99 protein-coding genes, 4 tRNA genes and 1 pseudogene (1 of these 104 running past the window's edge) are annotated in these 115,343 nt (G+C 66.3%); 25 read left to right on the forward strand and 79 right to left on the reverse strand.

Translation table 11 applies throughout. From position 1 onward, the window contains the following. Window positions 1-2 precede the first annotated feature (2 nt). Window positions 3-95: an integrase core domain-containing protein gene (locus tag NM961_RS00005; RefSeq protein WP_255910650.1), complete on the forward strand. Its 93-nt coding sequence runs from the start codon at window positions 3-5 to the stop codon at window positions 93-95. A gap of 187 nt (window positions 96-282) precedes the next feature. On the opposite strand, the gene NM961_RS00010 is transcribed toward NM961_RS00005, so the two are convergent. Next, on the reverse strand, window positions 283-2,997 hold the full coding sequence (locus tag NM961_RS00010; protein WP_255910071.1) for an InlB B-repeat-containing protein: 2,715 nt from the start codon (window positions 2,995-2,997) through the stop codon (window positions 283-285). 248 nt (window positions 2,998-3,245) lie between these two features. Next, window positions 3,246-4,949 (reverse strand): annotated as a pseudogene (locus NM961_RS00015) (monovalent cation:proton antiporter-2 (CPA2) family protein); the annotation flags it as partial. Between the two features lie 907 nt (window positions 4,950-5,856). Between NM961_RS00015 and NM961_RS00020 the strand changes: the two are divergent. The 3 genes from NM961_RS00020 (at window position 5,857) to NM961_RS00030 (ending at window position 9,335) form a co-directional block, all read left to right on the forward strand. Further along, window positions 5,857-7,233 carry a UvrD-helicase domain-containing protein gene (locus tag NM961_RS00020; protein WP_343231894.1) on the forward strand — a complete coding sequence of 459 codons (1,377 nt, stop codon included), beginning with the start codon at window positions 5,857-5,859 and terminating at the stop codon, window positions 7,231-7,233. 123 nt (window positions 7,234-7,356) lie between these two features. Then, window positions 7,357-8,142, forward strand: a complete 786-nt coding sequence (locus NM961_RS00025) for a hypothetical protein (RefSeq protein WP_255910075.1) — start codon at window positions 7,357-7,359, stop codon at window positions 8,140-8,142. Between the two features lie 914 nt (window positions 8,143-9,056). Next, window positions 9,057-9,335 carry a hypothetical protein gene (locus NM961_RS00030; RefSeq protein ID WP_255910077.1) on the forward strand — a complete coding sequence of 93 codons (279 nt, stop codon included), beginning with the start codon at window positions 9,057-9,059 and terminating at the stop codon, window positions 9,333-9,335. A gap of 113 nt (window positions 9,336-9,448) precedes the next feature. Here NM961_RS00030 and NM961_RS00035 read toward each other — a convergent pair whose 3' ends face one another. Both NM961_RS00035 and NM961_RS00040 read right to left on the reverse strand, forming a co-directional pair. Further along, the gene (locus NM961_RS00035; protein ID WP_255910079.1) at window positions 9,449-10,738 is read right to left on the reverse strand and encodes a TolB-like translocation protein; all 1,290 of its coding nucleotides are present in this window, start codon (window positions 10,736-10,738) and stop codon (window positions 9,449-9,451) included. A gap of 436 nt (window positions 10,739-11,174) precedes the next feature. Next, on the reverse strand, window positions 11,175-11,867 hold the full coding sequence (locus NM961_RS00040; protein WP_255910081.1) for an SOS response-associated peptidase family protein: 693 nt from the start codon (window positions 11,865-11,867) through the stop codon (window positions 11,175-11,177). Between the two features lie 445 nt (window positions 11,868-12,312). Here NM961_RS00040 and NM961_RS00045 point away from each other — a divergent pair, with 445 nt between their 5' ends. After that, complete coding sequence (locus NM961_RS00045; protein WP_255910083.1) at window positions 12,313-12,780, forward strand: hypothetical protein; 468 nt, start codon at window positions 12,313-12,315, stop codon at window positions 12,778-12,780. A gap of 465 nt (window positions 12,781-13,245) precedes the next feature. On the opposite strand, the gene NM961_RS00050 is transcribed toward NM961_RS00045, so the two are convergent. The 10 genes from NM961_RS00050 to NM961_RS00095 all read right to left on the reverse strand — a co-directional run bounded on the left by NM961_RS00050 (window position 13,246) and on the right by NM961_RS00095 (window position 22,072). Further along, complete coding sequence (locus NM961_RS00050; protein WP_255910085.1) at window positions 13,246-13,626, reverse strand: Na+/H+ antiporter subunit G; 381 nt, start codon at window positions 13,624-13,626, stop codon at window positions 13,246-13,248. Beyond that, a complete protein-coding gene (locus tag NM961_RS00055; RefSeq protein WP_255910087.1) occupies window positions 13,623-13,901 on the reverse strand; it encodes a K+/H+ antiporter subunit F in 279 nt (92 codons plus the stop codon). The genes NM961_RS00050 and NM961_RS00055 overlap by 4 nt, the downstream gene beginning before the upstream one ends. Beyond that, a complete protein-coding gene (locus NM961_RS00060; RefSeq protein ID WP_255910089.1) occupies window positions 13,898-14,395 on the reverse strand; it encodes a Na+/H+ antiporter subunit E in 498 nt (165 codons plus the stop codon). The genes NM961_RS00055 and NM961_RS00060 overlap by 4 nt, the downstream gene beginning before the upstream one ends. Then, window positions 14,392-16,020 (reverse strand): monovalent cation/H+ antiporter subunit D, encoded by a 1,629-nt coding sequence (locus NM961_RS00065; RefSeq protein WP_255910091.1) that lies wholly within the window; start codon window positions 16,018-16,020, stop codon window positions 14,392-14,394. Before NM961_RS00065 ends, NM961_RS00060 begins: the two co-directional genes overlap by 4 nt. After that, a complete protein-coding gene (locus tag NM961_RS00070; RefSeq protein ID WP_255910092.1) occupies window positions 16,017-16,361 on the reverse strand; it encodes a Na+/H+ antiporter subunit C in 345 nt (114 codons plus the stop codon). Before NM961_RS00070 ends, NM961_RS00065 begins: the two co-directional genes overlap by 4 nt. Then, the gene (locus NM961_RS00075) at window positions 16,361-19,258 is read right to left on the reverse strand and encodes a monovalent cation/H+ antiporter subunit A (protein ID WP_255910093.1); all 2,898 of its coding nucleotides are present in this window, start codon (window positions 19,256-19,258) and stop codon (window positions 16,361-16,363) included. The genes NM961_RS00070 and NM961_RS00075 overlap by 1 nt, the downstream gene beginning before the upstream one ends. 125 nt (window positions 19,259-19,383) lie before the next feature. Next, window positions 19,384-20,301 carry a universal stress protein gene (locus NM961_RS00080; protein WP_255910094.1) on the reverse strand — a complete coding sequence of 306 codons (918 nt, stop codon included), beginning with the start codon at window positions 20,299-20,301 and terminating at the stop codon, window positions 19,384-19,386. A gap of 96 nt (window positions 20,302-20,397) precedes the next feature. After that, entirely contained in the window at window positions 20,398-20,772 is a 375-nt protein-coding gene (locus tag NM961_RS00085) for a hypothetical protein (protein WP_255910095.1), read from the reverse strand. Between the two features lie 326 nt (window positions 20,773-21,098). Further along, on the reverse strand, window positions 21,099-21,581 hold the full coding sequence (locus NM961_RS00090; RefSeq protein ID WP_255910096.1) for a hypothetical protein: 483 nt from the start codon (window positions 21,579-21,581) through the stop codon (window positions 21,099-21,101). Between the two features lie 95 nt (window positions 21,582-21,676). After that, window positions 21,677-22,072 carry a hypothetical protein gene (locus NM961_RS00095; protein WP_255910097.1) on the reverse strand — a complete coding sequence of 132 codons (396 nt, stop codon included), beginning with the start codon at window positions 22,070-22,072 and terminating at the stop codon, window positions 21,677-21,679. A 306-nt stretch (window positions 22,073-22,378) separates the two neighbouring features. Here NM961_RS00095 and NM961_RS00100 point away from each other — a divergent pair, with 306 nt between their 5' ends. After that, window positions 22,379-22,942, forward strand: coding sequence for a hypothetical protein (locus tag NM961_RS00100; RefSeq protein ID WP_255910098.1), 564 nt, complete (start codon window positions 22,379-22,381; stop codon window positions 22,940-22,942). A 90-nt stretch (window positions 22,943-23,032) separates the two neighbouring features. Here the strand turns inward: NM961_RS00100 and NM961_RS00105 are convergent, their stop codons facing one another. The 6 genes from NM961_RS00105 to NM961_RS00130 all read right to left on the reverse strand — a co-directional run bounded on the left by NM961_RS00105 (window position 23,033) and on the right by NM961_RS00130 (window position 29,801). Then, a complete protein-coding gene (locus NM961_RS00105; protein WP_255910099.1) occupies window positions 23,033-24,595 on the reverse strand; it encodes a POT-type proton-dependent oligopeptide transporter in 1,563 nt (520 codons plus the stop codon). A gap of 27 nt (window positions 24,596-24,622) precedes the next feature. Further along, on the reverse strand, window positions 24,623-25,387 hold the full coding sequence (locus NM961_RS00110; protein ID WP_255910101.1) for a queuosine precursor transporter: 765 nt from the start codon (window positions 25,385-25,387) through the stop codon (window positions 24,623-24,625). A 34-nt stretch (window positions 25,388-25,421) separates the two neighbouring features. Further along, on the reverse strand, window positions 25,422-25,928 hold the full coding sequence (locus NM961_RS00115; RefSeq protein ID WP_255910103.1) for a metallophosphoesterase family protein: 507 nt from the start codon (window positions 25,926-25,928) through the stop codon (window positions 25,422-25,424). 10 nt (window positions 25,929-25,938) lie between these two features. Further along, window positions 25,939-26,841, reverse strand: coding sequence for a DUF1684 domain-containing protein (locus NM961_RS00120; RefSeq protein WP_255910105.1), 903 nt, complete (start codon window positions 26,839-26,841; stop codon window positions 25,939-25,941). A 23-nt stretch (window positions 26,842-26,864) separates the two neighbouring features. Continuing rightward, window positions 26,865-28,703 (reverse strand): DNA mismatch repair endonuclease MutL, encoded by a 1,839-nt coding sequence (gene mutL, locus NM961_RS00125; RefSeq protein ID WP_255910107.1) that lies wholly within the window; start codon window positions 28,701-28,703, stop codon window positions 26,865-26,867. A 129-nt stretch (window positions 28,704-28,832) separates the two neighbouring features. Next, a complete protein-coding gene (locus NM961_RS00130) occupies window positions 28,833-29,801 on the reverse strand; it encodes an RluA family pseudouridine synthase (protein ID WP_255910652.1) in 969 nt (322 codons plus the stop codon). A gap of 461 nt (window positions 29,802-30,262) precedes the next feature. Between NM961_RS00130 and NM961_RS23900 the strand changes: the two genes are divergently transcribed. Then, window positions 30,263-34,261 carry an Rne/Rng family ribonuclease gene (locus NM961_RS23900; protein ID WP_305118966.1) on the forward strand — a complete coding sequence of 1,333 codons (3,999 nt, stop codon included), beginning with the start codon at window positions 30,263-30,265 and terminating at the stop codon, window positions 34,259-34,261. 186 nt (window positions 34,262-34,447) lie between these two features. Here NM961_RS23900 and NM961_RS00140 read toward each other — a convergent pair whose 3' ends face one another. Further along, window positions 34,448-35,125, reverse strand: coding sequence for a response regulator (locus NM961_RS00140; RefSeq protein ID WP_255910109.1), 678 nt, complete (start codon window positions 35,123-35,125; stop codon window positions 34,448-34,450). Window positions 35,126-35,318: 193 nt separating this feature from the next. Between NM961_RS00140 and NM961_RS00145 the strand changes: the two genes are divergently transcribed. Then, window positions 35,319-35,408: transfer RNA gene (locus NM961_RS00145), tRNA-Ser, on the forward strand. 411 nt (window positions 35,409-35,819) lie between these two features. On the opposite strand, the gene NM961_RS00150 is transcribed toward NM961_RS00145, so the two are convergent. Further along, on the reverse strand, window positions 35,820-35,993 hold the full coding sequence (locus NM961_RS00150) for a hypothetical protein (RefSeq protein ID WP_255910669.1): 174 nt from the start codon (window positions 35,991-35,993) through the stop codon (window positions 35,820-35,822). A 234-nt stretch (window positions 35,994-36,227) separates the two neighbouring features. On the opposite strand from NM961_RS00150, the gene NM961_RS00155 reads away from it, so the two are divergent. The 3 genes from NM961_RS00155 to NM961_RS00165 all read left to right on the forward strand — a co-directional run bounded on the left by NM961_RS00155 (window position 36,228) and on the right by NM961_RS00165 (window position 39,261). Beyond that, window positions 36,228-36,773, forward strand: a complete 546-nt coding sequence (locus NM961_RS00155) for a kinase inhibitor (protein ID WP_255910111.1) — start codon at window positions 36,228-36,230, stop codon at window positions 36,771-36,773. Between the two features lie 341 nt (window positions 36,774-37,114). Then, window positions 37,115-38,539: a hypothetical protein gene (locus NM961_RS00160; RefSeq protein ID WP_255910113.1), complete on the forward strand. Its 1,425-nt coding sequence runs from the start codon at window positions 37,115-37,117 to the stop codon at window positions 38,537-38,539. Between the two features lie 95 nt (window positions 38,540-38,634). Then, complete coding sequence (locus tag NM961_RS00165) at window positions 38,635-39,261, forward strand: dioxygenase family protein (RefSeq protein ID WP_255910115.1); 627 nt, start codon at window positions 38,635-38,637, stop codon at window positions 39,259-39,261. 281 nt (window positions 39,262-39,542) lie between these two features. Here NM961_RS00165 and NM961_RS00170 read toward each other — a convergent pair whose 3' ends face one another. The 4 genes from NM961_RS00170 to NM961_RS00185 form a co-directional block, all read right to left on the reverse strand. Next, a complete protein-coding gene (locus NM961_RS00170; RefSeq protein ID WP_255910117.1) occupies window positions 39,543-39,950 on the reverse strand; it encodes a GtrA family protein in 408 nt (135 codons plus the stop codon). Between the two features lie 4 nt (window positions 39,951-39,954). Beyond that, window positions 39,955-40,899 carry a glycosyltransferase family 2 protein gene (locus NM961_RS00175; protein ID WP_255910119.1) on the reverse strand — a complete coding sequence of 315 codons (945 nt, stop codon included), beginning with the start codon at window positions 40,897-40,899 and terminating at the stop codon, window positions 39,955-39,957. Further along, window positions 40,892-41,908 (reverse strand): S-methyl-5-thioribose-1-phosphate isomerase, encoded by a 1,017-nt coding sequence (gene mtnA, locus NM961_RS00180; protein WP_255910120.1) that lies wholly within the window; start codon window positions 41,906-41,908, stop codon window positions 40,892-40,894. The genes NM961_RS00175 and mtnA overlap by 8 nt, the downstream gene beginning before the upstream one ends. 133 nt (window positions 41,909-42,041) lie before the next feature. Next, entirely contained in the window at window positions 42,042-43,829 is a 1,788-nt protein-coding gene (locus tag NM961_RS00185) for an ABC transporter ATP-binding protein (protein WP_255910121.1), read from the reverse strand. Here NM961_RS00185 and NM961_RS00190 point away from each other — a divergent pair. Then, complete coding sequence (locus NM961_RS00190; protein ID WP_255910122.1) at window positions 43,823-44,719, forward strand: hypothetical protein; 897 nt, start codon at window positions 43,823-43,825, stop codon at window positions 44,717-44,719. The genes NM961_RS00185 and NM961_RS00190 overlap by 7 nt on opposite strands. A 117-nt stretch (window positions 44,720-44,836) precedes the next feature. Then, window positions 44,837-45,901 carry a phytanoyl-CoA dioxygenase family protein gene (locus tag NM961_RS00195; RefSeq protein WP_255910123.1) on the forward strand — a complete coding sequence of 355 codons (1,065 nt, stop codon included), beginning with the start codon at window positions 44,837-44,839 and terminating at the stop codon, window positions 45,899-45,901. Between the two features lie 133 nt (window positions 45,902-46,034). Here NM961_RS00195 and NM961_RS00200 read toward each other — a convergent pair whose 3' ends face one another. The 5 genes from NM961_RS00200 to NM961_RS00220 all read right to left on the reverse strand — a co-directional run bounded on the left by NM961_RS00200 (window position 46,035) and on the right by NM961_RS00220 (window position 53,509). Continuing rightward, window positions 46,035-47,099 (reverse strand): class III poly(R)-hydroxyalkanoic acid synthase subunit PhaC, encoded by a 1,065-nt coding sequence (locus NM961_RS00200; protein WP_255910124.1) that lies wholly within the window; start codon window positions 47,097-47,099, stop codon window positions 46,035-46,037. A 12-nt stretch (window positions 47,100-47,111) separates the two neighbouring features. Next, window positions 47,112-48,182 carry a class III poly(R)-hydroxyalkanoic acid synthase subunit PhaE gene (gene phaE / locus NM961_RS00205; protein ID WP_255910125.1) on the reverse strand — a complete coding sequence of 357 codons (1,071 nt, stop codon included), beginning with the start codon at window positions 48,180-48,182 and terminating at the stop codon, window positions 47,112-47,114. 388 nt (window positions 48,183-48,570) lie between these two features. After that, window positions 48,571-49,878 (reverse strand): hypothetical protein, encoded by a 1,308-nt coding sequence (locus tag NM961_RS00210; protein WP_255910126.1) that lies wholly within the window; start codon window positions 49,876-49,878, stop codon window positions 48,571-48,573. A 62-nt stretch (window positions 49,879-49,940) separates the two neighbouring features. Further along, window positions 49,941-50,276, reverse strand: coding sequence for a hypothetical protein (locus NM961_RS00215; protein ID WP_255910127.1), 336 nt, complete (start codon window positions 50,274-50,276; stop codon window positions 49,941-49,943). A 74-nt stretch (window positions 50,277-50,350) separates the two neighbouring features. After that, window positions 50,351-53,509 (reverse strand): CHAT domain-containing protein, encoded by a 3,159-nt coding sequence (locus NM961_RS00220; protein ID WP_255910128.1) that lies wholly within the window; start codon window positions 53,507-53,509, stop codon window positions 50,351-50,353. 892 nt (window positions 53,510-54,401) lie between these two features. On the opposite strand from NM961_RS00220, the gene NM961_RS00225 reads away from it, so the two are divergent. The 5 genes from NM961_RS00225 (at window position 54,402) to NM961_RS00245 (ending at window position 58,785) form a co-directional block, all read left to right on the forward strand. Continuing rightward, complete coding sequence (locus tag NM961_RS00225) at window positions 54,402-54,737, forward strand: serine hydrolase domain-containing protein (protein WP_255910130.1); 336 nt, start codon at window positions 54,402-54,404, stop codon at window positions 54,735-54,737. Between the two features lie 84 nt (window positions 54,738-54,821). Next, on the forward strand, window positions 54,822-56,042 hold the full coding sequence (locus NM961_RS00230) for a helix-turn-helix domain-containing protein (protein WP_255910132.1): 1,221 nt from the start codon (window positions 54,822-54,824) through the stop codon (window positions 56,040-56,042). Window positions 56,043-56,165: 123 nt separating this feature from the next. Further along, window positions 56,166-56,831, forward strand: a complete 666-nt coding sequence (locus NM961_RS00235) for a Vgb family protein (RefSeq protein ID WP_255910134.1) — start codon at window positions 56,166-56,168, stop codon at window positions 56,829-56,831. A 357-nt stretch (window positions 56,832-57,188) separates the two neighbouring features. Then, window positions 57,189-57,974, forward strand: coding sequence for a DUF899 domain-containing protein (locus NM961_RS00240; protein ID WP_255910136.1), 786 nt, complete (start codon window positions 57,189-57,191; stop codon window positions 57,972-57,974). A gap of 22 nt (window positions 57,975-57,996) precedes the next feature. Beyond that, complete coding sequence (locus NM961_RS00245) at window positions 57,997-58,785, forward strand: hypothetical protein (RefSeq protein ID WP_255910138.1); 789 nt, start codon at window positions 57,997-57,999, stop codon at window positions 58,783-58,785. Here the strand turns inward: NM961_RS00245 and NM961_RS00250 are convergent. Continuing rightward, entirely contained in the window at window positions 58,728-59,066 is a 339-nt protein-coding gene (locus NM961_RS00250) for a hypothetical protein (RefSeq protein ID WP_255910140.1), read from the reverse strand. The genes NM961_RS00245 and NM961_RS00250 overlap by 58 nt on opposite strands. Between NM961_RS00250 and NM961_RS00255 the strand changes: the two genes are divergently transcribed. Further along, window positions 59,065-60,408, forward strand: coding sequence for a M20/M25/M40 family metallo-hydrolase (locus NM961_RS00255; RefSeq protein WP_255910142.1), 1,344 nt, complete (start codon window positions 59,065-59,067; stop codon window positions 60,406-60,408). The genes NM961_RS00250 and NM961_RS00255 overlap by 2 nt on opposite strands. A gap of 81 nt (window positions 60,409-60,489) precedes the next feature. On the opposite strand, the gene NM961_RS00260 is transcribed toward NM961_RS00255, so the two are convergent. The 26 genes from NM961_RS00260 to tpiA all read right to left on the reverse strand — a co-directional run bounded on the left by NM961_RS00260 (window position 60,490) and on the right by tpiA (window position 87,122). Beyond that, window positions 60,490-60,801 carry a hypothetical protein gene (locus tag NM961_RS00260; RefSeq protein ID WP_255910144.1) on the reverse strand — a complete coding sequence of 104 codons (312 nt, stop codon included), beginning with the start codon at window positions 60,799-60,801 and terminating at the stop codon, window positions 60,490-60,492. Window positions 60,802-61,154: 353 nt separating this feature from the next. Beyond that, window positions 61,155-63,263 (reverse strand): polyribonucleotide nucleotidyltransferase, encoded by a 2,109-nt coding sequence (gene pnp, locus NM961_RS00265; RefSeq protein WP_255910146.1) that lies wholly within the window; start codon window positions 63,261-63,263, stop codon window positions 61,155-61,157. Between the two features lie 24 nt (window positions 63,264-63,287). After that, entirely contained in the window at window positions 63,288-63,551 is a 264-nt protein-coding gene (gene rpsO / locus NM961_RS00270; RefSeq protein WP_439334185.1) for a 30S ribosomal protein S15, read from the reverse strand. A 293-nt stretch (window positions 63,552-63,844) separates the two neighbouring features. Continuing rightward, the gene (gene truB / locus NM961_RS00275; protein ID WP_255910149.1) at window positions 63,845-64,771 is read right to left on the reverse strand and encodes a tRNA pseudouridine(55) synthase TruB; all 927 of its coding nucleotides are present in this window, start codon (window positions 64,769-64,771) and stop codon (window positions 63,845-63,847) included. A gap of 87 nt (window positions 64,772-64,858) precedes the next feature. Continuing rightward, the gene (rbfA, locus tag NM961_RS00280) at window positions 64,859-65,230 is read right to left on the reverse strand and encodes a 30S ribosome-binding factor RbfA (protein ID WP_255910150.1); all 372 of its coding nucleotides are present in this window, start codon (window positions 65,228-65,230) and stop codon (window positions 64,859-64,861) included. A gap of 359 nt (window positions 65,231-65,589) precedes the next feature. Further along, window positions 65,590-68,409 carry a translation initiation factor IF-2 gene (infB, locus tag NM961_RS00285; protein ID WP_255910151.1) on the reverse strand — a complete coding sequence of 940 codons (2,820 nt, stop codon included), beginning with the start codon at window positions 68,407-68,409 and terminating at the stop codon, window positions 65,590-65,592. Window positions 68,410-68,465: 56 nt separating this feature from the next. Next, window positions 68,466-69,956, reverse strand: coding sequence for a transcription termination factor NusA (gene nusA, locus NM961_RS00290; RefSeq protein ID WP_255910152.1), 1,491 nt, complete (start codon window positions 69,954-69,956; stop codon window positions 68,466-68,468). 40 nt (window positions 69,957-69,996) lie between these two features. Next, the gene (gene rimP / locus NM961_RS00295; RefSeq protein WP_255910153.1) at window positions 69,997-70,587 is read right to left on the reverse strand and encodes a ribosome maturation factor RimP; all 591 of its coding nucleotides are present in this window, start codon (window positions 70,585-70,587) and stop codon (window positions 69,997-69,999) included. A gap of 191 nt (window positions 70,588-70,778) precedes the next feature. Beyond that, window positions 70,779-70,855 (reverse strand) — tRNA-Met (locus tag NM961_RS00300). A 151-nt stretch (window positions 70,856-71,006) separates the two neighbouring features. After that, window positions 71,007-72,446 (reverse strand): NADH-quinone oxidoreductase subunit NuoN, encoded by a 1,440-nt coding sequence (gene nuoN / locus NM961_RS00305; protein ID WP_255910154.1) that lies wholly within the window; start codon window positions 72,444-72,446, stop codon window positions 71,007-71,009. A 10-nt stretch (window positions 72,447-72,456) separates the two neighbouring features. Then, complete coding sequence (locus NM961_RS00310; protein ID WP_255910155.1) at window positions 72,457-73,971, reverse strand: NADH-quinone oxidoreductase subunit M; 1,515 nt, start codon at window positions 73,969-73,971, stop codon at window positions 72,457-72,459. Between the two features lie 19 nt (window positions 73,972-73,990). Beyond that, entirely contained in the window at window positions 73,991-76,045 is a 2,055-nt protein-coding gene (gene nuoL / locus NM961_RS00315) for an NADH-quinone oxidoreductase subunit L (protein ID WP_255910157.1), read from the reverse strand. Window positions 76,046-76,051: 6 nt separating this feature from the next. Next, on the reverse strand, window positions 76,052-76,357 hold the full coding sequence (nuoK, locus tag NM961_RS00320) for an NADH-quinone oxidoreductase subunit NuoK (protein WP_255910159.1): 306 nt from the start codon (window positions 76,355-76,357) through the stop codon (window positions 76,052-76,054). After that, the gene (locus NM961_RS00325) at window positions 76,354-76,965 is read right to left on the reverse strand and encodes an NADH-quinone oxidoreductase subunit J (protein ID WP_255910161.1); all 612 of its coding nucleotides are present in this window, start codon (window positions 76,963-76,965) and stop codon (window positions 76,354-76,356) included. The genes nuoK and NM961_RS00325 overlap by 4 nt, the downstream gene beginning before the upstream one ends. A gap of 17 nt (window positions 76,966-76,982) precedes the next feature. Next, window positions 76,983-77,474: an NADH-quinone oxidoreductase subunit NuoI gene (nuoI, locus tag NM961_RS00330; RefSeq protein WP_255910163.1), complete on the reverse strand. Its 492-nt coding sequence runs from the start codon at window positions 77,472-77,474 to the stop codon at window positions 76,983-76,985. Beyond that, a complete protein-coding gene (gene nuoH / locus NM961_RS00335) occupies window positions 77,471-78,535 on the reverse strand; it encodes an NADH-quinone oxidoreductase subunit NuoH (RefSeq protein ID WP_255910165.1) in 1,065 nt (354 codons plus the stop codon). The genes nuoI and nuoH overlap by 4 nt, the downstream gene beginning before the upstream one ends. A 4-nt stretch (window positions 78,536-78,539) precedes the next feature. After that, entirely contained in the window at window positions 78,540-80,888 is a 2,349-nt protein-coding gene (gene nuoG / locus NM961_RS00340) for an NADH-quinone oxidoreductase subunit NuoG (protein WP_255910167.1), read from the reverse strand. Between the two features lie 13 nt (window positions 80,889-80,901). Then, window positions 80,902-82,233: an NADH-quinone oxidoreductase subunit NuoF gene (nuoF, locus tag NM961_RS00345; protein ID WP_255910169.1), complete on the reverse strand. Its 1,332-nt coding sequence runs from the start codon at window positions 82,231-82,233 to the stop codon at window positions 80,902-80,904. An 8-nt stretch (window positions 82,234-82,241) separates the two neighbouring features. Beyond that, window positions 82,242-82,769, reverse strand: coding sequence for an NADH-quinone oxidoreductase subunit NuoE (nuoE, locus tag NM961_RS00350; RefSeq protein WP_255910171.1), 528 nt, complete (start codon window positions 82,767-82,769; stop codon window positions 82,242-82,244). 17 nt (window positions 82,770-82,786) lie between these two features. Then, entirely contained in the window at window positions 82,787-84,040 is a 1,254-nt protein-coding gene (locus NM961_RS00355; RefSeq protein ID WP_255910173.1) for an NADH-quinone oxidoreductase subunit D, read from the reverse strand. Between the two features lie 3 nt (window positions 84,041-84,043). Next, a complete protein-coding gene (locus NM961_RS00360; RefSeq protein WP_255910174.1) occupies window positions 84,044-84,778 on the reverse strand; it encodes an NADH-quinone oxidoreductase subunit C in 735 nt (244 codons plus the stop codon). Between the two features lie 12 nt (window positions 84,779-84,790). Further along, window positions 84,791-85,345, reverse strand: a complete 555-nt coding sequence (locus NM961_RS00365; RefSeq protein ID WP_255910175.1) for a NuoB/complex I 20 kDa subunit family protein — start codon at window positions 85,343-85,345, stop codon at window positions 84,791-84,793. Beyond that, window positions 85,336-85,692 carry an NADH-quinone oxidoreductase subunit A gene (locus NM961_RS00370; protein ID WP_255910176.1) on the reverse strand — a complete coding sequence of 119 codons (357 nt, stop codon included), beginning with the start codon at window positions 85,690-85,692 and terminating at the stop codon, window positions 85,336-85,338. Before NM961_RS00370 ends, NM961_RS00365 begins: the two co-directional genes overlap by 10 nt. 83 nt (window positions 85,693-85,775) lie before the next feature. After that, window positions 85,776-85,860: transfer RNA gene (locus NM961_RS00375), tRNA-Leu, on the reverse strand. 12 nt (window positions 85,861-85,872) lie between these two features. After that, entirely contained in the window at window positions 85,873-86,352 is a 480-nt protein-coding gene (gene secG, locus NM961_RS00380) for a preprotein translocase subunit SecG (protein WP_255910177.1), read from the reverse strand. Between the two features lie 23 nt (window positions 86,353-86,375). Beyond that, window positions 86,376-87,122: a triose-phosphate isomerase gene (tpiA, locus tag NM961_RS00385; RefSeq protein WP_255910178.1), complete on the reverse strand. Its 747-nt coding sequence runs from the start codon at window positions 87,120-87,122 to the stop codon at window positions 86,376-86,378. A 138-nt stretch (window positions 87,123-87,260) separates the two neighbouring features. Between tpiA and NM961_RS00390 the strand changes: the two genes are divergently transcribed. Continuing rightward, window positions 87,261-88,073 (forward strand): SDR family NAD(P)-dependent oxidoreductase, encoded by an 813-nt coding sequence (locus NM961_RS00390; RefSeq protein WP_255910179.1) that lies wholly within the window; start codon window positions 87,261-87,263, stop codon window positions 88,071-88,073. Between the two features lie 401 nt (window positions 88,074-88,474). On the opposite strand, the gene NM961_RS00395 is transcribed toward NM961_RS00390, so the two are convergent. The 3 genes from NM961_RS00395 to NM961_RS00405 all read right to left on the reverse strand — a co-directional run bounded on the left by NM961_RS00395 (window position 88,475) and on the right by NM961_RS00405 (window position 91,881). Then, window positions 88,475-89,803, reverse strand: coding sequence for an N-acetylmuramoyl-L-alanine amidase (locus NM961_RS00395; protein ID WP_343231895.1), 1,329 nt, complete (start codon window positions 89,801-89,803; stop codon window positions 88,475-88,477). 115 nt (window positions 89,804-89,918) lie between these two features. Next, window positions 89,919-90,398: a tRNA (adenosine(37)-N6)-threonylcarbamoyltransferase complex ATPase subunit type 1 TsaE gene (gene tsaE, locus NM961_RS00400; protein WP_255910181.1), complete on the reverse strand. Its 480-nt coding sequence runs from the start codon at window positions 90,396-90,398 to the stop codon at window positions 89,919-89,921. Beyond that, window positions 90,391-91,881, reverse strand: a complete 1,491-nt coding sequence (locus NM961_RS00405; protein ID WP_255910183.1) for an NAD(P)H-hydrate dehydratase — start codon at window positions 91,879-91,881, stop codon at window positions 90,391-90,393. Before NM961_RS00405 ends, tsaE begins: the two co-directional genes overlap by 8 nt. Window positions 91,882-92,020: 139 nt before the next feature. On the opposite strand from NM961_RS00405, the gene queG reads away from it, so the two are divergent. Together queG and NM961_RS00415 are read left to right on the forward strand one after the other, a co-directional pair. After that, window positions 92,021-93,085, forward strand: coding sequence for a tRNA epoxyqueuosine(34) reductase QueG (queG, locus tag NM961_RS00410; RefSeq protein ID WP_255910185.1), 1,065 nt, complete (start codon window positions 92,021-92,023; stop codon window positions 93,083-93,085). Window positions 93,086-93,711: 626 nt separating this feature from the next. Beyond that, a complete protein-coding gene (locus NM961_RS00415) occupies window positions 93,712-96,462 on the forward strand; it encodes a TonB-dependent receptor plug domain-containing protein (protein ID WP_255910187.1) in 2,751 nt (916 codons plus the stop codon). A gap of 346 nt (window positions 96,463-96,808) precedes the next feature. On the opposite strand, the gene NM961_RS00420 is transcribed toward NM961_RS00415, so the two are convergent. From NM961_RS00420 to NM961_RS00435, 4 genes are all read right to left on the reverse strand, one after another. Further along, window positions 96,809-97,051 (reverse strand): hypothetical protein, encoded by a 243-nt coding sequence (locus NM961_RS00420; RefSeq protein ID WP_255910189.1) that lies wholly within the window; start codon window positions 97,049-97,051, stop codon window positions 96,809-96,811. A 44-nt stretch (window positions 97,052-97,095) separates the two neighbouring features. Beyond that, window positions 97,096-97,881 (reverse strand): N-formylglutamate deformylase, encoded by a 786-nt coding sequence (hutG, locus tag NM961_RS00425; RefSeq protein WP_255910192.1) that lies wholly within the window; start codon window positions 97,879-97,881, stop codon window positions 97,096-97,098. A gap of 204 nt (window positions 97,882-98,085) precedes the next feature. Beyond that, the gene (locus NM961_RS00430; RefSeq protein WP_255910194.1) at window positions 98,086-99,870 is read right to left on the reverse strand and encodes a CocE/NonD family hydrolase; all 1,785 of its coding nucleotides are present in this window, start codon (window positions 99,868-99,870) and stop codon (window positions 98,086-98,088) included. Window positions 99,871-99,982: 112 nt separating this feature from the next. Next, complete coding sequence (locus NM961_RS00435) at window positions 99,983-101,239, reverse strand: NAD(P)/FAD-dependent oxidoreductase (RefSeq protein WP_255910195.1); 1,257 nt, start codon at window positions 101,237-101,239, stop codon at window positions 99,983-99,985. A gap of 83 nt (window positions 101,240-101,322) precedes the next feature. Here NM961_RS00435 and NM961_RS00440 point away from each other — a divergent pair. Both NM961_RS00440 and NM961_RS00445 read left to right on the forward strand, forming a co-directional pair. Then, a tRNA-Pro gene (locus NM961_RS00440) sits at window positions 101,323-101,399 on the forward strand. A gap of 288 nt (window positions 101,400-101,687) precedes the next feature. After that, on the forward strand, window positions 101,688-102,194 hold the full coding sequence (locus NM961_RS00445) for a methylated-DNA--[protein]-cysteine S-methyltransferase (RefSeq protein ID WP_305118967.1): 507 nt from the start codon (window positions 101,688-101,690) through the stop codon (window positions 102,192-102,194). Window positions 102,195-102,576: 382 nt separating this feature from the next. On the opposite strand, the gene NM961_RS00450 is transcribed toward NM961_RS00445, so the two are convergent. The 8 genes from NM961_RS00450 to NM961_RS00485 all read right to left on the reverse strand — a co-directional run bounded on the left by NM961_RS00450 (window position 102,577) and on the right by NM961_RS00485 (window position 109,812). Beyond that, window positions 102,577-102,783, reverse strand: coding sequence for a cold-shock protein (locus tag NM961_RS00450; RefSeq protein ID WP_255910196.1), 207 nt, complete (start codon window positions 102,781-102,783; stop codon window positions 102,577-102,579). A 192-nt stretch (window positions 102,784-102,975) separates the two neighbouring features. Further along, window positions 102,976-103,722, reverse strand: a complete 747-nt coding sequence (locus NM961_RS00455) for an S-methyl-5'-thioinosine phosphorylase (protein WP_255910197.1) — start codon at window positions 103,720-103,722, stop codon at window positions 102,976-102,978. A gap of 9 nt (window positions 103,723-103,731) precedes the next feature. Continuing rightward, a complete protein-coding gene (locus tag NM961_RS00460) occupies window positions 103,732-104,271 on the reverse strand; it encodes a hypoxanthine-guanine phosphoribosyltransferase (RefSeq protein ID WP_255910198.1) in 540 nt (179 codons plus the stop codon). 4 nt (window positions 104,272-104,275) lie between these two features. Then, on the reverse strand, window positions 104,276-105,286 hold the full coding sequence (nagZ, locus tag NM961_RS00465; RefSeq protein WP_255910199.1) for a beta-N-acetylhexosaminidase: 1,011 nt from the start codon (window positions 105,284-105,286) through the stop codon (window positions 104,276-104,278). Continuing rightward, the gene (locus tag NM961_RS00470) at window positions 105,287-105,793 is read right to left on the reverse strand and encodes a CYTH domain-containing protein (RefSeq protein WP_305118979.1); all 507 of its coding nucleotides are present in this window, start codon (window positions 105,791-105,793) and stop codon (window positions 105,287-105,289) included. It lies immediately after the preceding gene. 16 nt (window positions 105,794-105,809) lie between these two features. Further along, entirely contained in the window at window positions 105,810-107,114 is a 1,305-nt protein-coding gene (gene rlmD, locus NM961_RS00475; protein WP_255910201.1) for a 23S rRNA (uracil(1939)-C(5))-methyltransferase RlmD, read from the reverse strand. Between the two features lie 67 nt (window positions 107,115-107,181). After that, a complete protein-coding gene (locus NM961_RS00480; RefSeq protein WP_255910203.1) occupies window positions 107,182-107,775 on the reverse strand; it encodes a YdbL family probable chaperone protein in 594 nt (197 codons plus the stop codon). 36 nt (window positions 107,776-107,811) lie between these two features. Beyond that, window positions 107,812-109,812: a translocation/assembly module TamB domain-containing protein gene (locus NM961_RS00485; protein ID WP_255910205.1), complete on the reverse strand. Its 2,001-nt coding sequence runs from the start codon at window positions 109,810-109,812 to the stop codon at window positions 107,812-107,814. A 60-nt stretch (window positions 109,813-109,872) separates the two neighbouring features. On the opposite strand from NM961_RS00485, the gene NM961_RS00490 reads away from it, so the two are divergent. Further along, window positions 109,873-110,595, forward strand: a complete 723-nt coding sequence (locus NM961_RS00490; RefSeq protein ID WP_255910207.1) for a response regulator — start codon at window positions 109,873-109,875, stop codon at window positions 110,593-110,595. An 82-nt stretch (window positions 110,596-110,677) separates the two neighbouring features. On the opposite strand, the gene recO is transcribed toward NM961_RS00490, so the two are convergent. The 6 genes from recO to lepA form a co-directional block, all read right to left on the reverse strand. After that, window positions 110,678-111,376 carry a DNA repair protein RecO gene (recO, locus tag NM961_RS00495; protein ID WP_255910208.1) on the reverse strand — a complete coding sequence of 233 codons (699 nt, stop codon included), beginning with the start codon at window positions 111,374-111,376 and terminating at the stop codon, window positions 110,678-110,680. Window positions 111,377-111,380: 4 nt separating this feature from the next. Then, window positions 111,381-112,304 (reverse strand): GTPase Era, encoded by a 924-nt coding sequence (era, locus tag NM961_RS00500; RefSeq protein WP_255910210.1) that lies wholly within the window; start codon window positions 112,302-112,304, stop codon window positions 111,381-111,383. Beyond that, window positions 112,294-112,962, reverse strand: coding sequence for a ribonuclease III (rnc, locus tag NM961_RS00505; protein WP_255910211.1), 669 nt, complete (start codon window positions 112,960-112,962; stop codon window positions 112,294-112,296). Before rnc ends, era begins: the two co-directional genes overlap by 11 nt. A 125-nt stretch (window positions 112,963-113,087) precedes the next feature. Continuing rightward, window positions 113,088-113,474 (reverse strand): DUF4845 domain-containing protein, encoded by a 387-nt coding sequence (locus tag NM961_RS00510; protein WP_255910212.1) that lies wholly within the window; start codon window positions 113,472-113,474, stop codon window positions 113,088-113,090. Between the two features lie 15 nt (window positions 113,475-113,489). Then, on the reverse strand, window positions 113,490-114,293 hold the full coding sequence (gene lepB, locus NM961_RS00515) for a signal peptidase I (protein ID WP_255910213.1): 804 nt from the start codon (window positions 114,291-114,293) through the stop codon (window positions 113,490-113,492). 70 nt (window positions 114,294-114,363) lie between these two features. After that, window positions 114,364-115,343, reverse strand: the 3' portion of a protein-coding gene (lepA, locus tag NM961_RS00520) for a translation elongation factor 4 (RefSeq protein WP_255910214.1). It continues 811 nt past the right edge of the window; the window shows 980 of its 1,791 coding nt (coding positions 812-1,791); its start codon lies beyond the right edge, outside the window; its stop codon occupies window positions 114,364-114,366.

Consider the following 115,343-nt stretch of genomic DNA (forward strand, 5'->3'; position numbering starts at 1 on the left):
TGATCAGCGATTGGATCCAGTTCTATAACACCCGGCGACCGCATCAGGCGCTGGGCATGAAGACACCCGCTGAGGCGTATCGATTAGCGGCGTGACCTGTGCAGAAACCGCTGGGTCATTACACTACGGTGGTGGCACACGCTGACAACGGCCAATGCGGTGATGCCACCAGCACTGTATCGCGCGTTGCCAGCCAGGCAGTATCGAATACGCCATTGATCTGCAGGCGGCAAAGGCCCAGCTTGCCCGGGCCCCGTCTGCCGAAATGGCGCGATTCGGTCCTCACGGCTTGCAGCCGGCGTCTCGAATGCGCATCGCTGCCTCTCCCGGCAAATCCATCGCCAAGGGTTGCCGTGCGCCTTCGAGCAATACCGCCGGATGGCTGCCAGATCTTGCGACGCCAACAGCGAGCCGCGTACCCGGCTCCGCGTCCGCCCAGGCACCGGCCCGTTCCTCGCCGCGCGCGCTGACCGTCACGAGCCGCACACGCGGAGCACGCTGCAGGTTCAGCCGCTCGACACGGAAACCGCTGCCATCCGCAGCCGAAGCACGCAGCACGGTTTCCACCACCGAACGGGTTCGCGGCAGTACGGGCAACGTGAACAACGGCGTACCTGCATCGAAGAGCTCCGCGACCGAGTCGCCAGCCGAAGCTTCGCATGCGACGAGCAACGGCTTGCCGTCGCCGTTGCCATCACGACTGGATCCGACAACGCTACCCGCGCGATCAACGCCAACACCGTCCATGATCGATTCGAAACCGTCCTGGAACAACGCCAGCGCCGTGCTGTCGCCGGCGCTCTGCGCATCGGCGGTGACCGTGTACTCCACGCTGCCGCCCTGCGCATTCATCAGCACCGGCGCAGTCACTTGCCAGCTCAGGCTCGCTCCCGCCGGCAGAAAAACGGTGTTGTCACTGAGCGGCCCCATACCACTGGCAACGCAGGATGCCCCGTTTCCGGCACCCACGCAGGTCCAGCTCATCTGCGCCGCATCCAGCTGCGGCGGCAGCGCGCCGGTGACGGTGATGGGGCCCGCATCGCCCGTGCCGCTGTTGCTCAGCGTCACCCCGTAGTTCAGCAGTTCGCCGTAGCGGGCGTAGTCGCGGCCGTCGCTGACGCTCAGACTCAGGTCCGGCAACCCGGCAAACGTTGCCGAGCAGATCGTGGGGCCGTCCACCGTGACCGTGGCGCTCGGCGCGGTTCCCGCCGCCGCACAATCATCACCCCAGCTGCCAAAGCGGTAACCCGCATCCGCGGTAGCCGTCAGCGTGACGCTGCTGCCGGTGGGCACACTGGTGGTGCACTGGCCCGCGCTGCAGGCAAAGAAGACGAGGCTGCTGGTCACCAGGCCGTGCGCCGGCGCGGGCGGCAGCGCGAGGGTCAGGCAATCCATGTCCACCGCGGTCTGGGTGGCCTGGGTGCCGGCGGTGGCCGCGTCGCCGTCGGTCAGCGCGCTGACGGGCAGGCCGCTGACGGCGCCGTCGGCGTAGATGTTGCCCTGGTTGGCGATACTCAAATGCACACTGCAGTCGCTGGAATGCTTGACGCGCGCGCGGAACCGCAGCGTGGTCTGCGCGCCGGCAGCGAGCTGCCCGCCCTGCACGGCGTTCGCGCCCTGGCCAAGGCGGAAAACGAGGCTGTTGCTGGAGAGGACGAACTCGGCCTGGTCATCGCCCTGCGCATCGGTCATTGCGCCGACAGTGGCGCCGCCGGTCACTTCCAGCGAACCGGGCACGTATTCCAGCTCCGCCGGCAGCGCATTGGTAAAGCGCAGCGCCTGTGCATCTTCGTCGCCGCTGTTGGTCACGGTCGCGCTGTACTCCAGCACGTCGCCCGGCCGCACGGCGCCGCCGTCGAGATCGGTCACGCGCAGGCTGCTGGTGCCGAAATCCGCGGCCGTGGTCGGAATGGCCGTGACCAGGCTGGCCAGCCAGGCCGTATCGGTCGAGGTTTGCGCAGTCAGGCCGGCGGAAGTCTGGCCGGGACTGAGCAGCGCGCTGACATCGGCCACATCCAGGTCGAGGCCGGACAGGCTGGCGGCCGTGCCGCTGAGCTGTGGGAGGTCGCCGGCCCGACTGACGGCAGCGCCGAGATGGCTGCGCGTGCTGTTGAAGAAATTGTCCGCGGGATTGAGCGCGTTGCTCAGCGCCGTGCCGTTGAACAGCAACTGGTCGCCGCTGACGCTGTCGCCATCCAGCGCCACCACGCCCACGCTGCCGCTGTAGCCAGCGGCGGGCACCTGGAAGCCCGCCACCGAAACCGTCGCCGGCGCGCCGTCGGTAATCAGGTCCAGGCCATCATGAAGGCTGAGCTGGCGCAGGGGTTCGCTGTCCAGCCGGTACAGCACCACCAGCCACCAGCCCGTGGCCGCAGTGCTGTTGTTCAGATTGACGAGGGAAATGGTGTCCACGTCGGAAACGCGGTAGATGCCGCTGCCGGCCTGCTCCACCAGCGCGGTCACATCGGCCACGGCCGTGTAGCTGTTCGGCGCGGCGCGGTACGACTGGACCGCGCTAACCGCTACCGAGAAGGCGCCGGGGCGGTCGAGCGTGACCGCCGTATCCGTGCCGGAGGCCAGGTTGCCGGCCCAGTACAGATAGGCCTGCGTGATCTGCGCGCCGGGCGGGATCTGCAGCACGGCCGAGCTGCGCGCCTGGGCCACGGTGATGCTGGCATTGGCCTGGGCCTGACCAGCGGCGGGCGCATCGGCGCGCCAGAACACATCGGGCGCGCTATCCCCCGTGTTGGTACCGCAGGGGCCAAGGATACCGACCAGCGGCGACGGCATGCCGGGCCCGCAATCCTGCGCCAGCGTGTTGCCGATCAGCAGGAAATTGCCACGCTGCACGACCTGGGTGCGCAGCGCCGGTGCCGCCTGGGCCACGCCGGTGAGCAGAGCCAGCAGGAACACCCGCCGCACAAGCCCCGGGCCGCGGCGCGGCCGCTGGCTGGTGTATGGCGTTTCATCACGAAGATGGCAAAAAGCACGCAGCATGAAGGTTCCCCTGTGAACCTGGTGAAGCACGGAATGATGCCGCCGGCTGTGGCGGAAAACATGGCGGTATGCGGCGATCGCCGAACAGCGCGCCTGCCGCGAAAAGCGGCTCGCACGCGCATTTTTCCGCGCGGGATTCTAAGCGCAAAGCCGCGGCGGAAACTTCGGTTCCGCGACGGCCTGCTTCAGTCCGCGCTACCGGGCTGCTGCTGCGGCTTGCCGCTGAAGAACGCCCTGCCCGCCTGCGGCCCTTCGGCCAGCTCCAGCGCCAGGCGGCGGCGGTCGCGATCGCGCACCTGCGCGTCGATCTCGGCGATCTCCGCTGCCGTCGCGCCGAGTTTTTCCAGCGCCGCCGCCCCCAGCACCAGGGCGGATTCAAACGTCTCGCGCACCTGCAGATCGGCGCCGGCGTGGATAAGCTCCAGGCTGTGGCGGCGGTCATTGGCGCGCGCCAGCACGGGCACCTCGGGGAATTCCGCCTTCAGCAGATGGGTGATGCGCGTGCCGTCCGCCGGCTTGTCCACGCAGACCAGCACCACGCGCGCCCGGCCCGCGCCGGCCGCATGCAGGATATCCAGGCGCGTGCCGTCGCCGTAGTACACATCGAAATCGAACTCGCGCGCGGCGTCGATCATCTCCACATCGTTGTCGATGATGGAAATGTCATAGCCGCGCGCAAACAGGAACTGGCTGGCGATCTGCCCCACTCGCCCGAAGCCGATGACCAGGGCCACGCCCTTCAGGTCCGCCGGCTGCGCATAGCCTTCCGCCGATGGCGTCGCGCCGCGCTGCAACAGGTTCCACAGCGCCACCGCCACCGGCGTCAGCGCCATGGACAGAATGATGATGGCGGTGAGCTGGGCATTTTCCTCCGCAGTGATGATGCCGGCATTGCCCGCCGCGGCGTACAGCACGAAGGCGAACTCGCCGCCCTGGGCCATATACACCGCGCGTCCCAGCGCCTCGCGATGCTGCGAGCGGAACAGCCGCGCCACACCGTAGATCACCAGCCCCTTGACCAGCATGTACGCCGCGACAAAGAACAGGATCAGCCGCCAGCTCGATGCCACCACAGAAAGGTTCAGCGACATGCCCACGGCCAGGAAGAACAGCCCCAGCAACACCCCGCGGAACGGTTCGATATCCACTTCCAGCTGATGGCGGAAACTGGATTCCGACAACAGCACGCCCGCAATGAACGCGCCCATGGCCATCGACAGCCCGCCCAGCTCCATCACATACGCCGCCCCCAGCACCACCAGCAACGCCGCCGCCGTCATCACTTCCCGCGCCCGCGCGTTGGCCAGCAGGCCGAACAACGGATTGAGCAGATAGCGCCCCGCCACCACCAGGCCCACGATGGCGCCGGCGCCTATGCCGATTGCCTTCCAGCTCACACCGCCCTGCGCTGCCGCCCCCGGCGCAATCGGCGCGAGGAAAGCGACCAGCGCCAGCAGCGGCACGATCATCAGGTCTTCCAGCAACAGAATCGCCACGATGCGCTGGCCGCCTTCGGAGGTCAGCTCACCGCGTTCTTCCAGCATCTGCATCACGATTGCTGTGGAGGTCAGCACGAAGCCGGCGCCTGCGACGATGGATCCCGCCGCCGGATAGCCTGACGCGATGCCGATGCACGCCAGCAACACCGAACAGACCAGTACCTGCACCAGCCCAAGGCCGAAGATCTGGTTGCGCATGCGCCAGAGGCGCGAGGGCTGCATCTCCAGGCCGATGATGAAAAGGAACAGGACTACGCCGAGTTCGGCGACGTGGAGCATGGCCGCGGGGTCGGTGAACATGCGTAGGCCGAAGGGGCCTATGGCGATGCCGCCCGCCAGATAGCCCAGCACCGAGCCCAGGCCCAGGCGCTTGAACAGCGGAGCGCCGATCACGGCTGCGCCGAGCAGGGTGATTACGGGGAGGAGGTCGATTCCGTGGGGTTCGGCGGACATGGGGGCCTTGGGTTGGGCTATTCGAGGGTAATATCAGCCAGAAACGTACTCAACATTCGAGGCGGCCAGCCAGGGTAGAGATCAATCGTCGCACTCCCCCGCTTGGCATGCGATGGACTCCAAATGTTGTAGAGCCGAAGCCGCGCCAAAAGGCCGCAGGCCGAAACCGTCAGGATATATCGGACGGCATCTCCTTCGCCTTTGGCAAAACCAGCAACCGCTTGTTGCAACGCACAACGCCAGCCCTGAGAGGTCGATCACTGTGGCAACAGCGATATACCGGGAACGGCACAGAAAACTGGCCCCCTCCGCTTCGCACTAAACAGCATGACCTCCAGAAGCTAGCCAAACCAGCTCTCATCCCAAACGGCAGCTGCTGCGAGGCAGCGCACACAGCGTCCAACTCGGAAAACAATGTCTTACAGTGAATTTTTTGTATTATCGCCGTCACGTCATCGGCAGGCCTTAGGGGAGGCGAAACCGAATGAATGCTACGACACCACGGCCGTTTGTCTCGTGCTCCTTTGAACAGCTAGAAAACCATTTCAAGAAAGCCAAGAAAGCCGGTGATACCGCCGTTCTGCGCGACCTTCAGCACGAACTGACTTTCAGGCACAAGAACCGGCATACACCAGGCTTAGCCGCTCAAGTAGTCGAAGCGCTGAGCTCGCCCCCGCTAACAAACAGAGCGCGAGCGGCAAAAGCTAAACAGTCGCCAGCACTAGAAAAATTAAAGCCGACAGTGCGGATTAGCGCATCGGCTACCCCACTGCCCCCCTCTCCTACCAAACGAACCACCACCGCCCGAACTCAGAAGCCCCCAAGCCCCATACCACGTGGCCGAGCGGGTTTGAGGCCAACTGAGGAACAGCAACAGGCGCTGGATGCCTTCGCACGTGGAGGTAGCATGAAAATCAACGCCTACGCGGGCGCAGGCAAGACATCCACTCTGAAAATGCTGGCCAACAGTACACGACATTGTGGTCAGTACATCGCGTTCAACAAAGCAATCGTCGCAGACACTCAAGGCGGCTTTCCGGCGAACGTCGATTGCTCGACGCTGCACAGCTTGGCCTATCGAGCCATTGCGCCCAGCTACCGTGGCCTTACATCAAAGCTCACTGGAAAGATCAATGCGAACGAACTCGCTCAAGCCTTCGACCTGAAGCAGCAAGCCTTCGGGTCGGATTTGATTCTCGCCCCCCGGTCCCAAGCATTCCTGTTTCTGGATACCGTGCGCAGGTTCGCACAAAGCGCCGAGACAGCCATCCTTCCCGAGCACGTACCCTCACACGGTGCTCTGCGTGCGGCGTCGCCGGCAATAGTCCGGACCGTCCAGGCCTACGCGATAGCCGGCGCACAGAAGCTCTGGGACCGCATGGTAAGTCCCACCGACCTGATGCCGCTTGGTCACGATGGCTACCTCAAACTATGGGCGCTCTCGAGACCCCTCATCGGTGCTGATTTCATACTGCTGGACGAGGCCCAGGACACCAACCCGGTGGTGCTGGGTGTACTGGCGGATCAAGAGGCGCAGATGGTTTACGTAGGCGACAAGTACCAGCAGATTTATGAGTGGCGCGGGGCTGTCAACGCTATGGACACCATCCAGACCGACGCCACCGTTGAGCTGACAATGTCGTTCCGGTTCGGGCAAGCCATAGCTGATCTGGCGTCGAAGGTGCTGCGGCAGCTCGGCGCTACCTCGCCCATCCAAGGCAATCCCAAGGTGCGCAGCCACATCGGAGTAGTGAAGCCGGGCGCTGTGCTAGCTCGATCCAACGCAAGCACAATGAACGCCGTCATCGAAGCCCTGAATTCGGGACAGGCCCCGCATCTAGTTGGCGGCACAAATGAGCTAAAGGCGCTGCTGCGCGGAGTTGTATCGCTGAAAGCTGGACAACCTTGTGACGTTCCCGACTTCTTCGGCTTCACAACCTGGGCGGAGGTCGCAGAATTCGCACGAAGCGAAGAAGGGGCGTACCTACTCACCTTCGTAAACTTGGTCGAATCACTAGGGGAACGTCGGCTCTTGTGGGCTCTGGGCCGCACCGTCGATGAAAATCGCGCTGACCTTATGATTTCCACAGGACACAAAGCCAAGGGGCGGGAATGGAAATCCGTACGGCTTATGGATGACTTTATGCGGAGCAAGCCTACGGCGCTCGATCGGGGGAATTCGGGTCATGACCCAGCTGAGCTTCGGCTGCTCTATGTCGCGCTGACGCGCGCCAAGATTGCGCTGGAAGCGCCCGCATCGATCCTTTCGCTTATTGGCACATGAGAGGACGCCATTTCAATTTTCGACACATCACTACTTTCTGATTGCTTCCGACCATAAACTACGCCAGGTAACACTCAGACATAGATGCAAGAGAATCCAACCTGAGCTCACTATTCACCTGCCATGTACGACCCAACTATTGCCAATAAAATCATTGAAAGTAGCGGAAATTCCCTTCACTCGCGTGTTGCAGCATGGTTTAAAAACAATGACTGGAGTCTACTAGTCAGCCCTTACTACGTCGATCAATCGCAAAACAAGGCGCGCGAGATCGATCTTATTGTGGAGAAAGCTGTTCCTGTATTAGACAGGTGGAACGAAAGACATAAGGGATACGTCGTAGTTCGACTTTATGTTGAATGCAAGTACATTTACTCTCACTCCGTATTCTGGTTTGCCGACAAGGATAAGCTCGCAGCCGAACAGCTTGTGCTTAGCACCGGAGCTTTTGCTGCCGATGGTACTCAAACAAAAAACCACCACTATCTTTCTACGTGCCCACAAGTCGCCAAGGTTTTTGCGACGGAAGCGAAGTCCCAAGAGCAAGAGCCGTTCTACAAGGCTTTGAGCCAAGTCCTAGGCGCCCACGTCTCAATGCATAGTCGCCCTTCGTTTGCGCTATCAATTCGCAGGCCAGAGCTCGACGCACCGCGCCGCCTTGACTTTCCAGTTGTAGTTTGTAGCAATTTCACAAAACTGCACAGAACTGATTTTTTCCTAGAATCTGCGCCGTCTGGCATAGAAGACAATTTTCAGATTGAAGTGCAGTATGCCTACCCAGATGGCGACCGCAACCGCTCACGTTACTTTCTCATCGACGTAATTGAATTTGACCGACTGAGAGAATTTTGCGATCTAATAATGCATGACGCTGCTGTTGCAGCCGAGTTCTTTACATCACAGCGCTGATCGAACTGACACTCATTAAAATTTTTATATAAAATTAATTATGCGTTATATTTATATATATAGCGCAAAATCATGCGCACATCAGGGATGACCTGAACAAATCCGACCTAATTACACTGAGATGGCCCCAGCCAAACCAGAGCACGTGCGATGAACCAAATAAGTTTCGGATAGCGAGTGCGCAAGCGAAAGCGCACACATCGAGAAACGTTTCTGTGGGAAGTCCGGCAGGTGATTCCGTGGGCGACTGCAAAAGCCGCCGAACTGGCACCGCTCAAACGGAACGCCCGATTCAACAACTTTCGATTGCTGGGACAGATCGGCAAAGTTCCGTCGGTAGAAGCTGAAGCTGCCTATTATCGACAATTCCACGAGTTCGCCACGGCAGCGTGCCTCACGCCAACGAGCCCACCGAATTGCCGGAGCGGTTCACGCCCCATCAACCATATGCAGCGGCGAATGGAGCTTATCCAAACTGCATACCTGATGCATCGACCACGCGGATTTCCTCGAGAGCAGACTACAAACGGGACATAACCATACCCTTGACGTGGCTCCCACCGAAGTAAACAATCCGCATGTTGTCGCCAATTCGGCAACCGGGCTTGGCAGCCCGAATCTACGGTGCACACAGCGCCGCACCGAACATCGGCGTTTTTTTTCGCCCGAAGTTTGTGCAGCGCCGTCTGCCGCTTTCTGGCGGCGGTGTGTGGGGAGCCGCGAGGCTCGCCGGTCCGTAGCCGGTCTGCCAACCCGCACACCGTTCGCCACCCTTTTCGCATCCGTCTCGGGTGGCGACTCCATACAAAGGGAGTTGACCATGGAAGACCGGTACGCACGTTCCCGAGCCACTAGCCAACGCTCGGCGCCCTCCTCCGCCCCTGCTGTGGTGTTTGCCTCGGGAGGGCTGCGCCATGTCTGAGCACGGCTCGTTCTACCCCATCGCCCGCTTCGTCGAAAACGCGGATCCGGTGCTGTTCGTCTTCGCCACGGATACGCCGGCCCAGCGCAGAGCCCTGCGTGACGAGATGGTGGCGCGGCTGACGGCCATCGCGGAACTCAGCGAGGCGCTGACGTACGCGCAGTTGGAGTCGCCGGACCCGCGCTCGCACTGCGGCTTTCTCGATTGCGTGGCGATCCTGTCGCGCGATGTGCGGGGCATGCTGGAAGCCAGTTTCCGTACCGGTCCCTGAGTGAGGACGGCCGGGGCGGCATCGCGCCGCCCCGGTATTTCTTCGGCGCCGTCGAAAGTGCCACGGGTTGGCATCTTCCGATGCCGTTCGAATCTGGCCCGGGTGCCGGCCAATCACGGGCTCTCGAAACCACTTGCAAAAATAGTGTCACCCGGAGCGAGAGACGCCGCCAGAAAGTAATTCGGAACACCAGATCCGCTGCTGGGATTCGCATACCACGCAACCCTATTGTTCGCCATCCTGGGAAAGCTCCAGCGGCCATTGGAGCCACTGTAGTTGGTGATCTGTGTGGTGACGCCAGCAATAGCGTCGTAGATGAAGTAATTAGGCAACCCTGTTCCGCTGGTGGGATTGGCGTACCACGCGACTTTATTGTCCGCAGTTGCCGGATCGCTCCAGCGACCGTTGAAGCCGCTGTAGCTGGTGATTTGCGTGGTAATGCCAGAAACAGCATCATAGATGAAGTAATTGGGCACGGCTGTTCCGCTGGCGGGATTCGCGTACCAGACCACTTTGTTGCCGGCGATTGCCGGATCGCTCCAGCGGCCGTTGAAGCCACTGTAGTTTGTGATCTGCTTGGTGACGCCGGAAACGGTGTCATAGATGAAGTAGTTCGGCACTCCCGTTCCGCTGCTTGGGTTCGCGTACCAGACTACTTTGTTACCCGCAATCGCCGGATCGCTCCAGCGGCCGTTTCCACCGCTATAGTGAGTGATCTGCGTGGTAATACCGGAAGTGACGTCGTAGACGAAGTAGTTGGGCAACTGCGTGCTGCTGGTGGGATTGGCGTACCAGACCACTTTATTGCCCGAAATTGCCGGATCGCTCCAACGACCGTTGAAGCCGCTGTAATTGGTGATCTGCGTCGTGACGCGAGAAATGGCGTCATAGATGAAGTAGTTCGGCACTCCCGTTCCGCTGGTGGGGTTCGCGTACCAAACCACTTTATTGCCCGAAGTCGCCGGAAGGCTCCAGCGGCCATTGCCGCCGCTGTAGTTGGTGATTTGCCTGGTCACGCCGGAGACGGCGTCATAGATGAAGTAGTTCGGCACTCCACTTCCACTGGTGGGATTCGCGTACCAGACTACTTTGTTACTCGAAACCACAGGGGCGCCCCAGCGGCCATTGGCGCCGCTGTAGCTAGTGATCTGCGTGGTGGTGCCGGAAACAGCGTCATAGATGAAGTAGTTGGGCAACCCTATTCCACTGGTGGGATTCGCGTACCAGACCACCTTATTTCCCGCAATTGCAGGATCGCTCCAGCGACCATTGCCGCCGCTGTAATTGGTGAGCTGGTGGACTTCAAAACCACCAGCGAATACGTGAGGCCCGAGCAGAAAACCCAGGACAAGTGCCGATTCTGTCTTCCTCGGCACAGCGAATAAAACGAGTGAGAAAGACATCGTGTCGGCTCCCGAACCGAGGCTGGTTTGCCTGTGACTCTAGCCGAGGAGAGTCGCCGGGTGAAATGGCAGCCCTGTCTGCCAGCCGATCGCAGGTCAGCAGAAGCGGGGACGGCTCGACGCTCTTTTGGATACCTTGAGAAGGTGCCCCTAAGTGCAGGAAATATGGGCGTGCACCGCATTGCAGCGGTCCAGATTGATTTCAACTGATGCCCCGGCAATGCGGATCACTGATGTCGCCTCCCAGCTACAATGCAATTCCTGAACGAGCGTATCCAGGCGTGGACTTCAACGTGCGCCGTAACCGGGTTGGCAGTACCACTGTCGAAGTGGATGGACTTGGTCTATCAAACACACCCGAGTTGATCTCTTTCCCGCTAAAGACGACCGGTTGCATAAGACACGCAGTAAAAGGCCTATCCACCACTTGGCCCACTCAGCTCGCCAGCTCCGTATCGACGTACCCCGGCCCATAAAAGGCCTCGTCCCCGGTACCTGCAGTCCGCACCGCGTTGGCAACCACACGCATGTTCGGTGACCTGAGCATTCCCCGGGCCTCGCCCGGTGAACAGCGCAGCCAGCGGGCGCGGTCTTCCAGGCGCACCACGACCGGAACGCGCGTGCCGTTGTAGGGGTCGACGGATTTGGTGCGGTAGAACACACCGAAGGTAATGACCGCCTTGCCGTTGACGACGACCAAGTTGCACAGGCCAGCGAAGGTGACAGGGGCGGTTTCAGGCTGGAAGGACAGCACCGAGAAGGAACCGGTCGCGGTCCAGCCGGTGGCGGGGATCAGGCAACGCCGCGGTGGCTGGTCGGCCGCCCATAGCTCGCCGGTAACGCTGGAGCCGGGAACCATCTCCGCATCCAGCAGCCCGTGGCGCGCGGCCACCTCGCGGCGCTCGCCCGCGGCGGCCCAGCTGGGCACCAATCCCCATACGGCCGGCACGATGTCCACGTCGGTCATGGTGCGGACCAGGATGCGGGCGCGGCGCAGTGGCCGCACCACCCGGCGGGAAGCGGGCTGCAGGTGGGCGATGACCGCATCCCACAGCCGCACGGTGCGGGTCGGGTCGTTGGCGGGCGGCGGGTCGATCCAGAAGCTGTCCATGGCGGAGAGTACGTACATTTGTACGGGTCCGTAGGGTACGCCGGCAGGTGGTACGGGAAACGTTACAAGCTGTTGCGGCACCCGACCGAGGCGCAAGCTGAATGCCCCGCCGGGGAGCGGGCCTGGCGTACGGCGGACGGCCGCGCATTGGCCCGGCCAGGGCTGCCCACGGGGTCCTGGGCCATCCCACACAGGAGCGGGCGCTTCCGCCCGGACATCCCTTCAGACCCCACCGCCTTCCGACGCGCCCGGCCGTGGCGGGTGCAGGGCGCTTCCAGCCCGTCATCAGGCGCCCTTGGTGCCGGAGCGTGCCCTACCTCCGTAGCGCCTGCACGCGGTGTCAATAGCACCTTTGTACATAATGCAACACACTTGCAAAGTCGCTAATTTCCTTACCCGGCGATGCGCAGGAGCGTAAGCCTGAGCTGCGCGGTGCACCGCCGCTACGTCAACGGAAGGACTTATGGCACAGAACCTGATCTCTCTCACCCTTTCCGACGCCGACCTGGCCGCCATCGATGGCGCGCTGGCCACGCTGGAAGAAAAGTTCGTACCCCTGATTTCCCTGCAACCCGGCGAAGTTCGCGCCCTGGCCAAGATGGGCGACAAATCCGAAGCCTTTTGCCGGCAGACACTGACCATCCTCGAACAGAACCCGCAGGTGGTTCCGCCCAGCCTGAACGTGGCCGAGGCCCAGGCCGACCTGCGCGCTGTCGACCAGTTGCGTCCGCGCATGGCGCGCCTGGAACGGCTGAGCAAACGCGCTGACGACACGGTTATCGCGCTGGGCAGCGACATCCTCACCGCCGCGCTGGAGGGTTACGCCCTGCTCCGCGTCTCCGGCAAAGGACAGGGCCTGGAAAGCCTGCGCCAGGGATTGTCGGCACGCTTTGCCAAGAACCGGCGCGCGGCGGATCCTGAGCCGGCCTGATGGCGGTTCATCTGCATCCAAAAGGCCCCGCAATTGCGGGGCTTTCTGTTGCCCGGCCTCCGGAAACGCAATCCACTGACACCCGGGGCACGCGCGTTCGCTGGCGGCGACCGGCGGCAAATTGCGCTTCCACGCTTCCGGGTTGGTCGCCCAGGTGGATTCAGGCAGCAACGCCCGAAAACCACGCAGCGACGAGTGCCATTCAGCCATGAATGACTGAAATTCAGTCTCCGCCCACCCCGATTCAGACGCGCCTGTGCGGCGCAGCTGTCCGCGTTGATTGATTTTCAGCCGCCGGCCGCCTGGCATCACGCAACAGCGGACAAGCGCCGCTCATCCACGGCTGAATATGGGTCATGCGCGCCTGGAATTCAGCCGCCAGCGGCTGCTACGCCGTGTCGGATGAGTAGTTGGCGCACAAGGCCCTATCGGCGACACCGCGGCAAACATGCCGCCCCCACGCCGTCAGCTTTCTTCGCCGCCCGGCTTGGACTCCGGCGCAGTACGTTGAGCCAGCGTCGGCGGCACATCGCCACCGCCGGCGATTCGTCCGCGGAACAGGGATACGCGCGCGAGCACTACCGTCGTCACCGGGACGGTGACGGACAGCAGCAATGGTATCAGCAGTGGGTGTAGGGCCAGCCGTTTTTCCAGAAAGGAGTAGTACAGCGCGGCGGCAAGGCCTACGCACCAGCTGCCCAGGGTGTAGGCAAGCGCCGGTGGATGCATGCGGCCGAAGAAATCGGGCAGCCGCGCAAACCCGATCGCCGAGACCAATACGAAGAGTCCACTGAGGATCAGCAGGCCCGCAGCGAGCGCCTCGATCCAGAAAGCGCCGGCGCTCATTCGATCACCTCGCCGCGCAGGATGAACTTGGCCATGGCCAGGGTGCTGACGAAGCCGAACAAGGTAATGGCCAGCGCAATCTCGAAATAGTGATCGCTCTGGTGGCTCATTCCGATCACCATTACGACGAGGATGGCGTGGAAATAGAGCAAGTCCAGGGCAAAGACCCGGTCCTGCGCGCGCGGGCCGCGCACGAGGCGGAACAGGACGAGCACTGACGCCAGCGCGTAGCAGCCGAGTGCGAACGGGATGGCGAAGGAGAGCAGCGTGCTCACTCGAAGATCTCCCGGAGCGGCTGTTCGTAGCGCGCCTTGAACTGCAGGACGAAATCGCTTTCCTCCTGAACATCCCAGACGTGCAGCAGCAAGGCGCTGCGGTCGGCCGCGAGTTCCGACCACACCGTGCCCGGCACGATGGTGGTAACCAGCGCCAGGGCGGCCAGGCCGAGCGGGTCGCGCAGGTCCAGCGGTATCACGACGAAGCGCGACGCGGGCTTGCGCCAGCGCCAGCGGATGACGTCCCTGGCCACCGCGACGTTGGATACGACTACGTCTCCGGCGACGCGCGCGATGAAGCGCAGCGCCACCGCAGGCCGGCGCAGGCGGATCCCGCTCAGTTGCAGCTTCGGGAACAGATGCGGAATGCCCAGGGCCAGCAGCAGGCCCAGGCTGAACTGGCCGGGCGTCACCGTTCGCGCCAGAACCAGCCACGTACCCAGCAACATGCCGGAAAGCCAGGGCGCGGGAAGCAGGGTGTTCAGCAGCCTCATGGCGGCAATGCTCCGCTGGGGTCCGCGGCCGCAGGGCCCGGCCGGGCATGGGCTTGCAGCACCGCGTCAATGTAGAGGCGCGGCGCTTCCAGCGTTGCCGCGGTGGCGGCGGCGTAGCGCATTACCGGCTCCGCGAACACCGACAGCACGCAGCCCGCGGCGATCATCAGCGCGATGGCGCCGCCTTCCGCGGCGCGCAAATGCGGCGCGACCTGCCCGCCCCTGGACCAGAAATGCCGGATGCCGGCCCGCGCCAGGGCGATGGTGCTGAACAAGCCCGACAGCAGCAGCAAGGCGATCAGCACCCACGCGGCACGGGATATGCCGCCCTCGGTGTCTGCGGCGGCGGACAGCAGGGCGACTTTCGCCAGGAATCCCGACAAGGGCGGCAACCCGGCCACAAGCAGCGCGCTCGCAATGAAGGCCAGGCCGAGCAAGGCCAGGGAGACCGGGAAAACGCGGCCGATCAGCGGCAGCTGGTCATCGTCGAGATTGTCGTCTTCTTCCGGCGTCGTATCGGGTTCGGGATCGGGCGCACTGCTCCCGGCGCCGCTGCGCCTGACGAGTTCGACCAGCAGGAAAAGCGCGCTTGCCGAGAGCGTGGCGCTGACCAGGTAGAACAGCGCGGCCGCGACGAGCGCGGTCGAATGCATGCCGAGGGCGGCCATCAGCACGCCCGCGCTGGCAATCACGGAAAACGCGGCGATCCGCTCCAGGCGGATCGACGCCACCAGCCCGGCGCTGCCGAGGGCGAGCGTCAACAGCCCGCCCGCCAGCAGTACGCCGCCGCCGAAGTACGCGGAAGCCCCGGCGTCGGCGGAAAACAGCAGGGTCCACAGCCGCAACACGGCGTAGAAGCCGACCTTGGTCATCAGCACGAACAGCGCCGCGACCGGCGCGCCGGCCGCGGTATAGGCGGGAACCAGCCATGCATTCAACGGCCAGATGGCGCCCTTGATCAGGAACGCCACGGCCAGGATGGCGGCGCTGGCGTGCAGCAATCCGCGATCCCGTTCCGGCACCAGCGGCAGCTTGTCGGCGATGTCGGCCATGGAAAGCGTGCCCATGACACCGTACAGAACGGCCAGGCCGATCAGGAAAAGGGACGAAGCCAGCAGGTTCACCGCAATGTAGTGCATGCCCGAACGCACCCGGGTCCAGCCGGATCCGTGCAGCTGCAGCCCGTACGACGCCGCGAGCAGCACTTCGAAAAACACAAACAGGTTGAACAGGTCGCCGGTGAGGAACGCACCGTTGAGGCCGAGCAGCTGCATCTGGAACAGCGGATGGAAATAGCTGCCGGCGCGGGACCATCCGGCTTCGGCGTACAGCGCCGCGCCGGTGCTGACCAGGCCAACCAGCACGAGCATCAGCACGGAAAGCCGGTCCGCGACCAGTACGATGCCGAACGGCGCCTGCCAGTTCGAGGCCAGGTATACCGCGACGCCGCCGGATTCGACCTCACGCAGCAGCAAGGCCGCGACGATCAGGCCCGCGCCGGTGGCCGCCACGTTGATCAGCGAACGCAACCGGCCCCGCTTTCCGCCGATCAGCAGCAGGACTGCCGCCGATACCAGCGGCAGGAGCACGGGCGCGATCATCAAGGCGGGCATGAGCGTCGTCACGGCGTGTCCTGTTCGCCGTCGACATGGTCGGTTCCGCTGAGGCCGCGCGCGGCCAGCAGCACGACCAGGAACAAGGCCGTTGTCGCAAACCCGATCACGATCGCTGTCAACACCAGCGATTGGGGCATGGGATCGGTGTAGTGCTCAAGATTGGCCGGCAGGCCGGGCACGACCAGGGGCGGCTTGTCGATGACCAGGCTGCCCATGCTGAAAATGAAAAGGTTCACGGCGTAGGACAGCAGCGCCAGCCCGAGCACGACCTGGAACGTCCGCGGTCGCAGCACCAGCCAGATGCCGGAACCGGCGAGCACACCGATGACCAGGGCGAGCAGGACTTCCATCAGCGGGCCTCCGTCATGGGTGCCGCGGGTTTGCGGTGACCGCGAATGGACTGGTGGGCGAGCGCGATCAGGATCAGCAGCGTGGCACCCACTACGACGGCGAGCACACCCAGATCGAAGAATGTCGCACTCGGCAGATGGACTTCGCCCAGCCACGGCAGGTTCATGTGCAGGCTGTGGGTGGTCAGGAACGGATAGCCGAGCACGACGGCGCCCAACCCTGTGGCCGCGGCGAGCAGCAGGCCCACGGCGATCCAGCGCGCCGGCCGCAGCCCCGTGCGGGCTTCCACCCAGCGCGTTCCGGACACCAGGTATTGCAGCAGCAGCGTGATCGCCACGATCAGGCCAGCCACGAAACCGCCGCCGGGTTCGTTGTGCCCGCGCAGGAAGAAATGCGCTGCGACCAGCAGACCCAGCGGCAGCAGCAGGCGCGCGATTACCGCGGGCACCAGCAGATAGCCGCCGGCATCTTCATCGCGGCTCGGCGGCATCAGGTCGGGGTCGCGGTCGGCGGAAACGGCGCGCTGCTGCTGGGGCTGGGCGACGCTTTCCGGCGATGGCCGGAAACGGCGCAGCAGCGCGTAGACGGTCAGCGCGACGGCACCCAGAACGGTGATTTCACCGAGCGTATCCAGGGCGCGGAAATCCACCAGCATGACGTTGACCACATTGGTGCCGCCGCCGTCGGGCAGCGCGCGGTCGAGGAAGAACGGCGAGATGCTGTTCGGCGCGGGCCGGGTCAGCAGGGCGAACGACAGCGCGGCCAGACCACTGCCGCCCAGCACCGCCAGGAGCAAGTCCCGGCCGCGCCGGGTGCGGTCCTTCCAGCCTATGCGGTCTGGCTGTTGCTGGTTGCGCATGGGCATCCAGCGCAGACCAAGCAGCAGCAGCGTGGTGGTGACTACTTCCACCACGATCTGGGTCAAGGCCAGATCAGGTGCCGAAAACCATGCGAAGGTCAGGCAGGTCACCAGGCCTGCGCCGCCCATCAGGGTAGTGGCGACGAGCCGGTGGTATTTCGCCATGGACGCCGCGCCGATCGCGCACACCATGCCGATGATCCACAGCAGCACGAACGGGTGCGACGGCGGCAACCGCGCGCGGTCGCCCCACTCCAGCGGCACCGTGCGCACGGCGAGCACGGCCAGAACCAATGCGGTGGCAATCACCACGAACAACTGTGGCTGCAGACGCTGGGTGCTGGCCACGCGAAGCAGCGCGCGCGCCCCGCGGGTCACGCCCAGCAGCGCGCGCTCGAACAGGCGATGGCCGTCAAAGCGGGAAACGATGGGCGCGTTCTGCAAGCGGCCTCGCGCCTGCTGCGCGCGCAGCCAGAAATAACCCGCGACACCGCCGACCACCGCCACGACGCTCATGACCAGCGGCAGGGAAAAGCCATGCCACACGGCCAGGCTGTACTCGGGCAGCACTCCGCCGACCACCGGCCGTGCCGCCGCCGCGAGCGATGGTCCTATCGAAATCGCCGGAACGATGCCGACAATGAGGCAGATCAGCACCAGGAACTGCACCGGCACGCGCATCCAGCGCGGCGCCTCTTCCGGCTCCCGCGGCAGATCCGTCGATAACTCCCCGAAAAATATGTCGTAGCCGAAGCGGAGCGAGTAGACGACCGCAAAAATCGCCGCGACCATGGCCAGCACGGGCAGGACCCATCCCACCGATGGCTGTGCGGACAGGAACACCGTTTCCGCGAAGAACATTTCCTTCGACAGGAACCCGTTGAGAAGCGGCACGCCGGCCATGGCGCCGGTGGCCACGAGCGCGAGCACGCCGGTGCGCGGCATCACCTTGATCAGACCGTTGAGGCGGCGGATATCGCGCGTACCCGTCTCGTGATCGACGATGCCGGCCGCCATGAAGAGCGAGGCCTTGAAGGTCGCGTGATTGATGATGTGGAAGACGCCGGCCACGGCCGCGAGCGGGCTGTTGAGGCCGAACAGCAAGGTGATCAGACCCAGGTGGCTGATCGTCGAATAGGCCAGGAGCCGCTTGAGGTCGTGCTGGAACATGGCCGTGTAGGCGCCGAGCACCAAGGTCACGGCGCCGGTGCCGCCGACGAGCCAGAACCATAGCTCGGTACCCGACAGCACCGGCCAGAACCGCGCCAGCAGGAAGACGCCTGCCTTGACCATGGTGGCCGAATGCAGATAGGCCGATACCGGCGTCGGCGCGGCCATGGCGCGCGGCAGCCAGAAATGGAAGGGGAACTGCGCACTCTTGGTGAATGCACCGAGCAGGATCAGGACCAGCGTCAGCGGATACAGTGCATGAGCGCGGATGCGATCGCCCGCCGCAAGCACCGCGTCGAGATCGAAACTGCCGGCGATTTCCCCGAGCAGAATCACGCCGGCCAGCAGGCACAGCCCGCCCGAACCGGTGACAATGAGCGCCATGCGCGCCCCACGCTGCGCATCGGTGCGGTGATGCCAGTAGCCGATCAGAAGGAACGACACCAGACTGGTCAGCTCCCAGAACACCACGAGCTGCACCAGGTTGCCCGACAGCACGACGCCGAGCATCGCGCCCATGAATGCCAGGAACAGCGCGTAGAAGCGCGCCACCGGATCATCCGGCGACATGTAGTAGCGGGCGTACAGACATACCAGCACGCCGATCACGGCGACAATGACAGCGAACATCCAGGCGAACCCGTCCAGGCGCAGGACGAGGTCGATACCCAATGATGGAACCCAGGCCAGCGTCTGCCGGATGACACCGCCATCCCGCACCTGGGGAAACAGGGCGATGACCCAGGCCGCGGTAGCCGCCGCTACGGCCCCCGCCGTGCCGGCAAGCACGGTGCGGGCGCGCGTCGGCAGAAACACCGTGAGCAGGCTGCCGAGGAAAGGCAGTAGCAGCAGCAGGAAGAGTGTCATGACCTCACTTTAGCCAAGTGCTTCGCCATGGACAAACCAGGGAGCGTGCACCCGCCGCCGATGCACGCCGGCAACCTGCACACAGCTTGCTGAATCCACCGTTCCCGCAGAAGCGGTGGCCGGGCTTACTTATCTTTTGCGACAAAAGGTGCGGGAGAAGGAACGGCAGCCCGAACCATCAGTACGTCCGTGGGGACCGCATCGACAATCCGGCGCGAGTTCCCTATGAAGGCGTCGAAAAGAACCCCACGCGGATGCGCACCGATGACGGCGAGATCCGCGTCCTGCTCCAGAACGTAACGGCGCAGCATCGCGTTCGCGGGGCCGGCCTCGGCGGCGATGCGGATCGCCGCCTTGCGCTCGGCAGGAAGCTGCGCCGCATCGACCTGTTCACGCAGTCTATCCAGATCCCGCGCGGCCCAGCCGTGCGCTTCGGGCGTTGAATCGAGCAGCGAAGCGTAAGGCATCGAGTACGCGTGCATGAGCGTGATGGATGCTTCGCGGAAAAGGCGGGCCGAAAAAACCAGGGCCTGTTGAGCTTCGTCGGTAAAATCCGTGCCGACCAGCAGATGCCGGTACGGACGCCGGGGCCGACTGCGCACCACCAGTACCGATACCGGGGATTTGCGCACCACCTGTTCGACCGTGCTTTCGATGATGGGCCCCAGCAATCGCCGATGCGATTCACCCAGTACGATCAATTCGCAGCGTTCCCGCTCGGCCACGGCAAGAATGGCCGGTGCAGGCGCCAGATATTCTTCGACGTGAACCGTCGCACCCAATTCATCGGTGCCCAGCTCGCGCCGCATGACGCGCAGCACTTCATCGCGGGCAGGCGGATAGCGCTGCAGATAGTCGACGGGATTGACCCCGGCAGGCACCGCGGGGGGCGCGGCATTCACCGCATGGAGGATATGCAGGTGCGCATGCCATTCCTGGGCCAGCTGGACGGCGCGGTCCAGCGCGCGATCTCCCTGACTGGTGAGATCAGTAGCCAGCAAGATGCGCCCAGGTACGGGTGCGATTTCTGGATGATCCATCATGACCGTTCCATGCTACACAGGACGGGTACGGGAAGCCACCCTGAAACGAGGATTATTTGTTGAAACGAGGTGAATGCCGCGCCCGGGGCGCTGTGGTCATAGAAGATTGATCTCTTCAACGTAGAGTGTCCTGCTTCCGCAGCCGCCGGATTCTATACGGCGATCTTTTATGTCGTACCAAGCGTCCTCCGGCGCGCTCGGACGCGAAAAAATCTCGCCAGACACTCCTATTTTTCTACCATTCCATTTCTTGCGTTCATTGAATATGTGATTCGGCAGCGCAAGATCCAAGCAGCCACCAGGAGTCTCAAGCGACGCTCCACCATACCCACCAATCGCAACGATCAGTCGCCCGGATCCATGGCAAATTTTCCCCTCGCACTTGATGTAGTTACTATCGTGCGCTTTGTTGGTTGAGCAAGAGCAACACGAGACAAGAACCAGACTGGCCAGCACCTCCTTGAACTGCATGACGCTTCTCCCGTACAAGAGTTGACACCGAAGCGCTCTTTCTGGCCTTTAAAAGCCATCCAAGCCGGAGGACTTTGGCTCAAAAACCGTTCTCTATATCTATCGAAAGGTCTGACCGGCTGCCACCGGCCATCCGCGCCGCGACATCTCCTGATTCGACGCGGTCGGACGGCAGGTGTACCTGCAGCACAGGATGAAGTTTGGGGGTAAGGCGCTTTGAGGCAACGAGGGCAGCCGGTTTTCCGCCGAGATAACCGACTACTCAAACAACAACGACCTGCGCCTAAAAACACCCCCAAGCCTTTCGCTCCATATCCTGTCCGCACCTACGTTCCCGCCGGAAGAATCGAGTCAAACTCTTTTACCAGAACCCAAGCTGTTAAATATTCAACACCATCTATTTTTGTCGTGTTGAATGAACCTGGTGACATATAGCGATAAACAGAGGCGCCGAACCTGCTGAAAATGGCGTCTCTTTCCACGATCCTGTCACATCGTGATTTCTCCGCCTGCGCATCCACGGCGTCGGCAAAGAATACATACTTGAATCCAATGCTTAGCGGAGCAGAGGAACAGAAGCTCGCTCTCTCCCCCTCTATACGACCTTTGTATATCTTGTTTACATGAACCGTCACTTCGGAAAAGCAGCCACCCTTGCCACATTCGGCCTTAATCCCGACGACCCTGCCTTCGAACACAGACGCAGCCTCTTCAAGGACAAGCTTGACGTCGCGATCGACAAAAGAGGTAGCAGGCAACCTTGGAGAAAAAGCAAGCAACAAAATTGGTACAAGCGCGCAAAATTTCATGGATCACCATCCTGCCTGAATATTCAGCCAATCCCGGAACAATTAATCGGACTTTTGGCCATCCTCAGTTGTGGCAGCCTGTCAATCTAAACCAGTCATTGCTTAGCGGTCTTTTTCCACACCTCGCCGGAACTCGTAATGATTTCCTCAACAATCATTACCTGGTCGCAGAGATTTATGTTCACGCGCATGCCATCGATTTCGTAGGAATAGGAAAAAGTTCCGGGAAGGTCATTTGGTTGTGTAGAAATCAGCCCCGTTATCCGAGCTTTTTTCTGATTGAAATCCGACTTATCTCGAAAAAAATTTTCAGGGGCAGCGAGCGCAATACACCCGCCCTTTCTGGCTAAACTTGCTTGCCAAAGCGATTCCATTTCCAAAATCCCAGATACCGTACATCGATCCCCTACCTGGCACACGTTCTTGCCCTGCTGGCCTGCACAAGCAGAAACAAGTGTCACTGCGAAAACCATCAGCAACCTGGCGTGCATTGTGCGCCTCCCGTACCTTGATTTGAATTCCAAGTTTCAATCAGACGCGTGCAGCAGGATCGCTGCTGCGGAAACGAAGCAGGAACACAGCCGTTCTGTCGCTTCGCTGCCGATCCTCTCAGCCGCGCACTCACTCGCCGCCCCCACGCGCACGCGAATTGCAAGCCTTGCAAAGACGCCATCACCTCGACAATAGCGCCGCATCCGCCCGGATGTCATGACAGGTCCACCCTCCCCTTTGCGCAAGGCAATCCACGCCGACAAGCCGCGCGGGGCGGCTTGCTGCGCACAGCGAGGCAAGCCGCCATGGGCGACAACGTCTATCCCTACGTTGGTTCCGACTACATCAACCTGATTTCGGGCACCCATGACGACAATCAGGTGAAATGCCTGGGCCTGAGCCGGGTCGACCACGTCAGCCTGGTCATAGACACTTTCGACGCCGCCGACGCCTGGCAGCAATGGCTGGTGGTCCGCAGCCAGAATGCGATCGCGCTATGGCATATGGATACCGGCTCGAAACTGGTCTGCGCGCAGGACGGAACGCTGTCGCTGCGATTCGGCCCCGGCGGGCCGGCCAATGTCGACGAATATGCCGAGGACGAGCTGTGGAACATGGTCGCCGTAAGCCCGCCTTCGCACGGCATCTGGGACTGGGTCAAGGCGACATTCACCGACCTGCTCGTCGATATGACGCGGTACTACGAAAACGGCTTTGCCGTGCGTCCGCTGTTTGATGACAACCGCAATCTCAACGTACTCGGCAACGGCCCCTATCCCGCCAACAGCATCGTCGCCGCGTGGGACGGCTGGGGCGGCGGTGATGCCAATGAAGTGTGGCTGCCCAGGCTGGTAGCCGGGCAGCAGTGACGAGAATGCTGTCAGGGCGACGCTCCGGCATCCGCCAGTCGGCCTGACAAGGATGCACGGCGAGCGTGTCGCTCGCCGTGCATCCGCCGATCACGCCGCGCGGTAGTTATCCACCTCGCGGTAATTCCTCGCATACAAGCCGAATATCAACGCCGCAATCAGCGCAAACGCCGCAAAGAAGAACATCTGGAACGCGGTAACGCTGAAGCCGGTGGAGCTGATCGAATCGGTCACCGCCTGGTTGCGCACGGCGAAGTTGGCCAGCAGTACCCAGAGGTTGCCAATGGTGGTGGTGAGGTTCCAGAAGCTCATGACCACGCCCTTCATCGCGGCGGGGGCCTGGCTGTAGGCAAATTCCAGGCCGGTGGCCGAGACCAGCACTTCGCCGAAGGTGAGCAGTGCGTACGGCAGTACCTGCCAGACGATGGACATGGGGCTGCCGCCGTCCATGATGACCTGCAGGGTGCCAATCGCGATCCACGCCAGGCCGCTGAAGGCGATGCCGGCGGTCATGCGGCGCAGCGCGGTGGGTTCCATGCCGTAGCGGCGCAGGGCCGGGTACAGCACCAGGTTGTTGAACGGAATGAGGATCATGACCAGCAGCGGGTTCAGCGCCTGCATCTGCGAGGACACGAACCATTCCGGCTTGGTCATGGCATTGCCCTGGATCACCCAGGTGGAAGCCTTCTGGTCGAACAGCGAGAAGAACGGCGTGACCAGGGCGAAGATGATGAGGATGCGCAGCACGCTGCGCACGCCGTCCACGGCGGCATCGGCATGCAGGCCGCGGGCGCGTTCCAGCTGCAGCGAGGCGCCGCCGCCGACGCCGGCCAGCAGTGCGACCAGGGCCAGGCAGATGGCGATGACCACGCCGAGCTTGCCGGCATACAGGATGGCCGCCAGCGCGGCCAGCGCACCGACAATGGCCACGATCAGGCCCGGCCTGCCCTCGCCCGCGCGCTGCGCCAGCAGCGCGGTGCGCACCACGCGGAAGAACGAATCCGGATCCGCCGTATCGGCCGGCGGCACCATCACGTACTGGCGCCGGCCCAGCCACAGCACGATGGTCGCAATCAGCATCAGTACGCCGGGAATGCCGAAGGCCACCTGCGGGCCATAGTTCTTCAGGAACAGCGGCATCAGCAGCGAAGCGAACAGCGAGCCGAAATTGATGATCCAGTAGAAGCCATCGAAGACGATCTTGGCCAGGTGCTTATTGGACTGGGTGAACTGGTCGCCGACGAAAGAAGCCACCAGCGGCTTGATGCCGCCGGAGCCCAGCGCGATCAGGCCCAGGCCGATGAAGAAGCCGAGCTGGTTGTCGACGAAGGCGGCCAGACTGAACTGGCCTGCGCAGTAGATCAGGCTGAACCAGAGGATGGTGTTGTACTTGCCGAAGAAACGGTCGGCGAGATAACCGCCCAGCAGCGGGAAGAAATACACACCGATCATGAAGGTGTGCATCAGGTCCTTGGCGGCCAGTTCGCGCTCCGGCCCGGCGGCGATGTGCTGCAGCAGGATCGAGGTGATCAGGAACTGCACCAGGATGTTGCGCATGCCATAGAAGCTGAAGCGCTCGCAGCCTTCGTTGCCGATGATGTAGGGAATCTGCCGCGGCATTTTCGCGGCGGGCTGCGTGGGGTTGGCTTGCATGGATGGTTCCGTGCCGGGTTGAGGGAATCAGGCCGCAGCGGCCTTGGATTTGAGCTCGTCGCTGAGTGGCTTGCCCAGCCAGCTGTCGAGCAGGCGCCGCAGCAGATAGATCAGCGGCGTCAGCGCGATCGCTGCGCAGACCTTATAGATGTAGTTGACCGAGGCCACCGCCAGCCACAGGCTGATCGACCATTTCTGTGGGCCGATGACGAAGGCGATATAGAGCACGATCAGGCTGTCGAAGGCTTGTGAAATGACGGTGGAGCCGGTCGCGCGCAGCCAGATATGCTTGCCGCCGGTACGCTTGCGTATCCAGTGGAAGATGCCGACGTCGACCAGCTGGCCGATCAGGAACGCGGTCACCGAGCCGGCAATGGTCCACAGGCCCTGGCCGAATATCTGCGCAAACGCGGCCTGCATATCTGGCACGCCCTGCTTCTCGCCCACCGTGACCCACCAGCCGGCCGGCGCCAGCGCGATCGCGGCAAAAGCGAACGCGAAGGCGTAGATGATCAGAAACACCGCCAGCCAGGAAATCATGCGCACGCCGCGGCGGCCGAAGTATTCGTTGATGACGTCGGTCATCACGAACACGATGGGCCAGAGCAAGGTGCCGGCGGTGAAGCTCAGCGAGCCGGTCTGGCCGAACAGGTTCCAGTTGAACGGCGCCACGCCCAGGGTGTCTTCCAGCGCGAAGATCTTCACGCCGATGAGTTCCGCCAGGATGGCATTGGCCACGAACACGGCGGTGAGGATCAGGAACAGCTTTTGCCCCTTGTTGCTGAATTCCACGTTTTATTCCCCCAAAGGAATCGCCTGGCGCTGTTCAGGCCTGAAAGCCATCGCTGTGACGCACTGCCTGCACCTGCCAGCTGCGCTCACTGGCCTGCAGCAGCAGGCAGCTGGGACCGCCGTTGGTGCGGGCGCGGCCGGCGGCGCCGGGATTGAGTATCCAGGGCAGCGCGTCCTGATCCAGCGCGAGCTGGTGACTGTGCCCATATACCACCGCGCGGGCGGCCGGAAATGCACGCCGCAGCGCGGCATGGCGCCCGGCTGCGGGCCAGCGGTCGCCGTGGACGACGACAAGACGGCCGCCCGGCAGCTCCAGGCCTGCTTCGGCCGGCAGTGCGGCGAGGCGGTCGTGCTCGCCGGCCGCCCATTTCGCCGTCACGTCGTTGTTGCCGCGCACGGCGACGACCTGCGCTCCCAGCGCCTCCAGCACAGCCGCGGCGCCGACATCGCCGGCATGCGCGACCGCATCGCAGTCGCGCGCCAGCGCGGCTATGCGCGCGTCGATGCGGCCGTGCGTGTCGGAGACCAGCAGCACGCGCACGGCGCGGCGGTCAGTGCGCGGCGCCGCGGTATTTCTTCTCGCCGGCTTCCACGCGCACCTTCAGCTTGTTCTCCGGCGGCGCCAGCGGGCAGGTCGCGTACGGCGTGAAGGCGCAGGGCGGGTTGTAGGCACGGTTGAAGTCCAGCACGATCTTGCCGTCCTTGGGCAGGTCGGCGTAGAGGAAACGGCCGGCGCCGTAGGTTTCCTTGCCGCTGGTCTTGTCGGCGAAGATCAGGAACAGTTCCTTGGCGTCGGCCGTTTCCAGCACCGGCTGCACCTCGTATTCCTTGCCGTCACGCTTGAACACGGCCTTGCCGGGAACCTTGTACTTCTCCACATTGCCAAGAACGTTCGGCACCTCCAGCACCTTGGGCGGATCGAACGCCTCCCACTTGGCCTCGACGCGCCAGCTCGCATTGGTGGGGAAGTAGTCGATGCCGAGGAAGTTCTTGCGCGTGGCCGCGGCGCTGTCCTTGACCCGCAGCGCCTTCTTGCCGTCGCGGTCGATCACGTAGAACTGGGCGGTGCCGAAGGAGACGATGGTCGGGCGCGGACTGGAATCGTCGCGCAGCACGCCGGAGGTAGCCTTTTCGCTGCCGCCGAGGGAGCCCACCGCAGCGGATTCCAGCGCGAAGGAGACCTGGCCGCCGCTCAGCGTGGCCTTGCCCAGCTTGGCCGGGCCTACGGCGAGCACGATGTCGTTATCCTTGGCGCTGCCGACAGTGTTCACGCCTTCCTTGAGCCAGTGCAGGCCGACCAGGCTGAGCCAGCCGTAGGGCTCCTGCAGCCGCGCGACGCGCTGGGCGCGCCAGTTATCCACTTCCACCGCGCGCTCGTCGTCGATGGTCATGGACTTCAGATCCACTCCCGCGGCCATCAGGCCGGCCATGGCGGCGCAAAACATCAGTGACATCGTTGTTTCCTCTGGTGGGTTCGTCAACGGCCGCGCAGGAACAGGCGGTCCAGTTCAGGGATGGAAAGTTGTACCCAGGTGGGACGGCCGTGGTTGCACTGACCGGAGCGTTCGGTCGCTTCCATGTCGCGCAGCAGCGCGTTCATCTCGGGCAGGCTCAGGCGCCGGTTCGCGCGCACGGAGCCATGGCAGGCCATGGTCGCCAGCACATCGTTGCCGGCTTCCTCGATGCGGCGCGAATTGCCCTGGGCGAGCAGGTCGCCGATCACGTCGCGGATCAGGCCGGCCGCGTCGGCGCCGTCGAGCAGGGTCGGCAGGCGCTTCACCAGCACGCTCTGCGGGCCGCTGCGCTGCAGCTCGAAACCCAGTTCGGCGAAGCGTTCGGCCTGGTCTTCGACACAGGCCGCCTCGCGTTCGCTCAGCGAGATCGACAGCGGCACCAGCAGCATCTGCGCGCGTATGCCCTGCCCCGCATGGGCGGTCTTGAGGCGTTCGTAGGTGATGCGTTCGTGCGCGGCGTGCATGTCGACGAGCACCAGGCCCTGGGCGTTCTGCGCCAGCACGTAGATGCCGTGCAGCTGGGCCAGCGCATAGCCCAGCGGCGGTGCATCGCCGGATTCTTCCGCCGCGGCACAGGCGGCGGCGAAAGCAGCGGGATCGGCGGCCTGCGCCAGCGGCAGCGCCGGTGCGGCAGCAGCGCCGCCGCCGCCGAGCAAGGCGGCATAGTCGGCCAGCGGCTCGCGCACGGCGTTGCCCAGGCCCAGCGAATTCTGCCCGCGCCAAGGGGTGGCATAGGCTGCGCCGTTGCCGCCGAAGGCCGGCTGCGGCAGCGGCGCTGCCGCGACCGAGGGTGCCGTGCCGGCGCGGGTCTCGGCCAGCGCGTCGTTCAAGGTGCGGTAGAGGAAATCGTGGACCAGGCGCGATTCGCGGAAACGCACCTCGTGCTTGGCCGGATGCACGTTCACATCCACGCCCAGCGGATCCAGTTCCAGGAACAGCACGAAGGCCGGATGGCGGCCGTGGAACAGTACGTCGGCATAGGCCTGGCGCACGGCGTGGGCGACGACCTTGTCGCGCACCAGGCGGCCGTTGACATAGAAATACTGCTGGTCGGCCTGGGCGCGCGAGGCCGTGGGCAGGCCCACCCAGCCGCTCAGGCGCAGGCCGGCGGCGGCGTGGTCCAGACGCAGGCTCTGGGCCAGGAAATCCTCGCCGAGCAGGTCGCCGACGCGGGTCGCCAGCGTCGCCGCGTCGCCGGCCTGGCGCAGCAGGCGCACCGGCTTGCCGTTGTGGCTGAGGCGGAACTCCACGGCGCTGCGCACCAGGGCGAGCGAGGCAATCAGTTCGTCGATACGGCCGAATTCCGTACGTTCGGCACGCAGGAACTTGCGCCGCGCCGGCACGTTGTAGAACAGGTCGCGCACTTCGATGGTGGTGCCTGGCGGATGCTGCGCGGGCCGCGGCGGCTGCGGCCGGCCGCCGTCGACCTCGATCCGCAGCGCATGCGCCTGGGCGGCGGGGCGCGAGGTCAGCGCAAAGCGCGAGATGGAGGCAATGCTGGGCAGGGCCTCGCCGCGGAACCCCAGGGTGGCGACGCGCTCCAGGTCGTCGAAGCTGGCGATCTTGCTGGTGGCATGGGCGCTGATCGCCAGGGGCAGGTCGTCGGGATCGATGCCGCCGCCGTCGTCGCGCACGCGGATCAGGCGTGCACCGCCTTCCTCGACATCGATCTCGATGCGGCCGGCGCCGGCGTCAAGGCTGTTCTCGACCAGTTCCTTCACCACCGAGGCCGGGCGTTCGATGACTTCGCCGGCGGCGATCTGATTGACGAGTTCGACGGGGAGCTGGTGGATTCGGCGCATAAGCGGCCGATCATACCGGCAAGCCGGCGCGGGCCGGGAGTGACCGGGGCTTACTTCCAAATGCCGGGATTGGGGATTCGGAATTGGGGAGCGCGGCGCCGGGGCGGCCGAGGACCGGCCGGCGCGGGATCAGCGTTTGGCCGGCGGCAGCTTGTCCAGCACGGCGGCCAGGTCTTCGGCCAGGGGCGCCGAGAAGGCATAGGTCCGGCCGCCCAGCTCAAAGCCGAAATGCTTGGCATGCAGGAACAGGCGGCGCAGGCCGTAGGGCTTGAGCGACTTGTTGAACTCCGCATCGCCGTATTTCTCGTCGCCGGCGATGGGATGGCCCAGGTGCTGGCTGTGCACGCGGATCTGGTGGGTGCGGCCGGTTTCCAGCGTGGCCTCGACCAGGCTGGCCGGGGCGTACAGCTCTATGGTCTTGAAATGGGTCAGCGAGGGTTTGCCTTCGCTGTCCACCCGCACCATGCGCTCGCCGCCCTGCAGTATGGATTTGCGCAGCGGCTGGTTCACGCTGATTGCCGCCCGCGGCAGCTTGCCCTGCAGCAGGCAGAGGTACTGCTTGGTGGTGCGATTCTCGCGGATCAGCTCCTGCAGCCCGGTCAGGGCCGCGCGGCGCCGGGCCAGTACCAGTACGCCGCTGGTGTCGCGGTCCAGGCGGTGCACCAGTTCTATCGTGTCGCCGGGGCGAAGCGCTCTCAGCAGTTCGATGGCGCCATGGCTGACGCCCGAGCCGCCGTGGGCGGCGATGCCGGCGGGCTTGGACAGGACCAGGAAATCCTTGTCCTCATGGATGATGGCATTGCCTATGCGCTCGGTCAGGCCGCGCGAGGGCGCTGCGCCCTCCTCTTTTTCTGCCACGCGCACCGGCGGAATGCGCACCTCGTCGCCGCCCGCGAGGCGGGTATCCGGCTTGGCGCGCTTGCCGTTCACGCGCACCTGGCCGGTGCGCAAGATGCGGTAGATCAGGCTCTTGGGCACGCCCTTGAGCTGGCCGGCGAGGAAATTGTCGATGCGCTGGCCTTCGCGGTCGTCGGCCACGCGGACCAGTCGCACGCCTGCCCCGGCGTCTGGGGAATTGCCCGAAGTTCGCGTCACGATTGAAGAAATCTGCTGTCAGCTGGTAGACTTGGGCCGCACTTCGCGTCAAGGAACGAGGTATTCGACCATCGTTTCGCGATGCACCTACCCGTTGACTGTGTTGCCGTCCCCTGCGGATTCCTGACCGGAACCGCCGTGGTGACCGGCCGCATCGTAACGGATCGGGTCGGAGATTGCCCGTAGCGCGGCAAGCGCCGCGGGGGTCTGCGGTAGGGCAAGGCACCACTTAACGTACCTGTGCGATGCGAGTCGCGCCGGACCAGAACAACACCGCGCTCCCGACGACGTCGTGAGAGTGCGCAGCCAGGACGGCGCCGGACCGGCGCATTGCGCCACCGTCGTCCGCCGACCGGCTCCGCCGGTCTTTCCGTACGCAGCTGCCGCTGCGTAGCGCAGGGTTAAACCTGCGAGGTATGCGCCTCCGCGCCGCCGGCGGTAGAGCGCATTACGGAATCACTACAATGAAACGCATGTTGATCAACGCGACTCAGCGTGAAGAGTTGCGTGTGGCCATCGTGGACGGCCAGAACCTGTTCGACCTCGATATCGAGATCCCCTCCAAGGAACAGAAGAAAGCCAACATCTACAAGGGCCGCATCACCCGGGTCGAGCCCTCGCTGGAGGCCTGCTTCGTCGAATACGGCGGCGAACGCCATGGCTTCCTGCCGCTGAAGGAAATCGCCCGCGAATACTTCACTCCGGGCGTGGACCACAACCGCGCCGGCATCCGCGAGCTGCTGAAGGAAGGCCAGGAAATCGTCGTCCAGGTCGAGAAAGAGGAGCGCGGCAACAAGGGCGCCGCCCTGACCACGTTCATCTCCCTGGCCGGCCGCTACATGGTGCTGATGCCCAATAACCCGCGCGCCGGCGGCGTATCGCGGCGCATCGAGGGCGAGGACCGGGCCAACCTCAAAGAGGTGATGGACCAGCTCAACTGCCCCGACGACATGGGCCTGATCATCCGCACCGCCGGCATGGGCCGCGACGCGGAAGAGCTGCAATGGGACCTGGACTACCTGCTGCAACTGTGGAAGGCCATCTCCGAGGCCGCCACCTCGCGCCCCAGCCCGTTCCTGATCTACCAGGAATCCAAGCTCATCATCCGCGCCCTGCGCGACTACCTGCGCAATGACGTCGGCGAAATCCTCATCGACAACGAGGACCTGTACCAGGACGCGCGCGACTTCGTGCAGCAGGTGATGCCGAACAACCTGCGCAAGCTCAAGCTGTACAAGGACACCACCCCGCTGTTCTCGCGCTTCCAGATCGAGACCCAGATCGAGAACGCCTTCGAGCGCACGGTGCGCCTGCCCTCCGGCGGTTCCATCGTCATCGACCAGACCGAAGCCCTGACCGCCATCGACATCAACTCGGCCAAGGCGACCAAGGGCGGCGACATCGAGGAAACCGCGTTCAACACCAATCGCGAAGCCGCGATCGAGATTGCGCGCCAGCTGCGCATCCGCGACGCCGGCGGCCTCATCGTGATCGACTTCATCGACATGGACAGCCCGCGCCACCAGCGCGAGGTCGAGGAAACGCTGAAGGAAGCGCTGAAACTGGACCGCGCCCGCGTCCAGCTCGGCCGCATCTCGCGCTTCGGCCTGATGGAAATGTCGCGCCAGCGCCTGCGTCCCAGCCTGGGCGAATCCACCCAGATCGTATGCCCGCGGTGCAGCGGCCACGGCCGCATCCGCAGCATCGAATCGCTGTCGCTGTCGGCCCTGCGCCTGGTCGAGGAACACGCGATGAAGGACAACACCGGCCAGGTGCTGGTGCAGGCCCCGTCGGACGTGGCCAACTTCCTGCTCAACGAGAAGCGCCGCCAGGTCAGCGAGATCGAGCAGCGCCACGACGTGGCCGTAATCATCGTCGCGGACGAGAAGCTGGAAACGCCGCATCTGGAAATCCAGCGCATCAAGAGCGCCGACATCGGCGACAGCCCGCGTCCCAGCTATGACCGCCTGACCCCGGTCGTGGTCACCCCGCCGCCGCAGGTGGCCCAGCCCAGCGCCGAGCCGGAACAGCCCGCGGTCAGCCGCGTGGTGCCGGCCAGCCCGGCGCCGCTGCGTCCGGAAACCGAGGAAGCACCGGCGCCGGTCGCCGTGGCGGCCCCGGCGGCACGCCCGGCCGTGGCCAGCGCGGGCTTCTGGGCCCGGGTGAAGCAGTTCTTCACCGGCGAACCCACGCCGGCGGCCACGCCCGCAGCACCGGCTCCGGCAGCAAGGCCGGCCGGCCGTTCCGGCCAGTCCCAGCCGGGCCGCGGCGAGCGCGACCAGCGCCGCGGCGGCCGCGACCAGCGCGGCAACCGCAATGAACAGGCCGGCCAGCGCGGCGGCCGCAACGAACAGCGCAGCGACGCCAAGCCTGCACGCACCGAGGCCGCCCAGGGCCAGCAGCCCAAGCAGGGCGGCCAGCAGCCGCGCCAGGACAAGGAGCAGCGCGGCCCGCAGCAGGGCCAGCAACCGCGGCAGGACAAGCAGCGCGGCGAACAGCGTCAGGGCGAGCCGCGCCAGCAGGGCGAAGCGCGCCAGAACGAGCCGCGCCCGCAGGGCGAGGCACGCCAGGGCGAGCAGCGTCCGCAAGGCGAGCAGCGCCAGGCCCAGCCGGCCGGCACGCCGCGTGCGCCGGGCGAAGGCCGTGCCCCGGGCGAAGGCCGCCAGCCGGAAGTCGTGCGCATGGCCGATGCGATGCGGCTTTCCTCCGACAAGTCGGGCGAGCCGCGCGACGCCGCCAAGGCCGGCGAAGGCCGTCCGGCCGCCGCCGACAACCGCGCCGAAGCGCGCCCGGCCACGCCAGCTGCTGCGGCCGAAGTGCAGCCGGTGACTGTCATCGTGGATGCGGGCGATACCGCCGGCCAGGCGCCGGGCGAAGTCGCTCCGGGTATCGCCGCCGACGACAGCGGCCGTGAAGGCGGCCGCCGCCGCCGCGGCCGTCGCGGCGGCCGCCGCCGCCGTCGCAATGAAGCCGGCACCGAGTCCGCCGACTCCGCCAACGAGGCGGATTTCGACGACGAGGACGAGGACGGCACCAGCACAGACGGCAATGTCGCGACTGCAGAAAATGCGGCAAACCGCGCTGCCGGTGCGGAAAAGCCGCGCGAAGGTCAGCGCGAAGGCCGTCCGCGTGACGCGCAGCCGCGGGACAACCGCGACAACCAGCCGCGCGAGAGTCGCGATGGCCAGCCGCGCGAGACCCGTGACGGTCGCGATGGCCAGCCGCGCCGCCAGCCGGCGGAAAGCGCCGCTGACGAAAACGCGGCCAGCTCCGGTCCGGTAGCTCCCACGCCGTCCGCCGTGGCCCAACCGGCCGCAACCGCGCAGGCCACTGCACCGGAAGCCGCCGCGCCGGTGGCGCCGACGCCGGCCGTGGCTTCAGCCGCGAAGCATCCGGAAACGGCAGCCGCGTCGATTCCGGCGGCCTCGATGCCTGCGAGTACGGCGCAAGAGGCTCCGGTCCAGGCGGCTCCCACTCCGGCCTCGGCTGTGTCGGCCCCGGCGGCTTCGGCTGCGGCTCAGACTGCTCCGGCGGGTCCGGCGACGACGACGCCGGTCGCGCCAGCTTCGGCTCCCGTGAACCCGGTTCCTGCGGCGGCTCCTGCAGCTTCCGCCTCGCCGGCATCGACGACTCCGGCGGTCCTGGCTCCGACAAACCCGGCTCCGGCCGCTTCGGCACCAGGCATTCCGTCTCCGGCCGTTGCGGCTCCCGCGGCGCCGGCTTCGACGGCAGGCCCTGCCGCACCGGCGGCCTCGACTGCGGCCGCCGCTGCAAGCACGGTTCCGGCGCCGAAGGCCCCGTCCGCGATGCCTGCGGACAGCGCAGCGGCGGCGAACACCTCGCCGGCCGCGGCTCCGACGCCCTCCGCCGCAATGCCCAAGCCGCAGGCCGAAGCCAAGCCGGCAACGGCCATCCCCGCTCCGGTAGCGTCCGCCCCGATCCCGGCCCCGCGCGCCGAGCCCGCGCCGCGTCCGGCCCCGGTGGCCGCACCGGCCGCCGAGCAGCCGCGGCCCGCACCGGCCAAGCCGGTGATCGACCCGAGCGTGCCGGTCCCGGTCGCCTCGGCGCCGATCCCGATGACGCCGCCGCGTCCCGCCGTGCCGACGCCCGCTGCAGCCGCGCCGGCACCGCAGCCGCCCAAGCCCAGCGAAGCGCCCAAGCCTTCGGCCACGCCGCCGATTCCGGCTCCGCTGGCTTCGGCGCCGATCCCGGGCGCGCGTCCGGCCGGCACGGAAAGCGCCAGCCGCGCACCGGCCGCCCAGCTTTCGCTGGGCATGCCGGAACCGCAGGCCGAAGCGCCGCTGCCGCCCGCCGGCAGCGTGCGCCAGGCCGTCGCCAGTGCCCTGCGTGCGCCGCCAGTCAACCCGGCGCCGCCAGCCGCCGACGACAAGCCGGCGGCCTCCGCGGACAACAAGCCGGCGGCAGGTGACACGACGGAAAAGCGCGACGACAGCGCCAGCTGAACCCGGCCGGCGCCTCGCGCGCCGGCACTTTGCGGCCCCGCCGGAACAGGCTTCCGTGCGGGGCCGCTGCATTTTCGCCTTGTGCAAATCGCGGCAAAGGCGCCCTGCCTTACGCAAGGCGAGTGCATGCGCGAAGCGGGCAGCCCGATGAAATGCTCGTCAAGCGGACAAGCGGACAGCCCTCCCTCAGCGCCTGCGCCGCCTTCCGCCGCTTGCGCTCTCCAGCGCACTGCCCAGATCCAGTACCCCGTGCAGGCTGGCCATGTGCGCCAACGCGACCACGTTGTCGATATCCAGCTTGGCGAAGATGTTCGACTTGTGCGTGGAAATGGTCTTGTCGCTGATGCTGAGGAAGCGCGACAAGCTCTGCGCGTCGTCGCCCTGGGCCAGGCGTATCGCGATCTCCAGCTCGCGCGCGGTCAGCCGGTCGAACGGCGAACCGCTGCCGTCGAGCGCCTCCATCGCCAGTTGCTGCGCCACCGCCGGCGCCAGGTAGCGCCGGCCATCGGCGACCTGTTGCAGCGCCTGCAGGAATTCTTCCGCCGGGCAGGCCTTGGTCAGATAACCCATCGCGCCGGCCTCCAGCAGGCGGCGCGGAAACGGCGCCTCGCCGGCCATGGTGACGATCACCACCCGCGTGCGCAGATTGCCGCGGCGCACCCGCTCGGTGACCTCTACACCGGTCAGCTTGGGCATATGCAGGTCCAGCACCGCCAGATCCGGCTCCAGCCGGCGAATCAGGGCCAGGCCGGCCTCGCCGTCGTCGGCCTCGCCAACCACCGAAAACTCCGGGCGCCGCTCCAGCATGGCCCGGTAACCGCTGCGCACCAACACGTGATCGTCGATCAGAACGACGCTAATCATCGCGGCCTCTCCCTATTGCAGCAGCCGAAACGCTACGTGACGAAGTCAAAGGAAACAATCCCTTAGGAAATGTTTCCATTTACACCGGACATGGTCGCATGTGTGGCATGGAGCTTGCGAGCCAGTTTCGCTATGCTCGCGGACTGGCGAAAGCCACCACCCGGCGCCCGACGCGGCCCGGGGCGGACAATCCGGAGAGATGGCCGAGCGGTTTAAGGCAGCAGTCTTGAAAACTGCCGTGGGTTCATCCCCACCGTGGGTTCGAATCCCACTCTCTCCGCCAGATTTCAATAGGTTTCAGCGCTTTGCGGACCCCTTCCAGGAGCTGTCCGCCATCCCGTCCGCCATCAAGTACCGCAGCAACAGGGCAGGGTTTCCGCTGCCGTTGCCTTGCAATTTGGAGCCTTCGTGGGCGTCATGAATTCGTCGGGACATGATTGACGACGCGCGGCCTCCGATCGCATGCACGGCTCGAAATTGAACCAGCAACGTTGGCATTGAGATGCCGATTGAGAGACAGCTCAGCCCTGCGACCGGCCGCTGCCAATGAAACCTGCACCGTCGAGGAACGGCCGTCCTGTGGCAGCCATCGAACGTCTCCTTGTTCGGGAAGCGAACTGCCGGGAATCCCGGAAACTCGTCCGTGCCAGTCACGCCGCCAAGCGAACGCGTGGAATGCCGATAGCAGGCTGTTTCAGTTTGCTGGCGGAATGTGAGCGATCGACCCCGGCAACCAGGTGCGATTGAACCAGTCGACCCATTCGAGCGTTGCCGGCTCGACCGCTTCGCGGTTGGCACCGGAAAGCCGATGATCAAAAGTGGCAAGCCGGAAAACCACGCTATCCAGGGACTGCCCGATACGCTTCAAGGCCGGACCTTATTCCATAATTTAAAAATTAAACAAATTATTTCGCGAACCAGAGACATCCGCTGGCGCCCGGCCAGGCGTGATCCGAGTCCCGCTCCGGGACAGCGAGTTCCACACGAGCAAAATCAACTTCGGCACCTTCACGCGCCAGCAGCGGCTCTCCGCCCTGCCCGGCTGCACTGAATTGCGGCGGCTGCGGTTAAACTTGAGGCTTACCCAGCGGAGAGTCTCCCCATGAAGTCCTCGCTCGTATTCGCCGCACTGCTGTCCCTCGCCGGCACCGCCCAGGCCGCCGAATTCCGCCTCACCAGCACCGACATCGCCGAAGGCAAGGCGCTGACCAACAAGCAGGTGTTCAAGGGGTTCGGCTGCGAGGGCGAGAACATCTCGCCGCAACTGAGCTGGAGCGGTGCGCCGGAAGGCACCAAGAGCTTCGCCATCAGCGTCTACGACCCGGATGCGCCCACCGGCAGCGGCTGGTGGCACTGGACCGTGGTCAATCTGCCCGCGGCAACGACCTCGCTGCCGAGCGGCGCGGGCAATCCCGGCGGCAAGCTGCCGGCGGGCGCCGTGCAGGGGCGCACGGATTTCGGCCAGGCTGGTTTCGGCGGTGCGTGCCCGCCCGTAGGCGACAAGCCGCACCGCTATCACTTCGTGGTCTGGGCGCTGAAAGTGGACAAGCTGCCGCTGGACGAGAACGCCAGCGGCGCCATGGTCGGCTACATGCTCAATGCCAATGCGCTGGGCAAGGCGCAGTTGACCGCTACTTACGGGCGGTAAGCGGACTCGGGATCCGGGATTGGCAGCGGCGCTCCGCGAATCCCGGATTCGGCCACACCTGCGGAGACTCAGGGCTGGCATCGCCATCATTTTGCGGGCTCCAGTCGCGCGATTGAGCCGCAGCACGGCGCACGGCTGCGCCAGGGAAATCGCCATTTCCGAATCTCACGCCGCATTGCAGCTCCACCGGGAGCTGCTGCCCGCGACAGCGCCGCGCTTTTTTGCGAATCCCCAATTCCACTCCGCGAACCGCGCGCCATATCGCGGCGCTCATCCCGCTCTTGGGTTAGCATGCGGACCCTTTTCTGCGACGGCGCCCTGACCGCCCGCCCCGGCCCCTGATGCTGCTGATTCCGACTACGCCGCGCACAACGCCGTCGCCGCGCTACTGGCTGCTGCTGGCCCTGGCGCTGGGCGCGCTCAAGCTGGGCCTGATCGTGTTCGATCCCACCCAGCGCTTTTTCCTCGGCGATTCGGAAAGCTATCTGCATTCGGCGCTGACCGGCTGGATCCCGCCGGACCGCTCCTTCCTCTACGGCTATTTCATCCGCTACACCGCCGTGATCTGCGGCTGGCTGCCGGCGCTGCTGATCGCGCAGTCGCTGTGCGGCGTGCTCAGCGGCCTGCTCTGCGCACGCATCGCCAGCGCCGGCCTGGGGCTGGACCGGCGCATCGCCGCGGCCCTGGCCGTGCTGCTGGCACTGGAACCGGCGCAGTTGTTCTACGAACGCATGATGATGGCCGAAAGCCTGGGCACGCTGTGCCTGCTGAGCATGTTCGCCTGCGGCTTCGCCTATCTGCGCCGGCACAGGTGGCCGTGGCTGCTGGGCATGGCGCTGGCGGGCACGGCGACCGTGGCCCTGCGTATGAGCCTGCTGCCGGTGGTGCTGGGCTTCGCTCTGCTGCCGCCGCTGGCGGCGCTGGCGCTGCGCGAAGGCCGCGCGGCCTGGCTGCGCGTCGCCGCGCATGCCGTCGTTGCCGTGCTGGCGACAGCGGCCCTGCACAAGGCGTATCAGCAGCTGTACGGCCATCTGTTCCAGGGCCCGGCAACGTATCTGCAGGCCAGCGGCACCTTCCGCCTGGGCCTGGTCGCGCCGCTGGTCAAGCCCGGACATCTGCAGCAGGCCGGGCTGGCGCCGGAACTGCTGCAATCGGTGAAGCCGCCGCTGGCCGATCCGCGGGCGCGCGAGTCGCAGCTGTGGGCGCCCGACGGCCTGATCGCCGTGCTGCGCCAGGCGTCGAACGGGGACATGCTGGCCACCGAGCGCTATGCGCGCAAGATCGCCTCGCGCGCGCTGCGCGACGATATTCCGGGTTTCCTGCATCTTGCCGTGGTGACCACGGCGGATTATTTCGACCCGGTGCAGACCTACCAGCGCATGGAAGACGACCTGGGCACGCGCGCGCTGGCCCCGCCCATGCAGGACGCCCTGCGCGAACAGTTGCGCTACGACGCCAGCCGCGTGCACGAGCGGCGCAATCCGCTGACCCGTTATTTCGAGGCCAGCGGCAACTGGCTGATCTTCTGCCTGTTCTCGCTGGCGCCGCTGGCGCTGATGGCGCTGCTGCGCAACTGGAACCAGCGCCGCGAAGCCGCGCTGCTGTTGTGCCTGACGGCGCTGGGTCTGGTCGCGGGACAGCTGCTGTTCTCGCATATCGTGTCCTTCCGCTATCTGCATCCGTTCCCGGCCCTGGTGCTGCTCTGCCTGGCCGCGACCCTGGCCGCGCCCACGGCGCGGCGCAACGGCGAACGTCAGCGCATCTGAGGCACGTCCGGCCGCAAAGCGGCTGCGCCGGAGCGGCACAACGGCGCAGTTCGTTCTAGAGTGCGGGAAACCCCACACGCCGCAGGGCCGCCGCGATGCAACGACGCACCTTCCTGCTGTTGCCGCTGCTGGCCCTGCCGGCCGCAGCAATCGGCCGCGAGAAAATCGTCGGCCTGCCCTGCGAAGGCTGCGATGCGGTGTTCGTCGGGCAGCCGGCGCAGATTCCGGGCCTGGCCCGCATCGCCCCGGCCGGCGAACCGGGCGAGCCGCTGCAATTGCGCGGACAGGTGCTGGATGCGGCAGGCAAGCCCGCCGCAGGCATCATCGTCTATGCCTACCACACCGATGCCGCCGGCGATTACCCACCGCTGGCCGCGACCCGCGGCACGCCCGCGCAAGCCCACGGCCGTCTGCGCAGCTGGGCACGCACGGACGCCGACGGCCGCTACGGCTTCGACAGCATCCGCCCCGGCGGCTATCCGGGACGCAAGGATCCGCAGCATATCCATCTGCATGTGATCGAACCCGGCCTGCGCACGTACTACATCGACGATGCGGTGTTCGAGGACGACCCGCGCATGGCCGATCCGGCGATCCGCAGCCAACTGCAGCATGCCGCCAACCGCGGCGGCAGCGGCATCACCCGGCCGCAGCGCGCTGCGGCCGGTGTGTGGCGGGTGCAGCGGGATATACGGCTGGGGATGAATATTCCCGGCTACTGAGCTGCGCGGGGCGCAGCGGGAAGCCGCGGTGCGCTGCCGGGCAGCGCACTGGAACGATCACAGGCGGCGATGGATGAATATTCGCGGCTGTCGACCATGCATCAGGACGGCGGCGCGCAGCGGGAAGCCGTGGCGCGCCGCCGTACAGCACAGGAAAACGCCGCCAGGAAAACCGGCAGAACGCTGGAAACCGCGCCGGACCGAGTTCGCCTCGGCACCGCCCGGCAGGCACGATCGCAGGAACCGGTGCGGCTACAGTCCACCCGTTCCTGCGCGGCGCTTCACTCTGCCTTCTCCACCCGCTTCTCGCTGCGATAGATCCACCAGCGCGAGGAAACATAGTTCACCGCCAGCCCCGCGACCGAACCCGCAGCCACGGCGAGTTCCGGCCAGGTGCGCGCCGGTGCAAAAAACGTATAGACCGCCGCATAGGCCGCATAGTTGACGGCAAAACCGCCGCTCATGGCGAGCAGGTAGCGCAGCCACTCGCCGAACAGGCCGTAGCGGCGCGTGCCGCGGAAGGTCTGGCTGCGGTTCCACAGCCAGGTCGCGGTCGCCGCGCAGAGGAAGGAGAACAGCCGCGCCACATAGGCGTTCGCGCCCAGGCCGCTGACCAGCAGGCGCAGCACGCCGGCGTCGACGACGAAACCGATCACGCCGCCTATGCAGAACAGCAGGAACTGCGGCATGGCCTCACTCCGGCGCGGGATGGCCGAGATAGGCCAGCATCTTCAGCTCGCGCCGGCCGCGCGTGACCGTGTCCAGCACCAGCCCGGCGAAGAAGGCCAGGGCCGCCAGCAGCATCAGCCCGGTGGACAGGATCGCCGTGGGAAAGCGCGGCACCAGGCCGGTTTCCGCATAGGTCACGAACAGCGGCACGGCCAGCAGCACCGACAGCAGGGCCAGTGCCGCGGCAATCAGCGAATAGAAGGCCAGCGGCCGTTCCGCACCGAACAGGCGCACCATGGTGACGACAATGCGTATGCCGTCGCGTACCGTGGACAGCTTGCTGTGCGAGCCCTCGGGCCGTTCCTTGAACGGCGTGGTGACTTCGGCCACGGCCATCTTCAGTTCCAGCGCATGCACGGTGAGTTCGGTCTCGATCTCGAAGCCCTGGCTCAGCACCGGAAACGACTTGGCGAAGCGGCGCGAGAACACGCGGTAGCCGGAAAGAATGTCGGAACAGTTGCGCCCGAACAGGCGGCTCAGGAAACCGGTCAGCATGCGGTTGCCGAAGGCGTGGCCGGGCCGGTGCACATCGGCGTGGACGGGCTCGCGCACGCCGACGACCATGTCCAGGTTCTCCTGGAACAGGCGCGCCAGCAGCGCCGGCGCGCTGGCCGCGTCATAGGTATCGTCGCCATCGACCATCACATACGCATCGGCCTCGATGTCGGCGAACATGCGCCGCACCACATGGCCCTTGCCCTGCAGCTTCACGCTGTGCACAACGGCGCCGGCGCGGGCGGCGACTTCCGCCGTGCCGTCGCTGGAGTTGTTGTCGAACACGTGGATGGCCGCATCCGGCAGGGCGCGGCGGAAATCGTTCACCACCGCGGTGATGGCGATGGCTTCGTTGTAGCAGGGAATCAGCACGGCCACGCGCCGCGGCCGCTGGGCGATGGCGGTATCAGCCATGGCCGGGCACGAACAGCTTTTCCATGGCGTGGCGGTCCGGATGCTCGATCACGCCGCGCTCGGTGACGATGGCGTCGATCAGCGAGGCCGGAGTCACGTCGAACACCGGATTCCACGCCTCCGCGCCCTCGATCACAGTGCGCTTGCCGGCCACGCCCAGCAGTTCGGCCGGCTCGCGCAGCTCGATCTCGATGGCCGCGCCGTCCGGCGTGGCCATGTCGACCGTGGACGAGGGCGCCACCACCATGAACTTCACGCCGTGGTGGCGCGCGCTGATGGCGAGCTGGTAGGTGCCGATCTTGTTGGCCGTGTCGCCGTTGGCGGCGATGCGGTCGGCGCCGACGATGACCCATTGCACCGCGCCGGAACGCATCAGGTACGAGGCCGCCGAATCGGCGATGAGCCGGGCCGGGATGCCGTCGCGCACCAGTTCATACATGGTCAGGCGCGCGCCCTGCAGCCAGGGCCGCGTCTCACCGGCATAGACCTGGGCGATCTTGCCCGCAGCATAGCCGCTGCGGATCACGCCCAGGGCCGTGCCGAAGCCGGCGGTCGCCAGCGAGCCGGTATTGCAGTGGGTCATCACGCCGCCGCCGCTGAGCAGGGCCGCGCCGAGTTCACCCATGCGCCGGTTCGCGGCGAGGTCTTCATCCTGTATGGCCTGGGCCTCGCGCACCAGCGCGGCCACGTCCGTGCCCAGGCCCTGCATGCGGTCCAGCGCCCACATCAGGTTCACCGCCGTGGGCCGCGAGGCGCGCAGCAGGCGCAGCGCCGCGTCGAGGTTGGCCGGATCCTGCTGCGCCGCCAGCACCACGCCCCAGGCGGCGGCTATGCCGATGGCCGGCGCGCCGCGCACGACCAGGTCCTTGATGGCCTGGGCCACCTCGGCCGCGCTGCGGCAGGCGACGAATTTTTCCTCGAACGGCAGCAGGCGCTGGTCCAGCAGGCTGAGGTGGTCGCCGCGCCAGTGCACGGCGCGGATGGTGTCGTGGCGGTCCAGGTCGGACATGGGCGGGACTCGGCTGAGGCAACGCGCAAGGATAGCGCATGCGGGCGGACAACCCGATGAAATCGCGCGCAATTCGCGCCGGCCGGGCGGGACGCCGGGCGCTCCGCCCGCCCCCCGCGGCGCGGCGCAGGTTTCAGTTCCCGTCCACGCCGCCGGTCTGCACCCGCCACAGCGCCGCATAGCTGCCGCCGCGGGCGATCAGCTGCGCATGCGTGCCCAGCTCCGTGACGCGGCCGTTCTCCATCACGGCGATCTGGTCGGCGTGCACGATGGTGGAAAGGCGGTGCGCAATCACGATCACCGTGCGCTGGTGCGCCAGGCGCGCGAGGGAACGCTGGATGGCGGCTTCGGTCTCGTTGTCGACCGCGCTGGTGGCCTCGTCCAGCAGCAGCACCGGCGGATCCTTGAGCAGGGCGCGGGCGATGGACAGGCGCTGGCGCTGGCCGCCGGACAGCTTCACGCCGCGCTCGCCCACCGCGGTGTCGTAGCCCTGCGGCAGGCGCAGGATGAATTCATGTGCCTCGGCCGCGACGGCGGCGGCGATGACGTCCGCCTCGGTCGCATCCGGCCGGCCGTAGAGGATGTTCTCGCGCACGCTGCCCTCGAACAGGAACACGTCCTGGGCGACCCAGCCGATCTGGCTGCGCAGCCAGCTCAGCGGATAGGCCGTCAGCGGCCGGCCGTCCAGGCGGATCTCGCCGCGGGTGGGCTCGTAGAAGCGCAGCAGCAGCTTGATCAGCGAACTCTTGCCGCCGCCGGTGGCGCCGACCAGGGCCAGGGTACGGCCGGCCGGCACGTGCAGGTCCACGCCGTGCAGCACTGCGCTGCCGTTGGCATAGGCGAAATGCACGTCGCGCAGGACGATCTCGCCGCGGGCCGGGTGATCCGGCATGGTCTGCTCGCTGTCGCGAATGGTGATCGGCGTCGCCAGCAGGCCGAGGATGCGCCGGGTCGAGGCCATGGCGCGCTCGAACAGGTCCACGGTCTCGGCCAGGCGGGTCAGCGGCCACAGCAGGCGCTGGGTCAGGAATACCAGCACAGCGTAGAAGCCCGCCTGCAACTGCCCTTCCAGCACCAGCTTGCCGCCGAGCACAAAGGTGCACAGGAAACCGAACAGGATGGCCATGCGGATCAGCGGCACGAAGGCCGCGCTGAGCCGGATCGCCCGCCGGTTGGCCGCGACATAGGCGCTGCTCTCGCTGCCCAGGCGCTGCAGCTCGCGCTGTTCCGCGGCAAAGCTGCGGATGGTGGCGATGCCGGCCAGGTTGTTGGCCAGCCGGCCCGACAGTGCCGCGACCTTTTCCCGCACCACGTCGTAGCGCGGCCCGGCCTTGCCCTGGAAATAGAACGCGCCCCACAGGATGACCGGAATCGGCGTGAACGCGAACAGCGCGATCTGCGGCGAAATGGCGAAGAACACCGCGCCGCAGGCCAGCACCGTGACGACGACCTGGATCAGGTCGCTGGCACCGCCGTTGAGAAAGCGTTCCAGCTGATTGACGTCATCGTTGAGGATGGCGACCAGGCCGCCGCTGGAGCGATCCTCGAAATAGGCCAGGTCCAGGTTCTGTACGTGAGCGTACGCCGAGGTGCGCAGTTCGTGCTGCAGGTCCTGGGCCAGATTGCGCCACAGCACCAGGTAGGCGAATTCAAAGATGGACTCGAACACCCAGATCGCCAACGTCAACGCGCCCAGCAGGTAGACTTGGGAAATCGGGTCGGAGACACCAAAACCAGCGACGAAGGAGTCCTGGCCGCGCACGACCACGTCGATGGCCACGCCGATCAGGATTTCCGGCGCGACATCGAACAATTTGTTCGCCACCGAGCACAGCCCGGCGGCGATGAAACGGGCGCGGTACGGACGCGCATGACGGATGAGCTGCCAGAGTGCAGCAAACGACGAGGTGGAAGATGGCATCGCGAAAGCCTAGCACGGAGATTCCCGCCAAACGCGCCGCAGCCTCGCGCCAGGACGACCGCGACGAGCAATTCCACGTCCTGCTGCGCACCGCCTGCATCAAGGCCGCCGGCGTGGGCGCGCTGTCGGCCCTGGTCGGGGCGATCCCCGGCGCCGGCGTGCTGCTGCGCTTCACCCTGGGCGAGCTGGTCGACGTGGCCGCGGTGACGGCGATCCAGGAACAGTTGATCGAAGACACCCTGACCCTGTACGAACTGCCCCTGCCCGATGCCCTGCGCAAGCCGCTGATCGTGCAGATCAGCAGCCTCGGCGCCGGTGCCAGCATCGGCGTGGACGCGCTGGGCCGCACCCTGCTCGGCCGCTTCGGCAGCAAGCTGGGCGGCCCGGTGTTCGGCCGCGTCGTTCCCCTCATCGGCGTGATGACCAGCGCCATCGGCAACGCCGCCACCACCTACGCCATAGGCCGCCGCGCCGAAGCCTTCGCCAAGATGGGCGCCGCGCCGGCCGACACCCTGGCCGACGTGTTCCGCGCCTTCACCGGCGTGGACGAACGCCGCATCTGGGAATGGTCGCTGGCTGCGACCAAGGAAGCCCTGTCCACCGTCGGCCGCGTCACGGCCAAGGTCAAGGGCATGAATCCGTTCGCCCGCTTCGACGAGGAGGCCGCGCCGGCCGGAGCCGGGCCGGCAACGCAAGAAAAAAACAAAAAATCCACAAAATCCGAAAAGGCCGGCACACCGCGCAAGCCGCGCGCGGCGGCGAAGAAATCCGCCGCCGGCCCGGCCGGCAGGAAAACCGCGGCGCGGAAGGCGCCGGCGAAGAAGCCCGCAACAGCCAAGACCGCCGCCAAGTCCCGCCCCGCGGCCAGGAAGAAAAAGCCGGCGGAATAAGACCCGGAATGCCGACCGCCCCGGCCATCCTGGCGGGGCGTAGCACATTGTTTTTTCGAGGGCGCACTGTCAGAGTCAGCCGTTATTCAACAGCCGGTAAGTTCAGGGGACTTTCCGATGGAATTCAGCGGTAACGAATTGCGCAAGCTCTTGCCGGGCGTGCCATTGGTCGAATCACCGTTTTTCGATGCCATTCTTCCCACCGCCGGCCTCGATCCAGAGACCGAGCGCGTCGCCCGGGACCTCAACCGCGACGGTTTTGCGGTAATCCGTTTCCAGGACGCGGAGTTCGACCAGCGCGCCGAACGCATCAAGGAATACCTGGGGCGCCAGTTCGACGCGGCGGCATGGCGCGAGCAGGAATGGCCGCGCGGCCACGGCCGGCGCTACTTCGACTACTGGAAAGAAAACGCCGACATCCGCGCCATCGCCGCCAACGAACAGGTGCTGAAACTGCTGGGCGATCTCTACGGCCGCAAGGCATTCCCGTTCCAGACGCTGAACTTCCCGGTCGGCACCCAGCAGCACTACCACTCCGACTCGATCCACTTCTCGTCCATCCCGGAGCGCTTCATGTGCGGCGTATGGCTGGCGCTGGAGGACATCCACGAAGACGCCGGGCCGCTGGTCTACTACCCCGGCTCGCACCGCTGGCCGATCATCTACAACGACCAGATAGGCACCCGGATCACCGGCACCACGGATACGCGCGACCAGTCGATGTACGAACCGTACTGGCGCGCAATGGTGGAGACCAGCAATCTCAAGCCGCAGCACTTCCTGCCGAAGAAAGGCGAGGCGCTGATCTGGATGGCCAACCTTCTGCACGGCGGCGCGCGCCAGAACGACCCTTATCGCAGCCGCTGGTCGCAGGTGACGCACTATTTCTTCGCCGACTGCTGCTATACCACGCCCATGCTGTCGGACTATTCCGTCGGCCGCCCGTTCGTGCGCGAGATGATCGACATTGCCAGCGGCGCGCCTGTGCCGAACATCTATGTGGATGTGCCGCTGGCCGACCTGGACTATCTGGCAAAGAACCCACGCCCGCCGACGGATTTCGACAGCGAACGCTATCTCGCGCTGAATCCGGACGTGGCCGCCGCCGTTGCGCAGGGGAAGACCTCGGCCATCGAACACTTCCGCCATTGGGGCGCCAAGGAAGGCCGGCGCTATCGCTGATCCGGCCCGGGCGGCAGCGGCGGTCAAATGCCGCCGGCGCCGGCTTCCGGGGCCGGCGGCAAAGCACAAACACGATGGCCCGCAGCGAGCGCTGCGGGCCATGTCCGGCATCAGGCTGCAGGAGCAGCCACTGTCATGAACGCTTGGCCAGCCAGTCGTGGATTGCCGGCGGCACTTCGCGCTGGGCACGGCTGGACACGTAGATGCCGATGTGGCCGCCCTTGAACGCGATCTGCGAATAGTCGGGACTGCCGACCGCATCTTTGAGCGCGCGCGAGGCTGCCGGCGGCACCAGGTGATCCTGCTCGGCGAAGATGTTGAGCACGGGTGAGCTGATGTTCTTCAGATCGACTTTCTTTTCGCCGATCTGCAGGCCGCCCTTGAGCAGCTTGTTGCCCTGGTAGAAATCCTTGATGAACTGGCGGAACGCTTCGCCGGCCTGATCGGGCGAATCGAAGATCCACTTTTCCATGCGCAGGAAATTTTCCAGCTCGGTCTTGTTGTCGAGGATATCGACCAGACCGACATACTTCTGCTGGTTCAGGCGCAGCGGCTTGAGCGTGAGATAGCAGTAGTTCATCAGGTCGGCCGGGATATTGCCCAGCGTGTCGACGAACAGGTCCACGTCCAGCTCGCGCACCCAGTGCGACAGCATGTTGTCCGGAGTGTGGAAATCCACCGGCGTCACCATGGTGACCAGGTTCTTCACCTTTTCCGGATAGATCGCGCTGAAGCACAGCGAGAACGCGCCGCCCTGGCAGATGCCGAGCAGGTTGATCGCCTCCACGCCGTGGGACTTGCGCAGGAAATCCACGCAGCGGCGCAGGTAGCCGTTGATGTAGTCGTCCAGGGTCAGATACTTGTCCGAGCCGTCCGGATAGCCCCAGTCGATCAGATAGACGTCCTGGCCCTGGGCGAGCAGGTTCTTCACCAGCGAGCGGTCGTCCTGCAGGTCGACCATGTAAGGCGTGTTGACCAGCGCGTAGCAGATCAGCAGCGGCGTCTTCTGCGTCGGCGCGCGCTCGCCGCGGAATCGGTACAAGGTTACTTTGTCATCCTTGTATACGGCCTCCTTGGCGGTGACGCCGAAGGTCACTGGATCCAGGCTGCGCAGGGTCTGCGCGCCGGCGGAGAGTTTCTGCTGCAGCTTCAGCGCCTCGTCCAACGCCTTCTGCGGTTCGATACGGATCGGGCCCATGGCAGTCGTTCCTCAGCGCTTGGTCTTCTTGGCGGGAGCCGCGGCGGCGGACTTGTCCGCGGCGGGTTTTTCCGGCGCGGCCTTGGCCGGCTGCGTATCGGCGGCGGCCAGCTGACGCTTGAGCGCGGCCACTTCGGCGCGCAGCGCGGCGATCTCGCCGGCCAGCTCGGAGCCGCCGTTGTCCTGGTTGTTCCTGAAAGTGCGGCGCAGTTCCTGCACCGACTTCTGCACCCCCTGCAGCTCGCTGCGCGTGGGCATGCCGAGCTGGCGCGTCTGCTGTTCGATCTCGCCCTGGATCAGCGAGCGCACGCGCATCTGCGCGTTGACCATGGCGCCGTAGACCTTGCGGAACTCGTCCGACAGGGCGATCTCGGCATAGGCTTCCTCGGCCGCGTCTATCCACAGGTCGTAGACCGCGCGCACCGATTCCAGCTGCCGGCCCGGTTCCTCGCGCTCGGCCAGCTTGGACTGGAAGCGTTCGAAGCCCTGCTGGCTGGACTTGAGGATCAGCGCGTTGTAGCGGTTGGTCTGCTCCTGGTAATCGACCAGGGCCGCGCCCAGCGCCTGCCAGCGTTCCTGGTGCTCGCGCGCCAGGCCGAAGGCCGGCATGCCCAGGGTGGAGAGAATTTCCTGCTTGAACGGGCCGCCGGCGCGGCCGAATTCGGCCATCAGCTGCTCGAAGCCCTTGGCGCCCTGGCCCGCCATATCGCGGAAATTGGCGCCGAGTGGATTATTCCACAAGGCTGGATCCATGCCCGGAATGTTGAAGCCGTTGCGCAGCGCCTCGGTCCAGGCCGCCGCACCGGCGTCGCCGCCCTGCCCCAGCGAACTGTTGAGCATGGATTGCATCAATGCCACGTAGGACTTGGCATTGGCAGTGACGCGGTCGACCAGGTCGCTCTGCTGTTGGCTCTTGCCGAAGAGCTGCGCCCACTGATCCAGCGCCGCCTGCCAGGGAGCATTGGCATCCGCCCTGCCGAAACCCGCCGGCGGCACTACGCCCTGCGACTTCCAGCCATCCCAATAGCGCTGCGCCAGCGCCTGCCATTGGTTCATCCAGTCTTGCGCTGAATTCGACGACATAAGCCCTCTCCAAAGTGCGGCCGGATGCTACACCGGCGACATGCTGCGCCGCAACAAAAGCGGTCGGATCCAAGAGACTAACTTATCTGGGGCCGATGCGATCGAGGATGGTAGTGTTTTATGTCGTGCGTGCTGCCGGGAGAGCGCTGCCGATGAACACTGGAACATGAATGCCGTGACCCAGAATATCCGCTCCCGGTGCGGATATTCCGCGCTGATGAAGCCGACGGCGACAACGGTCGCGGAGGCGTCACGGCCGCGGCCGCACACCGAAGGCCGCATCACTGCATGTTTCGCCGTGGCAATACCGCGCAGCAAAGAATGCCGGAGCGCGCAACGCGAAGCGGGCGGCGACCATCCGAGCCGCCGCCTGCACCATCTCATTCACCTACTTTTTGCGGATCTCCTCGAACCGCAGCCCCAGCACGAAACGCTGCCGGTCGGTCTCGTCCAGGCTGCTCACCATTTTAGCATCGACGTTCTTGAAGCCGCGTGCAAACGCCTCGACCTGGGCGCGGCTTGTACTTATCACGCGGCCCAGCAATATCCGCTCCAAGGTGTCGCTGACAATACGCTGCTTTATCATGCGCGGCGCTATATTCAGCCTCAAGCTGTCGATAGCTTGTTTCCTTTCGTTGGCGTCCAGCAACCTTATGACCTCAGCACCGTCATCACCTGTCTTGCGAATGTACTCGACGACGGCTTGCTCCACTTTTTTACGTCCGGCCTTTCCCAGCAGCCAATTCGCCACATTGATCGCGTACTGCTCAATATGCAGCCAGGCCGGAGTGAAACGCAGACGCAGCGCGTTCTGGTCGGTCCAGTGGTGGAAGGTCGAGTCGACTACGATATTGCCCCAGAGAGATTCTTCCGCCGCCTCGTAGGCAGACACAACCGGATACGAAACGCAGTTGTACGGATTGTCCGCGTCGTCGAACAAGGAGCGGACCGAACGCGCAACGATCTGCGGAAATGGTCCCTCCTTGTATTCCGTCACCAGCGCGGCCGCCTCGTTGCTGAGTGGCTTTTCGGCGTAGTCGTGGAGCTTGCCTTCGTGCATATGGTCCGGCAAAAACCGGATCGCCGTCTTGCGGACGCCCCGTACAGGCAGCTGCATCAGTTCATGCGGCGACTCTTTCGACAGATGCAGGACCCACACGGGTTTGGGCAACACATCGAAGTCGTCGGGCTCATCCCGATTGCTGTCGCCTGCAAGCTCGGGCCTGAACACGTCCTGGTCCGGCGAGCGGATGGTTGATTCATAGCTCCACGGACGATCTTCGCTGGGTGCACCAGCATCGCCCCAGTTGCGCATGTTGGCCACTCGCGGCGGCAGATGCCCACAAAGCCCCCACCCAACAGCTTCGTGATCACCGGTCGCAAATACGCCGACGCCTTCGTTCATACGTTTCTGGATCAGCGCGATCTCATCCGGTGTCAGCTTCAGCGCTTCTTCCGGCTTTTCGCACAACTCGGTTCCAAAGAACCAGAGCTCATCCGCGTTGCCAATCACCTCCTCGGTGATCGAGCCTTCCTTATGCGGATGCTCGATGATTTCGAAGCGGTAGCCGAAACCACGCCAATTGCGCACCGCGTTCAACAGCGCATTGAACGAATGCGCCCCCTCTGCCACGTTCTGTTCGATGATGACGACAATGCTTACCGTCGCCAGGTTTTCAGCAGGGAAAAAAGCCATTACATGCCTCCGGAAACAGAAATCAGAGATTCGGCAATCTGACAGCGAATCCGCTGGCTGCCTTATTTCCGGTTGCCGTCCCATTCACCGCCACTCTCGGCAGCGGGCTTCTTGCTCCACGTTTCCCCGGAGATCGCATCGACGCCGGTGGTCTTGGCTTTGACTACGTAGTCAACTCCGTCATCTTCGAACGCACCAGAGATCTGGCTGCCCGAAGCATCAAGATCGACAGTGCCGCTGAACTCGGCCATACCCCCGCGAATACAGGTGAATCGCGCCTTGCGCTGCCCACCTACCGGGGCAAGCTCCCGGATATCGATCACATCATTTTTTCTGACCACGACTTCATTTTTCAGCACAACCACTTTGATGATATCCCACTGGCCGATGATGCTCATGGTTCATCTCCATCTTTTTTGGTAGCGCCGCACTGTTGCGGCAGTACCTCAGTGCGTGAAGCACGCTCTTTCTCTCACCGTTCGTCGCGAATCACCGAATACCCCGCCCAATGGCGCCAGCTGCGCGCACCGCCGACACGCAACGATTCACGTTGCGCCCGCGCAAGAGCGGCGGCGATATCTGCAGGAGCATGATCGAGTTCGGTATAAACCCGCTCCGCAAAGCGTGCAGCGCGACTGTCTTCGACGGGCCAGGCAGCAGCGACTACAACTTCGGCACCGGCCTGCAGGAAGCGGCGCGCCAACGAGGACGGCGGCTGGGATTCGAACAAGCGTCCGGAAAAACCCTCACACACATTGACGAAGACGATACGTGGTGGTCGGGCCCCCAGACGCAAAGCCTGGCCACTGACGAAAGCGAAGCCATCGCCACCATCAGGATCCGGCAGCGCAAGCGCCGCGGCGTACGGATGATTGCGGCTGGCCAGGCCATGTCCCGCCACATGCAATACCCAGCGCTCGGCACCCGCGGGAGCAGCGACCGTACGCGGATCGCCGTTGCTGACGCGGCGCGCACCAAGTACCTGTTTCATCAGCCGCAGTTCGGCCGACACGGACGGCAGCTCGACCGTAGCTACGCCAGAACGATAGGCCGGGGCACTCTCCGCCTGCGCAACGGCATTGCTGTCAGGCATGTCTCTAGCACCCCAGACGACCACAGGAAAGCCCTGCGTCAATGCGGCTGGACGCAACTGTTCCGGGGTCGACGGCGGCCTGGCCAACAGTTCAATGCTGCTATGTTCGATCCAGTATTCGCCGTCGGGCTTGCGCAACGCGGCGTAGGGAGCCAGGTGCGAAGGTCCGTCCGCGACAATCATCACACGCTTCGCCGAACCTGCTGCCGCGACCAGTGGCGCGAGCTGATCCGACAGTTTTTCCAGCGCACCGGTGTCCTGCTGCTGCAGCATCGCCTCTATGGAACTGAGCAGCGTGGCCCGCGCCGGCAATGCAATCCACCGCGTACCTTGCGCGGTAGTGATCCAGGCACCGCTGGCGCGCATGCCCAGATTCAGACTGATAAGCGCGTCTGCCGGTTGCAGCGCCGCCTCCACCGCTGGCAAGTCCAGCACGGTGACCGAGGTCGTTGCTTTTCCGGCGCGGCGTATATCCAGCTGCGACTCGATCTCGTCTACCCGCTTGGCAATTCCAGCCAGCACATCCGGCGGCGGCCGAGACGCAGAAACACCTGGCGTCTGGGCTCCCGTCAGCAACATCACTTTCACGCGCAGCTCGTCGAGTAGCGCGTGCTCTTCCGCGTCGACGGGCGCTGGCGCCGGTGAGTCCGGCGCACGGGCGAATTTCCATTTGATTGACCAGGCCTTGGCCATCGCCGTGGTATCTAGCGTGGCGCCACCAAGCAGGATGTCCATCGCTTCGTCCAGTAAAGCGATGCGCCGGTCGTACAAATTCGCCACCAGCACCGGACTGCCGGGCAGATGTTCGCCGCGCTGCAGCTCTTCCAGTGCTCGCTCTATTTCCTCCAAGGCCTTGGCTCCCTCGCCACTCCGGCGATCGATGCGTGCCTTGAGCAATCGCGCGGCGCTCAGGCCATCGATCTCGTGTGTTTGGAGGCTCCAATCTATCGCCTGCTGCGCGTAGCGACGCGCCTTGGTCAGTTCACCGGCACGCAATGCAACGGCACTACGTAACAGTGCCGCCCGTGCCTTGTAGGAGCGGCTACCATTGGTTTCCAGCAGTTTCTCGCAAGCTTGCAACGCGGCATCGCGACCAGCTGTATCGCCAAGCGCGTCGAGGCGCTCGGCCAGCATCATCCATTCCTGGCTGGCCAAGCCATCACGCCCAGTCTGCACAAGGTATGCGGCCACTTCCCGGTGCGCCGCTGCGGCTGCCACGGCATTGGTCTCCATCTGTGCCAACGCCGACCGGGTAAGAGCGATCGCGCCGGGATCCTTGCTGTCCCGGGCGACGCGCAGCGCCTGTTCCAGATAGTCGCGCGCGCGCGCCGGTTCGCGTAGCTCGCCGTAGATTCGACCACGCAGATTGAGGGTATAGACCGTGCGCAATTTGTCGCCCAGAGCCTCGAACAACCGCTGCGCTTCCAGGCTGTGTTCCAACGCATCCGGCCAAGCGCCGATCTGCGATTCGTAGTTGGCGAGATTGAGCAGTACGAGGCCCAGGCTGCGGCGATTCTTGCCCGCGCGGCGCAGCTCCAACGCCGCACGATAGTTCTTCAGCGCCAGCGCCGGCTCGCCCAGCGTGTCGGCGGCTGCCGCGAGGTTCAGCATCGGCACAGGGACCTGATCGGGCGCAACCTCTTGGTAGTACGGAATCACTGCGGCATAGCAGTCCCGCGCCGCAGCCAGCTTGCCGTAGCCATGCAGGATCAGACAGCGGTTGTTCTTGGCCGAGACCCATTCATAGGCATCGCGCCGGTCGGCCCCGTGGCGCACAGCATCGGCGAAGGCCTGGTCCGCCTCGTCGAAACGATCGAGTTCGCGCAGCGCAAGTCCTTTGCCATTATTCGCGCGCGTCAGCCATTCACTGTGGCGCTGCGGATCGAGCGTGCGTATGAAGGCGTCGAACGCGGCGACGGCCTCTGCCCGCTTGCCGGTGCGCAACAGCAGATGCGCATTGCCCAGCCGCAGGAAACGCAGATCCTCGCCTTCGCCACGCGCAGCAACCACGCGTTCCACTTCGCGCAGCTTGGCCAACGCACCACTCATGGCCGCCAGATCTTCCGCACCGTTTTCGTAATGCGCCTGCGACCACAGCTCCCAGGTCGGCCGCTGCCAGCGCCGGCCTTCGGGGCTGTCGAAGGTGAAAGCGCGGGCCCGGTAGCTCAGCGCAGGCGCACCGACGCTACGCGCGCGCAGGCTGAGCAGGCAGCGGACCGGCACGACCAGGACTTCAGACGACCAAGGGCCCGACGGCGAGTTGCGCGCATGCGCCTCGTTGTCGCAGCGCGGCAGCAGATCGACGCCCAACTGCTCGACCACCACCACTAACGGCCCCGCCGAAGCATCGATCAGCAGCTGGTCTTCCCCGTCACCGACGATCGTTCGCGCGACCTGCGAACCTGCGACGAGTACCGGCTCTGCGGCAGCAGCAGCGGGATCGGCTAGCAGCGCGACAACCGTGACAAGCAGCGCTGCCAGGCTGTCGGAAAACGGAAATTGCCAACGCCTATACCGGCGCCACGGGTATCCGACCATACTCATCGCCGCCCCCTTGCGCGCCTGCGACAAATCCACCGTCCCTTGGAGCTACTTTGACACAAGTCGCGTTCGCCAGCGCAACGGCGGGCAGTGCTTTGCTTGAAAAGCCGGGCCTCGCCTGCAGCACTGACATAAGGAAATCGGCACGATCCGGTACAGCTTCCGTGCGTGCGGGAACAGCGTTTCTGCCGACAAGCCGGTCATTCACCCCAGAACAGCACACCCGGCCAAACCACAACTGACCGGCACAGCCCCCGATACGTGCGTGCAACGCGGTACGGCTACCCTTGCAGCGTTCCTGCAGCCGTACACGCAGCAGCCGACTCGCTCTCGCCACGCATCATCGCCCAAAGGACAGCCCATGACGCGCCCGGCCGCCAGCCTCTCACGCTGCCCGCCGTTCGTCGCATTGCTGGCGCAGCATCCACGCCGCCGACTGCAATCCCGTACACTGCGACGCACCAGGCCTCTATGCCAGCCGGCCGCTGCATGAAGTTTTCACGTTGCCGACCGCACCGGGTACACTGAACGACCGGGCTTTCGACGCAACCACCGCAGTGCGGCGGAAAATCTCGCCATTGCGCGCCGCCACGGTGCGATGTTCTGCGCCGGGGCGAACTGGCACTGACCCAACACCGGCTGTGACGCTCGGCGAAATCGTGCGTAAAGTGGACGGCCGTACCCTCGACCAAGCCATCACTGCGCGCACCATCGACAAATTGGCGCCCAGGACACCCGGACGCTGGTGCCCGAGAGCGGCATTGCAGGCATCTCGCCGCTACAATCCGCCAGGAAAAGGCTGATCGGTCCGCGCTGGCCGCAGGCGGCCGGTGCGATCGCCGGATGCCGGCAACATGGTGCGCTTTCTCGCTGCGCTGCTGAACGGTGAATGCTTCGTGTCGTCACCGTCGCGGAAATGTCGGCGACGTTGTATCCCGTATCCGATCCCGGCACCTATTACGGCCTGGGCCTGATGGTGTTCGATATCGACGACGCTGGCCGATGCAATCTGTGGCTGGGCGACGCCGGCGGCACGCCGGGTGCTGGCGTGCTGGTGATCTATTCGCCCGAGGACGAAGCTTTCGTCGTCGTGGCCCTGACCGGCGACGGGCCAGCGCCCGCAGCGGTGAATGCCTTGCTCAAGGCTACTACCGCGGAAAACCCTGACAGACCAGCCCGGCAGCTCCGGGCATTCACCGCGAAAGCAACACACCGCGCACATTGACAGGGCAGCGCGAGCTAGGCTTGCGCGCATGTCCGCAACCGCCAGTCCGATGCGAAATCCTGCGTCTCAAACCAGCTTTTGCCCATGGACTCCCTGATCGCCGCCGCCGGCCGCGCCCTGGCAGCCGGCGACGCCCTGAGTGCGCTCAGGCACGTGGCCCTGCGCGACGATGCGCCGGCGCTGGCGCTGCGCGGCATTGCCCTGGCCCAGTTGGGCGAATACCCGCGGGCGCACGAGCTGCTGCGTCAGGCGGCGCGCCGTTTCGGTGCGCGCGAGGCGCTGGCGCGGGCGCGCTGCGTGGTGGCCGAGGCCGAGGTCGCCCTGGTCCTGCGCGAGCTGGGCGGTTCGCCGCGCATGCTGGCGGAAGCGGCAGCACTGCTGCGCGCGCGCGGCGACAACGCCAATGCGCTGCAGGCCGGGCTGATCGCCGCGCGCCGCCTGTTGCTGCTGGGCCGGCTTGCCGAAGCCGCATCCGCGCTGGATGCGCTGGACAGTCGCAGCCTGGCGCCTCCACTGGCCGCCGTCGCGGCGCTGGTCGCCGCCGAGATCGCGCTGCGTTCGCTGGACACGTGCGCCGCGGAAGCGGCGCTGGCGCGCGCCGGCGCAGCGGCGCGGCGCGCGCGTATTCCGGCGCTGCTGGCCGAAGTGGAGGAGGCGCACGCCCTGCTCGACCGCTGCGCCGCCCGCCTCGTCCATGCCGGTCACGAGCAGCCGCTGCGGCTGCGCGAAGTGGAAAACCTGCTGGCCTCCGGCAATCTGGTCGTCGACGCCTGCCGCCGCGGCCTGCGCAGCGGCGGGCACTGGGTGCCGCTGGCGCGCCGGCCGGTACTGTTCGCCCTGCTGCGCGCGCTGGCGCAGAGCTGGCCGGGCGATGCCGGGCGCGCGGCGCTCATCGCCCAGGTGTTCCGCAGCCGCGATCCGGACGAAACGCTGCGCGCGCGGCTGCGTGTGGAAATCGGCCGCCTGCGCGCGCTGGTCGCGCCGTTCGCGGCGATACGGGCCAGCGCGCGCGGCTTTGCGCTGGCGCCGCGGGGCGAACGCAGCGTCGCCTTGCTGATGCCGCCCATCGACGGCGAACAGGCTGCGCTGCTGGCCCTGCTCGGCGACGGCGCGGCGTGGTCCACCTCGGCGCTGGCGCTGGCGCTGGGCGACAGCCAGCGCACGGTACAGCGCGCGCTGGCCGAACTTGAGGCCGCCGGCCAGGTGCGTGCAGTCGGCCGCGCCCGTGCGCAGCGCTGGCTGGCGCCCTCGCTGGCCGGATTCACGACGATCTTGTTACTCCCGGCCGCGCCGCCGGCCGGATAGATTGACGTCACGGCGCCGATCCGGTGCCGCGCAAGCCGAGCCACAAGCGGCGGGATCCGCCCCGGAACACACCGCCGGATGGATCGACACCACGACGCCGCCCGGCGCAGCAGGAGCCCGAACATGAGCAGCGAGACATCCAACCGAGCAATTAGCGCCGCCGAAATCGTGCGCGAGTACGGCCCCTTGGACGGCGCCGCCGCCGTGCATGGCGTCAGCCACGACGGCCGTCAGGTCTGGGCCGCGACCGGCGCGCAGTTGGTCGCCTTCGATCCGGCCAGCGGCGAAATCACCCGCACCCTGGCCCGCGCCGGCGATGCCGGCACCGCCTTCGACGGAACCTATCTTTACCAGATCGCCGCGGCGCGCATTCACAAGATCGACCCGGCCAGCGGCGCCATCGTCGCGGATATTCCCGCGCCGGGAGCGGGCCGCGATTCGGGCCTGGCCTGGGCCGAAGGCAGCCTCTGGGTAGGCCAGTATCGCGAACGCAAGATCCACCAGATCGACCCCGACACCGGCGCGATCCGTCGCACCCTCGATTCCAACCGCTTCGTCACCGGCGTGACCTGGGTCGACGGCGAGCTGTGGCACGGCACCTGGGAAGGCGACGAGAGCGAACTGCGTCATATCGATCCCGCCGACGGCAGCGTGCTCGAAAGCCTGGCCCTGCCGGCAGGCGTCGGCGTGAGCGGGCTCGAATCCGACGGCGCCGGACTGTTCTACTGTGGCGGCGGCAACAGCGGCAAGGTGCGTGCGGTGCGCAAACCGAAAACGGCGGCGCGCTAGCGTCCGTTTCCGCCGGCGTCACGAACATCCGCGGCCTTCGCGGCTGGAGCGGCTGCCATCGCGAACAATCGCCGCGTGGCGGGCGGCGGCAAGACGCGCCGCAGGGAAGACGACGCCGTCGCCCGCCGGCAGTCTGCGGCCCAGGACACGGGATCGCGCGCGCCTTGATGCCGCTGCGCAGCACGACCTGAGAGCTTCGGACCGGCCGCCTGCATGAAAAATGCCGCCGCGCATGCGCGGCGCATAAAAACTACTTTTTCACTATTCCCACTTCCGGAATCCAGCCGGAAACGGACGCGGCTTGCCGCAATACAGCGGCGCTCCGCCCCATCCCAACGCAATCCAGCGAGGAACCGCATGAATACCGCCATCGCCACAACCGATACCGCCAGCCATCCCGTCGTCGCGCGCGAGCGCTGGCTCGCTGCACGCAAGGCCCTGCTCGCACGCGAAAAGGAACTCACCCGCCTGCACGACCAGATCGCCCGCGAACGCCGCGCCCTGCCCTGGGTGCGGGTCGAGAAGGACTATGTCTTCGACACGCCGCAGGGGCAGCGCCGCCTCGCCGATCTGTTCGACGGCCGCAGCCAGCTGCTGGTGCAGCACTTCATGTTCGCACCAGGCTGGGAACAGGGCTGCAAGAGCTGCTCCTACATGGCCGACCACAACGACTGCGCCGCGCTCCATCTTGCCCAGCGCGACGTGACCTTGCTGGTGGTGTCGCGCGCGCCGCTGGCCGCCATCGAAGCATTCCGCCAGCGCATGGGCTGGCGCTTTGCCTGGGCTTCCTCGCACGGCAGCGATTTCAACCACGACTTCGGCGTCAACTTCAGCCAGGAAGAAATGTCTGCCGGCAAGGTCGATTACAACTATACGCGCCAGCCTTTCCCGCACGAGGAAGCGCCCGGCATCAGCGTGTTCTGCCGCGATGCGGCCGGCCAGGTGTTCCACGCCTATTCGCGCTACGGCCGCGGCGTGGAAGTGATGATGCACACCTACAGCCTGCTGGATCTCACGCCCAAGGGCCGCGACGAGGATACGCTGGACTATCCCATGGCCTGGGTGCGCCACCACGACCGCTACGCGGAGACGGCGCCCAAGCCTGCCCGCGGCGCAGCGTCCTGCTGCGGCGCGACGCCCTGATCCGCGCAGAAAGGAATTCTTCATGGCGCAGCTCTGGCCCTGGCTGTTCCTCGCCGGACTCGGCGCCCTGCACGGCCTGAGTCCGGCCAACGGCTGGCTGTTCGCCGCCGCCTGCGGCGTGCGGGCGCGCGATGGTGCGGCGGCGCGCCGCGCGCTGCTCCCGGTTGCGCTGGGACATGGCCTGTCGGTGGCGCTGGCGGTCTTCGCCGTACTGCAAGGCGTGCTGATCGGCGCAGACACCTTGCGCAGGATTGCAGGCGGCGGCCTGATCCTGCTCGCCATCGGCCGTTGGCTGCGCGACGCGGCGGGCTGCTGGAATAACGGCACGGTGCGGCTGCGATGGCTTGGGCGTGTCCGGGCCGATCCGGCCGCGGCCCGTTCCAACGCGGCCGGCGTCGGATCTGCGAGTACACGTTCCCGCGCGCTGCGCACGGCAATCGCGGCAACCAATCCCGGCGCCGCAGCCGCCATGCCGGCGGGCGCGAAAACCTTCGCCGCCCATGCCGGCATCGCGCTCTGGTCCTGCCTGATGGCCACGGTCCACGGCGCCGGCCTGATGCTGGTGCCGGCGCTGGTGCCGCTGTGTTTGTCGGATTCGCCAGCGCGCGCGATCACCGCATCCGGCTCCCTGCCGCTGGCGCTGGCTGCCATCGGCGTACATCTGGCAGCGATGCTGCTGACGGCCGGACTGATCGCCGCCGGCGTCTGCCGCGGCATGGCACGGCTGCCGGCCCTGCCCGCCGGCGCGTTGCGTCAGGCCTGGACGGCGGCGCTGGGCGCGACGGGCGGCCTGCTGCTGGCATCGATGTAGCAGCACAGCGCCGCAGACAATAGAAAAATAACGAGATTTTTCAACAAAGCGGCACCGGACAGCAGCGTCTGCAGCACCGCACGCCGGCGCACGGATCCCGCCGGCCGGATCGCGCCCCGTCGGCACAGGAACAGCGCGTACGCTCCGGCGGCGTACCGTCGAGGCGGCGTCCATTTCCGCCACTGAACAATCCGCCGCAACTGTGTCTTGCCGGCTGCGGGATGCAGGCTCACCATTTCCCGCTGCCGGCGCGTGCCGGCATTCGGCGGGGACAGGCTCATGGGCGTCAGGCGCAGGCTGGCAGCGGTGATCCCGCTGGCCGTGGCGGAGATCGTCGCGACGGTATCGGCTCACGCCCGCGGTACCGGCTCGCCGGACGCCGAAACGGTCTACATCGTCACTGCCCGCCAGACCTATGATGCAGCCGGCCTGCTGGCCCGCGAAGCGACCGCCTGGAAAGACAGCCTGGGCCGCGAGCTGGTCATTGCACAGCTGGACCCGCTCCAGATCGGTGCGCTCAGCCGCCACGTCCACGAACGCGAGCAACGCTGCGGCGGCTTTTTCGCCTTCGCCAGCCGGCCGGAAGCCGAAGCCTTCATCGTGCGCGACCGCACTGCCGAAGCCATCGCGCTGCCGCTGGGCGGTCTCTATACCATCGACAACCAGGCCACGGTCGGCCCCTGGCTGGCGCAGGTGAGCGAGGCGAACATCCACGCCACCATCACTACCCTGTCCGCGTTCCGCAACCGCTACTACGCCTCGCCGTACGGCCGCCAGGCGGCCGAATGGATACGCGACAGCTGGCAGGCGCTTGCGGCGGAGCGCGACGACGCCACGGTGGAACTGTTCCAAGGCTGCAGCAACTGCTCCACCCAGCCTTCGGTAATCCTCACCGTGCGCGGTGCGGAATTGCCGGACGAGGTGGTCGTACTCGGCGGCCATCTGGATTCGATCACCAGCGCCTTCTCCGTCCCCGTTCCCGACCTGGAACAGCCCGCGCCCGGCGCCGATGACGATGCTTCCGGCATCGCCACCCTCACCGAGATCATCCGCATCAGCCTGGCCAGCGGCTGGAAACCCCGGCGCACCGTGAAATTCATGGGCTACGCGGCCGAGGAAGTCGGCCTGCGCGGCTCCGCGGCCATCGCCAACCGCTTCCGCGACGACGGCATCAACGTCATCGGCGTGCTGCAGCTGGACATGACCAATTATCGCCAGAACGTGGGCCGGGACCTGCGCATCGTCAGTGATTTTTCCAACACGGCGCTGACCACTTACTTCGCCGAACTGTTCGACGCCTATCTGGTGCCGCTGGGCGGAGTGCGCTCGGCACTGGCCTGCAACTATGGCTGTTCCGACCATGCCTCGTGGACATCGGCCGGCTTCCCCGCAGGCATGGTGTTCGAGGCCGGCCGGCCGCAGAACCCGAACAATCCCTGGGATCTGGGCGCCTTCCAGAGCATACACAGCACCGCCGACACGCTGGCCAACATGGGCAACTCCGCCAGCAACAGCGTGCGCTTCGCCCAGTTCGGACTGGCCTTCGCCGGCGAGCTGGGCAAGACCTACGACGGGGCTGAGGACGCGATTTTCAGTGATGACTTCGAGGTGGTGGTGGACTGAAAGCCAGAGGCAAAAACCTCGGCAAAAAGCTCGCCTCTCCGATTCAGGCTGCCCTGTTCGCACCCGCCGTGCGCAGGTCGCTCAGCCTGCGTATCCATGCGAGGCTTCTATGCCCTGATCGCCGGCAGCATCCAGAAACGCGCGCATGTCCGGCAGGACTTCCGGCCACCGGCTCTTGCCGCTGGACTGCCTGATGGCAATTCTGGCGTGTTCGGTCACGGCGAATGCAGTACTTCCACGCAAGTCGATCCGCTCCAGTAACGCGCCGCGGCCACTTTCGCCAGCCCGTACGTCGATGAATAGCGTACCGGGGCCGGCGTGGATGGTTCCGCGGTTTTCTCCGAGCGGAAAATCGCTCCGGCTTCGCTTCAGCCAGGTTTTGTCAGCCGGCATGCGGTAAGCGTAGTCGTGACAAAGGAAGTCGGCATGGTGGCTGACGGCTCGCGCGAATCCGTGGACCGCTGCCCGCAACTGTGCACCGTCTCTGCCGCTCCACGCCCCGACGTCCTGGCCTTTTGCGACCGAGTAGTTCGCATAGACGCTAAGCGCATGCAGCAGCGCGTTTCCTTAGGGCCACTGCCCGCTGTGGAGGATCTCCAGATCGCGCTTGAAGTAGCCGAAATGCCGCACCGCCGCGCCGCAACGCAGGCTGATCCTGAACATCGCCGTTTCCTCCGTGGACAATTCCGCCAATGAAAAAAGCCGGCACATGGCCGGCTTTCTTCATTCTTTTGCAGAACCAGGGATCAGGCCGAAGCCTGCGCCTCGTCTTCCAGCACTGCCTTCATCGACAGGCGGATGCGGCCCTGCTTGTCGACTTCCAGCACCTTGACGCGCACGGTGTCGCCTTCCTTGAGCTTGTCGGAGACTTTCTCGACGCGCTCGTTGGAGATCTGCGAGACGTGGACCAGGCCGTCCTTGCCGGGCAGGATGGTGACGAAGGCGCCGAAGTCCATGAGCTTGGCGACCTTGCCTTCGTAGATGCGGCCCGGCTCGACGTCGGAGACGATCATCTCGATGCGCTTCTTGGCTTCGTCCGCGGCGGCGCGGTTGACCGAGGCGATGACGATGCTGCCGTCGTCCTGGATGTCGATGGTGGTGCCGGTTTCCTCGGTGATGGCGCGGATGACCGAACCGCCCTTGCCGATGACTTCGCGGATCTTGTCCGGGTGGATGCGCATGGTCAGCAGGCGCGGCGCGAATTCGCTCATTTCCGAGCGCGCCGAGGTGATGACCTTGTTCATTTCGCCGAGGATGTGCAGACGGCCGCGCTTGGCCTGTTCCAGCGCCACGCGCATGATCTCTTCGGTGATGCCGTCGATCTTGATGTCCATCTGCAGGGCGGAGATACCGTCCTGGGTACCGGCCACCTTGAAGTCCATGTCGCCGAGGTGGTCTTCGTCGCCGAGGATGTCGGACAGCACGACGAATTCGTCGCCTTCCTTGACCAGACCCATGGCGATGCCGGCCACCGGGGCGGTCAGCGGCACGCCGGCGTCCATCATGGCCAGCGAGGAACCGCACACCGAGGCCATCGACGAGGAGCCGTTGGATTCGGTGATTTCCGACACCACGCGCAGCACGTACGGGAAGGCTTCCATGCTCGGCTTGACCGCCTGCACGCCGCGCTTGGCGAGACGGCCGTGGCCGATTTCACGGCGCTTGGGGCCGGCCATGCGGCCGCATTCGCCGACCGAGAACGGCGGGAAGTTGTAGTGGAACAGGAACGTGTCCTTCGACTCGCCTTCCGGCGCATCGATGATCTGCGAGTCCTTGGTGGTGCCCAGGGTCACGGTGACCAGGGCCTGGGTCTCGCCGCGAGTGAACAAGGCGGAACCATGGGTGCGCGGCAGCACGCCGACACGGATGTCGATGTTGCGCACGGTGTCCAGCGCGCGGCCGTCGATGCGGACCTTGGTCTTGAGCACGCCGTCGCGCAGGGCGCGGTATTCGATATCGCCGAGGGCGAAGCCGATCTCGCTGTCGGTCCACTTGTTGGCGGCGGCCTGCTCGGCGATGGCGGCCTTCACTTCGCTCTTGAGCGCGGACTGCGCATCGCGGCGGGCCAGCTTGTCGCGGATCTGGAAGGTCTCGGCCATGCGGTTGCCGATCTGCGCCTCCAGGGCGGCGAACAGGGCGTCGTTGCGCGGCGGAGCGGTCCAGTTGAAGGTCTTGCGGCCGGCTTCGGCGGCGAAGGCTTCGATCGCGGCGATGGCGCTCTTGAGGGCGTTGTGGCCGAAGGTCACGGCGCCCAGCATCACTTCCTCGCTGAGCAGCTTGGCTTCGGATTCCACCATCAGCACGGCGTTGCTGGTGCCGGCGACGACGAGTTCCAGATCGGAATTCTTCAGGTCACTGACGCTGGGGTTGAGCACGTAGTGGCCGTTGATCACGCCGACCTTGGCGGCGCCGATCGGGCCCTTGAACGGCACGCCGGCCAGGACCAGGGCGGCGGAGGCGCCGATCAGCGCCGGGATGTCGCCGTCGACTTCCGGATTCAGCGACATGACCGTCGCGATGATCTGGATTTCGTTGCGGAACTCTTCCGGGAACAGCGGACGGATCGGACGGTCGATCAGGCGCGAGGTCAGCGTTTCCTTTTCGGTCGGACGGCCTTCGCGCTTGAAGAAGCCGCCGGGGATGCGCCCGGCGGAGTAGAACTTTTCCTGATAGTCGACGGTGAGCGGGAAGAAATCCTGCCCTTCGCGTGCCTTGCCGGCCGCCACCGCCGTGACCAGCACGACGGTTCCGCCCATGCTGACCATGACCGCGCCGCTAGCCTGGCGGGCGATTTCGCCCGTTTCCAGCGTGACTTCGTGATTACCGTACTGGAACGACTTGGTTACTTTCGCCACTGCCATCTCCTCGGTCTGGTGCGCTTAGCGGCGGATGCCGAGGCGGTCGATCAGGGTCTTGTAGCGGTTGGCGTCCTTGGCCTTGAGGTAGGCCAGCAGGCGGCGGCGCTGGTTGACCATCTTGAGCAGGCCGCGGCGGGAATGATGATCCTTGGCGTGCTTGGCGAAGTGGCTGGAGAGGCTGTCGATGCGGGCGGACAGCAGGGCAACCTGGACTTCCGGGGAACCGGTGTCGTTCGGCACGCGGCCGAAATCGGCGAGGATCTTCTGGGTTTGTTCGACGTTCAACATTTTTTCGTGACCTTGAAAGCTAGACGAGGCTTGTGCAGCGCGACCGACCGGAGCGATGGCGCTGCACAAGCCCCGCGTGGGGTGAATTGTCAAGAGAGCCGCGGGATTTTAACGCCAGACGCCGCGGCGCAACAAGTCTGAAAGAATAATCGCTGGATGATCCGGCCGGGGCGGACGCGGCGCAGCGGCGCCGGCCCGCGGTACGCCCTGCCCCGCGGCCCGGGCTGGCACCAGCCCTGTCCACCGCCGCGGCTGGCGCGACCGGACCGCGTACCGCAAGCCGGCACCGCTCAGTCCGGCAGATTCAATCCACGCCGCACGCGCAGCAGGCCGGTTTCGTCGATCTCGCCCAGGGCGAGCAGGCGGCCGCCGGGGCCGTGTACGCGGCACAGGCCAGGCGCCACGCCCAGCCCGGTCAACATCTGCCCCTGGACCAGGCGCTGGGCCTGCGCCGCATCCAGCGCGAGTACCGGCAGCTCCGCCAGGCCGGCATCGGTCGGCAGCAGCAAGGGATCTATGCTTTCCCGGCCCTGGGTCAGCAGCAGCGTCTCCAGCTCCTGCAGCGTCCACATGCGCGGCTGGACGAAGGGCGCCACCCAGCTGCGCCGCAGCGCGGTCAGATGGGCGCCGCAACCGAGGAATTCGCCCAGGTCGGTCGCCAGACTGCGCACATAGGTGCCCGAGCCGCATTCCACGTCCAGCTCCAGCACATCGCCACGGCGCGCGCGCAGCTCCAGGCGGAACACCTCGACCTCGCGCGGCGCGGCGCTGACCTCTTCGCCGTCGCGGGCGCGACGGTACAGCGGCACGCCGTCCTGCTTGAGCGCCGAATACACCGGCGGTATCTGGGTGATGCGGCCGCGCAGGCGGGCCAGTGCGGCCTCGATACGGGCGTCGTCGAGCTCCGGCACAGGCCGGCGCTGCACTACTTCGCCTTCGGCATCGGCGGTGGTCGTGGTCACGCCCAGCTGCACCGTGGCCGCATAGGCCTTGGACGCGCCCAGCAGGTAGGCGGCGATCTTGGTCGCCTCGCCGAAGCACAGCGGCAGCAGGCCGGTGGCCAGCGGATCCAGGCTGCCGGTATGGCCGCCCTTGGCCGCCAGGAACAGGCGGCGCGCCTTCTGCAGGGCCTGGTTGGAACTCAGGCCCTGCGGCTTGTCCAGCAGCAGGATGCCGTGGACGTCGCGCCAGGGCGTGGGGTCTTTCTTCTTGCTCATCGGGGTGGAGCCGGGATTCGGGATGGGGGATTCGGGATTGGGTGGCCAATCAGAATCCTGACTACCGGCTCCCGCGCGAGGGCAAGCTCACTCTGCGTCCGGTTCCCGCGACGCCGGCCGCGGCGCATCGCGCAGCAGCTGCTCTATACGCTCGCCCTTGTCGACCGAGTCGTCGTACTTGAAGCGCAGCTCCGGCACGCGGCGGATCTTCATGATGCGCGAGAGTTCGCGGCGGAAGTCCTTGGCCATTTCGTTGAGCAGCTTGACCGCCGGCGGGCCCTGTTCGGCCAGCAGCGCGGTGATGTAGACGGTGGCGACGTCCAGCTCGCGCGAAGCCTCGACATCGGAGACGCTGACCGAAGGCAGCGCGTTGTCGCGCACGACCTCGTGCACCAGGGTGCCGACGAGACGGCGCAGCTCCGCGGAGATGCGGTCGGAACGGTGGAAAGTGTTTGGCATGGCGTTTTACTCCCGCGCTGTGCGCAAGCCGTTGCCGGTGCCGCCGGCTCCCCGATGGGAAAGATTCACCGGGAAGCCGCTGCACCACGAAAAACCGGCACGCGCTGGCCGCGCAGCCGGCTTTTTGCTGAAGTCCCCAGGAACGAAGAGGACGGCCGGCGCCTTGCAGCACAAAGCGCCGGCGAAGCTGTGAAGCACCAGACCGTCAGCGCAGCGAGAACCGCCACGTCGCCGCGATGCCGCCTGCAATGGAACCCGCTTGATTCAAGAGGCCGGCCGACCCCTTGCGTTGCAAAGGGCCGGCGAAGTTGTGGAGACCGGCAACCGAGCGCAGCAGCGCCCCCGGTGCCGCCGCGACGTCAGAACGTGCGCTGTACCTCGATGCGCTCGAAGCACTCGATCTGGTCGCCCGGCTTGACGTCGTTGTACTGCTTCACCGCGATGCCGCATTCCATGCCGTTGCGCACTTCGTCGACCACGTCCTTGAAGCGGCGCAGCGATTCCAGTTCGCCCTGGAAGATCACGGTGTTGTCGCGCAGCACGCGGATCGGCTTGTTGCGCTTGACGAAACCCTCGATGACCATGCAGCCCGCCACCGCGCCGAACTTGGAGCTGCGGAAGACTTCGCGCACCTGGGCCACGCCGATGATCTCCTCGCGCACTTCCATGCCGAGCAGGCCGGAAGCCACCTGCTTCACCTGGTCGATCACGTCGTAGATGATGGAGAAGTAGCGCAGATCCAGGCCGTTGGCTTCGATCACCTTGCGTGCCGAGGCATCGGCGCGCACGTTGAAGCCGATGATGGTGGCCTTGGAGGCCGCCGCCAGGGTGGCGTCGGACTCGGTGATGCCGCCCACGCCGGACACGATGACGTTGACCTTGACCAGTTCGTTGGTCAGCTTGGTCAGCGAATCACGCAGCGCCTCGGCAGAACCCTGCACGTCGGCCTTGACCACGAGGTTCAGGGTCTGCTGATCGCCGCCCTGGGTCATCGTCGCCATGATGTCTTCGAGCTTGGTGCTCTGCTTGACCAGGCGCGACTCGCGGCGCTTCTGGTTGCGCTGCTGGGCGACGTCCTTGGCCAGGCGCTCGTCGGCGACGGAGACGAAATCGTCGCCGGCGTCGGGCACGCCCGACAGGCCCAGCACCTGCACCGGGATCGACGGGCCGGCCTCGCTCACCTGCTGGCCGGATTCGTTGAACATGGCGCGCACGCGGCCGTATTCCACGCCGCAGACCAGGAAGTCGCCGCGCTTGAGCGTACCGGCCTGCACCAGCACCGTCGCGACCGGGCCGCGGCCCTTGTCCAGGCTGGACTCGACCACCACGCCCGAGGCGCGGCCTTCGCGCACGGCCTGCAGTTCCAGCACTTCGGCCTGCACCGAGATCGCATCGAGCAGCGCATCCACGCCCATGCCGGTCTTGGCCGACAGCGGCACGAACTGGGTATCGCCGCCCCACTCTTCCGGCACGACTTCGTGCTGCACCAGGCCCTGCTTCACGTTGTCCGGGTTGGCCTCGGATTTGTCCATCTTGTTGACGGCGACGATCATGGGCACGCCGGCGGCGCGCGCATGCTTGACCGCTTCCACCGTCTGCGGCATCACGCCGTCGTCGGCGGCGACCACCAGCACGACGATGTCGGTCAGCTTGGCGCCGCGCGCGCGCATCGCGGTGAAGGCGGCGTGGCCCGGCGTGTCGAGGAAGGTGATAACGCCCTTGGGCGTGGTCACGTGGTAGGCGCCGATGTGCTGGGTGATGCCGCCGGCTTCGCCCGAGGCGACCTTGGTGCGGCGGATGTAGTCCAGCAGCGAGGTCTTGCCGTGGTCGACATGGCCCATGATGGTGACCACCGGCGGACGCGATTCCTTGTCGCCATGATCGGCCTCGGAATGGGCGATCAGGGCGGTTTCGGCATCGTCGTCGCTGATGCGGGTCGCCTTGTGGCCGAGTTCTTCCACCACCAGCACGGCGGTGTCGTGGTCGATGGCCTGGTTGATCGTGGCCATGACGCCCATCTTGAACAGGGCCTTGACCACGTCGGAACCCTTCACCGCCATCTTGGCGGCGAGTTCGGCCACGACGATGGCATCGCCGATGGCGATGTCGCGCACGACCGGCGCGGTCGGCTTGGCAAAGCCGTGCTGCCCGGTAATGCGGCTGAGATCGGGCTTGCCGCGCGGCTTCTTGCGGTTGGAGCGGCGCGCGCGTTCTTCCGCGGTCAGGTGCAGCTCGCCGCCGGAGAAGCGGTGGCCGATATCCGGCGACGGCCCTTCGGTCATGCGGTGCGAGCCGTGCTTGACGCGGTTGCCGCTGTTGCGGTTCTGCGTATCGTCGCTGCGCTTGGGCGCCGCCGGACGGTGCGGCACATGATGCGTGGTCGCGTCGCGGCGCGGCGGACGCGCATCAGTGCTGCCGCCCGGTCGCGGCGCACCGGCGCCGGCACCCGCCATGGGCGGACGCGAAGGCGTGGAATCCGGCCGGCCCTGCGGGCGCGGCGGCGGCGCGTCGCTGCGGCCCTGCGGACGCGGCGGCGCGGACTCGACGCGGGGCTGCGGCCGCGCCGGCGGCGGCGTGGCGGCCGGCGCCGTCTGCGCCGGCGCAGCCGTGCTGGCGGATTCGGCGACGACGCGCTCGCGCGCTTCTTCCTCGCGGCGGCGGGCTTCCTCTTCGCGGCGGCGCGCTTCTTCCTCGGCGGCGGCAGCGGCCGCTGCCGCGGCGGCGGCCTTGGCTTCTTCCTCGGCGCGGCGCTTTTCCTGCGCGGCGCGTTCCAGTTCCTCGCCTTCGCGGCGCAGGGTGGATTCGCCCAGCTTGCGCAGAGCTTCCTCGCGCTCGCTGTCGACCTTCTGCTCTTCCTCGACCGAGCTGCGCTTGACGTAGGTGCGCTTCTGGCGCACTTCCACGTTCACGGTCTTGCCGCGGGCGGCGCCCTGGTTGACCGTGATCTCGCTGACCGTCTTGCGCTTGAGCGTGATCTGGCGCGGCGCGGAATCCTCGGCGACCGGTTCGGTCTTGCCGTGGGTGCGGCGCAGGAATCCGAGCAGTTTCACCTTCTCGGTGCTGCTGATCACCTGGTCGGCGTTGCTGAATTTCATGCCGGCTTCGGCCAGCTGCGAAAGCAGCTTTTCTACCGGCGTGCCCAGGACCTGGGCCAATTGTTTGATGGTGACGTCCGACATTTTGGTTACTCCGTGATCCGCTGCTGCCCGTTGCTGCCGTCGCAATCCGGGGCGGATTACGTCGCGGTAGCGCGCGCGGCCACGATCAACGCGGCGGCACGATCCTCATCCATTCCTTCGATACCGAATTCCATCAGCTCATCGGTGGCCAGATCGGCAAGATCCTGGCCGGTGACGATGCCGTGCTGGGCCAGGGTATAGGCCAGCGCCTCGTCCATGCCCTCGACCGAAACCAGGTCGTCGGCCGGCTTGTGCTCGTCGATGTTCTCTTCCACCGCCAGCGCCTCGGTGAGCAGGGCGTCGCGGGCGCGGGCGCGCAGTTCCTCGACGATGTCCTCGTCGAAGCCGTCCACGGCCAGCAGCTCGCCGGTGGGCACGTAGGCGATTTCCTCCACCGTGGAGAAGCCTTCCTGCACCAGGATGGCGGCGATCTCCGCATCCACTTCCAGGCGCGTCATGAACAGCTGGCGCGCGGCCTCCTGCTCCGATTCGCTCTTGTTGCGTACCTGCGCCTCGGTCATCACGTTGAGCTGCCAGCCGGAAAGCTTGCTGGCGAGACGCACGTTCTGGCCGCCGCGGCCGATGGCCTGGGAAAGCTTGTCCTCGGCCACGGCGATGTCCATGGAGTGCTTGTCCTCGTCGACGATGATGGACTGCACTTCCGCCGGCGCCATCGCGTTGATGACGAACTGGGCCGGGTTGTCGTTCCACAGGACGATGTCGATGCGCTCGCCGTTCAGCTCGTTCGACACGGCCTGCACGCGCGAACCGCGCATGCCGATACAGGCGCCGATGGGATCGGTGCGGGTATCGGTGGCCAGCACCGCGATCTTGGCGCGGTCGCCGGCATCGCGGGCGCAGGCCTTGATCTGCACCAGGCCCTGGCCGACTTCCGGCACTTCGAGCTTGAACAGCTCCATCATGAATTCCGGCGCAGTGCGCGACACGAACAGCTGCGGACCGCGCGCCTCGGCGCGCACGTCGTACAGGTAGCCGCGCACGCGGTCGCCGGTGCGCACGGTTTCGCGCGGGATGGTCTTGTCGCGGGCGATGAAGGCTTCGGCGTTGCCGCCGAGATCCAGGTAGACCGCGCCGCGCTCCACGCGCTTGACCACGCCGGTGATGAGTTCGCCGATGCGGTCGCGGAAAGCGTCGACCACCTGGGCGCGCTCGGCCTCGCGCACGCGCTGCACGATCACCTGCTTGGCGGCCTGCGCTGCAATGCGGCCAAATTCGGGGTTTTCAATCTGCTCTTCGACGAAATCGCCGATCTCCGCGCCGGGCTTCTCGTCGACGGCATCCATCAGGCGGATCATGCGCTCGGGCGACTCCATCACGATGTCGTCGGGCACCACCTCCCAGCGGCGGAAGGTTTCGTAGTCGCCGTTGGTGCGGTTGATCGAGACGCGGATGGACACGTCCTGGTCGACGTAGCGCTTCTTCGCCGCCGAGGCCAGCGCCGCTTCCATCGCATCGAAGATGACCGCCTTGTCGACGCCCTTCTCGTTGGCGACCGCGTCAACCACCAGCAAAAGTTCTTTGCTCATCGCTTGTCACTCCGCCCGGCGTCGCCGACGCCGGTATTGTTCACTTGTTTGGTTTTTTGCGCTTGGGCGCGGCGTCGGCCTTGCCCGCGGCGGGCTTGGCCGGGCCAGGCTTGGCCGCACCGGGCTTGGCTTGCGGTTTGGGTTTGCCGGCCGGCTTCTCGGGAGCCAGCCCCAGCGCGGCGTAATCGGGAACGATGCGCGCCTTCTGCACGTTGTCGTGGGCGATGGTGATGTCCACGCCGTCCTGGTCGATGGTGATGCGGTCGCCGTCCACGGCGCGGATCGCGCCCTGCAGGCGGCGGCGGCCTTCGACCGGGAGATTCAGTGCGATCTTCGCCTTCTCGCCGATGAAGCGCGCGAACTGCGCCGGCGTGAACAGCGGCCGGTCCAGGCCCGGCGAGGAAACTTCGAGGGTGTAGCGGCCCGCGATCGGGTCGTTCACATCGAACTGCGCGGAAAGCTCGCGGCTGACCGCTTCGCAGTCTTCGATGGTGATGGGGCGCTCTAGATGGTCGATGTAGATGCGCAGCAGACTGTTGCCGCGGCTGGGCGCGTACTCGATGCCGAGGCATTCGAGGCCCAGGTCGGCAACTACAGGATTGATCAACTGGATGAGTTCGTCGTCTTTCACGCTGCTTTCTGCACAAACAAAAAAAAATGGGCACTAAGGCCCATTCCATAGTCCGCCGTTGTCTCGCTTCCCAACATCGGCAACGCGCGCATCCTGCGCTATTCCGCCGGCTCGGGCCTGGTCCAGCTCGGTGACCAGGAACTTCCGGCTTTAGCAAAAAGGCCACACTAGGTGGCCTTTCGCTTGAATCCTGGTAGCGGGGGCAGGATTTGAACCTGCGACCTTCGGGTTATGAGCCCGACGAGCTGCCAGACTGCTCCACCCCGCATCAGAGAAACGGAAGTCTACGGATTTACCGAGACTTGCGCAAGCACTTTGAGAGCCGGGATTAGCGATTCGTGATCCGGGATGAAGAAAGAACCCATCGCAGCGATGATCTGCCGCGGAATCTCCAATCCCGGACAACGAATCCCCGCCCCTCAGGGCGCAATCCCCAGTGCCTTCGCACACCAGCCGTACAACGGTCCCCAGGTAAGGCCGAGGACGAGCAATGCAAGGGCATTCACCGAAATCACCGTGCGCATGGGCGCATCGGCCGGCTTGGCGATGGCCGCCGCATCGTCCGCGTCGTCGAAGTACATCACCTTGACCACGCGCAGGTAGTAGTAGATGCCGATGATGGCGAACACGGCGCCGACGATCGCCAGCCAGACCTGGCCTGCGTCGACCGCGGCCTTGAGCACCAGGAACTTGCCGAAGAAGCCGAACAGCGGCGGCACGCCGGCGAGCGAGAACAGGGTCAGCGCCATCAGCAAGGCATACCACGGCGCGCGCTGGTTCAGGCCTTTGAAGTCGCTGATTTCCTCGGCCTCGAAGCCGGCGCGGGACAGCAGCAGGATCATGCCGAAAGCGGCGGTGGCGGTGAGCGCGTAGCTGACGGCGTAGAACATGGCCGCGGCGTAGCCGGCAGGCTGGCCGTTGACCAGGCCCAGGAACAGGAAGCCGACGTGTGAGATCGTCGAATACGCGAGCATGCGTTTGAGATTGCTCTGCATGATCGCGGCGATGTTGCCTATGGCCAGCGAGAGCACGGCCAGCACGGCCAGCATCTGCTGCCAGTGCGGGCCCACGCTGCCCAGGCCCGATTCGAGCATGCGGTAGGCCATGCCGAACGCGGCCAGCTTGGGTGCCGAGCCGATGAACACGGTGACGGCCGTGGGCGCGCCCTGATAGACGTCGGGCAGCCACATGTGGAACGGCGCCGCGCCGAACTTGAACGCGATGCCGACCACGACGAAGACCACGCCGAACAGCAGCATGCCGCGCTGGGAGCTGAGCGCCGCTGCGGCGTGGATCTTGTTCAGATCCAGCGTGCCGGTGGCGCCGTAGATCATGGACATGCCGTACAGCAGCATGCCCGAGGCCAGCGCGCCGAGGACGAAGTACTTCATCGCCGCTTCCGAGGACAGCTGCGAATCGCGGTTCAGCGCGACCAGGGCGTAGGACGACAGCGCCAGCAGTTCCAGGCCGAGGTAGACGATGACCAGGCTGCCGGCGGAAACCAGCAGCATCATGCCGAGTACGGCGAACAGGCAGAGCACGTAGTACTCGCCCACGAACAGGCCACGGTCGCGCAGGTAGGGCCGTGCATAGACGAACACCAGCGCGGTGGTCAGCAAGGCGAAAATCTTCAGCACGTCGGCGATGCCGTCGCGCACGAACATGCCGCCGAACGCGGTGGGCGTGCCGTAGTGCTGCAGCACCAGCCAGCCGGTGACGCCGAGGATGGCGATGGCCAGGTAGTGCGTAATGCTGCGCTGGGCCGGCCTGAGGAACACGTCCAGCAGCAGCAGGGCGCAGATCGCCACCGTCAGGAACGATTCGGGCAGCAGGGTGAGGATGTCGGTAAGGCTGATCATGGTCGGTCCTTCACGCGCCCTTGCTGATGACGATGTGCTTCACCAGTTCGGCGATAGGCGCATCCATGAGATTGCCCAGCGGCGCCGGCCACAGGCCGAACAGCAGCACGGCGACGGCCAGCGTCGCGAGCACGAAGGTCTCGCGCGCATTCATGTCGGTCAGGGCGGCGACATTGTCGTTGGCCACCTCGCCGAAGATCACGCGCTTGACCAGCCACAGCGTGTAGGCCGCGCCGATGATGAGAGTGAAGGCGGCCAGCGCGCCGACCAGGGCATTGGACTGGAACGCCGCCAGGATGACCCAGAACTCGCCGACGAAGCCGCTGGTACCCGGCAGGCCGCAGTTGGCCATGGCGAACAGCACGAAGAAGGTGGCGAAGCGCGGCATGGTGTTCACCACGCCGCCGTAGTCGCGGATCATGCGGGTGTGCATGCGGTCGTACAGCACGCCGACGCTGGCGAACATGGCGCCGGAGATGAAGCCGTGCGAGATCATCTGCACCATCGCGCCCTGGATGCCGACAGCCGCGCCGGTGGCGTTGCCGCCGCGCGCCAGCGCCAGCGAGATGAACACGCCCAGGGTGACGAAGCCCATGTGCGCGATCGACGAATACGCGATCAGCTTCTTCATGTCTTCCTGCACCAGGGCGACATAGCCGACATAGACCACGGCGATCAGCGACATGGCGATGACGACCCAGGCGTATTCGGTACTGGCGTCCGGCGTGATCGGCAGCGAGAAGCGGATGAAGCCGTAGCCGCCGATCTTCAGCATGATCGCCGCCAGCACCACCGAGCCGCCGGTCGGCGCCTCGACGTGGGCGTCAGGCAGCCAGGTGTGCACCGGCCACATCGGCACCTTGACCGCAAAGGCGATCAGGAAGGCGAAGAACAGCCAGGCCTGCTCCTTGCCGCTCAGTGCGACCTGGGCCAGGGTGGCCAGCTCGAAGCTGCCGGTCTTGAAGTAGAGGTAGATCAGTCCGACCAGCATGAAGATCGAACCGAAGAAGGTGTAGATGAAGAACTTCAGCGTCGCGTACACGCGACGCGCACCGCCCCAGACGCCGATCAGGATGAACATCGGGATCAGCATGCCTTCAAAGAAGACATAGAACAGCAGCGCGTCCATGGCGCAGAACACGCCGACCATCAGGCCTTCGAGCACCAGCATGGCCGCCATGTACTGGCTGACCTTCTCGTCCACCGAGCCCCAGCCCAGGATGATCACCAGCACGCTGGTGAAAGTGGTCAGCAGCACCAGCGCGACCGAGATGCCGTCGACGCCGAGGTGGTAGCGCACGTTCAGGGTCTCGATCCAGACGTGGTTCTCCTGCAGCTGCATGGCCGCGGAAGACTGGTCGAAGCCGGACAGAATGCCCAGGCTGATGAAGAAGGTCAGCGCCGCCACCACCAGCGCGAGCAGACGCGCGGTATCGGGGCGGCGGTCGCCGGCCAGCAGCACGGGTATCGCGCCGAGGATGGGCAGCCAGATCAGGATGCTGAGCAAGGGCCAGTTCGCAAACATTGTCATCATTCCCTTTCGCTTAGCGCGCTGCCAGCCACAGACCGCCGAGCAGCACGATCAGCCCCAGAATCATCGCGAACGCATAGTGGTACAGATAGCCGGACTGGACCTTGCGCACACCGGCGGCGATGCGCGCGACCAGCGCGGCCGAGCCGTTGACCAGGCCGTCGTCGATCACCGCCACGTCGCCGCCGCGCCACAGGCCGCGGCCCAGCTTCAGGCCGCCGCGGGCGAACACGGCGAAGTAGAGATCGTCGATGCCGTACTTGTTCTGCAGCAGGCGGTACAGCGGCGCGAACAGCTTCGCCGCGCGGTCGGCGATGGCCTGGTTGAACAGGTACACGTAGGTGGCCACGCCGAAGCCGGCCAGGGCCAGCCAGAACGGCGGCGCCATCAGGCCGTGCAGCACCATGCCCCAGGGACCGTGCCAGTGCTTGGCCAGTTCGGCCAGCGGACCGCCCTCGCCTTTCACCACGATGGCGCCGGCGAAGAAGTCGCCGAACAGCATCGGGCCTATGGTCAGCCAGCCGATGATGACCGACGGAATCGCCAGCAGGATCAGCGGCAGCGTCACCACCCAGGGCGACTCGTGCGGGGCGTGTTCCAGATGGCCCGGCTCGTGATGGCCGTGGTCGTCGTGGGCATCGTCATGGTGCGCGTCGTGCTGCGCGCCGTGCGCGTGGTTCTTGTGCTCGACCACGAAGCGTTCCTTGCCGTGGTAGGTCAGGTAGATCAGGCGGAAGCTGTACAGCGCGGTCACGAACACGCCGATCAGCACGCAAAAGTAGGCATAGCCCGAACCCCAGCGGTGCGACTCGTGCACGGCCTCGATGATGGCGTCCTTGGAGAAGAAGCCGGAGAAGCCTGGGAAGCCGGTCAGTGCCAGCGTGCCTATCCAGCCGGTGATGAAGGTGATGGGCATGTATTTCTTCAGGCCGCCCATGTAGCGCATATCCTGCTCATGGTGCATGGCGATGATGACCGAGCCCGCGCCCAGGAACAGCAGCGCCTTGAAGAAGGCGTGGGTCATCAGGTGGAAGATCGCGGCGGAGTACGCCGACACGCCCAGGGCCACGGTCATGTAGCCGAGCTGGGAGAGGGTCGAATAGGCCACCACGCGCTTGACGTCGTTCTGCACGATGCCGATCAGGCCGGTGAACAGCGCCGTGGTCGCGCCGACCACCATCACGAAGGACAGCGCGGTCTCCGACAGCTCGTACAGCGGCGACATGCGCGCAACCATGAAGATACCGGCGGTGACCATGGTGGCGGCGTGGATCAGCGCCGAGATCGGCGTCGGGCCTTCCATCGAATCCGGCAGCCACACGTGCAGCGGCACCTGCGCCGACTTGCCCATGGCGCCGATGAACAGCAGCACGCCGATCACGGTGGCGGCTTCCCAGGGATGGCCGCTGATGATGGTGAGAGTCTTGCCGACCAGGGTCGCATCGGCGTTGCGGAACACGGTGGCGTAGTCCAGCGAACCGAAGCAGTACAGCACCGCGGCGATGCCGAGCAGGAAGCCGAAGTCGCCGACGCGGTTGACCAGGAACGCCTTCATGTTGGCGAAGATCGCCGTCGGCCGCTTGAACCAGAAGCCGATCAGCAGGTACGACACCAGGCCCACCGCCTCCCAGCCGAAGAACAGCTGCATGAAGTTGTTGCTCATCACGAGCATCAGCATGGAGAAGGTGAACAGCGAGATGTAGCTGAAGAAGCGCTGGTAGCCCGGATCCTCGTGCATGTAGCCGATGGTGTAGATATGCACCAGCAGCGACACCGAGGTGACCACCACCATCATCACCGCGGTCAGGCGGTCGACCAGGAAGCCGACATGGGCCGACAGCGGGCCGACTTCGAACCAGGTGTACAGGTTTTCGTTGAACACGCCCCAGCCGCCGGTGGACAGCTGGTACAGCACGTAGGCCGAGAGCAGGAAGGAGACCAGCACGCCGGCGATGGTCACCGTATGCGCGCCGGCGCGGCCCACCTGGCGTCCGAACAGGCCGGCGACGATGGCGCCGAACAGCGGCGCCAAGGCGATGACAAGGAGAATCAGCTTGGGGGTGATCATCTCAGCTTATCCCTTCATCGAATCGATTTCGGCCACGTTGATGGTGCTGCGGTTGCGGAACAGCACGACCAGGATGGCCAGGCCGATGGCGGTTTCCGCCGCGGCCACGGTGAGGATGAAGAACACGAACACCTGGCCGGCCGGATCGCCGAGGTAGCGGCTGAAGGCGACGAAGTTCATGTTCACGGCCAGCAGCATCAGCTCGATCGACATCAACAGCACGATGACGTTCTTGCGGTTGATGAAGATGCCGGCGACGGAAATGCAGAACAGGATCGTGCCGAGCACGATGAAATGCGCGAGCGAGATCATGCGGATTCTCCCTTGCCGCCTTCGCTGGCCATCTTGACCACGCGCAGGCGCTCGTTGCGCTGCACCAGCACCTGCTCGCCCGGCTTCTGCGTGCGCACGCCGCTGCGCTTGCGCAGGGTCAGGGCAACGGCGGCGATCAGCGCCACGGTGAGGATCAGCGCCGCGATTTCAAACGGCAGCAGGAATTCGGTATAGAGCGCCTTGCCCAGCCAGGCGGTATTGCTGCCGGCGGCCAGGGCCGGATTTTCCGGCAGGGCCTGGGCCTGCAGCGCCTTCACGCCGATCAGGCTGAGCATCTCGGCCAGCATCACCAGCGCGACGATCACACCGACCGGCAGGAAGCGGATGAAGCCTTCGCGCATGGATTCGGGCTTGATGTCCAGCATCATGACCACGAACAGGAACAGCACCATCACTGCGCCTACGTAGACCACGATCAGGGCCAGGCCGAGGAACTCGGCCTCGGCCAGGATCCAGATGCCGGCGGCGGTGAAGAAGGTCAGCACCAGGCTCAGTGCCGCGTGCACCGAGTTCCTGACCGTGATCACGGCCAGGGCCGCGGCGACCAGCACCGTGGCGAAGAAGTAGAAGAGAACTTGCTGCGTCATCGTCGTTCTCCGGGCGCTCAGCGGAAGGCCGCGTCTTGCGCGCGGGCGGCCGCGATCTCGGCCTCGTAGCGGTCGCCCAGGGCCAGGAGCTTTTCCTTGGTCAGGATGTTCTCGCCGCGTTTTTCAAAATGGTATTCGTGGATGTCGGTCTCCACGATGGAATCGACCGGGCAGCTCTCTTCGCAGAAGCCGCAGAAGATGCACTTGAACAGGTCGATCTCGTAGCGCGTGGTGCGGCGCTGGCCGTCGCTGGCGCGCGGCGCGGCGTCGATGGTGATGGCCAGGGCCGGGCACACCGCCTCGCACAGCTTGCAGGCGATGCAGCGCTCCTCGCCGTTGGGATAGCGGCGCAGCGCGTGCAGGCCGCGGAAGCGGTTGGACTTGGGAATCTTTTCCATCGGGTACTGCATGGTGTACTTCGGCTTGACGAAGTAGCGGCCGGTTAGCCACAGGCCCTGCAGCAGTTCGAGCAGGAACAGACTCTTGATATAGCTGACGACGCGATTCACGGGTTGCCTCCCGGGCCTATGGTCACGCCGCCGAAATAGGCGAGGCAGCCGGCAACGAAGATCCAGGCGATGGTGATGGGAATGAACACCTTCCAGCCCAGGCGCATGATCTGGTCATAGCGGTAGCGCGGGAACGTCGCGCGGAACCAGAGGAACAGGAAGGCCATGACGAAGGCCTTGGCGAACAACCACCACCAGCCCGGCGCCGACAGCACGCCCAGGCCCAGGCCCTGCAGCGGCGAGAGCCAGCCGCCGAGGAACAGGATCGAGGACAGGAACGAGACCAGGATCATGTTGGCGTATTCGGCCAGGAAGAAGATCGCGAAGGCCGAGCCGGAGTATTCGACGTGGAAGCCGGCGACGATTTCCGATTCGCCTTCGGTCACGTCGAAGGGCGCACGGTTGGTCTCGGCCACGCCGGAGATGAAATAGATCACGAACATCGGCAGCAGCGGCAGCCAGAACCACTCCAGGAAGCCCTTGCTGCCGGCCTGCGCCTGCACCACGTCGCTGAGATTCAGCGAACCGGCCAGGATCAGCACGCTGACGATGGCCATGCCCATGGCGATTTCATAGGACACGACCTGGGCCGCCGCGCGCATGGCGCCGAGGAAGGCGTACTTGGAGTTGGACGCCCAGCCCGCCAGCACGATGCCGTAGACGCCGAGCGAGGTCATCGCCAGCAGATACAGCAAGCCCGCGTTCGCGTTCGACCAGGCCAGTTTCTCGCCGATGGGCACCACCGCCCAGGCGGCCATGGCCGGCACCAGCGCGATCAGCGGCGCCAGGTAGAACAGGAAGGTGCTGGCCTTCTCCGGGATGGTGATTTCCTTGAACAGCAGCTTGAACACGTCGGCGAAGGCCTGGGCCAGGCCCAGCGGGCCGACCTGGTTGGGCCCCATGCGGACGTGCATCCAGCCGATGACCTTGCGTTCCCACCACACGTACATGGCCACCGAGATGATCAGCGGCAGCAGCGGCAGCAGGATCAGGCCGATGAACAGGGAAAGGTTCGGCCAGTCGTGGACGAAGGAGTTGAACAGCGCGATCACGGATTCCATGCGCTTAGGCCCTGCTGATGCTGAGTTCGGCGCCGTAAGCCGGCAGCGCAGCGGTCTCGGTATAGGCCGCCTCCAGCCACGCGCCACCGCGCGGCACGCCGTGGCTGAGCACCAGCGGCAGCGTGGCGGTGCCGGCGGCGCCGCTGACCTTGACCATCATGCCGTCCTCCAGCCCCAGGCCGGCGGCATCCGCCGGGTTCAGGCCCAGGCCGGCGCCGCTGTTGAGCGGATGCGCCTGCAGCGCCGCGGCGCGGCGCAGCACCGCATCGCTGCGGTAGATCGGCACCGTGGCGATGCGCGCCAGGCCGCGCGCCTCGTGGCGGCCGGCGAACTTGGGCTGCAGCTGCGGCAGCGCCGGCACGGCGCGGGCGGCGATGGCCGCGCGCACTTCGGCGATCTCGGTGAATTCGAAACCGGTGATGCCGAGCGCCTCGCCCAGCGCGCGCAGCACCTTCCAGCCCGGACGCGCTTCGCCGGGCGGCCTGGCACCGGCGGCGACGCTCTGGCTGTGGCCGTTGAGGTTGACCAGCGTGGCCTCGGTTTCCGGCAATGCGGCGATCGGCAGGATCAGCGTGGCGACGGCCTTGAGCGCATCGCTGGCGAAGGCGGAGAACGCGACCACGACATCGGCCTTGCTCAGCGAACTCATGGTCAGGCCGCCGTCGCCGAAGTCATGCGGCGGCTCGGCGCCGTAGAGCACATAGCCCTTGCGCGGCAGCGCCAGCATGGTGCGCGCGTCCAGGCCACCCTGGGCCGCCGGCAGCACGCCGACGCGGCTCAGACCGATGGCGTTGGCGCCCAGCGGGATCTCGTTGTAGGCCGACTCGCTCGCACTGGCGACGAAGCGCGCGCAGGCGCGCAGCAGCGAAGCCTGCGGATGCATGGCGGCGGCTTCGCCGAAGATCAGCACCGAGCCGCTGGCTTCCTTGAGCGCCTTGAACCAGCCGCGGGCGGTGTCGTCGGTGCTGGCCGAGGCCAGCAGCGCGGCCAGCTCGGCCGGCGCCTCCACGCCCGCTTCAACCGCGGCGCGGGCCAGCTTGACCGCTTCCTCGACCAGCGCGGCCGGCGCGGCGATGGTCTTGCCGGCCAGGTCGTAGTTGAAATCGAAATCGACCGGGTTCAGCGCGTACACCTTGGCGCCGCGCTTGGCCGCCTTGCGCACGCGGTGGTTCACCAGCGGCAGCTCGTGGCGCAGGTTGGAACCCAGCAGAAGCACTGCAGTGGCCTTTTCCACCTCCGCCACCGGCGTGGCGAAGCCGAAGCCGGCCGCAGCGTCGGTGAAGTCCAGCTGGCGCAGGCGGTGGTCGATGTGCTTGGAGCCCAGCGCGCGCACCAGCTCGGCCAGCAGGTGGCCTTCCTCGTTGGAGGTGGCCGGATGCACCAGCACGCCGAGTTCGTCGCCGCGCACCTGCTGCAGCTTTTCCACGGCATAGGCCAGCGCTTCCTGCCAGCCCACCGCAGTCCACTCGCCGTTCTTCTTCAGCAGCGGCTGGGTGGCGCGGTCGGCGGCGTACAGGCCCTGGTGGCTGTAGCGGTCGCGGTCGGACAGCCAGCATTCGTTGATGGCTTCGTTGTCGCGCGGCACGTGGCGCAGCACTTCGCCGCGGCGCGTATGCAGCCACAGGTTGGAGCCCTGCGCGTCGTGGTAGCCGACGGATTCGCGTGCGATCAGTTCCCAGGCGCGGGCCTGGAAGCGGAACGGCTTGTTGGTGAGCGCGCCGACCGGGCAGACGTCGATGATATTGCCGCCGATCTCGCTTTCTATCGTCTTGCCGACGTAGGTGCCGATCTCCAGGTTCTCGCCGCGGCTCATGCCGCCGAGTTCATACGTGCCGGCGACCTCGCCCACGAAGCGCACGCAGCGCGTGCACTGGATGCAGCGCGTCATCTCGGTGGCGATCAGCGGGCCGATGTCCTCGTCGGCGACGGAGCGCTTGCGCTCGACGAAACGGCTGACCGAGCGGCCGTAGCCCATGGACACGTCCTGCAGCTCGCACTCGCCGCCCTGGTCGCAGATCGGGCAGTCCAGCGGATGGTTGATCAGCAGGAACTCCATCACGTTGCGCTGGGAGTTCAGCGCCTTCTGCGAGCGCGTCAGCACCTTCATGCCTTCCATCACCGGCGTGGCGCAGGCGGGCATGGGCTTGGGCGACTTCTCCACCTCGACCAGGCACATGCGGCAGTTGGCCGCGATCGGCAGCTTGTCGTGGTAGCAGAAACGCGGGATGGGTACGCCGGCCTTGTCGGCGGCGTGAATGATCATCGAGCCTTTCGGCGCGGTCATCGCCTTGCCGTCGATCTCGATATTGACGTGATCGGGCGGCGTGTTCGGGTTGACGGGCTGGGCGCTCATGCGTCGTTCGTCCTCAAGCGGCCTTGCCGGGCTGGTCGTCCACGAGCGAGCGCTTGTTGACGATGAAATATTCGAATTCGTGCCAGAAGTGGCGCAGCATGCCCTGCACCGGCCAGGCGGCGGCTTCGCCGAAGGCGCAGATCGTGTGGCCTTCGATCTGGCCGGCCGCCTGCTTGAGCATGGCGAGGTCGGTCAGCTCGGCCTTGCCCTCGACGATGCGCGTGAGCATGCGGTACATCCAGCCCGTGCCCTCGCGGCAGGGCGTGCACTGGCCGCAGGATTCGGCGTAGTAGAAGCGGCTGATGCGCTGGCAGGCGCGCACCATGCAGGTCGAATCGTCCATCACGATGACCGCGCCCGAGCCCAGGCCGGAGCCGGCCTTCTGGATCGAGTCATAATCCATGGTGCATTCGAGCATGGTCGCCGCCGGCAGCACCGGCATGGACGAGCCGCCCGGGATCACCGCCTTGAGCTGGCGGCCCGGACGCAGCCCGCCGGCCAGTTCCAGCAGATCCTTGAACGGCGTGCCCAGGCGGATCTCGTAGTTGCCCGGCCTGGTCACATGTCCCGACACCGAGAAGATCTTGGGGCCGCCGTTGTTCGGCTTGCCGAGATTGAGGAACCACTCCGCGCCCTTGCGCAGGATGGCCGGCACCGAGGCATAGGTTTCGGTGTTGTTGATCGTGGTCGGACGGCCGTACAGGCCGAAGCCGGCCGGGAACGGCGGCTTGAAGCGCGGCTGGCCCTTCTTGCCTTCCAGCGACTCCATCAGCGCGGTTTCCTCGCCGCAGATGTAGGCGCCGGCGCCCAGCGCCGTATAGATGTCGCAGTCCACGCCCGAGCCCTGGATGTTCTTGCCCAGCAGGCCGGCGGCGTAGGCTTCCTTCAGCGCTTCCTCGAAGTGCTCGAAGGGCTCGTGGTGGAACTCGCCGCGCAGGTAGTTGTAGGCGACGGTGGAGCCGGTGCAGTAGCAGGCGATGGCCAGGCCTTCGATCACCGCATGCGGGTTGAAGCGCAGGATGTCGCGGTCCTTGCAGGTGCCCGGCTCGGACTCGTCCGAATTGCAAAGAATGTACTTCTGCCCCGGCGCGGTGCGCGGCATGAACGACCACTTCAGGCCGGTGGGAAAGCCGGCGCCGCCGCGGCCGCGCAGCGAGGACTTCTTCAGTTCCTCGATCAGCGCCGCGGGATCGGGCTTCTCGGCCAGGATCTTCTTCCAGGCCTGGTAGCCGTCGACCTTCAGATAGTTGTCGTAAGCCCAGGGCTTGTCGAAATGCAGCGTCGTATAGACGACCTGGTGTTCCTGCGGGGCGGGGCCGACCGGGCCGGTGGAATGCGATGCCATGTCCTGCCTCACTTCAGGCCGTCGAGGATCTGGTCCACCTTCTCGGTGGTCAGCTTCTCGTGGTAGTGGCCGTTGACGACCATCATCGGTGCGCCGCAGCAGGCGGCCAGGCATTCTTCCTCGCGCTTGAGGTAGATGCGGCCGTCGGCAGTGGATTCGCCGAGCTTGACGCCGAGCTTCTTCTCGCAGTGGCGCACCACATCTTCGGCGCCGTTGAGCCAGCACGAGATGTTGGTGCAGATGGCCACGTTGTTGCGGCCCACCGGCGAGGTCTCGAACATCGAATAGAAACTGGCGACCTCGTAGGCCCACACCGGCGGCAGGTCGAGGTACTTGGCCACGGCCGTGGTCAGCTCGTCGGTGAGATAGCCGCCGTTCTGTTCCTGCGCGCCCATCAGTCCCTGGATCAGCGCCGAACGCTTGCGCTCGGGCGGGAACTTCGACACCCAGTGGTCGATGTGCTTGCGCGTGTGCTCGGTCAGGGCGACCAGCGGGTCGACGTCCTTGACCTGGTTGTAGTTGCCAGTGGCTTTCATGATGTGCTCCCGTCGCCTCAGCGGTCGATTTCGCCGAACACGACGTCGTAGGTGCCGATCATCGCGACGACGTCGGGCAGCATGTGGCCGCGCACGATCTCGTCCATCGACGACAGGTGGGCAAAACCGGGCGCGCGCACCTTGAGGCGGAATGGCTTGTTGGCGCCGTCGGACACGAGGTAGATGCCGAACTCGCCCTTGGGCGCTTCCACCGCGCTGTAGGTCTCGCCGGCGGGCACGCAATAGCCTTCGGTGAACAGCTTGAAGTGGTGGATCAGCGCTTCCATGTCGTCCTTCATCTCCAGACGGGACGGCGGAGCGATCTTGAAATTCTCGACCATGACCGGACCGGGGTTGGCCTTGAGCCACTTCACGCACTGCTCGATGATGCGGTTGGACTGGCGCATCTCCTCGACGCGCACCAGATAACGGTCATAGCAATCGCCCTTGGTACCCAGCGGGATATCGAAATCCATCTGTGCATAAGCGGCATAAGGCTGCTTCTTGCGCAAATCCCAGGCGATGCCCGAGCCGCGCACCATGGGGCCGCTCATGCCCCAGGCCATGGCCTGTTCGGGCGTGACCACGCCGATGCCGACGGTGCGCTGCTTCCAGATGCGGTTGTCGGTCAGCAAGGTCTCGTATTCGTCGACCTTGGTGTAGAAATCCTTGCAGAAGGCTTCGAGGTAATCGAGCATCGAGCCTTCGCGCCATTCGTTCATGCGTTTGAGGTCGCCGCCCTTGTGCCAGCGCGACTCCTTGTATTGCGGCATGCGGTCGGGCAGATCGCGATAGACGCCGCCGGGACGGTAGTAGGTGGCGTGCATGCGCGCGCCGGACACCGCCTCGTAGCAGTCCATCAGTTCCTCGCGCTCGCGGAACGCATACAGGAACACCGCCATGGCGCCGAGGTCGAGCGCGTTGGAACCTATCCACATCAGGTGGTTCAGGATGCGCGTGATCTCGTCGAACATGGTGCGGATGTACTGCGCCCGCACCGGCGCCTCGATGCCGGTCAGTTTCTCGATGGCGCGCACGTAGGCGTGCTCGTTGCACATCATCGAAACATAATCGAGGCGGTCCATGTAGCCGATCGACTGATTGAACGGCTTGGACTCGGCCAGCTTCTCGGTGCCGCGATGCAGCAGGCCGACGTGGGGATCGGCGCGCACGACGGTCTCGCCGTCCATTTCCAGCACCAGGCGCAGCACGCCGTGGGCGGCCGGATGCTGCGGGCCGAAGTTGATCGTGTAGTTGCGGATTTCCTGCATGGCTTACTTCCCCGCGGCCGCGCTGGCGGCGGCTTCGGCCTGGGCCTGGTCGTAGCGCGAGTCGTCGCGGATCACGCGCGGCACCAGCACGCGCGGGTCGATGCTGACCGGCTCGTAGACGACGCGCTGCTTTTCTTCGTCATAGCGCACTTCGACGTTGCCGATCAGCGGGAAATCCTTGCGGAACGGATGGCCGACGAAGCCGTAGTCGGTAAGGATGCGGCGCAGGTCCGGATGGCCGTCGAAGACGATGCCGTAGAGGTCGAAGGCTTCGCGCTCGAACCAGTTCGCGCCCGGGTGCAGCCCGGTCAGCGAGGGCATGATCGGCAGCGAATCGTCGACGCAGTAGGACTTCAGGCGCAGGCGCCGGTTGTGCGTGATCGACAGCAGCTGGATGACCACGGCGAAGCGATTCTGGTGCGGCGTCACGCGCGGGCGCTCGGCCCAGCGGAAGCGGCCCGGGCCCTGCCCTTCCACGCCGCGGGAGAAGCCCTGGTTGGACACGTCGGTGGTGTCCCACTCGGCCTGGCCGTAGCTGAGGTAGTCCACGCCGCAGACGTCGATCAGCTGCTCGAAGCGGAACTCCGGCTCGTCGCGCAGGAACTGCACCACGCGCACCCAGTTTTCCGGCAGCACTTCGATTGCGGTTTCGCCGCGCCATTCGGTCGCGGCAACGATGTCGGCGCCCAAGCGCGCGGTAAGGCGCTGCGCCAGCGTTTCAGGCAGGTTCTCGCTCATGCTGGCGTTCCGTTAGCGCGCGATGGTGTTGGTGCGGCGGATCTTCTTCTGCAGCTGCAGGATGCCGTAGACCAGGGCTTCGGCGGTCGGCGGGCAGCCCGGCACGTAGACGTCGACCGGCACGATGCGATCGCAGCCGCGCACCACCGCATAGGAATAGTGGTAGTAGCCGCCGCCGTTGGCGCAGGAGCCCATGGAGATGACCCATTTCGGGTCGGGCATCTGGTCGTAGACCTTGCGCAGGGCGGGAGCCATCTTGTTGACCAGGGTGCCGGCCACAATCATCACATCCGACTGGCGCGGGCTGGGGCGGAACACTACGCCGTAGCGGTCCAGGTCCAGGCGCGCGGCACCGGCGTGCATCATTTCCACGGCGCAGCAGGCCAGGCCGAAGGTCATGGGCCACATCGAGCCGGTGCGCGCCCAGTTGATCAGGGCGTCGGCCGAGGTCACGGCGAAGCCGCGTTCGATCAGCGGGTTGTCGCCGTCCGGGCGCAGGATGTCGTCGACGGTGGAAACCGGCACCGGGTTGTGCATCACCCGGCTGAGGGTGTCGGTCATTCCCATTCCAGCGCCCCCTTCTTCCAGACGTAGACGAAGCCGACCACGAGCAGGCCCAGGAACAGGCCCATCTCGATCAGCGCGATGATGCCGATTTCCTTGAAGACCACCGCCCAGGGAAACAGGAAGGCGATTTCCAGATCGAAGATGATGAAAAGAATGGCGATCAGGTAGTAGCGCACGTCGAATTTCATGCGCGCGTCTTCGAAGGCCTCGAAGCCGCATTCGTACGCTGATTTCTTCTGCGCATCGGGACGTCGCGGCCCGAGCAGGGAGCCTACCGCCAGCAGGACCAGCCCGAGCAGGGCGGCGGTGAACAGGAAAAGCAGGATGGGCCAATATTCGGCAAGCACGAGTCAGCGAACCTCCGCACCGGTAAACAGTGCATCAGCGGCCGCGGGCGCAGTGCTGGAGTGCCGCGCGACCGTAACTAGATTGGTGCCCAAAGGGGGACTCGAACCCCCACGACCTAAGTCGCTACCACCTCAAGGTAGTGCGTCTACCAATTCCGCCATCTGGGCATGGTATTCCAACTAGTTCTTCTTCGACTCGTCCGCCTTGGCTTCGGTCTTGTCGTCGGCCTTGGGGGCGACGGCAGGAGTAGCGGGCTGGGGCGCCGCGGGCACTTCGGCTGCTGCCGGGGCCGGCGCCGGTGCGGCGGCCTGGGGCACGTCACCGGCAGGCGGTGCGGCTTCAGGCGCCTTGGCGGCGGGGGCGGCAGGAACTTCGGTACCGGACATGACGCCGAGGTTGGTTTCAGGCTTGTTGTCAAACCTGCCGCCGCCGCCGAGGTACATGCCCATGCCCAGACTGAGCAGGAAGAACAAACCGGCCAGGACCGCCGTGGCGCGCGAAAGGAAATTCGCCGACCCGCGCGCGCCGAACACCGTTGCCGACGCACCGGCTCCGAAACCGGAACCCGCGTCCGCACCGGCGCCGCGCTGCAGCAGGATCAGCGCCACCATCGCCACCGCGACCAGGATGTAGAAAACGTTGAAGACCGTAAGCAGCATTTCGACTCAGCCTGGCGACGCGGTCAGCGCGCCGCCTCACAAATCTTGAGGAAATCGGCGGCAACCAGCGAGGCGCCTCCGATCAGTCCACCGTCCACGTCTGCCTGGGCAAAAAGCTCGGCGGCGTTGGCCGGTTTGACACTGCCACCATAGAGTATGCGTAGCGAGTCCGCGATTGTAGCATCGTGTTCACGCAGTTGGCTACGAATAAAGGCGTGCACTTCCTGGGCCTGCGCCGCGCTGGCGGTACGGCCGGTGCCGATGGCCCAGACCGGTTCATAGGCGACCACGGCGCGGCTGAATGCGCCGATGCCGCTGCGCTGCAGCACAGCCTGGACCTGGGCTGCGACCACGGTTTCAGTCTCACCCGCTTCGCGCTGCTCCAGGGTCTCGCCGACACACAGCACCGGCACCAGGCCGGCGGCCTGGGCGCGGGCGAACTTGGCTGCGACGATTTCATTGGATTCGGCGTGGTACTGGCGGCGCTCCGAATGCCCGACCAGGGTATGGGTGCAGCCGGCGTCGGCGGCCATGGCGGCGGCAATCTCGCCGGTATAGGCCCCCTGCTCGTGCGCGCTTACATCCTGTACGCCGAAGCCGATGCCCTGCCCCGCATGTGCCGCGGCCAGCGCAGCCACCTGGATGGCCGGCGGAAACACCGCCACCTCGACCTGCTGCGGCAGCTGCGCCAGGATTGCGCGCACCAGCTCCGCCGCGCTCGCGGCGCTGCCGTGCATCTTCCAGTTTCCTGCTACGAGCTTGCGTCGCATGGGGCCAGGTCCGCAAAAAGGGGCGCAGGATAGCGATGCGACCTCGGCGGCGCAATGCGCCATTGATCGCGGCCCGGCACTCGGGTTGAATCCCCTGCCTCGGCCGAGCCCGGCAGCCCTTCACCCAAGGATTTTCGCATGACCGACGCATCCCGCTGGGCCCTGGTCACCGGCGCCTCCGCCGGCATCGGCGCCGCCTTCGCCCGCGAACTGGCCGCCCGCGGCCATCACCTGGTCCTGACCGCCCGGCGCGAAGACCGTCTGCAGTCCCTGGCCGGAGAACTGCGCCAGCGCCATGGCGTACGCTGCGAAGTCGCCGCTGCCGACCTGGCCGATCCCGCCGCCATCGACGCCCTTTGCAACGAGCTGGGCCGCCGCAGCCTGAACATCGATGTGCTGGTCAATAACGCCGGCTACGGCGTGCCCGGTCACTACCTGGCCCAGCCCTGGACCCGCCACGCCGAATTCCTGCAGGTACTGGTCACCGCCCCCTGCGAACTCGCCTACCGCCTGCTGCCTGGCATGCAGCAGCGCCGCTACGGCCGCATCCTCAATATCGCCTCCCTGGCCGGCCATGTTCCTGGCTCCGCCGGGCACACCATGTATGCCGCCTCCAAGGCCTTCCTGATCAAGTTCTCCCAGTCCCTGGCGCTGGAAAACCAGCAGTACGGCATCAAGGTCTGCGCCGTCTGCCCCGGCTTCACCTGGTCCGAGTTCCACGACGTGGTCGGCTCGCGCGAGTCGGTCAACAAGATGCCCAAGTGGATGTGGATGAGCGCCGAAGAAGTCGCCCGCGAAGGCGTGGATGCGACCGAGCGCGGCGAGATCGTGCATGTGACCGGCAAGGTCAACCGCGCGATCAAGGCACTGATCAAGCTGCTGCCGGACCGGATGGGCTTGAATATCGTGCAGCGGAGGTCGAAGGACTTTCGGGTGCAGGAACCGAAGTAAAAAGCCGCCGCTCGCCGGCGCGCGACGGACTTCATATGTCGGGCAGCGTCGCGAAAACTTGAACGTTGAGGAAACTGATACGTTTCCCCCTCACCCACTCCTCTTCCCCAAGCGCAGGCCGCGCTTGGGGAAGAGGGCTTTTAGGATGAGGATCCGTAAGCGCTCAGCCATCATTACAGCTACGCGACAGCTGCGATCGCCAGCGCCTGCCGTTGCCGGTGATTGTGCCTGGCTTCGGCTGTCGCTTCCGCGCACGGGGATGTGCGCCGCTCTGCGGCTATCAATCAATCTCGCACTAGCCCAACAGCGCACGCAAAGCCCAAAAACCATCCCCCAAACGACTCGGGCGCCGCAAAGGCGCCCAAATCATCCAATCCTCCGCGCCCCACGCGCCAACCAACTCACCCCTGCGGCGGAATGTCCAGCACATCCCCCACCCTGACCCCGCCATCCCCCGACAGCCGGTTCGCCTCGCGCAACGCACTCAGCGAAACCCCGTGCCGCATGGCAATCCCGGACAGGGTCTCGCCGCGCACCACGACATGCTCGGAACGGCCGCGCCTGCCGGAGGTATTGGCCGCGAACCAGGTCCCCGGCGGCGGCGTCTGGGTGAAGTAGGTCTTGATGCCGTCGACCACCGCCGCCGCCAGCTTGGCGCGGTGCTCCGGATCGGTCAGGCGCTTTTCCTCGGCCGGGTTGGTAATGAAGGCCGTCTCCACCAGGATCGAAGGTACGTCCGGCGAGCGCAGTACGACAAAATTGGCTTTTTCCACATGGCCGCGGTGCGTGGGGCCGATCTTGCCCAGGGCCTTGAGCACGATCTGCGCGATCGCCGCACTGGCTTCCATGGTCGCGCCCTGGGACAGATCTAGCAGCACGGCGGCCAGGGTATTGTCCTTGTCGTCCAGCGAGACGCCGCCGACCAGATCGGAGGCGTTTTCCTTGGCCGCCAGCCAGCGCGCGGCTTCGCTGGTGGCGCCGCGCGGCGACAGCACCCAGACCGAGGCGCCGCGTGCGCCACAGGCGCCCGGGCAGGCATCGGCGTGGATGGAGACGAACAGGTCGGCCTTGGCTTCGCGTGCTTTCTTGTAGCGGTTTTCCAGCTGGATGAAGTAATCGCCGTCGCGCACCAGGAAGGCTTTCATGCCAGGCTGGGCATCGACCATGCGGGCGAGTTCGCGCGCCACATTCAGCGTGATGGTTTTCTCATGCGTACCCGAGGCGCCGATCGCGCCCGGGTCGTCGCCGCCATGGCCGGCGTCGATCGCGACGATGACCTTGCGGCCGTCGGCCGGCACCACGTCCTCGACCGTCTTGACCACTTCGCGCGTGGCCTTGTTGGCCTTGGGGAACAGGTCGATCACCAGGCGGTGGCCGAACTTGTCCGCCGGCGGCAGCAGGAAGCTTTTCGGACGCACGCCCTGGGGCAGATCGAATACCACGCGCAGATCGCTCTTGCCCTGCTTGCCCAGGCGCACGGTGCCGAGCAGGCCCTTGGCCGCGGGCGCGATCACGCCGGGATCGAGACTGGTGTTCTTGATGTCGAGCACGATGCGGTCGGGATTGGCCAGCTCGAACAATTTGTATTCCAGCGGGCCGGAAACATCGAACACGGCGCGGGTGGAATCGGGGCTGGCCCAGACGCGCAGCCCCTTGACCTGAGCGGCCTGCGCCGAAGCCGTGGCGAGCCCTGCAGCCAGCAGGACGAAAGCGGCGCGCAACAATGTCACGGGAACTCCCCACATGGCTGCGGATTCAACCCCAGCCGGCCAAGTAATTCAAGCATTTTCCGTTGCAAAACACTGGTCTGTACGTGGTTTTTACGATTGCGGGCAGAAACCTGCTTCAAGCAACGGAAGGGCTGGCGCTTATGCCGGCCAGCCAGGCCTCGCCGCGGGGACTGCAGGCCTGCGCCTGCAGGCGGCGGCCGGGTTCGGCATGAGCCAGGCTCAGGCGCAGGTCGGCGGCCGGCAACGCCTCCCCGCCGCGCTCGGGCCATTCGACCAGGACCAGGCTGCTCTCGGCCTGCAGCTCGTCCAGCCCCAGCCATTCCAGCTCGCCGGGATCGGCGATGCGGTAGAGATCCAGATGATGGATCGCGAGGCCGGGAATGCGATAGGACTCGATCAGGGCGTAGGTCGGGCTCTTGATGCGCCCGCTCACGCCCAGCGCGCCGATCAGGGCCCGGGCGAAGGTGGTCTTGCCGGCACCGAGGTCGCCGTGCAGATGGATCACACCGCCCTGCTCCAGTAGCGGCGCCAGACGCCGGGCGAGCGCGGCGACGGCCGCTTCGTCGGGCAGGTACAGCTCGAAGGTCTCAGCCATGCGCCGCTCCCGCCAGCACCTGGCGCAACGGCTGGAACATATCGCCGGCCAGCAAGCCGCGCGCGCCGCCGGCGGCGGCCAGATCGCCGGCGCGGGCATGCGCAGCCACGCCCAGCCGCGCCGCATCCCAGCCGCTCAGCCCCTGGGCCAGCAGCGCGGCGATGGCGCCGGTCAGCACATCGCCCATGCCCGCGGTGGCCATGGCCGGATTGCCCCAGGGACAGACCGCGACCGGCATTGCGCCGTCGGCGGCCGCGACCAGCGAGCCGGCGCCCTTGAGCACGACCGTCGCATGGTAGCGCTCGGCAATCGCCTGCACGGCGGCATAGCGATTGGCCTGGATGCTGGCGGTATCGCTGTCGAGCAGGCGCGCCGCTTCCGCCGGATGCGGCGTCAGCACCGTGGTCGCAGCGAAGCGGCGCGGCTGGCGCGCCAGCAGGTTCAGCGCATCGGCATCCAGCACGGCCGTTTTTTCGCTGGCCAGCGCGCGATGCCACAGCGCATGGCCCCAGGAGCGTGCGCCCAGGCCAGGCCCCAGCGCGAGCACGTCGGCACGCTGCAGCAACGCATCGAGTTCCTGCTGGCCGGCCACGGCGCGTACCATCAGCTCCGGCCGCGCCGCCAGCAATGCGCTCACGTGTTCGGCCTGGGTAGCGATGCTGACCAGGCCGGCGCCGCAGCGCAGCGCGGCTTCGCCAGCGAGGCGGATGGCACCGCCCATGCCCAGGTCGCCGCCGACGGCGAGTACATGACCGAAGCGCCCCTTGTGCACGTCGCGCGGTCGCGGCGGCAATACCTGCAGCAGCTGCGGCCATTGCAACAGGCTGGCGCCGGCGCTTTCTTCCTCGAAGATGGAACCCGGCAAATCCAGCGTGGCAAGTTCGCAGTCGCCGCAGGCATCCAGCCCCGCGCCGCTGTGCTGGCCGCGCTTCCAGCCGATGAAGCTCACCGTCGCCGTGGCCTCGACGCAGCGGCCCAGGCGCGCGCCCGTGTCGGCGCAGAGGCCCGAGGGCAGATCCAGCGCCAGGACCGGCGCAGCGGCCGCGTTGAGCGCATCCACCAGCTGCGCCGCGGCGCCGTCCAGGGCGCGGTCCAGGCCTATGCCGAACAGTGCGTCGACGTAGAGATCGGCCGCGGGCAGCGTGCCGGAAAATCCCTGCACCGGACCGCCGGCAACCTGCCAGCTTTCCGCCGCGGCCTGGGCATCGGCGTCGCGCGGCGCGGCCAGCGCGATCACGCTGACATCGCGCCCGGCCTGGCGCGCCAGGCGCGCGAGCAGATAGCCGTCGCCGCCGTTCTTGCCCACGCCGCAGCAGACCACGATGTGCTGCGCGCGCGGCCAGCGCCGCTCCAGCACGGCAAACGCGGCGGCGGCGGCGCGGCGCATCAGGTCGAAACCGTGCAGACCGGTGGCCGCGAGCGCGCAGGCGTCGATGCGGCGCATCTGCGCGGCGGTGTAGAGCAGGGAGGCGGGTGTATCCATGCGCGGGATTATTGACCGGAGGCGGCGCGCTTGTATCGCCCGGCGCGGCCGGGATCGGCGTCGTCCACGCAGCAACGGCCTACAATGCCCGTCCACGGCCGCCAGGCTGTTCCGCCCGCGCCCGCCGACGCCACGCTCCATGGACTACGCCGAACTCGCCAACACCATACGCCGCTGGGGTACCGAGCTGGGCTTCCAGCAGTTGGGCATCGCCGGTACCGACCTGGGCGAGGACGAGACTCATCTGCTCAACTGGCTCGACGCCGGCCACCACGGCGAGATGGACTACATGCAGCGCCACGGCACCAAGCGCAGCCGGCCGCAGGAACTGCAGCCGGGAACGCTGCGCGTGATCTCGGTGCGCATGGATTACGCGCCGCCGGGCATTGCCAACGGCTGGGACGTGCTGCAGGACGCACAACGGGGCTACGTCGCGCGCTACGCCCTGGGCCGGGACTATCACAAGCTGATGCGCAACCGCCTGCAGCAGCTGGCCGACCGCATCGCGGCGCAGACCGGGCCGTTCGGCTACCGCGCCTTCGTCGATTCCGCGCCGGTGCTGGAACGCGCGATCGCACGCAACGCCGGCCTGGGCTGGATAGGCAAGCACAGCTGCCTGATCAACCGCAGCGCGGGTTCCTGGTTCTTCCTGGGCGAGCTTTACACCGACCTGCCGTTGCCGGCCGACGCGCCCGCCAGCGCGCACTGCGGCCGCTGTACGCGCTGCATCGACATCTGCCCTACCCGCGCCATCGTCGCGCCCTATCAGGTCGATGCGCGGCGCTGCATTTCCTATCTCACCATTGAATTGCACGGCGGGATTCCGCTGGAATTCCGCCGCGCCATCGGCAACCGCATCTACGGCTGCGACGACTGCCAGCTGATCTGCCCCTGGAACAAATTCGCCCAGGCCAGCGCCGAAGCGGATTTCGCGCCGCGCCACCGGCTGGACGGCGCCGGGCTGGTGGAGCTGTTCGACTGGAGCGAAGAAGAATTCCTGCGCCGCACCGAAGGCTCGGCCATACGCCGCATCGGCCATGAACGCTGGCTGCGCAATATCGCCGTGGCGCTGGGCAATGCACCGGCCACGCCGGAAATCATGGCGGCGCTGCAGCGCCGCGCGGTGCATCCTTCGGAGCTGGTGCGCGAGCATGTGCGGTGGGCGTTGGAGGAGCAGGCGCGGCGTGCGGGTGGAGAGGTTTGAGGTTAGGGTTTGGATTCGGGATTCGGGACTCGCAGTGAGTGCGCGGCAGAATCCGGAGTTTCTGGCAAGTGAAATTTGCCGGATTTCATCCAGAAAAAGCGGAAAGCTCCCTCTCCCCCAAGCTCGCTAGGGGAGAGGGCCGGGATGAGGGGGGCAACGACCAACGCGCCTCGCCCTTTGGATTTTCGTCGAAACCTTCAACACGCGAAGCGCTGGCGAAAACCGGATTCCCCGCGACCGAAGCGCCGCCCTCATCCAACCCTCGCCCCCAAGCGCGTAAGCGCGCTTGGGGGCGAGGGTTTTTCCGCTGCGGCGATTTTGCCGGGCGTAATTCGCCCACCGGCACGATTTCCCGGCGCCCGGCCGCTAACCCGGTACGCGCACGCTGCCCGGAAATTCCTCACCGCCGCAGAACCCGGCGCGCAACTCCCGCAACGCGCCGTATCGCCCAAACATCCGGACAACTCCGCCGATCTCCAGCATCCATGCGCCCTGCCGCCCCGTCGCCCGCGCCGTGGCCGCGGCCAAGGTAATAAGCCCGTCCCCAATCCTCATGCCCCTACGGTTGCGGACCGGCGCCCGCGGATGCGAAGGTTCAGCTTTCCGCCATCTCCCGGTAATGCCGTATGCGATCTTTTGCTTTGCCCACATTTGTCCCCCGTCTGCTGAGCCTGGCCATACTCGGCGCGCTGACCTTGCCGGTGCTGGCGCAGCAGGCGCCGCCGCCGGGCGAGGAAAACACCGAGAAGCTCGAAGCCATCACGGTCACCGGCTCGCGCATTCCGCGCGCGGATATCGAAGGGCCGGCGCCGGTCACCGTGATCGAGGCGGGCAATATCGACACCGGCGGCTACCGCAGCGTGTTCGACATCGTCAGCGCAATCTCGCAGAACACCGGCATCGTCCAGGGCGAGGATTTCGGCAGCACCTTCACCCCGGCGGCGAACGTGATCAACCTGCGCGGCCTGGGCCCCAACCACACGCTGGTGCTGGTCAACGGCCGCCGCGTCGCCGACTATCCCGTCGCCTACAACGGCTCGGTCAGCGCGGTGGACCTGGCCAATATCCCCAGCGTGATGATCGACCGCATCGAGATCCTCAGCGGCAGCGCCTCGGCCATCTACGGCTCGGATGCGATCGCCGGCGTGGTCAACATCATCCTGAAGAAAAAGCATGAAGGCCTGGATCTGTCGGTCAAGGTCGGCGGTACCCAGCAGGGCGGCGGCGCCAACCAGCGCGTGCAGCTGATCGGCGGCATCGACCGCGGTGATTTCAGCGGCGTGTTCGGCCTGGAACTGACCCGACGCGATCCCATCCGCTACGGCGACCGCGCCGTGTCGCGCAGTTATTCGCGCTACGCGCCCGGCGACCTGCCCGGCGCCATCTTCGCGCTGCGCGATCCGGCCAGCGGCGACTACTACGACCTGCCGGGCCAGGGCTGCGCCGGCGTGTCCCATCTGCTCGGCGGCACGGTGCGCGCGTACCAGAACCCGCGCTTCGACGGCAGCTACTGCAGCAGCGACCAGTACTACGGCAACCGCACCATGCAGACCGCGAAGGACATCGCCACCGCCTACGCCAGCCTGAACTACGCGCTGAGCGACAGCACCGAGCTGTTCGGCGACTTCATGTTCGGCTTCTCCGATATCGAGAACAACGTACGCGCGACCAGCTGGTCGGCGCCGGGCGGCGCGTTCTGGAACGAGTCCACCGGCCGCCTGGAAAACTGGAGCCGCGTGCTGACGCCGGAGGAAATGGGCGGCCGCGACGCCAACAACAGCAGCTATCTGCAGCGCGCCAGCAATGCCACCTTCGGCGTCCGCGGCCAGCTGGGCACGGACTGGAGCTACGAGCTGGCTGCAAACCGCTCCGACTATGTCAGCGACCAGGGCCGCGTGCGCCTCCTCGCCGGCATCACCGAGTTCTTCCTCGGCCGGCCCACCGGCACGCATGAATACGAAGGCAGCGAATTCGACGCCTACAACGCCGATCCCAACCGCCTGATCACGCCGCTGAAGCCCGAGGAATTCCGCCGCCTCAGCCGCAAATCGGTCGAGCGCGACAAGGCCTGGACCGAGGACCTGAGCTTCAGCTTCAACGGCGAGCTGTTCGAGCTGCCCGCCGGCGCACTGGGCGTGGCCGGCGTGGTCGAAGCCGGCCGCCAGGGCTTCCGCAACACGCCGGATTCGCGCATCAACGCCGGCGACTACTGGAATACCGCCGAAGCCACCGTCGAAGGCGGCAAGCGCAACCGCTACGCCGCCGGCGTGGAAATCAACGCGCCGATCCTGAGCCGTCTGACCGCCAGTGCGGCGGCGCGCTACGACCGCTACAGCTATTCCGGCCAGTCCATAGGCAAGAGCACCTACAACTTCGGCCTGGAATACCGCCCCATCGACAGCCTGCTGCTGCGCGGCAGCCAGGCCACCTCGTTCCGGGCGCCGGACATGAACTACCTGTTCGCCAAGAGCACCCGGGGCTATTTCCCCAGCGTCACCGACTACTACCAGTGCCGCCTGCAGGACCAGCCGTACAACAGCTGCGACGTCTTCTACAACATGAACTTCGCCTCCAGCGGCAACACCGGCCTCAAGCCGGAGCGCGGGCGCTCGTTCACCTATGGCTTCGTCTGGTCGCCGACGGCCGATTTCGATTTCCAGGCCGACTACTACCGCATCCGCATCAGCGACCAGGTGACCAACCTGGACGAGGACCAGATCCTGCGCACCGAGGCCGACTGCCGCCTGGGCCGCTCGCCGTCGGGTTCCGTGGTCGACCCGAACTCGACCCTCTGCCGCGACGCGCTGGCCCGCGTGGTGCGCAATCCGGCCACAGCGCCGGTGAATCCGAACAACGTGACCAATATCCTGGTCAATCCGATCAACTCGGCCAGCGAGCGCACCTCGGGCATCGACATCAGCGCGAACTACCGCTGGACGATAGACGGCGTCGGCAAGTTCCAGGCGCGCGCCGCCTTCACCCGCGTGCTGGAACACAAGTACCAGCAGTTCCCGGGCGACCCGACCTATGACTATCTCAACGACCTGAGCTACCAGTCGGACTGGCGCAAGAAGACCCACGCCTCGCTGTCCTGGCAGAACGGCCCGTGGAGCGCGACCGTCGACGGCACGCACTACGGCGAGATTCCGTACAACGACTATTCCGGCCTGCGCGGCACCTACACGCTGTACAACGGCAGCGTGGGTTACTCCTTCGGCGAGAAGGCCGATGTGCTGGTCGCGGTGAACAACCTGCGCAACTCCACGCCCTGGGACAAGACCGGCGGCTGGCCGAACTACTCCATAGGCTGGTATGACGCTTATGGACGCCAGTGGTGGGTGCAGTTCAACTACCGGTTTGGTGCCGGACGGGACTGATCTGCCGGGAGTTGGCAGGTGACAGAAGCCCTCTGCCTCAAGCGCGTTTACGCGCCTGAGGCAGAGGGCTGGGTGAGTGGGAAATGCCACCGGGCGACGAAGCCGGTTTTCGCCCAATGCTTTCTTGCTGAAAGAGCTGGCGAAAATTCAAGCGCAGAGGCGTGTTTGGCGTTGCCCCCTCGCCCCAACCCTCTTCCCCGGCGCAGCCGGGGGGAGAGGGGATTTTCCGCTTTTCTCCACTATGTCGCGGCAACGCCACTTGCCGAGAGAATCGCGATCGCAGCGCAAGCCTGCGGCGAATCCGGAAAATCCCGAATCTCAAATCCCGAATCCTGAATCCCAGCCCTCAGCGATCATCTCTCTCGCGCCTGTCCTGCTTCTTGTCGCGCGAATCGCCGGACTGCTGCTGTTGTTGCGGCGGCTGGGGTTTCTTTTCCTCCTGCCGCGGGCGGTCGTTCTGCGGGTTCTTGATGCGGCCGCCCAGGCCCGTGGGCTGCTGGCCGGAATTTCCGGGTGCCTGGGGTTCCAGGGCAAAGCTGGACGAAGCGGCAAAAGCGAGAAGTACGGCGGCGACTCTGGTGATGCGCATGACGATTCCCCGGCGGCTGCGGTCCAGCCTCGCACCCTACTCCGCTAGGCGGCGACTTCCAAGGCGGCCTGGAGCAGGCGCCGGATCAGCGCGGCCGTAGCCCCGGCGCGGGCGGGCGCGTAGGCGAAGCTGTTCTCGTCCATGTAGTTGAGCTGGGCCAGTTCCAGCTGCACCGCATCCACGCCTTCGGCGGGCCGGCCGTAGTGGCGCGTGATATGACCGCCCTTGAAGCGGCCGTTGACGACGAAGCTGTATTCGTTCTGGCCGGCCAGCACGGATTCCAGGCGCGCCTGCAGCGCCGGGCTGCAGCTGGCGCCGGCGGCGGTGCCGATGTTGAAATCCGGCAGGCGCCCTTCAAACAGGAACGGCACCACGCTGCGGATGGAATGCCCCTCCCACAGCAATGCGCGGCCGTGCCCGGCGCGCAGGCGGTCCAGCTCCGCGCGCAGGGCGCCGTGATAAGGCTGCCAGTAAGTCTGCACGCGCTGGGCGATTTCGGCCGCATCCGGCTCCATGCCGGCAAGGTAGACCGGTTCGCCGCTGAACTGCACCGTGGGGCACAGGCCGGTGGTGTTCTGTCCCGGATACAGCGACACATCATCCGGCGGCCGGTTGAGGTCGACCACGTAGCGCGAATAGCGCGGCACCAGGATGGATGCGCCCAGCTCGCGCGCGAAATCGTACAGCCGGCTCACGTGCCAGTCGGTGTCCGGAACGCGCTGCGCCGTATCCGTCAGCCGCTGCGCAAAGCCCGGCGGCAGTTCGCTGCCGTCGTGCGGCAGCGAGATCAGCAGCGGCGCGCTGCCCTGGTGCAAGGTGAAGGTGGTCATGTGAATTCCGAAGAAATCCAGAAGTGATCTCCGGAAACGCGAAACGCGACGTTTCCGGTTCCCGGGACAGGCGAGTTGCTGTACGGAGCGGCCCAGTCAAAGCGAAGCGGCAGCCATTCTTTGCGGCCGCTACCAAGGACATACGCCGTCTTCTATCAGGCCAGACTATGCGCGGTGGCGACGCCTCCCGCCACCACCGCCGCCTCACTTGGCGCCCACACCTATGGGCACATACAGCGCGCTGGGATGCTGCGCATCGTGCAGCAGGCGCACCTTGACCGTACGCGCATCCTTGCCGCTTTCCTGCGCCACCACACCGCCACTGTTGTAGTTCTTCTGCATGTTGAAATGGTTGATGGGACCGATCACCAGACGGATACGGCTGCCCTGCTTGAGCTGGCGCGAGATGAAGGTGAAGCGGTTGAACTCGTAGCGCTCGGCCTTGCCCGGCACGACCGGCCTGGCCGTGCGCAGGCTTTCGCGGTAGCGCGCACGCAGCACGTCGGAAGTCAGCAGCACGCTGCCGCCGTCGGGCCCTATCGCGTAGATGTCGACACCGAAATCGGTATCGGGCTGGTCCAGCTCCAGCCAGGCGCTGAGGCGGAAGAAGCCGGTGACTTCGGTGTCCTTCTCCAGTGGCGCACTGTGATAGATCAGCTGCTTGCCGTTGCGGCGCAGGACTGCGCTCTGATCGATCAGTTCGCTGCTGCTGTCGCTGGCGTCGCCGGCCGCGGAGCTGACGTCCAGCGGATCGTAGACGTAGCTGTCGCTGCCGGCGCGCTTGCCGCGCGCATCCGTTTCCAGCCGCCCCGAGGCATAGACATCGTTGGCGCGGCCATTGTCGGAAGCCAGGAACAGCGGCCGATGCTCGGCCGTCGCCGCTTCCAGCGTCGGCGCGTAGCGCCACTGGTCCGGCCCCATTACGTAATAGGCCACGCGGTCCTTGAGGAAGGACGGCTTGGCGCCGTTCTTCATGGTCCAGTCGTACCACTCGCGGTGCAGCGCATTCATGTCGAGCAGGCTGGCCTGGCCCATCTTCAGGCCGGCGTATTCGGCCTGCGGCGTGCGCGTGCCGGCATGATCCCAGGGGCCGATGATGAGGAAATGCTTGTCGCGCGCCGCCGGCGTCGCAGCCTGCTGATGCTGGCCGTAGAAAGCGAGCGCGCCGGGCTGGTCGCCGTCGTAGTGGCCGGTGATGGTCAGTATGGGCAGATCCAGCGCGGCCATCTGCGCCGGGCTGAGGTTCATGCTGTCCCAGTAGTCGTCCTGCTGCGGGTGCGAGATCCATTCCTGGAAGATGGGCGAAGGATTGCCCACGTGCGCATCCAGCGCCGCGAATGGCTTGTGCGCTTCGTACAGGCTGCGGAACAGGCCGGTCCACAGGGGGCTGTCGCCGAACAGCGTGTCCTGGGCGAGCTTGCCGCTGACCAGGGTGAGCCAGCGCATGTCGTAGGGATAGAAGATGTTGTTGCGCATGGGGTAGTCCAGCCCCGGCTGCACCGCCGCGACCGGCACTATCGTGGCCAGATGCGGCGGTTTTTCCCGCGCGGTGGCCCATTGGTCGTAACCGGCGTAGGAGCCGCCCCACATGGTCACCTTGCCATTGCAGTAACTTTGCCCGGCCATCCACTCGATCACGTCGTGGCCGTCCTGGCCCTCCTGCAGGAACGGCCGGAAATCGCCGCCGGAGTTGCCGCGGCCGCGCACGTCGATGGTGGCGAACACGTAGCCGTTGGCGGCGAAGTACATGCCGCGCTCGTGGTAGCTCTGCGCCATGTACGGCGTCATCGTCACCACGCAAGGCAAGGGATCTTTCTGGCCCTGGGGCCGGTACAGCGTAGCCTGCAGCTGCACGCCGTCGCGCAGCGGGATCTTCACGCCCCATTGCAGTTCCACCGCCGTCGGCGCAGGTGCCGCGGCCAACGGCAGCGCCCCCGTCAGGGTCAGGCCCAGGGCCAGTGCCGCTTTGCAAAACAGGTTCGGCTTCATGATGCCTCGCTGGAAAGGAAAATGTTGCGGACCGCGGAAGCGGCGGAAGTACCGGTCATCGGCCGATGTTTCCCGGACGACCGTCCCGCAGCCGGAGACAGGAGGATGCTTCTCACAGGCGAAAACGTTGCGGACTGAAGGGACGCGGATCCAGCGTGGTCGATCCGCCGGCCAGCAGTTCCGCCAGCAGCTGGCCGCTGGCCAGCGACATGCTCACGCCGAGCATGCCGTGGCCGGTGGCAAGGCTGAGATTCTTCCAGCGCGCGCTGCGGCCCAGTATCGGCATGTCGTCCCAGGTCATGGGCCGCCAGCCATACCATTCCTCCAGCAATTGCGGGCCTTCCGGCTCGTGCAGGTAGCGCGCTGCGCCGCGGCGCAGCGCGTCCAGGCGCAGGCGGTTGAGGCGCGTGTCGTAGCCGGCGAATTCCATGGTGCTGCCCAGGCGATAGCCGTCGTCCCAGGCGGTGACGCAGACGCTGTCTTCCTTGAGCACCAGCGGAATGCGGTTGCACAGCGCCGGCCGCGTATAGGTGATGGAATAGCCCTTGCCCGGCTGCAGCGGAATGCGCAGGCCCAGGCGCCGTCCCAGCTGCGGCGACCAGGCGCCCAGCGCCAGCACCACTTCCGCCGCGCGATGCGTGCCGTGGCGGGTCTTCAGGCCGGCGATGCGTTCGCCTTCGACGAGGAAATCCTGTACCTCGCACTGTTCCACGATCACGCCACCGGCGGCGCGGACCAGACGCGCCAGCTCTGCGACATAACGGTCCGGCCGCAGCTGCGCATCGCCTGGGTGGAAGATCCCGCCGATCACGCTGTCCAGCAGGCAGGGCTCGGCCGCATGCAGCTGGGCCTTGCTGCGCTCCTGCACCGCCACGCCGACTTCGCGCAGGCTCTGCGCATGCCAGGCGAACTCGTCCAGCGCGCGCTGTTCGCGGAATACGTACAGGGTGCCGTTGGCGGCGTAGCCGCAGTCCAGTGCCTCGCGCTCGACCAGATCGCCGATCAATGCGCGGGAATGGGTGAGTATCGCCGCCTTGGCGCGGTTGGCCGCATGGAAGTCGGTCCAATTGCAGCGCCCGGCGAAACGCAGCATCCAGCCCAGCAGTTCGAGGTCGGGCCGCGGCGCCACATGGAAGGGCGCATCGCGCTGCCACATCATGCGCAGCGCCTTGGCCGGCATGCCCGGCATGGCCAGCGGCGCAGCATGGCTAGGTGTGAGCGTGCCGCAGTTGCCGTGAGAAGCGCCGGCCCCGGCCGTGGCCCGCTCCAGCAAAGTGACGCTGCGCCCCTGCTGCAGCAGATACCAGGCGCAGGAAAGGCCGATCACACCGGCCCCGAGGATCAGGACATCAGGCTTGGATTCAGACATTCCCCGATCCTAGCGATTTTCACGTTTCCTGCCATCCAGGTATTGCCAAGCCCCGTTTCGGTCATTAAGATGCGCAGCTCCCTCGGGGTGTAGCTCAGCCTGGTAGAGCGCTACGTTCGGGACGTAGAAGTCGCAGGTTCAAATCCTGTCTCCCCGACCAATCTTTGGTCAGCAAAGGCCCGCCCCGTGCGGGCCTTTGTCGTTCGTGGCGCCATGATGCTGCTGCGGCTGAAGCTGCCGGCCAGCGCGGCGACGGTGTCTGCGGCAGCCGAGTGGCGCGACGGCGCAGTCGGATCGCAGCCGATCACGCTGCCAAGCCCGCACGGCCCCGCCGCCGCCGGCACCAGCCCGCCTCCATGAGACTTCCGCATCGCGGCATACTGCGCATCCCGGCGGAACGTCGCGGCGCGAACGGCCGCGCGGGCTGGCCCTGCCACGGAGTGCGCGTTTGTCCTACTTCCTCAAGTTCATGTCCTCGCCCCTGGGCAAGCTGCAGCTGGTCGCCAGCGAGCGCGGCCTGGCCGCCGTGCTGTGGCCGCAGGAAGATGGCAGCCGCGTGCGGCTGGGACCGTTCCTGCCGGACCGCGGCAGTGCGGTGCTGGCGGAAACGGAACGCCAGCTCGACAGTTACTTCAAGGGCACGCTGCGCCGTTTCTCGCTGCCGCTGGATTTCCACGGCACGCCGTTCCAGCAGCGCGTATGGCAGGCACTGCTCGGCATTCCCTGGGGCGAGACGCGCAGCTACGGCCAGCTCGCGCGGGAACTGGGCTGTCCCGCGGCTTCGCGCGCGGTCGGCGCGGCCAACGGCCGCAATCCAATCTCGATCATCGCGCCTTGCCATCGCGTGCTCGGCGCCGATGGCAAGCTGACCGGCTTCGCTGGCGGACTCGCCGCCAAGCAGTATCTGCTGCGGATGGAACGGGGAGAGACGCCGGAGGCGATTGCCGCGGCCTGAGCGGCACGGCAGTCGGCGCGCCTTGGGGTTCGCCCGCCGCGCGCGGATGTCCGCGGTTGCCGGCGCGGCGGTGCCATTGTGTTTGTCTACGGTCTTTCCTTCCTCGAATGCGTCGGCTATCGCCCGGCCTTGCGCGCGTGCACGGACGGGGCGAGGTATCGATGCCACGGCAGGAGAAAGGGGGACTGACGCAGCGCGCGTCCGACCGCAATGACGGATGCAGCGGAACAGTCCGGAACGCCAGCGGCTGCCCTGCCGACGCGGCGCACGCCAGTACCGGCAGCAGCGCCGGCCTCTTCACATCCATGAAAAATAAAAATTGAACAAATAAAAAAGGCCCCGACTCGGCGGGGCCTTTTTTCCGGCAGACCGCAGCCTTGCCTTACTGAACCGGCGTCACCGCCGAGGCCTGGGCGCCCTTGGGTCCCTGACTGACGACGAAGCTGACGCGCTGGCCTTCCTGCAGACTGCGGAAGCCTTTGGCCGCAATCGCCGAAAAATGCACGAACACGTCCGAACCGCCGCCCTCGGGTGCGATGAAGCCGAAACCCTTGGCGTCGTTGAACCACTTTACCGTACCGAACTGCATGACTTCCCCTCAACATGACTGGACGAAATGCGCGGCAGACTTCTCCCCCGAGTCGGTGCGCCGCGCGTGTACGAGTATACTCAGGCGCGGCGCAAGTGCGAGAGGGTGGGAAAAGCCCGCGGCGTGAGCCAGATCACGCTACGGCAGGCGGGAAAACCCGGGATGCCGGGTTTTCCCTCAGCCGGCTTCGGCTCAGTCCGCCTGCAGCAGGGCAGTCACCAAGCGCGGCACCAGGGCGGTCGCTTCGCGCAGGTTGGCGAAGATCTCGTCCAGGCTGATCTCGGCCTCGTCGCCGCAGCCGGCGCCCCAGTTGGCGATCAGGGCAATGCAGGCGTAGTCCAGTTCCAGTTCCCGCGCCAGCGCGGCCTCGGGCATGCCGGTCATGCCAACCAGGTCGCAGCCGTCGCGGCGCATGCGCGCAATTTCGGCGCGGGTCTCCAGCCGCGGCCCCTGGGTGGCGCCGTAGCAGCCGCCGTCGACCACCGCCACGCCGGCACTCGCCGCCGCGGCCAGCAGCGCGGCGCGCAGGCCGGCCGAATACGGCTCGCTGAAATCCACATGCTTTACTTCAGCGCCGTCGACATCGCAGAAGCTGGTGTAGCGGCCGTGGGTGTAGTCGATGATCTGGTCGGGAATCGCTACCACGCGCGGGCCCATGTCCGCGCGTATGCCGCCTACTGCATTGACGCCGATCACCCGGCGCGCGCCCAGGCTGTGCAGCGCCCAGACGTTGGCGCGGTAGTTGACCCGGTGCGGCGGAACGCTGTGGCCTTCGCCGTGGCGCGCAAGGAAGGCCACCGGCCGGCCGGCCAGTTCGCCGCGCACCACCGGCGCGGAGGTGGCGCCATACGGCGTTTCCACACTCTGCCTTGTGACATTTTCCAGACCGGGAAACTGATACAGCCCGGTGCCGCCGATGATGGCCAGGTCCAGTGCCATGGTCGCTCCTCAGATCGCGTAGATGGCCGGCAGGTTGCGGCCCTGTTCGTAGTAGTCCATGCCGTGGCCGAACACGTAGCGGTCGGGCACTTCCACGCCGCAGTAGTCGGCCTTGATGCCGGGCACGCAGCGGCCGTGGCGCTTCTCGCACAGCACCGCGACGATGACCCGGCGCGCACCGCGGTCCAGGCAGAAATCGCGGATCGCCTTGAGCGTCTTGCCTTCGTCGAGAATGTCGTCGGCCAGCACCACGGTGCGTCCGGCCAGGGCGGCGGCCGGCTGGCGCAGCCAGTGCAGCTCCGAACCGCTGGTGGCGCCGCGGTAGCGCGTGGCGTGGATGTAGTCGAATTCCATGTCGCTCTTCATCGCCAGGGCAAGCTTGGCCGCGAACGGCAGGCCGCCGTGCATCACGGTGATGAAGACGGCGTGCTCGCCCTGGATTTCCTGGTCGATCTCAGCGGCCATGCGCTGTATCGCGGCGTCCAGCACCGGCAGATCGTGGATCAGGTCGGCGCGCGACAGCGCCTCGGACAGACTGGGTCGGTTCATGGGTTCACTCAGCAGGGGCATCGAGCGCGGCCAGGCGTTCGATGAAACGGGTTCGTTGCGGATTGTCCAGCAGGGACTGCCAGGTCGAGGCGACCATGCCGCGCAATGCGGCCAGACGCTGCGGCGGACACGGCGTGCGGCCGCGCACGGCAGCAAGGGAATCGGCCACCAGGGCCGGGCTGCAGACCAGCACCAGATCGCAGCCGGCATCCAGGTGCGCGGCGATGCGCGCGCCGACGCCGCCGGCGGATTCGGCCGCGGCCATGCCGATGTCATCGGAAAACACCACGCCGCGGAAACCCAGCTCGCCGCGCAGCAGGTCTTCTATCCAGACGCGCGAATAGCCGGCCGGCACCGCGTCGACCAGCGGATAGGTGACATGGGCCAGCATCACCGCCTCGGCGCCGGCGTCGATGGCGTCGGCGAAGGCGACCAGGTCGGAGGCGCGCAGGTCTTCCAGCGGGCGCGTGTCCACGGCCGCGTCGAAATGCGTGTCTTCCAGCACCGAGCCATGGCCGGGGAAATGTTTCAGCGTCGCCGCCATGCCGCCCAGGCGCATGCCGCGCAGATAGGCCTGGCCGAGGATGGAAACCACCTGCGGATCGGTATGGAAGGCGCGCTCGCCGATGGCGCGGTTGCCGCGCTTGAGGTCGATCACCGGCGCGAAGCTCAGGTCCACGTCCAGCGCACGCATCTCCACGGCCATGACCCAGGCGTGCTCTTCGGCCAGGGCGACGGCGCGCGCCGGGTCGGCGTCGTAGACCTCGCCCAGGCGGGCCAGCGCCGGCAGGCGGGTGAAGCCTTCGCGGAAGCGCTGCACCGGGCCGCCTTCCTGGTCCACGCAGATCAGGAACTCATCCGCCCGCACCGCGCGGATTTCCTCGATCAGCGCACTGACCTGCTCGCGCGATTCAAAATTGCGGCGGAAAAGAATCACGCCGCTGACCTCGGGCGCCGCGATCCAGCCGCGCTCGCCCTCGCCCAGCTGCTTGCCCGCGATTCCGATAACCAGCATTCAGTCCAGTCCTTCCCGCTGCGCCGCGGTCCAGGCGGCGTACGGATATCCGATCAGGTTGAGATTGTAGTAGCGCGCCTTGTCGCTCACCTCGGCGCCGAGCCAGTCCGGCCGCTCGAAGGCTTCGTCGACGGCGTCGAGTTCCAGTTCGGCCACGACCAGGCCGTCGTTGGCGCCGAAAAATTCGTCGATCTCGAATTCGTGGCCGGCGTGCGCAACGTAGTGGCGGATCTTTTCCACCACGCCGTCGCAGAGCCGGCTCAGCATGGCCTCGGCATCGGCCAGCGGCACCTCGTATTCGTATTCCTGCCGCGCCACGCCCAGAGTGGACGACTTGATGTTGAGCCAGGCGCGCTCGCCGCCGATGCGCACGCGCACCGAGCTTTTCGCCGCGCCGCTGGTGACCGCCGCGGCGCTGACCAGATAGCCCTGCACCAGGCGCTCGGAACGCGACACCTGGGCGCGCCAGGCGTCCGAGGCGAGCAGGAATTTGCGTTCGATCTCCATGCCCACGGCGTTCTCCTCAGCGCTCGAACAATGCAATGGATTCCACATGTGCCGTATGCGGGAACATGTCCATGACGCCGGCCGCCTTGAGCTTGAAGCCGTGCCTGTCGACCAGGATGCCCGCGTCGCGCGCCAGCGAGGCCGGATGGCAGGACACGTAGACGACGCGGCCGCAGTCCTTCTTCGGCAGATAGTCGAATACGGCCGCGGCGCCGGAACGCGGCGGATCCAGCAGGATCTTGTCGAAGCGCTGGCGCGCCCAGGGTGTGTCGCGCTGATCTTCGAGCAGATTGGCGACGTGGTATTCCACGTTGGCGATGCCGTTGCGCTCGGCGTTTTCCTTGGCCCGCTGCACCAGGCCGTGCTCGCCTTCGACGCCGACCACGTGCGCGCTGCGCCGCGCCAGCGGGAAGGTGAAATTGCCCAGGCCGCAGAACAGGTCCAGCACGCGCTCGGCGGGCTGCGGATCGAGCAGGGCCAGGGCGTGGCCGATCATGGCCTCGTTCATGGCCGAATTGACCTGGATGAAGTCCAGCGGGCGGAATTCCAGTTCGACATCGGCCGCATCGATGCGGAAGGCCAGGCGCGGCTGCTCCGGCCACAAAGGATGCACGCTGTCGTTGCCGCCGGGTTGCAGATAGATGGCAAGACCGTGCGCCTGGCCGAAGGCGATGAGCGCGGTGCGGTCGCCGTCGCTGAGCGGCTGCAGGTGGCGGAAGATCAGCGCGGTGGTGTCGTCGCCGGCGGCAATCTCGATCTGCGGGATCTCGCGCACGCCCTGCAGGCCGCCGACCAGTTGAGCGATCGCCTCGATGCGCTCGCCCACGCCGGGCGTGAGCACTTCGCAGCGGGTCAGATCGGCCACGTAGCGCCCGTTTTCCTCGCGGAAGCCGACCAGGGCCCTGCCCTTCTTGTCGACATACTTGACCGAGAGCCGGCCCTTGCGCCGGTAGCCCCACACCGCGGAGGTCAGCGGCTCCAGCCAGCGCTTGGGCGTGACATGGCCTATGCGTTCAAAGTTCTCCGCCAGCACGCGCTGCTTGGCGGCGATCTGCGCCGCCGGCGCCAGATGCTGCAGCGCGCAGCCGCCGCAAAGACCGAAATGCGGACAGCGCGGCTCCACCCGGTCGGGACTGGCGCTGAGCACGGCATCGACCTGGGCATCGTCGTAATGGCGGTGGCGCTGGGTGATGCGCGCGGCGACACGCTCGCCGGCCAGGGCGCCGCGCACGAATACGGCCTTGCCTTCATGGTGGGCGACGCCGCGGCCGTCGTGGGAAAGATCGGTGATGTCCAGTTCCAGCGTGATCGGGGCTTTCATGACGACGGCGCCCGGGATGCGGGCATCCCGGGCGCCTGTACTCCAGATGAGGTGGGCTGAGGGCGCGTCAGCGTTGCTTCCAGGCGCCCGTGGCGTCCTGATGATACCAGCCGGGACGCGCCTGCTGGATCCACTGGGCGGCAAAGGTGCTCTGGATCTGGCCTTCCCACTCCGGATGGCCGTTGGCGTTGGCGATTTCGCGGTAGACCGCCTTGCGGTCGCGATTCTCGTCGGCCACGGCCTGATTCAGTGCGGCGCGCTCGGCCAGCGGCACGGCCGAGGCATCGCGCAGGGCGACTAGGCCATCCCTCGTCAGGCCTACCGTGCCGGCGGCCAGGGCCTTGGTCAGAACTCCGTCGAAACGCTGCTTCATGCGCGCCTGGATCTCGCGCACGGCCGGGGTCTGGATATTCAGATCCGGCTCGGCCGCGTGCGCCGGGCTGATCAGCAGATCCAGCGGGTTGAAGCCGGACTGCGAAGCCTGCGGCTCGCGCGCGGGCGGCGGCGGGTTGTCGCGGGCCGCGGCGTCGCCGATCACATTGCCGATGAACTGTTCGGCCGCCTTCTCCGCCGCCGCGGCGGGGAAATAGACATTGATCGTGACGCAGGCCGACACCAGGGCCAGGCAGAAACCCAGCAGCATCAGGCGGAACTGGCGCATCGGTGATCTCCTCGGGTGCAGTGACGTTGGACGGGTTCAGTTGATGACGGGTGCAGTGCCGCTGGCGGCGGCCTTGAGGCGGTCGACCAGGACCGCCCAGTCCACTTCGGACTGGTGGCCGACGATCTGTATGCGCGGCAGGCCGCGCCCTTCGACCAGAGTGTAGCGGGCGCCGTCGCTGTCCAGCCCGCGCATCTGGCAGACCGCGTTGCGCAGGCGGCAGCCTATGCCCAGACGCGAATAGCCGAAGGTGTCGAACAGGCGCAGCATGCTGGCCTGCAGGCCCGCGGCAATGCCGCCGCCGCCGACCGAGGAAATGGTCTTGACCGCGCGCTGGCTGATGCGGCCACCGTCCAGTGCCTTGAATTCGGCATCGAAGGCCACCGGCGCCCAGTCGACCAGGCGCAGCTCGCGCACCTGGCCGGACAGGCGGCCGGAAATCTCGCCGATATCGAAGGTGCCGGTGACCAGGCTCAGATCCAGCCCGCTGAAGGCGATGTCGGCGCTGAGCGAGGGCATGACGCCAAAGGGCCGCTCCAGCGCCAGGCCCGTCACGTTCAAGGTGCCGTCGAACACGTTGAGCATCAGGCCGCCGGCCATGTCCAGGCGCTGGTCGGCGTAGCGCAACTGCGGCACCGCGCCGCCGAGCTTGCCGCCAAAGCGCGGCCAGCCCAAGGCCTTGGACAGCGCCGCCAGTTCCACATCGTGCACGGCCACACCGGCCTGCAGGCGCTCGCCGCTGGCAGCAGCCGGATGCAGTTGCAGATTGAGCAGGTCCAGCGCACCGCCGAGCAGCGGGATGCGCGCCGGCGCGGCCAGGGCAAGTACGCCATCACGGCTGCTCCAGCGGCTGCTGGCCGCACCCAGCGGCAGCGAATACAGCGCGGCGGACTGCCAGCCGAGCTGGCCGCCGGGCGCCTCGCCTTCGCGCGCCCATTCCAGTTCGCCGGCGAGCCCTTTTACCTCCACGCCGCGGCCAGTCTCGGCCAGGGCGACGTCTTCCAGGCGCAACGCGGCGCCGGCGATGCCGCTGGCGTCGAAGCGGGCGCGGCCGCGCAGGCGCCCGCTGCTGGAGAGTCCGGCCCAGCCGGCGGCGCCGAGCAGGCCTTGCAGGTAGCGCTGCTGCGCGGCGGGCAGGCGCAGGTCGATGCTGTCCAGGGAGAAATTCTGCAGCGCCGGCGAGCGCGACGGCGCGAAGCGGGCGGAACCGTTGAGTTCGAGTACGGCGGGATCGGTATAGGCAAGCTGATCCAGACGATAGGCGTCGCCCTCGGGAGCGAGGCGGAAGCCGAGCCGGGTACCGTGATCGGCCAGCTTGGCGTGGAAGCTGCCCAGCAGCACTTCGCCGCCGCTGAGCTGGCCGTCGTGGGCCAGGCTCCAGCCCTTGGCCGAACTGCGCAAGTCCAGCTTGCCGGCCAGACCGACATCGGCCGCGGCATAGGTGCCAGCCGTGGTGTCGAAGCCGGCACCGCGCAGGCTGTAGTCCACGCGCAGCGGCGCGGCGTTGCCGGCGGGCAGTTCCGCATCCAGGGCGAGCTGGCCGTCAACCCGGCTCAGCGCCGGCCAGGCCTGGCGCAGGTAGCTGTCCAGCCAGGCCAGCGGCAGCTGGCGCAACTGCAACTGCCAGCGCCGCTCCTGGCCCGCCTGGGCCAGTTGCAGACGGGCCGGCGCGCGTTCCAGCTCCAGGCGCAGGCGGCCCTGTTCCAGATTGGCGACGAAGCCCGCCTGCAATGGCGCCGGCGCAGCGCCTGCCGAAGCCTGCCCCGCGCAGCGCCAGCCGCCGGCATCGGCCTGCAGCGGACAGGCGGCGGCCAGCGCCTCGACCTTGAGGCCGGCTTCGGGCCACTCCAGCCTGGCGGCGCGCAGGCGCAGGCTTTCGCCGTCCTCGGCCTCCGGAAAAAAATCCACTTCAATGCCTTGTACGCTTATCCCATACGCCTGCAGCGAATCCAGCCGCAGCTTGAGGCCGGCGGCCGCGGCCGGCAGACTGAGGCTGAGGACGGATACGATGAAAACGGCTGACAGCAATCGGCGCATGCGGGGGGACCGTGAAGACGGCGCCGATTGTGGCCACAGCCGGCTGAACGGAAAAGAGCCATGCACCTGCTGATCGCCGACGACAATCCGCTGAGCCTGCAATTCCTGCGCGATGCCGCGCAACAGCTGGGCCATTCCTGCGCCGAGGCCGCCGACGGCGAAGCCGCGCTGCGCCGCGCCCAGGCCGAACGATTCGACGTGCTGCTGCTGGATCTGCGCATGCCCGGCCTGGGCGGCCTGGCCGTGCTGCAGCAGCTGCGCGCCAGCGCCCGGGCGGCCTCGCGCGAGGCGCGCGCCCTGGCGACAACGGCTGAACCGGATGCGGCCCTGCGCACCACGCTGCAGGCAGCCGGCTTCGACGGCGTACTGGCCAAGCCGCTGGATATCGCCGCGTTGCAGCGCGCGCTCAGCCCGGCCGGGGTCGCCGAGCCGGCCGCGCCGTATGCACTGCCCGCAGCTGCCGAAGCGATGGCCCTGCTGGACGATGCCCTCGCCCTGCGCAATCTCGGCAGCGCCGACAGCATGCACGCGCTGCGCCGGCTGTTCCGGCTGGAACTGGAGGCGCTGCCGGGGGAAATCGCCGCCGCACTGGCACACGGCGACACCGCCGTACTGACCGAACGCCTGCACAAGCTCTGCGCTTCGGCCAGCTTCTGCGGCGCACCGCGGCTGGACCAGGCCTGCCGCACCCTGCGCCGGCATATCGATGGCGGCGGTGCGTTGAGCGCGCAGGAGCTGCGTACGTTGCTGGATGCGGCAGAGGCTACGCTGCAGGCGCTTTGAAGCCGGGATCGGAGGACTGGGCGTTGAGTATCGGATGCCCGGAACCCGCAGCGCCGAATCCCCGATACCAAATTCCGGCTCCTCAGCCGGCCAACATCGCCCACGACCGCAGTTCCCCGCCGCCCAGCTGATGCCGGATCAGCGCACGCATCAGCCGGCGCAGGCTGGCCAGGTCTTCCGCCGCGGGCATTTCGTCCTGGGCCAGGGCGAGCAGGGCGCTGCCGCGCAGGCGCAGCGCGCCAGGCTGGCCGGCATAGACGACGGCGCCGTGCTCAGGCAGGTAGATGTAGTCGCGCTGCGGATCGAGTTCCTCGCCGCTGTCGGCCTCGACCTCGCAGACCAGGCCGTAGCCGGTCTCCGCCAGCAGATCGCGCTCGAAGCGGCGCAGGGTCCAGGCCCGCGCGGCCGCACCGGCCAGTGCGTGCAGGGTCGATTCGTAGGCGTCGAACAGTTCCGGCAGGGCATCGTGGCGCGGCAACAGGCGCGCGACCAGTTCGTTGACGTACATGGCGCAGACCAGGGCTTCGCCGCTGAGCAGCGGCGGCTGGGCGCGCGCCTCCACCGCGACCAGCGTGGCCAGTTCGCCCTGCCCGCTCCAGCCCAGGCTCAGCGGCGCCAGCGGCTGCAGCAGCGCGCGCGGCTGGCGCGAACGCTCGCGCCGCGCGCCGCGCGCAACCAGGCCGATGCGGCCGTGGTCGCGGCTGAAGGCTTCTAGCAACAGGCTGGTTTCGCGATACGGCCGCGCGTGCAGGATCCAGCCGGGCTGCTCGTCTACCCGCACGGGCTCAGCCGTCGTAGCCGAACCGCTTCAGCGCTGCTTCGTCGTCGGACCAGTTCTCGCGCACGCGCACCCACAGGCGCAGGAACACGCGCCGCTCGAACAGGCGTTCCATGGCCAGGCGCGCGGCGGTGCCGACTTCCTTCAGGCGCGCGCCGGCGGCGCCGATGACGATGGCTTTCTGCCCGGCGCGCTCGACCCAGATCACCGCGCCTATCTCCGAAACGCCGTCCTCGCGCTCGCCGAACTGCTCGATTTCCACCGTGCAGGAATACGGCAGCTCCTGGCCCAGCTGGCGCATCAGCTGCTCGCGCACCAGCTCGGCGGCGAGAAAGCGCTCGCTGCGGTCGGTGATCTCGTCCTCGCCGTAGACCGGCGGCGCCAGCGGCAGGCGCGCGACGATCTCGCGCTCCAGCTCCTTCAGGCCGTCGGCGCGGCGCGCGGAAACCAGCAGCACCGCGGCGTAGTCGCGCCCCTGAGTGGTCTGGGCGATGAAGGGCAGCAGCTGGCTGCGGTCCTTGACCGCGTCGACCTTGTTGATCGCCAGCAGCACCGGCTTGCCGGCGGCGCGCAGGGCCTGCCACACGCGCTCGTCCTCGTCGTTCCAGCGGCCGGCCTCGATCACGTGGATCAGCACATCGACCTCGTCGATGGCGCCGCGCGCGGCGCGGTTGAGCTGGCGGTTGATCGCGCGCTTGGCCTCGGCATGCATGCCGGGCGTATCGACGAACAGAATCTGCGCGCCCGGACGGGTGGCGATGCCGAGGATGCGGTGGCGCGTAGTCTGCGGCTTGGGGCTGACGATGCTGACGCGGAAGCCGACCAGCGCGTTCTGCAGAGTGGACTTGCCCACGTTGGGCCGGCCCAGCAGCGCGACCAGGCCGCAGCGGTGATCGGCCGGATGATCGGCGGGAGGAGTTTCAACGCTCATTGGCCAGCAATTCCTTGATGTGGTCCAGCGCCTGCTGCGCGGCGATCTGCTCGGCGGCGCGGCGGCTGGAACCGTGGCCGCCCAGGCGCAGCGGCGGCTGTTCGATCACGCAGGCGACTTCGAAGACCTTGGCGTGATCGTCGCCGCTGCTGCTGACCAGTTCGTACACCGGCAGCGCGAGTCCGCGCCCCTGCAGCAGTTCCTGCAGCCGGGTCTTGGCATCTTTTTCGGGCGCGCGCAGCTGGCGCGCGCGTTCGGTGAACAGGGAACGCACGCAGTCGCGGCAGGCCTCCCAGCCGGCGTCCAGGTAGACCGCAGCAACCAGAGCCTCGAACGCATCGGCGAGTATGGATTCGCGCCGGTGGCCGCCGCTCTTGAGTTCGCCCGGCCCCAGACGCAGGGCCTCGCCCAGTTCCAGCGCCCGCGCAACTTCGGCCAGGGCGCTGCCGCTGACCAGTTGGGCGCGCATGCGCGTCAGCTCGCCCTCGTCGGCGCGAGGATGGGACTCGAACAACAGTTCGGCCACCAGCATGCCGACCAGCGAATCGCCGAGGAATTCCAGGCGTTCGTTGTTCGGCCTGCCGGCGCTGCGATGCGTCAGGGCCTGCTGATACAGGCCCGGATCGCGGAAAACGTGCGGGAAGCGGAGTCTGGACAAGAGTCTGGGCTGAGGCAGGACGACGGTGGGCGGCGCTCAGACCTGGCTGCCCGGGCTGGCGGCGCCGCTGCGGTTCACGCGCGCGCGTGGACTGAGGCGGCTCGCCCGCCGGGTTGCCCCGGCGCTCAGCCGCCCTTGCCCATGCCGCCGAGCTGGACGGTCTTGTCGAAGCTCACCAGCAGGGAGACATTGGCGATGAAGGGCAGCCTCTTGTCGTAGAAGACACGCAGGCTGGCGCCGCCGCCCTGCTTCTTGACCTGGATGTTCTGCGGCGGGATCTGCGACTCGTCCACGTACTGGATGCTGAACCGGGTGGTGAGCATGGCGCGGATCTCGGTGATGTCCTTGGATTCCACGCCCGGCTCGCCGGCGAGCTGCTCCATCGACTTCACCACGCCCATGTATTCGGTATAGACGGGGATAAGCTTCATCGCCGCATAGGCGAAGAAACCGCCGACGCAGAGCAGCAGGACGAAACCGATCAACGTGATACCGCGTTGCGACTGCCTCATGACCACGCCCTCTGTCTATTTGATCAGGGTACCGAGACGACCGAATTCGACGACGCCGTCGCCGAAGCCGCGCCATGCCATCCAGATTACGAACGCCTTGCCGACCAGGTTCTGCTCCGGCACAAAGCCCCAGAAGCGACTGTCGGAACTGCGGTCGCGATTGTCGCCCATGACAAAATAATGCCCGGGCGGAACCGTAACCGTAAAGTCCATGCCGACCTGCTCGCCCGGAATGGTGATGATCCGGTGCTGCACAGTCTCCAGGTTCTCCTGCAGCGATTCCGCGTTGCGGCGCACGAGATCGCGGGATTCCTGGTCCGTGCCGGCATACGGGCCGTGGCTGTCCTGTGGCATTTCTTTACCGTTGATGTAAAGCCGCTTGTTGCGGTAGCTCACCTCGTCGCCCGGCTTGCCTATCACCCGCTTGATGTAGTCCTCCTGCGGGTTCTTGGGGTAGCGGAAGACCACCACGTCGCCGCGCTCGGGTTCGCCGATATCGATGATCTTCTTGTCCAGCACCGGCAGGCGTATGCCGTAGGCGAACTTGTTCACCAGGATGAAATCGCCGACCAGCAGAGTCGGCATCATCGAGCCGGTCGGGATGCGGAACGGCTCCGCCAGGAAGGAGCGGAACAGCAGCACGATCAGCAGCACCGGGAAGAACGAGCGTGCGTATTCGACCAGCACGGGCTCGCGCGGCGCCTCGCCGGCCGGCACTTCGGCGGCGCGGCGCTTGGCGAAGAACCAGTGATCTATGGCCCAGATCAGGCCGGTCGCAAAGGTCAGGCCGACCAGGGTTTTGGCTAAGTCGAAATGCATTCCCGTTCCTCACGCTCGTTTGGAGGGTGGGTCCGTCCGGACGCCACCTGGCCGTTCGCCCGCAACCGTCTTACTTGTCCATCTGCAGCACGGCGAGGAAGGCTTCCTGTGGAATGTCCACGCTGCCCACCTGCTTCATGCGCTTTTTGCCTTCTTTCTGCTTTTCCAGAAGCTTGCGCTTGCGCGAGACGTCGCCGCCGTAGCACTTGGCCAGCACGTTCTTGCGCAGCGCCTTGACCGTGGAGCGGGCAATGATCTGCGAGCCGACCGCGGCCTGGATCGCCACGTCGAACTGCTGGCGCGGGATCAGGTCCTTCATCTTCTCGGTCAGCTCGCGGCCCTTGCGGTCGGCGCTGCCGCGATGGACGATCAGGCTCAGCGCATCGACGCGGTCGCCGTTGATCAGCACATCCAGGCGCACGAAGGGCCCGACGCGGAATTCGTGGAAATGGTAGTCCATCGACGCATAGCCGCGTGATACGGACTTGAGCTTGTCGAAGAAATCCAGCACCACCTCGGCCAGCGGCAGCTCGTAGCTGATGCGCACCTGGGTCGAAACGTAGTTGATGCTGCGCTGGATGCCGCGCTTTTCCTCGCACAGCCCGATCACGTTGCCGATATATTCCGGCGGCGTGAGGATGTCGGCGATGATGATGGGCTCGCGCACTTCCTCGATGTTCTGCACCGGCGGCAGCTTGGCCGGGTTGTCCAGCAGCACGACGGAGCCGTCGGTCTGCAGCACTTCGTAGACCACGGTCGGCGCGGTGGTGATCAGGTCCAGGTCGTATTCGCGCTCCAGGCGCTCCTGGATGATGTCCATGTGCAGCAGGCCGAGGAAGCCACAGCGGAAGCCGAAGCCCATGGCTTCGGAGCTTTCCGGCTCGAAGTTCAGCGCCGCGTCGTTGAGCTTGAGCTTGTCCAGGGCCTCGCGCAGGGCGGGGAAATCGTCCGCCGCGGTCGGGAACAGGCCGGCGAACACGCGCGACTGCATCTTCTGGAAGCCCGGCAGCGGCGCCGGCGCCGGATCGGCATTGAGCGTGAGGGTGTCGC

The organism is Tahibacter harae, assembly GCF_024437735.1.
GTDB lineage: Bacteria > Pseudomonadota > Gammaproteobacteria > Xanthomonadales > Rhodanobacteraceae > Tahibacter > Tahibacter harae.

Coding starts and splice junctions, on each gene's coding strand:
- NM961_RS00010 (WP_255910071.1), bottom strand. CDS start 2,997: ATGCTGCGTGCTTTTTGCCATCTTCGTGATGAAACGCCATACACCAGC.
- NM961_RS00020 (WP_343231894.1), top strand. CDS start 5,857: ATGAAAATCAACGCCTACGCGGGCGCAGGCAAGACATCCACTCTGAAA.
- NM961_RS00025 (WP_255910075.1), top strand. CDS start 7,357: ATGTACGACCCAACTATTGCCAATAAAATCATTGAAAGTAGCGGAAAT.
- NM961_RS00030 (WP_255910077.1), top strand. CDS start 9,057: ATGTCTGAGCACGGCTCGTTCTACCCCATCGCCCGCTTCGTCGAAAAC.
- NM961_RS00035 (WP_255910079.1), bottom strand. CDS start 10,738: ATGTCTTTCTCACTCGTTTTATTCGCTGTGCCGAGGAAGACAGAATCG.
- NM961_RS00040 (WP_255910081.1), bottom strand. CDS start 11,867: ATGTACGTACTCTCCGCCATGGACAGCTTCTGGATCGACCCGCCGCCC.
- NM961_RS00045 (WP_255910083.1), top strand. CDS start 12,313: ATGGCACAGAACCTGATCTCTCTCACCCTTTCCGACGCCGACCTGGCC.
- NM961_RS00050 (WP_255910085.1), bottom strand. CDS start 13,626: ATGAGCGCCGGCGCTTTCTGGATCGAGGCGCTCGCTGCGGGCCTGCTG.
- NM961_RS00060 (WP_255910089.1), bottom strand. CDS start 14,395: ATGAGGCTGCTGAACACCCTGCTTCCCGCGCCCTGGCTTTCCGGCATG.
- NM961_RS00070 (WP_255910092.1), bottom strand. CDS start 16,361: ATGGAAGTCCTGCTCGCCCTGGTCATCGGTGTGCTCGCCGGTTCCGGC.
- NM961_RS00075 (WP_255910093.1), bottom strand. CDS start 19,258: ATGACACTCTTCCTGCTGCTGCTACTGCCTTTCCTCGGCAGCCTGCTC.
- NM961_RS00080 (WP_255910094.1), bottom strand. CDS start 20,301: ATGATGGATCATCCAGAAATCGCACCCGTACCTGGGCGCATCTTGCTG.
- NM961_RS00085 (WP_255910095.1), bottom strand. CDS start 20,772: ATGCAGTTCAAGGAGGTGCTGGCCAGTCTGGTTCTTGTCTCGTGTTGC.
- NM961_RS00090 (WP_255910096.1), bottom strand. CDS start 21,581: ATGAAATTTTGCGCGCTTGTACCAATTTTGTTGCTTGCTTTTTCTCCA.
- NM961_RS00095 (WP_255910097.1), bottom strand. CDS start 22,072: ATGCACGCCAGGTTGCTGATGGTTTTCGCAGTGACACTTGTTTCTGCT.
- NM961_RS00100 (WP_255910098.1), top strand. CDS start 22,379: ATGGGCGACAACGTCTATCCCTACGTTGGTTCCGACTACATCAACCTG.
- NM961_RS00105 (WP_255910099.1), bottom strand. CDS start 24,595: ATGCAAGCCAACCCCACGCAGCCCGCCGCGAAAATGCCGCGGCAGATT.
- NM961_RS00120 (WP_255910105.1), bottom strand. CDS start 26,841: ATGTCACTGATGTTTTGCGCCGCCATGGCCGGCCTGATGGCCGCGGGA.
- mutL (WP_255910107.1), bottom strand. CDS start 28,703: ATGCGCCGAATCCACCAGCTCCCCGTCGAACTCGTCAATCAGATCGCC.
- NM961_RS23900 (WP_305118966.1), top strand. CDS start 30,263: ATGAAACGCATGTTGATCAACGCGACTCAGCGTGAAGAGTTGCGTGTG.
- NM961_RS00140 (WP_255910109.1), bottom strand. CDS start 35,125: ATGATTAGCGTCGTTCTGATCGACGATCACGTGTTGGTGCGCAGCGGT.
- NM961_RS00155 (WP_255910111.1), top strand. CDS start 36,228: ATGAAGTCCTCGCTCGTATTCGCCGCACTGCTGTCCCTCGCCGGCACC.
- NM961_RS00160 (WP_255910113.1), top strand. CDS start 37,115: ATGCTGCTGATTCCGACTACGCCGCGCACAACGCCGTCGCCGCGCTAC.
- NM961_RS00165 (WP_255910115.1), top strand. CDS start 38,635: ATGCAACGACGCACCTTCCTGCTGTTGCCGCTGCTGGCCCTGCCGGCC.
- NM961_RS00170 (WP_255910117.1), bottom strand. CDS start 39,950: ATGCCGCAGTTCCTGCTGTTCTGCATAGGCGGCGTGATCGGTTTCGTC.
- NM961_RS00175 (WP_255910119.1), bottom strand. CDS start 40,899: ATGGCTGATACCGCCATCGCCCAGCGGCCGCGGCGCGTGGCCGTGCTG.
- mtnA (WP_255910120.1), bottom strand. CDS start 41,908: ATGTCCGACCTGGACCGCCACGACACCATCCGCGCCGTGCACTGGCGC.
- NM961_RS00190 (WP_255910122.1), top strand. CDS start 43,823: ATGGCATCGCGAAAGCCTAGCACGGAGATTCCCGCCAAACGCGCCGCA.
- NM961_RS00185 (WP_255910121.1), bottom strand. CDS start 43,829: ATGCCATCTTCCACCTCGTCGTTTGCTGCACTCTGGCAGCTCATCCGT.
- NM961_RS00195 (WP_255910123.1), top strand. CDS start 44,837: ATGGAATTCAGCGGTAACGAATTGCGCAAGCTCTTGCCGGGCGTGCCA.
- NM961_RS00200 (WP_255910124.1), bottom strand. CDS start 47,099: ATGGGCCCGATCCGTATCGAACCGCAGAAGGCGTTGGACGAGGCGCTG.
- phaE (WP_255910125.1), bottom strand. CDS start 48,182: ATGTCGTCGAATTCAGCGCAAGACTGGATGAACCAATGGCAGGCGCTG.
- NM961_RS00210 (WP_255910126.1), bottom strand. CDS start 49,878: ATGGCTTTTTTCCCTGCTGAAAACCTGGCGACGGTAAGCATTGTCGTC.
- NM961_RS00215 (WP_255910127.1), bottom strand. CDS start 50,276: ATGAGCATCATCGGCCAGTGGGATATCATCAAAGTGGTTGTGCTGAAA.
- NM961_RS00220 (WP_255910128.1), bottom strand. CDS start 53,509: ATGGTCGGATACCCGTGGCGCCGGTATAGGCGTTGGCAATTTCCGTTT.
- NM961_RS00225 (WP_255910130.1), top strand. CDS start 54,402: ATGCTTCGTGTCGTCACCGTCGCGGAAATGTCGGCGACGTTGTATCCC.
- NM961_RS00230 (WP_255910132.1), top strand. CDS start 54,822: ATGGACTCCCTGATCGCCGCCGCCGGCCGCGCCCTGGCAGCCGGCGAC.
- NM961_RS00235 (WP_255910134.1), top strand. CDS start 56,166: ATGAGCAGCGAGACATCCAACCGAGCAATTAGCGCCGCCGAAATCGTG.
- NM961_RS00240 (WP_255910136.1), top strand. CDS start 57,189: ATGAATACCGCCATCGCCACAACCGATACCGCCAGCCATCCCGTCGTC.
- NM961_RS00245 (WP_255910138.1), top strand. CDS start 57,997: ATGGCGCAGCTCTGGCCCTGGCTGTTCCTCGCCGGACTCGGCGCCCTG.
- NM961_RS00255 (WP_255910142.1), top strand. CDS start 59,065: ATGGGCGTCAGGCGCAGGCTGGCAGCGGTGATCCCGCTGGCCGTGGCG.
- NM961_RS00250 (WP_255910140.1), bottom strand. CDS start 59,066: ATGAGCCTGTCCCCGCCGAATGCCGGCACGCGCCGGCAGCGGGAAATG.
- NM961_RS00260 (WP_255910144.1), bottom strand. CDS start 60,801: ATGCCGGCTGACAAAACCTGGCTGAAGCGAAGCCGGAGCGATTTTCCG.
- truB (WP_255910149.1), bottom strand. CDS start 64,771: ATGAGCAAGAAGAAAGACCCCACGCCCTGGCGCGACGTCCACGGCATC.
- rbfA (WP_255910150.1), bottom strand. CDS start 65,230: ATGCCAAACACTTTCCACCGTTCCGACCGCATCTCCGCGGAGCTGCGC.
- infB (WP_255910151.1), bottom strand. CDS start 68,409: ATGTCGGACGTCACCATCAAACAATTGGCCCAGGTCCTGGGCACGCCG.
- nusA (WP_255910152.1), bottom strand. CDS start 69,956: ATGAGCAAAGAACTTTTGCTGGTGGTTGACGCGGTCGCCAACGAGAAG.
- nuoN (WP_255910154.1), bottom strand. CDS start 72,446: ATGATCAGCCTTACCGACATCCTCACCCTGCTGCCCGAATCGTTCCTG.
- NM961_RS00310 (WP_255910155.1), bottom strand. CDS start 73,971: ATGTTTGCGAACTGGCCCTTGCTCAGCATCCTGATCTGGCTGCCCATC.
- nuoL (WP_255910157.1), bottom strand. CDS start 76,045: ATGATCACCCCCAAGCTGATTCTCCTTGTCATCGCCTTGGCGCCGCTG.
- nuoK (WP_255910159.1), bottom strand. CDS start 76,357: ATGATCTCGCTCGCGCATTTCATCGTGCTCGGCACGATCCTGTTCTGC.
- NM961_RS00325 (WP_255910161.1), bottom strand. CDS start 76,965: ATGACGCAGCAAGTTCTCTTCTACTTCTTCGCCACGGTGCTGGTCGCC.
- nuoH (WP_255910165.1), bottom strand. CDS start 78,535: ATGGAATCCGTGATCGCGCTGTTCAACTCCTTCGTCCACGACTGGCCG.
- nuoG (WP_255910167.1), bottom strand. CDS start 80,888: ATGAGCGCCCAGCCCGTCAACCCGAACACGCCGCCCGATCACGTCAAT.
- nuoF (WP_255910169.1), bottom strand. CDS start 82,233: ATGGCATCGCATTCCACCGGCCCGGTCGGCCCCGCCCCGCAGGAACAC.
- nuoE (WP_255910171.1), bottom strand. CDS start 82,769: ATGAAAGCCACTGGCAACTACAACCAGGTCAAGGACGTCGACCCGCTG.
- NM961_RS00355 (WP_255910173.1), bottom strand. CDS start 84,040: ATGCAGGAAATCCGCAACTACACGATCAACTTCGGCCCGCAGCATCCG.
- NM961_RS00360 (WP_255910174.1), bottom strand. CDS start 84,778: ATGAGCGAGAACCTGCCTGAAACGCTGGCGCAGCGCCTTACCGCGCGC.
- NM961_RS00365 (WP_255910175.1), bottom strand. CDS start 85,345: ATGGGAATGACCGACACCCTCAGCCGGGTGATGCACAACCCGGTGCCG.
- secG (WP_255910177.1), bottom strand. CDS start 86,352: ATGCTGCTTACGGTCTTCAACGTTTTCTACATCCTGGTCGCGGTGGCG.
- tpiA (WP_255910178.1), bottom strand. CDS start 87,122: ATGCGACGCAAGCTCGTAGCAGGAAACTGGAAGATGCACGGCAGCGCC.
- NM961_RS00390 (WP_255910179.1), top strand. CDS start 87,261: ATGACCGACGCATCCCGCTGGGCCCTGGTCACCGGCGCCTCCGCCGGC.
- tsaE (WP_255910181.1), bottom strand. CDS start 90,398: ATGGCTGAGACCTTCGAGCTGTACCTGCCCGACGAAGCGGCCGTCGCC.
- NM961_RS00405 (WP_255910183.1), bottom strand. CDS start 91,881: ATGGATACACCCGCCTCCCTGCTCTACACCGCCGCGCAGATGCGCCGC.
- queG (WP_255910185.1), top strand. CDS start 92,021: ATGGACTACGCCGAACTCGCCAACACCATACGCCGCTGGGGTACCGAG.
- NM961_RS00415 (WP_255910187.1), top strand. CDS start 93,712: ATGCGATCTTTTGCTTTGCCCACATTTGTCCCCCGTCTGCTGAGCCTG.
- NM961_RS00420 (WP_255910189.1), bottom strand. CDS start 97,051: ATGCGCATCACCAGAGTCGCCGCCGTACTTCTCGCTTTTGCCGCTTCG.
- hutG (WP_255910192.1), bottom strand. CDS start 97,881: ATGACCACCTTCACCTTGCACCAGGGCAGCGCGCCGCTGCTGATCTCG.
- NM961_RS00430 (WP_255910194.1), bottom strand. CDS start 99,870: ATGAAGCCGAACCTGTTTTGCAAAGCGGCACTGGCCCTGGGCCTGACC.
- NM961_RS00435 (WP_255910195.1), bottom strand. CDS start 101,239: ATGTCTGAATCCAAGCCTGATGTCCTGATCCTCGGGGCCGGTGTGATC.
- NM961_RS00450 (WP_255910196.1), bottom strand. CDS start 102,783: ATGCAGTTCGGTACGGTAAAGTGGTTCAACGACGCCAAGGGTTTCGGC.
- NM961_RS00455 (WP_255910197.1), bottom strand. CDS start 103,722: ATGGCACTGGACCTGGCCATCATCGGCGGCACCGGGCTGTATCAGTTT.
- NM961_RS00460 (WP_255910198.1), bottom strand. CDS start 104,271: ATGAACCGACCCAGTCTGTCCGAGGCGCTGTCGCGCGCCGACCTGATC.
- nagZ (WP_255910199.1), bottom strand. CDS start 105,286: ATGCTGGTTATCGGAATCGCGGGCAAGCAGCTGGGCGAGGGCGAGCGC.
- NM961_RS00470 (WP_305118979.1), bottom strand. CDS start 105,793: ATGGAGATCGAACGCAAATTCCTGCTCGCCTCGGACGCCTGGCGCGCC.
- rlmD (WP_255910201.1), bottom strand. CDS start 107,114: ATGAAAGCCCCGATCACGCTGGAACTGGACATCACCGATCTTTCCCAC.
- NM961_RS00480 (WP_255910203.1), bottom strand. CDS start 107,775: ATGCGCCAGTTCCGCCTGATGCTGCTGGGTTTCTGCCTGGCCCTGGTG.
- NM961_RS00485 (WP_255910205.1), bottom strand. CDS start 109,812: ATGCGCCGATTGCTGTCAGCCGTTTTCATCGTATCCGTCCTCAGCCTC.
- NM961_RS00490 (WP_255910207.1), top strand. CDS start 109,873: ATGCACCTGCTGATCGCCGACGACAATCCGCTGAGCCTGCAATTCCTG.
- era (WP_255910210.1), bottom strand. CDS start 112,304: ATGAGCGTTGAAACTCCTCCCGCCGATCATCCGGCCGATCACCGCTGC.
- NM961_RS00510 (WP_255910212.1), bottom strand. CDS start 113,474: ATGAGGCAGTCGCAACGCGGTATCACGTTGATCGGTTTCGTCCTGCTG.
- lepB (WP_255910213.1), bottom strand. CDS start 114,293: ATGCATTTCGACTTAGCCAAAACCCTGGTCGGCCTGACCTTTGCGACC.